The sequence below is a fragment of the Agarivorans albus genome, assembly GCF_019670105.1.
In the GTDB taxonomy this organism is placed as follows: domain Bacteria; phylum Pseudomonadota; class Gammaproteobacteria; order Enterobacterales; family Celerinatantimonadaceae; genus Agarivorans; species Agarivorans albus.
Genome location: NZ_AP023032.1, coordinates 3,493,481 through 3,605,000, shown reverse-complemented (window position 1 = coordinate 3,605,000; position 111,520 = coordinate 3,493,481). Strand labels below are relative to the sequence as shown.

104 protein-coding genes, 4 tRNA genes and 2 rRNA genes (2 of these 110 cut by a window edge) are annotated in these 111,520 nt (G+C 44.6%); 55 read left to right on the top strand and 55 right to left on the bottom strand.

What is annotated here, in order from left to right; all coding sequences use genetic code 11:
* Both K5620_RS16365 and rrf read left to right on the top strand, forming a co-directional pair.
* Positions 1-2,154 (top strand): 23S ribosomal RNA (locus K5620_RS16365); it begins 736 nt to the left of the window's first position.
* A gap of 110 nt (positions 2,155-2,264) precedes the next feature.
* Positions 2,265-2,380 (top strand): 5S ribosomal RNA (gene rrf / locus K5620_RS16360).
* A 104-nt stretch (positions 2,381-2,484) separates the two neighbouring features.
* Here rrf and K5620_RS16355 read toward each other — a convergent pair.
* The 3 genes from K5620_RS16355 to K5620_RS16345 all read right to left on the bottom strand — a co-directional run bounded on the left by K5620_RS16355 (position 2,485) and on the right by K5620_RS16345 (position 6,308).
* Positions 2,485-4,215 carry a GGDEF domain-containing protein gene (locus tag K5620_RS16355; RefSeq protein ID WP_016403884.1) on the bottom strand — a complete coding sequence of 577 codons (1,731 nt, stop codon included), beginning with the start codon at positions 4,213-4,215 and terminating at the stop codon, positions 2,485-2,487.
* A gap of 114 nt (positions 4,216-4,329) precedes the next feature.
* Complete coding sequence (locus K5620_RS16350; RefSeq protein ID WP_016403885.1) at positions 4,330-5,301, bottom strand: aldo/keto reductase; 972 nt, start codon at positions 5,299-5,301, stop codon at positions 4,330-4,332.
* 29 nt (positions 5,302-5,330) lie between these two features.
* The gene (locus tag K5620_RS16345) at positions 5,331-6,308 is read right to left on the bottom strand and encodes an aldo/keto reductase (protein ID WP_016403886.1); all 978 of its coding nucleotides are present in this window, start codon (positions 6,306-6,308) and stop codon (positions 5,331-5,333) included.
* A gap of 100 nt (positions 6,309-6,408) precedes the next feature.
* Here K5620_RS16345 and K5620_RS16340 point away from each other — a divergent pair, with 100 nt between their 5' ends.
* The 3 genes from K5620_RS16340 (at position 6,409) to K5620_RS16330 (ending at position 8,840) form a co-directional block, all read left to right on the top strand.
* Positions 6,409-7,287, top strand: coding sequence for a LysR family transcriptional regulator (locus K5620_RS16340; protein WP_016403887.1), 879 nt, complete (start codon positions 6,409-6,411; stop codon positions 7,285-7,287).
* Between the two features lie 59 nt (positions 7,288-7,346).
* Complete coding sequence (locus tag K5620_RS16335) at positions 7,347-7,913, top strand: DUF1415 domain-containing protein (protein ID WP_016403888.1); 567 nt, start codon at positions 7,347-7,349, stop codon at positions 7,911-7,913.
* Between the two features lie 84 nt (positions 7,914-7,997).
* Positions 7,998-8,840 (top strand): HDOD domain-containing protein, encoded by an 843-nt coding sequence (locus tag K5620_RS16330; RefSeq protein ID WP_016403889.1) that lies wholly within the window; start codon positions 7,998-8,000, stop codon positions 8,838-8,840.
* A 68-nt stretch (positions 8,841-8,908) separates the two neighbouring features.
* Here K5620_RS16330 and K5620_RS16325 read toward each other — a convergent pair whose 3' ends face one another.
* Positions 8,909-11,062 (bottom strand): TonB-dependent hemoglobin/transferrin/lactoferrin family receptor, encoded by a 2,154-nt coding sequence (locus K5620_RS16325; RefSeq protein ID WP_016403890.1) that lies wholly within the window; start codon positions 11,060-11,062, stop codon positions 8,909-8,911.
* 336 nt (positions 11,063-11,398) lie between these two features.
* Here K5620_RS16325 and K5620_RS16320 point away from each other — a divergent pair, with 336 nt between their 5' ends.
* A complete protein-coding gene (locus K5620_RS16320; protein ID WP_016403891.1) occupies positions 11,399-11,857 on the top strand; it encodes a hypothetical protein in 459 nt (152 codons plus the stop codon).
* Between the two features lie 54 nt (positions 11,858-11,911).
* Here K5620_RS16320 and K5620_RS16315 read toward each other — a convergent pair whose 3' ends face one another.
* The 5 genes from K5620_RS16315 to K5620_RS16295 all read right to left on the bottom strand — a co-directional run bounded on the left by K5620_RS16315 (position 11,912) and on the right by K5620_RS16295 (position 15,997).
* Positions 11,912-12,934 carry an SMP-30/gluconolactonase/LRE family protein gene (locus tag K5620_RS16315; protein WP_016403892.1) on the bottom strand — a complete coding sequence of 341 codons (1,023 nt, stop codon included), beginning with the start codon at positions 12,932-12,934 and terminating at the stop codon, positions 11,912-11,914.
* A 223-nt stretch (positions 12,935-13,157) separates the two neighbouring features.
* Positions 13,158-13,871 (bottom strand): Npun_F0296 family exosortase-dependent surface protein, encoded by a 714-nt coding sequence (locus K5620_RS16310; RefSeq protein ID WP_016403893.1) that lies wholly within the window; start codon positions 13,869-13,871, stop codon positions 13,158-13,160.
* 196 nt (positions 13,872-14,067) lie between these two features.
* On the bottom strand, positions 14,068-14,544 hold the full coding sequence (locus K5620_RS16305) for a DUF4442 domain-containing protein (RefSeq protein WP_040307680.1): 477 nt from the start codon (positions 14,542-14,544) through the stop codon (positions 14,068-14,070).
* A 75-nt stretch (positions 14,545-14,619) separates the two neighbouring features.
* On the bottom strand, positions 14,620-15,774 hold the full coding sequence (locus tag K5620_RS16300) for a BamA/TamA family outer membrane protein (protein ID WP_016403896.1): 1,155 nt from the start codon (positions 15,772-15,774) through the stop codon (positions 14,620-14,622).
* A gap of 147 nt (positions 15,775-15,921) precedes the next feature.
* A tRNA-Phe gene (locus tag K5620_RS16295) sits at positions 15,922-15,997 on the bottom strand.
* Between the two features lie 430 nt (positions 15,998-16,427).
* Between K5620_RS16295 and K5620_RS16290 the strand changes: the two genes are divergently transcribed.
* A complete protein-coding gene (locus tag K5620_RS16290) occupies positions 16,428-16,901 on the top strand; it encodes an Lrp/AsnC family transcriptional regulator (protein ID WP_016403897.1) in 474 nt (157 codons plus the stop codon).
* A gap of 25 nt (positions 16,902-16,926) precedes the next feature.
* Here K5620_RS16290 and K5620_RS16285 read toward each other — a convergent pair whose 3' ends face one another.
* Positions 16,927-17,643, bottom strand: a complete 717-nt coding sequence (locus K5620_RS16285) for a DUF3581 family protein (RefSeq protein WP_016403898.1) — start codon at positions 17,641-17,643, stop codon at positions 16,927-16,929.
* Positions 17,644-17,964: 321 nt separating this feature from the next.
* On the opposite strand from K5620_RS16285, the gene K5620_RS16280 reads away from it, so the two are divergent.
* Complete coding sequence (locus K5620_RS16280; protein WP_016403899.1) at positions 17,965-18,474, top strand: hypothetical protein; 510 nt, start codon at positions 17,965-17,967, stop codon at positions 18,472-18,474.
* Here K5620_RS16280 and K5620_RS16275 read toward each other — a convergent pair.
* Positions 18,455-19,492: a gluconeogenesis factor YvcK family protein gene (locus tag K5620_RS16275; RefSeq protein WP_016403900.1), complete on the bottom strand. Its 1,038-nt coding sequence runs from the start codon at positions 19,490-19,492 to the stop codon at positions 18,455-18,457. The two genes, K5620_RS16280 and K5620_RS16275, sit on opposite strands and share 20 nt — an antisense overlap.
* A 212-nt stretch (positions 19,493-19,704) precedes the next feature.
* On the opposite strand from K5620_RS16275, the gene K5620_RS16270 reads away from it, so the two are divergent.
* The 3 genes from K5620_RS16270 (at position 19,705) to K5620_RS16260 (ending at position 21,287) form a co-directional block, all read left to right on the top strand.
* Positions 19,705-20,520: a UDP-2,3-diacylglucosamine diphosphatase gene (locus K5620_RS16270; RefSeq protein WP_016403901.1), complete on the top strand. Its 816-nt coding sequence runs from the start codon at positions 19,705-19,707 to the stop codon at positions 20,518-20,520.
* A gap of 124 nt (positions 20,521-20,644) precedes the next feature.
* A tRNA-Thr gene (locus tag K5620_RS16265) sits at positions 20,645-20,720 on the top strand.
* Positions 20,721-20,843: 123 nt separating this feature from the next.
* A complete protein-coding gene (locus tag K5620_RS16260; RefSeq protein ID WP_016403902.1) occupies positions 20,844-21,287 on the top strand; it encodes a tellurite resistance TerB family protein in 444 nt (147 codons plus the stop codon).
* 74 nt (positions 21,288-21,361) lie between these two features.
* Here K5620_RS16260 and K5620_RS16255 read toward each other — a convergent pair whose 3' ends face one another.
* Positions 21,362-22,819: a methyl-accepting chemotaxis protein gene (locus K5620_RS16255; protein ID WP_016403903.1), complete on the bottom strand. Its 1,458-nt coding sequence runs from the start codon at positions 22,817-22,819 to the stop codon at positions 21,362-21,364.
* Positions 22,820-23,064: 245 nt separating this feature from the next.
* Between K5620_RS16255 and K5620_RS16250 the strand changes: the two genes are divergently transcribed.
* The 4 genes from K5620_RS16250 (at position 23,065) to K5620_RS16235 (ending at position 26,510) form a co-directional block, all read left to right on the top strand.
* A tRNA-Trp gene (locus K5620_RS16250) sits at positions 23,065-23,140 on the top strand.
* 502 nt (positions 23,141-23,642) lie between these two features.
* Positions 23,643-24,245: a hypothetical protein gene (locus K5620_RS16245; RefSeq protein ID WP_016403905.1), complete on the top strand. Its 603-nt coding sequence runs from the start codon at positions 23,643-23,645 to the stop codon at positions 24,243-24,245.
* Positions 24,246-24,651: 406 nt separating this feature from the next.
* The gene (locus K5620_RS16240; RefSeq protein ID WP_016403907.1) at positions 24,652-26,103 is read left to right on the top strand and encodes an FAD-dependent oxidoreductase; all 1,452 of its coding nucleotides are present in this window, start codon (positions 24,652-24,654) and stop codon (positions 26,101-26,103) included.
* Positions 26,104-26,162: 59 nt separating this feature from the next.
* Positions 26,163-26,510: a RidA family protein gene (locus K5620_RS16235; RefSeq protein ID WP_016403908.1), complete on the top strand. Its 348-nt coding sequence runs from the start codon at positions 26,163-26,165 to the stop codon at positions 26,508-26,510.
* A gap of 124 nt (positions 26,511-26,634) precedes the next feature.
* Here K5620_RS16235 and K5620_RS16230 read toward each other — a convergent pair whose 3' ends face one another.
* A complete protein-coding gene (locus tag K5620_RS16230; RefSeq protein ID WP_016403909.1) occupies positions 26,635-26,802 on the bottom strand; it encodes a hypothetical protein in 168 nt (55 codons plus the stop codon).
* Positions 26,803-27,096: 294 nt separating this feature from the next.
* Here K5620_RS16230 and K5620_RS16225 point away from each other — a divergent pair, with 294 nt between their 5' ends.
* The 4 genes from K5620_RS16225 (at position 27,097) to K5620_RS16210 (ending at position 31,901) form a co-directional block, all read left to right on the top strand.
* A complete protein-coding gene (locus tag K5620_RS16225) occupies positions 27,097-28,338 on the top strand; it encodes an imelysin family protein (RefSeq protein ID WP_016403910.1) in 1,242 nt (413 codons plus the stop codon).
* A gap of 70 nt (positions 28,339-28,408) precedes the next feature.
* The gene (locus K5620_RS16220; protein WP_215426496.1) at positions 28,409-29,818 is read left to right on the top strand and encodes a di-heme oxidoreductase family protein; all 1,410 of its coding nucleotides are present in this window, start codon (positions 28,409-28,411) and stop codon (positions 29,816-29,818) included.
* A gap of 9 nt (positions 29,819-29,827) precedes the next feature.
* Positions 29,828-30,805 (top strand): imelysin family protein, encoded by a 978-nt coding sequence (locus tag K5620_RS16215; protein WP_016403912.1) that lies wholly within the window; start codon positions 29,828-29,830, stop codon positions 30,803-30,805.
* Positions 30,795-31,901 (top strand): DUF1513 domain-containing protein, encoded by a 1,107-nt coding sequence (locus K5620_RS16210; RefSeq protein WP_221077402.1) that lies wholly within the window; start codon positions 30,795-30,797, stop codon positions 31,899-31,901. The genes K5620_RS16215 and K5620_RS16210 overlap by 11 nt, the downstream gene beginning before the upstream one ends.
* A gap of 73 nt (positions 31,902-31,974) precedes the next feature.
* On the opposite strand, the gene K5620_RS16205 is transcribed toward K5620_RS16210, so the two are convergent.
* The 7 genes from K5620_RS16205 to K5620_RS16175 all read right to left on the bottom strand — a co-directional run bounded on the left by K5620_RS16205 (position 31,975) and on the right by K5620_RS16175 (position 40,178).
* Positions 31,975-34,020, bottom strand: coding sequence for a methyl-accepting chemotaxis protein (locus K5620_RS16205; protein ID WP_016403005.1), 2,046 nt, complete (start codon positions 34,018-34,020; stop codon positions 31,975-31,977).
* 140 nt (positions 34,021-34,160) lie between these two features.
* Positions 34,161-35,069, bottom strand: coding sequence for a DMT family transporter (locus tag K5620_RS16200; RefSeq protein ID WP_016403004.1), 909 nt, complete (start codon positions 35,067-35,069; stop codon positions 34,161-34,163).
* Positions 35,070-35,176: 107 nt separating this feature from the next.
* Positions 35,177-35,812, bottom strand: coding sequence for a GTP cyclohydrolase II (locus tag K5620_RS16195; RefSeq protein ID WP_016403003.1), 636 nt, complete (start codon positions 35,810-35,812; stop codon positions 35,177-35,179).
* Between the two features lie 110 nt (positions 35,813-35,922).
* The gene (locus K5620_RS16190; RefSeq protein ID WP_016403002.1) at positions 35,923-37,074 is read right to left on the bottom strand and encodes a BamA/TamA family outer membrane protein; all 1,152 of its coding nucleotides are present in this window, start codon (positions 37,072-37,074) and stop codon (positions 35,923-35,925) included.
* Positions 37,067-38,368, bottom strand: a complete 1,302-nt coding sequence (locus K5620_RS16185; protein WP_016403001.1) for a DUF4056 domain-containing protein — start codon at positions 38,366-38,368, stop codon at positions 37,067-37,069. The genes K5620_RS16190 and K5620_RS16185 overlap by 8 nt, the downstream gene beginning before the upstream one ends.
* Before the next feature lie 5 nt (positions 38,369-38,373).
* Entirely contained in the window at positions 38,374-39,303 is a 930-nt protein-coding gene (locus tag K5620_RS16180; RefSeq protein ID WP_016403000.1) for an alpha/beta fold hydrolase, read from the bottom strand.
* Positions 39,303-40,178: a hypothetical protein gene (locus K5620_RS16175; protein WP_016402999.1), complete on the bottom strand. Its 876-nt coding sequence runs from the start codon at positions 40,176-40,178 to the stop codon at positions 39,303-39,305. The genes K5620_RS16180 and K5620_RS16175 overlap by 1 nt, the downstream gene beginning before the upstream one ends.
* Positions 40,179-40,473: 295 nt before the next feature.
* Here K5620_RS16175 and K5620_RS16170 point away from each other — a divergent pair, with 295 nt between their 5' ends.
* Complete coding sequence (locus K5620_RS16170; protein ID WP_016402998.1) at positions 40,474-41,373, top strand: AraC family transcriptional regulator; 900 nt, start codon at positions 40,474-40,476, stop codon at positions 41,371-41,373.
* A gap of 8 nt (positions 41,374-41,381) precedes the next feature.
* On the opposite strand, the gene K5620_RS16165 is transcribed toward K5620_RS16170, so the two are convergent.
* From K5620_RS16165 to K5620_RS16140, 6 genes are all read right to left on the bottom strand, one after another.
* Positions 41,382-42,164, bottom strand: coding sequence for a heme ABC transporter ATP-binding protein (locus tag K5620_RS16165; protein WP_016402997.1), 783 nt, complete (start codon positions 42,162-42,164; stop codon positions 41,382-41,384).
* A gap of 7 nt (positions 42,165-42,171) precedes the next feature.
* Positions 42,172-43,239, bottom strand: coding sequence for a FecCD family ABC transporter permease (locus tag K5620_RS16160; RefSeq protein WP_016402996.1), 1,068 nt, complete (start codon positions 43,237-43,239; stop codon positions 42,172-42,174).
* A 62-nt stretch (positions 43,240-43,301) separates the two neighbouring features.
* Positions 43,302-44,156 carry a heme/hemin ABC transporter substrate-binding protein gene (locus K5620_RS16155; RefSeq protein ID WP_016402995.1) on the bottom strand — a complete coding sequence of 285 codons (855 nt, stop codon included), beginning with the start codon at positions 44,154-44,156 and terminating at the stop codon, positions 43,302-43,304.
* Positions 44,149-44,571 carry an ExbD/TolR family protein gene (locus K5620_RS16150; protein WP_016402994.1) on the bottom strand — a complete coding sequence of 141 codons (423 nt, stop codon included), beginning with the start codon at positions 44,569-44,571 and terminating at the stop codon, positions 44,149-44,151. Before K5620_RS16150 ends, K5620_RS16155 begins: the two co-directional genes overlap by 8 nt.
* Positions 44,568-45,305, bottom strand: coding sequence for a MotA/TolQ/ExbB proton channel family protein (locus K5620_RS16145; RefSeq protein ID WP_016402993.1), 738 nt, complete (start codon positions 45,303-45,305; stop codon positions 44,568-44,570). Before K5620_RS16145 ends, K5620_RS16150 begins: the two co-directional genes overlap by 4 nt.
* A gap of 4 nt (positions 45,306-45,309) precedes the next feature.
* Positions 45,310-46,137, bottom strand: coding sequence for an energy transducer TonB (locus K5620_RS16140; protein ID WP_051147649.1), 828 nt, complete (start codon positions 46,135-46,137; stop codon positions 45,310-45,312).
* A gap of 180 nt (positions 46,138-46,317) precedes the next feature.
* Here K5620_RS16140 and hutX point away from each other — a divergent pair, with 180 nt between their 5' ends.
* Together hutX and K5620_RS16130 are read left to right on the top strand one after the other, a co-directional pair.
* Positions 46,318-46,833 carry a heme utilization cystosolic carrier protein HutX gene (gene hutX, locus K5620_RS16135; RefSeq protein ID WP_016402991.1) on the top strand — a complete coding sequence of 172 codons (516 nt, stop codon included), beginning with the start codon at positions 46,318-46,320 and terminating at the stop codon, positions 46,831-46,833.
* Positions 46,833-47,345: a pyridoxamine 5'-phosphate oxidase family protein gene (locus tag K5620_RS16130; RefSeq protein WP_016402990.1), complete on the top strand. Its 513-nt coding sequence runs from the start codon at positions 46,833-46,835 to the stop codon at positions 47,343-47,345. Before hutX ends, K5620_RS16130 begins: the two co-directional genes overlap by 1 nt.
* Positions 47,346-47,604: 259 nt before the next feature.
* Here K5620_RS16130 and K5620_RS16125 read toward each other — a convergent pair whose 3' ends face one another.
* The 4 genes from K5620_RS16125 to K5620_RS16110 form a co-directional block, all read right to left on the bottom strand.
* A complete protein-coding gene (locus K5620_RS16125; protein ID WP_016402989.1) occupies positions 47,605-47,793 on the bottom strand; it encodes a hypothetical protein in 189 nt (62 codons plus the stop codon).
* A 265-nt stretch (positions 47,794-48,058) separates the two neighbouring features.
* A complete protein-coding gene (locus K5620_RS16120) occupies positions 48,059-48,538 on the bottom strand; it encodes a hypothetical protein (protein WP_040307455.1) in 480 nt (159 codons plus the stop codon).
* Positions 48,539-48,565: 27 nt separating this feature from the next.
* The gene (locus tag K5620_RS16115; RefSeq protein WP_016402987.1) at positions 48,566-48,850 is read right to left on the bottom strand and encodes a hypothetical protein; all 285 of its coding nucleotides are present in this window, start codon (positions 48,848-48,850) and stop codon (positions 48,566-48,568) included.
* A 183-nt stretch (positions 48,851-49,033) separates the two neighbouring features.
* A complete protein-coding gene (locus tag K5620_RS16110; RefSeq protein ID WP_040307454.1) occupies positions 49,034-49,240 on the bottom strand; it encodes a hypothetical protein in 207 nt (68 codons plus the stop codon).
* 496 nt (positions 49,241-49,736) lie between these two features.
* On the opposite strand from K5620_RS16110, the gene K5620_RS16105 reads away from it, so the two are divergent.
* Positions 49,737-50,054, top strand: coding sequence for a heavy metal-binding domain-containing protein (locus K5620_RS16105; RefSeq protein ID WP_016402985.1), 318 nt, complete (start codon positions 49,737-49,739; stop codon positions 50,052-50,054).
* A 33-nt stretch (positions 50,055-50,087) separates the two neighbouring features.
* Here K5620_RS16105 and K5620_RS16100 read toward each other — a convergent pair whose 3' ends face one another.
* The gene (locus K5620_RS16100) at positions 50,088-53,189 is read right to left on the bottom strand and encodes an efflux RND transporter permease subunit (RefSeq protein WP_016402984.1); all 3,102 of its coding nucleotides are present in this window, start codon (positions 53,187-53,189) and stop codon (positions 50,088-50,090) included.
* The gene (locus K5620_RS16095) at positions 53,186-54,310 is read right to left on the bottom strand and encodes an efflux RND transporter periplasmic adaptor subunit (protein WP_016402983.1); all 1,125 of its coding nucleotides are present in this window, start codon (positions 54,308-54,310) and stop codon (positions 53,186-53,188) included. Before K5620_RS16095 ends, K5620_RS16100 begins: the two co-directional genes overlap by 4 nt.
* Before the next feature lie 354 nt (positions 54,311-54,664).
* Here K5620_RS16095 and K5620_RS16090 point away from each other — a divergent pair, with 354 nt between their 5' ends.
* The gene (locus K5620_RS16090; RefSeq protein ID WP_016402981.1) at positions 54,665-55,612 is read left to right on the top strand and encodes a LysR family transcriptional regulator; all 948 of its coding nucleotides are present in this window, start codon (positions 54,665-54,667) and stop codon (positions 55,610-55,612) included.
* Positions 55,613-55,765: 153 nt separating this feature from the next.
* On the opposite strand, the gene K5620_RS16085 is transcribed toward K5620_RS16090, so the two are convergent.
* Together K5620_RS16085 and K5620_RS16080 are read right to left on the bottom strand one after the other, a co-directional pair.
* A complete protein-coding gene (locus K5620_RS16085; protein ID WP_016402980.1) occupies positions 55,766-57,397 on the bottom strand; it encodes a methyl-accepting chemotaxis protein in 1,632 nt (543 codons plus the stop codon).
* A 233-nt stretch (positions 57,398-57,630) separates the two neighbouring features.
* A complete protein-coding gene (locus K5620_RS16080) occupies positions 57,631-58,665 on the bottom strand; it encodes a hypothetical protein (RefSeq protein ID WP_016402979.1) in 1,035 nt (344 codons plus the stop codon).
* A 205-nt stretch (positions 58,666-58,870) separates the two neighbouring features.
* Here K5620_RS16080 and K5620_RS16075 point away from each other — a divergent pair, with 205 nt between their 5' ends.
* Positions 58,871-59,587 (top strand): substrate-binding periplasmic protein, encoded by a 717-nt coding sequence (locus K5620_RS16075; protein ID WP_215426461.1) that lies wholly within the window; start codon positions 58,871-58,873, stop codon positions 59,585-59,587.
* Positions 59,588-59,705: 118 nt separating this feature from the next.
* Positions 59,706-60,461, top strand: coding sequence for a hypothetical protein (locus tag K5620_RS16070; protein WP_016402977.1), 756 nt, complete (start codon positions 59,706-59,708; stop codon positions 60,459-60,461).
* Here the strand turns inward: K5620_RS16070 and K5620_RS16065 are convergent.
* Positions 60,458-61,387, bottom strand: coding sequence for a pyridoxal-phosphate dependent enzyme (locus K5620_RS16065; protein WP_016402976.1), 930 nt, complete (start codon positions 61,385-61,387; stop codon positions 60,458-60,460). The genes K5620_RS16070 and K5620_RS16065 overlap by 4 nt on opposite strands.
* Before the next feature lie 1,055 nt (positions 61,388-62,442).
* Between K5620_RS16065 and K5620_RS16060 the strand changes: the two genes are divergently transcribed.
* The 3 genes from K5620_RS16060 (at position 62,443) to K5620_RS16050 (ending at position 66,329) form a co-directional block, all read left to right on the top strand.
* Positions 62,443-62,985 (top strand): hypothetical protein, encoded by a 543-nt coding sequence (locus K5620_RS16060; RefSeq protein ID WP_016402974.1) that lies wholly within the window; start codon positions 62,443-62,445, stop codon positions 62,983-62,985.
* Between the two features lie 13 nt (positions 62,986-62,998).
* Positions 62,999-63,469, top strand: coding sequence for a methyltransferase family protein (locus K5620_RS16055; protein ID WP_040307453.1), 471 nt, complete (start codon positions 62,999-63,001; stop codon positions 63,467-63,469).
* Positions 63,470-63,665: 196 nt separating this feature from the next.
* A complete protein-coding gene (locus tag K5620_RS16050) occupies positions 63,666-66,329 on the top strand; it encodes a family 14 glycosylhydrolase (RefSeq protein ID WP_016402971.1) in 2,664 nt (887 codons plus the stop codon).
* On the opposite strand, the gene K5620_RS16045 is transcribed toward K5620_RS16050, so the two are convergent.
* Positions 66,322-66,765, bottom strand: a complete 444-nt coding sequence (locus tag K5620_RS16045) for a GNAT family N-acetyltransferase (RefSeq protein WP_215426460.1) — start codon at positions 66,763-66,765, stop codon at positions 66,322-66,324. The two genes, K5620_RS16050 and K5620_RS16045, sit on opposite strands and share 8 nt — an antisense overlap.
* A gap of 313 nt (positions 66,766-67,078) precedes the next feature.
* Here K5620_RS16045 and K5620_RS16040 point away from each other — a divergent pair, with 313 nt between their 5' ends.
* The 3 genes from K5620_RS16040 (at position 67,079) to K5620_RS16030 (ending at position 71,312) form a co-directional block, all read left to right on the top strand.
* Entirely contained in the window at positions 67,079-68,380 is a 1,302-nt protein-coding gene (locus K5620_RS16040; protein WP_016402969.1) for an anaerobic C4-dicarboxylate transporter, read from the top strand.
* A gap of 329 nt (positions 68,381-68,709) precedes the next feature.
* On the top strand, positions 68,710-70,596 hold the full coding sequence (locus tag K5620_RS16035) for a DUF294 nucleotidyltransferase-like domain-containing protein (protein ID WP_016402968.1): 1,887 nt from the start codon (positions 68,710-68,712) through the stop codon (positions 70,594-70,596).
* Positions 70,596-71,312, top strand: coding sequence for a 3'-5' exonuclease (locus K5620_RS16030; RefSeq protein WP_016402967.1), 717 nt, complete (start codon positions 70,596-70,598; stop codon positions 71,310-71,312). The genes K5620_RS16035 and K5620_RS16030 overlap by 1 nt, the downstream gene beginning before the upstream one ends.
* A 56-nt stretch (positions 71,313-71,368) precedes the next feature.
* Here K5620_RS16030 and K5620_RS16025 read toward each other — a convergent pair whose 3' ends face one another.
* Positions 71,369-72,943, bottom strand: a complete 1,575-nt coding sequence (locus K5620_RS16025) for a BCCT family transporter (protein WP_016402966.1) — start codon at positions 72,941-72,943, stop codon at positions 71,369-71,371.
* A 323-nt stretch (positions 72,944-73,266) separates the two neighbouring features.
* Here K5620_RS16025 and K5620_RS16020 point away from each other — a divergent pair, with 323 nt between their 5' ends.
* Entirely contained in the window at positions 73,267-74,031 is a 765-nt protein-coding gene (locus tag K5620_RS16020) for an exodeoxyribonuclease III (protein ID WP_016402965.1), read from the top strand.
* 66 nt (positions 74,032-74,097) lie between these two features.
* Here K5620_RS16020 and K5620_RS16015 read toward each other — a convergent pair whose 3' ends face one another.
* On the bottom strand, positions 74,098-74,814 hold the full coding sequence (locus K5620_RS16015; protein ID WP_016402964.1) for a hypothetical protein: 717 nt from the start codon (positions 74,812-74,814) through the stop codon (positions 74,098-74,100).
* Positions 74,815-75,100: 286 nt separating this feature from the next.
* Here K5620_RS16015 and K5620_RS16010 point away from each other — a divergent pair, with 286 nt between their 5' ends.
* The 3 genes from K5620_RS16010 to K5620_RS16000 all read left to right on the top strand — a co-directional run bounded on the left by K5620_RS16010 (position 75,101) and on the right by K5620_RS16000 (position 77,191).
* On the top strand, positions 75,101-76,084 hold the full coding sequence (locus K5620_RS16010) for a lipase family protein (protein WP_016402963.1): 984 nt from the start codon (positions 75,101-75,103) through the stop codon (positions 76,082-76,084).
* A gap of 233 nt (positions 76,085-76,317) precedes the next feature.
* Positions 76,318-76,707: a CBS domain-containing protein gene (locus K5620_RS16005; RefSeq protein ID WP_016402962.1), complete on the top strand. Its 390-nt coding sequence runs from the start codon at positions 76,318-76,320 to the stop codon at positions 76,705-76,707.
* A gap of 235 nt (positions 76,708-76,942) precedes the next feature.
* Positions 76,943-77,191, top strand: a complete 249-nt coding sequence (locus K5620_RS16000; protein ID WP_016402961.1) for a hypothetical protein — start codon at positions 76,943-76,945, stop codon at positions 77,189-77,191.
* A gap of 57 nt (positions 77,192-77,248) precedes the next feature.
* On the opposite strand, the gene K5620_RS15995 is transcribed toward K5620_RS16000, so the two are convergent.
* From K5620_RS15995 to K5620_RS15985, 3 genes are all read right to left on the bottom strand, one after another.
* Positions 77,249-78,298, bottom strand: a complete 1,050-nt coding sequence (locus K5620_RS15995; protein ID WP_016402960.1) for an alpha/beta hydrolase family protein — start codon at positions 78,296-78,298, stop codon at positions 77,249-77,251.
* Between the two features lie 232 nt (positions 78,299-78,530).
* The gene (locus K5620_RS15990) at positions 78,531-79,721 is read right to left on the bottom strand and encodes a class I SAM-dependent methyltransferase (protein WP_016402959.1); all 1,191 of its coding nucleotides are present in this window, start codon (positions 79,719-79,721) and stop codon (positions 78,531-78,533) included.
* Between the two features lie 219 nt (positions 79,722-79,940).
* Positions 79,941-80,573, bottom strand: a complete 633-nt coding sequence (locus K5620_RS15985) for a glutathione S-transferase family protein (RefSeq protein WP_016402958.1) — start codon at positions 80,571-80,573, stop codon at positions 79,941-79,943.
* A gap of 242 nt (positions 80,574-80,815) precedes the next feature.
* On the opposite strand from K5620_RS15985, the gene K5620_RS15980 reads away from it, so the two are divergent.
* The 4 genes from K5620_RS15980 to edd are packed head-to-tail and all read left to right on the top strand — an operon-like array spanning position 80,816 to position 86,627.
* The gene (locus K5620_RS15980; protein ID WP_016402956.1) at positions 80,816-81,841 is read left to right on the top strand and encodes a LacI family DNA-binding transcriptional regulator; all 1,026 of its coding nucleotides are present in this window, start codon (positions 80,816-80,818) and stop codon (positions 81,839-81,841) included.
* Positions 81,842-81,845: 4 nt separating this feature from the next.
* The gene (locus K5620_RS15975; protein ID WP_016402955.1) at positions 81,846-84,287 is read left to right on the top strand and encodes a GH36-type glycosyl hydrolase domain-containing protein; all 2,442 of its coding nucleotides are present in this window, start codon (positions 81,846-81,848) and stop codon (positions 84,285-84,287) included.
* Positions 84,284-84,814 carry a gluconokinase gene (locus K5620_RS15970; protein ID WP_016402954.1) on the top strand — a complete coding sequence of 177 codons (531 nt, stop codon included), beginning with the start codon at positions 84,284-84,286 and terminating at the stop codon, positions 84,812-84,814. The genes K5620_RS15975 and K5620_RS15970 overlap by 4 nt, the downstream gene beginning before the upstream one ends.
* 7 nt (positions 84,815-84,821) lie before the next feature.
* On the top strand, positions 84,822-86,627 hold the full coding sequence (gene edd, locus K5620_RS15965; protein ID WP_016402953.1) for a phosphogluconate dehydratase: 1,806 nt from the start codon (positions 84,822-84,824) through the stop codon (positions 86,625-86,627).
* A 72-nt stretch (positions 86,628-86,699) separates the two neighbouring features.
* Here the strand turns inward: edd and K5620_RS21835 are convergent, their stop codons facing one another.
* Positions 86,700-86,822, bottom strand: a complete 123-nt coding sequence (locus tag K5620_RS21835) for a hypothetical protein (protein WP_016402952.1) — start codon at positions 86,820-86,822, stop codon at positions 86,700-86,702.
* Positions 86,823-87,058: 236 nt separating this feature from the next.
* Here K5620_RS21835 and K5620_RS15960 point away from each other — a divergent pair, with 236 nt between their 5' ends.
* Positions 87,059-87,406 carry a glycine zipper family protein gene (locus K5620_RS15960; protein WP_221077401.1) on the top strand — a complete coding sequence of 116 codons (348 nt, stop codon included), beginning with the start codon at positions 87,059-87,061 and terminating at the stop codon, positions 87,404-87,406.
* A gap of 56 nt (positions 87,407-87,462) precedes the next feature.
* Positions 87,463-87,654: a hypothetical protein gene (locus K5620_RS15955; RefSeq protein WP_016402949.1), complete on the top strand. Its 192-nt coding sequence runs from the start codon at positions 87,463-87,465 to the stop codon at positions 87,652-87,654.
* A 76-nt stretch (positions 87,655-87,730) separates the two neighbouring features.
* On the opposite strand, the gene K5620_RS15950 is transcribed toward K5620_RS15955, so the two are convergent.
* The gene (locus tag K5620_RS15950) at positions 87,731-89,170 is read right to left on the bottom strand and encodes a peptidoglycan DD-metalloendopeptidase family protein (RefSeq protein ID WP_016402948.1); all 1,440 of its coding nucleotides are present in this window, start codon (positions 89,168-89,170) and stop codon (positions 87,731-87,733) included.
* Between the two features lie 87 nt (positions 89,171-89,257).
* Entirely contained in the window at positions 89,258-89,707 is a 450-nt protein-coding gene (locus K5620_RS15945; RefSeq protein ID WP_016402947.1) for a Fur family transcriptional regulator, read from the bottom strand.
* A gap of 423 nt (positions 89,708-90,130) precedes the next feature.
* Here K5620_RS15945 and K5620_RS15940 point away from each other — a divergent pair.
* Positions 90,131-90,206: transfer RNA gene (locus tag K5620_RS15940), tRNA-Phe, on the top strand.
* 53 nt (positions 90,207-90,259) lie between these two features.
* Here the strand turns inward: K5620_RS15940 and K5620_RS15935 are convergent.
* Positions 90,260-90,838, bottom strand: coding sequence for a helix-turn-helix domain-containing protein (locus K5620_RS15935; protein WP_016402946.1), 579 nt, complete (start codon positions 90,836-90,838; stop codon positions 90,260-90,262).
* A 122-nt stretch (positions 90,839-90,960) separates the two neighbouring features.
* Here K5620_RS15935 and K5620_RS15930 point away from each other — a divergent pair, with 122 nt between their 5' ends.
* From K5620_RS15930 to bfr (K5620_RS15915), 4 genes are all read left to right on the top strand, one after another.
* Positions 90,961-92,163 (top strand): benzoate/H(+) symporter BenE family transporter, encoded by a 1,203-nt coding sequence (locus K5620_RS15930; protein ID WP_016402945.1) that lies wholly within the window; start codon positions 90,961-90,963, stop codon positions 92,161-92,163.
* Between the two features lie 44 nt (positions 92,164-92,207).
* Positions 92,208-92,894 (top strand): monofunctional biosynthetic peptidoglycan transglycosylase, encoded by a 687-nt coding sequence (gene mtgA, locus K5620_RS15925; RefSeq protein ID WP_215426459.1) that lies wholly within the window; start codon positions 92,208-92,210, stop codon positions 92,892-92,894.
* Positions 92,895-93,345: 451 nt separating this feature from the next.
* Positions 93,346-93,825: a bacterioferritin gene (gene bfr / locus K5620_RS15920; protein ID WP_016402943.1), complete on the top strand. Its 480-nt coding sequence runs from the start codon at positions 93,346-93,348 to the stop codon at positions 93,823-93,825.
* Positions 93,825-94,292, top strand: coding sequence for a bacterioferritin (gene bfr / locus K5620_RS15915; RefSeq protein WP_016402942.1), 468 nt, complete (start codon positions 93,825-93,827; stop codon positions 94,290-94,292). The genes bfr (K5620_RS15920) and bfr (K5620_RS15915) overlap by 1 nt, the downstream gene beginning before the upstream one ends.
* A 214-nt stretch (positions 94,293-94,506) precedes the next feature.
* On the opposite strand, the gene K5620_RS15910 is transcribed toward bfr (K5620_RS15915), so the two are convergent.
* On the bottom strand, positions 94,507-95,163 hold the full coding sequence (locus K5620_RS15910; RefSeq protein WP_016402941.1) for an HAD family hydrolase: 657 nt from the start codon (positions 95,161-95,163) through the stop codon (positions 94,507-94,509).
* Between the two features lie 117 nt (positions 95,164-95,280).
* The gene (locus tag K5620_RS15905; RefSeq protein ID WP_016402940.1) at positions 95,281-96,642 is read right to left on the bottom strand and encodes a pullulanase-associated domain-containing protein; all 1,362 of its coding nucleotides are present in this window, start codon (positions 96,640-96,642) and stop codon (positions 95,281-95,283) included.
* Between the two features lie 215 nt (positions 96,643-96,857).
* Here K5620_RS15905 and K5620_RS15900 point away from each other — a divergent pair, with 215 nt between their 5' ends.
* Together K5620_RS15900 and K5620_RS15895 are read left to right on the top strand one after the other, a co-directional pair.
* A complete protein-coding gene (locus K5620_RS15900; protein WP_016402939.1) occupies positions 96,858-97,898 on the top strand; it encodes an NADP(H)-dependent aldo-keto reductase in 1,041 nt (346 codons plus the stop codon).
* On the top strand, positions 97,898-98,506 hold the full coding sequence (locus K5620_RS15895; RefSeq protein WP_016402938.1) for a uracil-DNA glycosylase family protein: 609 nt from the start codon (positions 97,898-97,900) through the stop codon (positions 98,504-98,506). The genes K5620_RS15900 and K5620_RS15895 overlap by 1 nt, the downstream gene beginning before the upstream one ends.
* On the opposite strand, the gene K5620_RS15890 is transcribed toward K5620_RS15895, so the two are convergent.
* On the bottom strand, positions 98,503-99,333 hold the full coding sequence (locus K5620_RS15890; RefSeq protein WP_016402937.1) for an AraC family transcriptional regulator: 831 nt from the start codon (positions 99,331-99,333) through the stop codon (positions 98,503-98,505). The two genes, K5620_RS15895 and K5620_RS15890, sit on opposite strands and share 4 nt — an antisense overlap.
* Positions 99,334-99,446: 113 nt before the next feature.
* On the opposite strand from K5620_RS15890, the gene K5620_RS15885 reads away from it, so the two are divergent.
* Positions 99,447-99,920: a YHS domain-containing (seleno)protein gene (locus K5620_RS15885; RefSeq protein WP_016402936.1), complete on the top strand. Its 474-nt coding sequence runs from the start codon at positions 99,447-99,449 to the stop codon at positions 99,918-99,920.
* Between the two features lie 34 nt (positions 99,921-99,954).
* On the opposite strand, the gene K5620_RS15880 is transcribed toward K5620_RS15885, so the two are convergent.
* Positions 99,955-100,260, bottom strand: coding sequence for a 4a-hydroxytetrahydrobiopterin dehydratase (locus K5620_RS15880; RefSeq protein WP_016402935.1), 306 nt, complete (start codon positions 100,258-100,260; stop codon positions 99,955-99,957).
* Between the two features lie 38 nt (positions 100,261-100,298).
* A complete protein-coding gene (locus tag K5620_RS15875; protein ID WP_016402934.1) occupies positions 100,299-101,216 on the bottom strand; it encodes a hypothetical protein in 918 nt (305 codons plus the stop codon).
* 296 nt (positions 101,217-101,512) lie between these two features.
* Here K5620_RS15875 and K5620_RS15870 point away from each other — a divergent pair, with 296 nt between their 5' ends.
* Positions 101,513-103,711, top strand: a complete 2,199-nt coding sequence (locus K5620_RS15870) for a malate synthase G (RefSeq protein WP_016402932.1) — start codon at positions 101,513-101,515, stop codon at positions 103,709-103,711.
* Between the two features lie 192 nt (positions 103,712-103,903).
* A complete protein-coding gene (locus K5620_RS15865; protein ID WP_016402931.1) occupies positions 103,904-104,629 on the top strand; it encodes a hypothetical protein in 726 nt (241 codons plus the stop codon).
* A gap of 47 nt (positions 104,630-104,676) precedes the next feature.
* On the opposite strand, the gene K5620_RS15860 is transcribed toward K5620_RS15865, so the two are convergent.
* On the bottom strand, positions 104,677-105,801 hold the full coding sequence (locus K5620_RS15860) for a DUF481 domain-containing protein (protein WP_016402930.1): 1,125 nt from the start codon (positions 105,799-105,801) through the stop codon (positions 104,677-104,679).
* A 191-nt stretch (positions 105,802-105,992) separates the two neighbouring features.
* Positions 105,993-106,463, bottom strand: coding sequence for a WbuC family cupin fold metalloprotein (locus K5620_RS15855; protein WP_016402929.1), 471 nt, complete (start codon positions 106,461-106,463; stop codon positions 105,993-105,995).
* Between the two features lie 141 nt (positions 106,464-106,604).
* Here K5620_RS15855 and K5620_RS15850 point away from each other — a divergent pair, with 141 nt between their 5' ends.
* Entirely contained in the window at positions 106,605-107,012 is a 408-nt protein-coding gene (locus K5620_RS15850; protein WP_016402928.1) for a GFA family protein, read from the top strand.
* Between the two features lie 3 nt (positions 107,013-107,015).
* Here K5620_RS15850 and K5620_RS15845 read toward each other — a convergent pair whose 3' ends face one another.
* Positions 107,016-108,029 (bottom strand): AraC family transcriptional regulator, encoded by a 1,014-nt coding sequence (locus K5620_RS15845; RefSeq protein WP_016402927.1) that lies wholly within the window; start codon positions 108,027-108,029, stop codon positions 107,016-107,018.
* A gap of 276 nt (positions 108,030-108,305) precedes the next feature.
* Between K5620_RS15845 and K5620_RS15840 the strand changes: the two genes are divergently transcribed.
* Entirely contained in the window at positions 108,306-109,193 is an 888-nt protein-coding gene (locus tag K5620_RS15840) for an EamA family transporter (protein ID WP_016402926.1), read from the top strand.
* A 328-nt stretch (positions 109,194-109,521) separates the two neighbouring features.
* Entirely contained in the window at positions 109,522-109,734 is a 213-nt protein-coding gene (locus K5620_RS15835) for a hypothetical protein (protein ID WP_016402925.1), read from the top strand.
* A 163-nt stretch (positions 109,735-109,897) separates the two neighbouring features.
* Here the strand turns inward: K5620_RS15835 and K5620_RS15830 are convergent, their stop codons facing one another.
* Positions 109,898-110,176: a late competence development ComFB family protein gene (locus K5620_RS15830; RefSeq protein WP_016402924.1), complete on the bottom strand. Its 279-nt coding sequence runs from the start codon at positions 110,174-110,176 to the stop codon at positions 109,898-109,900.
* A gap of 77 nt (positions 110,177-110,253) precedes the next feature.
* A protein-coding gene (gene glgA, locus K5620_RS15825) for a glycogen synthase GlgA (protein ID WP_016402923.1) crosses the window boundary here: on the bottom strand, positions 110,254-111,520 show its 3' portion. It continues 212 nt past the right edge of the window; the window shows 1,267 of its 1,479 coding nt (coding positions 213-1,479); the start codon falls outside the window, past its right edge; its stop codon occupies positions 110,254-110,256.

The following is a 111,520-nucleotide window of genomic DNA, read 5'->3' as shown; positions in this document are numbered from 1 at the left end:
GAAAAATTAGCGGATGACTTGTGGCTGGGGGTGAAAGGCCAATCAAACCGGGAGATAGCTGGTTCTCCTCGAAAGCTATTTAGGTAGCGCCTCGAGCGAATACTGATGGGGGTAGAGCACTGTTAAGGCTAGGGGGTCATCCCGACTTACCAACCCTTTGCAAACTCCGAATACCATCAAGTACTACTCGGGAGACACACGGCGGGTGCTAACGTCCGTCGTGGAAAGGGAAACAACCCAGACCGTCAGCTAAGGTCCCAAAGTGTATGTTAAGTGGGAAACGATGTGGGAAGGCTTAGACAGCCAGGATGTTGGCTTAGAAGCAGCCATCATTTAAAGAAAGCGTAATAGCTCACTGGTCGAGTCGGCCTGCGCGGAAGATGTAACGGGGCTAAACATACCACCGAAGCTACGGGAGCATGCTTGCATGCTCGGTAGAGGAGCGTTCTGTAAGCCGTTGAAGGTGAATCGTAAGGTTTGCTGGAGGTATCAGAAGTGCGAATGTTGACATGAGTAACGATAAAGGGGGTGAAAAGCCCCCTCGCCGAAAGACCAAGGTTTCCTGTCCAATGTTAATCAGGGCAGGGTGAGTCGGCCCCTAAGGCGAGACTGAAAAGTGTAGTCGATGGGAAACAGGTTAATATTCCTGTACTTCGTATAATTGCGATGGGAGGACGGAGAAGGCTAGGCCAGCGTGGCGATGGTTGTCCACGTGAAAGGCAGTAGGCGGTAAACTTAGGCAAATCCGGGTTTACATTACGCTGAGAGTTGATGACGAGTGTCTACGGACACGAAGTGGTTGATGCCCTGCTTCCAGGAAAAGTCTCTAAGCTTCAGATTATACGAAACCGTACCCCAAACCGACACAGGTGGTTGGGTAGAGAATACCAAGGCGCTTGAGAGAACTCGGGTGAAGGAACTAGGCAAAATGGTACCGTAACTTCGGGAGAAGGTACGCTCTTGATGGTGATGGGACTTGCTCCCTAAGCTGCTGAGAGTCGCAGATACCAGTTGGCTGCAACTGTTTATTAAAAACACAGCACTGTGCTAAATCGAAAGATGACGTATACGGTGTGACGCCTGCCCGGTGCCGGAAGGTTAATTGATGTGGTTAGCGTTCGCGCGAAGCTATTGATCGAAGCCCCGGTAAACGGCGGCCGTAACTATAACGGTCCTAAGGTAGCGAAATTCCTTGTCGGGTAAGTTCCGACCTGCACGAATGGCGTAATGATGGCCAAGCTGTCTCCACCCGAGACTCAGTGAAATTGAAATTGCCGTGAAGATGCGGTGTACCCGCGGCTAGACGGAAAGACCCCGTGAACCTTTACTACAGCTTGACACTGAACATTGACCCTACATGTGTAGGATAGGTGGGAGGCTTTGAAGCGTTGTCGCTAGATGACGTGGAGCCGACCTTGAAATACCACCCTTGTAGTGTTGATGTTCTAACGTTGGTCCCTTATCGGGATTGCGGACAGTGTCTGGTGGGTAGTTTGACTGGGGCGGTCTCCTCCCAAAGAGTAACGGAGGAGCACGAAGGTTGGCTAAGTATGGTCGGACATCATACGGTTAGTGCAATGGCATAAGCCAGCTTAACTGCGAGACAGACACGTCGAGCAGGTACGAAAGTAGGTCATAGTGATCCGGTGGTTCTGTATGGAAGGGCCATCGCTCAACGGATAAAAGGTACTCCGGGGATAACAGGCTGATACCGCCCAAGAGTTCATATCGACGGCGGTGTTTGGCACCTCGATGTCGGCTCATCACATCCTGGGGCTGAAGTCGGTCCCAAGGGTATGGCTGTTCGCCATTTAAAGTGGTACGCGAGCTGGGTTTAGAACGTCGTGAGACAGTTCGGTCCCTATCTGCCGTGGGCGTTTGAGAATTGAGGGGAGCTGCTCCTAGTACGAGAGGACCGGAGTGGACGAACCGCTGGTGTTTGGGTTGTTATGCCAATAGCATTGCCCAGTAGCTACGTTCGGAACTGATAACCGCTGAAAGCATCTAAGCGGGAAGCAGGCCTCGAGATTAATTCTCACTAGGACTTTAAGTCCTCTGAAGGGCCGTTGGAGACTACAACGTTGATAGGCAAGGTGTGTAAGTGCTGTGAGGCATTGAGCTAACTTGTACTAATTACCCGTGAGGCTTAACCATACAACACCTAAAGGGTGTTGCTTATAGATACTTTATTTAGAAACCATGAATACTTGTTAGTGCTCATGAGGTATTTCAGCTTTTTCGAATGTTAAAGACAACAGTTTTTGCCTGGTGGCAATAGCGTTGTGGACCCACCTGACTCCATGCCGAACTCAGAAGTGAAACGCAACTGCGCCGATGATAGTGTGGGGCTTCCCCATGTGAAAGTAGGTCACCGCCAGGCTCTCATACTAAGCCCTCGTCTAATGACGAGGGCTTTTTTATTGCCTGCGGTATAGTCGCCCAGGCATACCAATCACTCGAACCTCTATAGATTCATCAACAGCACTAACCTAGCGCATCACAGACATCACCCTCTTGCACATACAAGGTCGACCAGTGATTACGCTTGGCGTGTTTCTTGGCAAGGCTCGCCCGCTCGCTTAACTCATCGATACTGAGCTGAGAGGCAGCAGTCCAACGGGTAACACCTACTGCTAAGCCACTTAGATGAAAGAACCGTTGTTGGCCGTCACGGTCTTTGGCCACAATGCCTTTGGCGTCTAGGTCTTTTTGCCGATACAAGGCTTCTCGGCGGCTATCAAATGTGCTGAGTAGGTGTAATACGGAAGGATGCCAGTTTTGGGTGGTGAAAATCACGATAAAGTCATCTCCGCCTAGGTGACCGATAAAGTGTGCATATTTACTTAAATGCATCCTTAATAGCTCAGCGACCAATTTGATCATTTTGTCACCGCGCTCATAGCCACAAATATCATTAAATGGCTTAAAGTTATTTAGGTCGAAGTAAGCAAGGTCAAATGGCTGTTTACGTGCGATCAGGTGATTTAAACTGCGTTGTAGAGGCACGTTACCCGGTAAAGCTGTTAAGGGGTTAGCGTAACGGGCTAATTGAAGTTTGTAGTCAGAGAGCTTTCGCATTACATCTACCGCTAAACCCACGCCGTAGTACTTACTATTTTGAGTAACAATAAATACAGCGTCTAAACCACTAGCTGTATGTTGGCTAAGTTTACGGCCGATTTCACTTAATGTGGTGTTGGCATCCACGGTTAAGGGGTTGGTATCCATCAACTCGGCTACGGTTTTGCGCTGATTGAGAGAATGACCGTAAGGACCCGAGTACTGGGCAAGTAACTCTTCGCGCTTTATTAAGCCTAGAACTCGCTGTTGTCCATCTACAACCGGAAGTGAATTAATGCTTTTATCTTCGAGAATAGTTGTTAAAAGCTTTTTGGAGGATAGGTTAGGAGACACGATATTGGCAGAGCTGGCTAGAGAAAGTGCTGTATAGGGCTCTGTTACTACAGGGGTACTTGGCGCAGTTTTTCGCAGCTTTGGTTGATTAGTAGGCCGAGCAATATGAAAACCTTGAAGGTAAGGAATATCTAGGTTTACCAGTTGCTGATATTGTTCGGCATTTTCAATGCATTCAACAATGATTTGGCTGCCAATTTGTTCGGCAAGGTTCACCAGCGATGCGATGGCAGTGCTAACTTTGCCATCTTCTAGCAATTGCTCGCAAAAAAAACAGTCTAGCTTTAAATACTCAGGGCTGAGTTGTAACCATGTTTTAATGCCCGCGTAACCTGCTCCAAAATCATCTAAAGCGAACGAAATAGCTAATTTACGGAGATCTTGGATGCACTTTAAAAGCGCCTCATCAACACAGATTGGCAGGTGCTCGGTGAGCTCGATAACTAGATTGCCTTTGCTAGGAATAAGTTGTTCAAAGCATTGAGTACCTTGCTGCTGATAAATATACAGCAAGGTATCGGGTGAGAAGTTAATGAATAGATGGCCGTTTACATTTTGCTTATCAAAGCGTTGTCGAGCTAGCTGTGCGCAAATTAATTCAAGCTCATGTTGTTGGCTAGATTGGCAGGCAAACTCAAATAGTGTTAGTGGCGAATGGAAATAACTATTTTGTGGGCCTCTAGATAAGGCCTCATAGCCTAAAGCCTGGTTGTTATTATGATCCCAAATAGTTTGAAAAGCGGTACTAATGCTTTGTTGCCTAATTAGGTCGTCAAACTCCAATTGTCGCTTGGCTCGCATCCTTGTCGCCTCATCTACTCTGTTACTAAACAGGTGTAGCAGCTATTCTTTACAGAATCGTGACAAGTGGGTGAATAATGATTTTTTCTTTAAATTTAGATGCTTAGCTCTATTTTAGTTGAGTAGTTGCTTAATTTCCTGCATTTGGGTGTTACTGAGCGGCCCATGTTCAATAGCTGCTGCATTACTTAGCACTTGAGCTGTATTACGAAATCCTGGAATAGGTAGTGTGTGCTCACCTAAGCCCCAAATCCAAGCTAGTGCTCCTTGATTAACCGTTCTTCCCTTACTGGTCAAAATTGATTGAATGCCGACTAATTTGTTGAGCAGTTCAGGCGATGCTTTACCGTTTATGAAGTATTTTAACCACTCTGGATTGATGCAACGAATATCGTCTTTATCTAAAATGCTTGAATGATGGTACTTGCCCGAGAGCAGCCCCATAGCGAGTGGTCCTCGATTTATCGCCGTTTTGTTGTGCTTGGCACAGAAGTTTACCAAATCATTGTTTTGGTCTAACACGTTGTTTTGAAACTGAAAGGCAATGCAGTGTTCGGCTGAAGAAAAGGCCTTTGCACGGTCTAGAAAGTCGGTACTCCAAGCGTAAGCGCGTATTTTCCCTGCTTTTACTAAGTGCTCTAGAGTTTCTACAATTTGTCCTATATTCTCGGCTGGGTAGTCATTTAGGTGTAACTGGTATAAATCGATATATTCTGTACCTAAGCGTTTTAAGCTATTTTCGCAGTGTCGAATAATGGCATCGTGTTGATCAAAGATACCGCTGATGGTTTTGCTATCTTCTTCAAACTCTAGGCCAAACTTAGTGCCAATAATGGCTTGCTGGCGCTTATTAGCTAAGGCTTTTCCCAATACCCGTTCGCTGTGACCTGCGCCATAAACTGCTGCAGTGTCAAAAAAGTTAATGCCAGCATCAAGTGCAGCGTGAATGGCCGAAATCGAGACCGCATCGTCTACTTTCCCCCAGCCGCAAGGCTTGTTGTCTTGGTCGAAGAAAGGCCCGCCAATGGCCCAGCAACCTAAACCAAGAGGGCTTACTTTCCATTCACCTAACTGTCTTAATTGCATAGCATTATCCTTTTTAGCTATTCGCTTCTTTAGCGGTTACCACGAACCCAAGGGCTAACCTCTTGCAGATAAAAATTGGCAAGCTTGGCATGAAGGTCTTTGCTTAAAGAGGTTTGGCCTGAGTAATGAGAGTTTTGCTGAATCTGCTCTGGTTTGCTTGCCCCTGTAATTACGCTGGTTATTTGCGGGTGGTCGAGTAGCCAACGAATTGCACACTCTGCAATAGCTAAGTTTTCAGGAAGCAGCGTTTTAAGCTGTTCAAGCAAGTTCAAGGCTTTATCTAGCGGCAAACCAGCGAAAGTTTCCCCTACATGAAAGGCTGCGCCATCTCGGTTGTAGTGGCGGTGATCAGTTTCGTCAAATTGTCGTTGCGCGGTAACAGCGCCACTTAATAAACCACTGGCATAGGGCAAACGGGCAATTATTCCCACTTGTTGAGCTTGAGCTAAATCGAGTACTTCAGCTACAGCGTCTTGTCTAAATAGGTTAATGATAATTTGTAAGCTGGTTAGAGCCGGGTCTTTTAAACACAACTTGGCTTCTTCCATCGACTCTACACTTGCGCCGTAGTGCTCAATCAAGCCTTGTTGTTTAAAGTCGGCTAACCAAGTGAATATTTCACCATCACGAAGTATCTGGGTGGGAACACAATGCAGTTGAATCAAGGGAATGCTGGTTAAACCTAGCCGCTGTAAACTGGCTTCGATGCTTTGTTTAACTGTTTGTTTAGTGTAGTTATTCGGGTACAAATTTGCATCTCGGCCAAGCTTGGTTGCAATGGTTATATCTGAATGCTGCTGGTAAAACTGCCCCAGTAATCGTTCGCTAAGGCCCGCGCCATATACATCGGCTGTATCATAAAAACGCACGCCACTTTGGTAGGCCTGCTCGAGGATGGTCAGTGACTGAGCTTCGCTTACAGGGCCAAAGTCACCGCCTAATTGCCAGCAGCCTAAGCCTATTTCACTTAATACTAAGCCGCTTTTACCTAACACTCTGTTCTGCATTGTTGATCCTGCTTGGTTATGTTTTAAAACAGTGTAAACGTTTTATGTTGTTTGATATTTAGCTAGTATTAAAAATAATTGTTCAGAAATTTGGATTAATATGTTCGCAGGGCTGGTTGATTTTGTCACCGTAGTTGAAACCGGCAGTTTTACTGCCGCTGCCGATAAGCTGCATAGTTCTAAGGCTAGCATTAGCCAAAGGGTGAGTGATTTAGAACATCGTTTAGGAGTGCAGCTGTTATATCGTTCGACCCGCAAGCTACGTTTGACTGATGCAGGGGAGAGTTATTATCAAAGCTGTCGTCAAGGCCTAGAGTTGCTGGAAGATGGAGCTCTAGCAGCCCAACAGCTGCAACATCATTTACAAGGCAAGATAAAAATAAACTCCTTAGGCGGCATTTTTGCAGAGCAATGGCTGGCGCCGGCTTTGCTTACGTTTCGCCAAGAACATCCAAACATTGATATCGAGCTAGATTTGTCGTCACAACGGGAAGACCTATTGAGCTCTCCTTTTGATATTGTATTTCGAATGGGAGCTTTGCCCGATTCGAGTTTGCAGGTAAGGGTGTTAAGCCAGCTAAATACGCATGTGGTCGCTAGCCCTGAGTACTTAGCGGCTAATGGCTTGCCCAAGCACCCCGAAGAGTTGCGTCATCATCAGTGTATTTGTGGCACGGTGTCGCAGTGGCCTTTTCAAAAGAATGGGCAAAAGTTATTGGTATCGGTAAATGGTTCGTTTGCCTGCCCTAATGGACACGTACTAAAACAAGCCGCCATTGAGGGTTTTGGTTTTATTCGTACTCACGATATGTACTTGCGTGACGCGCTAGAAGCAGGGCAGTTAAAAACAGTGTTAGAAGATTGGCAGGTAGTAAGCCAACCGTTATGGATGGTGTTTCCTCCGGCACGTTATCGCTCGAAACGAGTAACTAAGCTAGCTGATTGGCTGGTAGACTATGCCAAAAGGCAAGCCATTTAGCTTTTGTTAGCGATTGGCATCATTAACGCTATGGGCTTTAAAGCATTCAAGGATTAAACATGAGTAATTCCTCCCCCAGTGGTGATATAAGCGAAGCTGAATATCAGCAGCACACGATGCGCTGGGTGAAAGATTTTGTGGTTGAATACAATATTTGTCCTTTTGCAAAGCGCGAATTAGAGCGTGGTAGTATTCGCTACCAAGTAGCGATGAGCGACGATATTGAAGAGTTATTGCAGCAATTAGTTGTAGAATGCCAGCTCTTAGATAATCAGCCCGACGTTGAAACAACCTTGTTTATCACCCCCTGCTTAAGCTGTTTTGATGACTATTTAGATTGTTTGTATTGGGCGGAGAAGATCATAAGCAAGCAAGGCTATGATGGCGTTTACCAGCTAGCTAGCTTTCATCCCGACTACTGTTTTGCTGGAGAAGCAGATACAGCGCCAAGTAACTATACTAATCGTTCGCCTTATCCGGTATTTCACTTAATTCGTGAAGCAACGGTGAGTCGCTTAACTCGACTTCATCCTGATCCTGAAGGGATCCCTGAGCACAACATTGCGCTTACCGAAGAACTGGGGATTTCATCACTAAAACAGATTTTGGCGAGCTGTAAATTGTAGATTAGAGTATATATTTTATCTTATCGCTTTGAAATTAATAAGTTATTTGCTTATGCTTTGCCAGCAAATTTTACAGGAGGTGATATGTCTTTAACGATAACTGCGGCCGAAAAAGCGATTTTGGCGGATTTGTCTATTCCCCCTCGGCCTCAAGTTTTGTTAACGATTACTCAAGAAACAAAAAAAGCCGAGCCCGATGTAGCAGTTATTGCAGAGGCAATAGCTAGCGATGTAGGGATCTCTGGTGCGGTGTTGCAAATTGTTAACTCCGCTGCGTTTCGTCGCTTAAACGAGATTAAATCGATTCACCAAGCGGTGATGACTTTAGGCATTAATCGGGTATTTCCTATTGTTAAAGCGGTTGCCTTAAAAGGGGCAATGCCAGCCTCTAAAGTATTGGATAAATTTTGGTTAGAGGCTAACTTACTGGCTAGTTGCGCAGCGGCTACCGCTGAAGAGCTAGGCTTTGAATCGGCCAAAGATAATGCTTATATGCTGGGTTTGTTTCATCAGGCTGGCGTACCAGCTTTGCTACAGTCTTTCCCTGAATATGAAAGCTTACTCGCCGAGGCCAATGACATGGGATGGACTCATCTCGCGGAACGTGAACGCAGTGAATATGGGACAACTCATGCCACTGTGGCTGCACTTATTGCGCAGCAATGGAGCCTGCCTAAGGTGATGATAGAAGCCATTTATTATCAACACGATGCAGATGGCTTATTTAGTTCGCAAGAGCTGGGTAAATCATCGCTGCTAATGTTAGCAATACTAAAAATAGCGCGTATTGTTGCTTACCGTAAACTGGGAGTAAGCAGTGAAGAAGAAGCTTGGCAGGAGAGCTACGACGGCTTGTTAGCTTTCTTGAACTTGGAAGATCAGCAGTTAGAAGACACATTAAGTGCGGTGCTAGAGGCGCAGGCATAAAGAATTGTGTTTCAATGAATATAAAAAAGGCTAGCTGAGTAAGCTAGCCTTTTTACTTTTGGAAAGGTTTAGAACGTATACGCTAAGTCGACGCCCCAGTTACGGCCTGGCTGGGTGTAACGATCTAAGCCTTGATGGTCAGATGGTTTGCCGTCTAGGTCGGTGTAGCTCCAGTATTTTTGGTCAAGCGCATTAAACAAGCCAGCTCGTAATACTAGGTCGTTCACCGGTTGGTAGTAGGCAGTTAGATCTAGCAAAGCGTGGCCAGGTGCGTGGGCGTTGTTTTCGGTAGACCAGTCGCCTTCTTTCTTGGCTGACACCATGGTTAGGTTAAGTTGGCTACCCCAAAGTTTATCTTGGTGGTCGTAGCCTAAGCCCCAAACTGCAGTAAGCGGTGCAACAGAATCTAGCGCGCTGCCATCTTCTTTATTTTTGCCTTGTGCGTACGCAACGCTTAAGCGGCTGTAGCTACCTTTAGGTGCCCCAAAGGCTTCATCTAACCAGTAGTTACCTTTAAACTCCACACCATAGATTTCAGCTTCACCAATGTTTTCATTGATGGTGATACCCGCTGGATAGCTTGGATCACTGTAATCAGTTACTGATTGAATGAAGTTGATGTAGTCATTGAAGAAACCCACTAACTCCATGCTAGATGCAGCAGTATTGGTACGTAAACCTAACTCGTAGCTTTGGCTCTCTTCTGGTTTAAGGTTAGGGTTAGACAAGGTGGCATAACCGTGGCCGCTATTATCAAAGGCGTAGTAAAGTTCTTCAAGGGTAGGGGCTCTAAAACCTTCGCTATATTGAACAAATGTACTAACTTGTTGATTCCAATGATATACCGCGCCTAAGCGTTTGGTTAAAGCATCGCTGTTATGCTCTTCAAAGCCGCTGCTGGCATCTGGTGTTGCTTTGTAGTCGTCGTAACGTAAACCAGCGGTAACCACTAAGCGTTCATCCATTAAATACATGTGATCTTGAATAAAGATCCCGCGCTTTTCGGCTTCTGCTTTAGGCACTTCTGGTGCGCCTGGATCTACCGTTCCTGTGTCGTAATAATGAGTGCGGTAATCCAGCTCAAAATCACTATTGATAGCCGTTAAACCGTAGCTAATTTCGTGGCTGCCGTGGTCAAACTCCAGTAGTTTGTTGAACTGAGCATCAAACTGTAACGAGCTATCTTCACCGTTACGTTCACGATTACGACTACCGTATAAATCGGTAGTATCGTAGTTATTGTGCTCTGATTTACTTTGCTGATGGCTTAGTTGCCAGAACAAATCATCAAATGCGGTATTGTTGGATAGCCATGTGTGGTTTACGCCTACACGGCTGCGAGTGTCTTTGTCCTCGCCAGTTACATTTGTGTAGGTAAAGCCAGGGAATATGCTATAGCCTTCGTTGCTAAGGATGGTTGACTTAGATTCGCGCTGGAATAGTTCAGCCACTAAGCCAAAAGTATGTGCATCATTTAAGGCGTAGTTAGTTTTTAGGAGCAGGTTGTGAGAGTCAAAGTCGAGAGGATCGGCTTGCCCGCGGTCTCGGCCATTTATATCTTCACCTGAAGAGTGGGTTTTGGTTTCGCTGCCATCACGGTAGGTGTAAATGGCTAAACCTTCCCATTTTTGATAGCGCTTAGCGACCTCGACGGTGGCTTTATATGCTTCATTTGAACTACCGTAGCCAGCTTTAAGCGCGACATGGTTGCTGTCGCCTTCAGCTAGTACGTCTTCAGGGTTTTTGGTTCTTAGTAATATTGCGCCGCCTAAGGCGTCACTACCGTAAAGGCTAGAGGCTGGGCCCTTGTTAATTTCAACGGCACTTAGCGTGTCAATTTCATAAGCGTTTGGCCCCTTGTTCATTACATCGCCACCAGGGTTATAGGCAGTGGGTTGCTCGATGCCATCTACCATTAGCTTAATTCGGTTGCCATCTAGGCCACGAATATTAAAGCCACTAGTGCCAAAACGGCCTTGTCCAGTAGTGGTTACGCCGGGTTCGTAACGAACAGCATCATTTAAATCATTAGCCATTTGCTGCTCTAGCTGCTCAGAGCTTACCGAGCTAATGCTAGAAGAGATGTCTTTGACCGATTGCTCTGTACGGGTTGCTGATACCACCACTTCGTCAAACATGGTGCTATTTGTTTCGGCATAAGCGAGAGAGCTAAGGCTAAAAATTACTGCATTAGCAATTAGAGTGCGATTGAATGCTTTCATGGTTTTCAGGCTTGTTCCTTATCCTGTTAAGTTTTAATTAGGCGGTACTATACATAATACGAATGAGAATTAAAATCATTTGCATTTAATTATGGTTTTGTAAGTAGTTAAAATTAGAAGGGTTGAATATGGGAAATATCTTGAGTTGGCATTAAAGCTCTAACCACTAATTGATTTTATCTAGAAGAATTTGTGTAGCTAGCCAAGCAGTTTAAAGGTGTTTATATAGCTGTTTGATTTGGCAGAATATACTAAGCTTTAAGCACACTACGCCAAGCTTTGATGATTGGTGAAAATAACGCTGTATAGCGACTTAAACCTAAGGATGGAATTGAAGTGTTACAAATAAAGCGTGTTGTATGTTTAACCTTATGCGTGTTGTTAGTTAGTGCATGTAAATCTGTGGGGGTGGGGTCTGGTTTCGAGGAGCGCCCAGTTACCCAGGTTAGTGAGCCCGCTAGCAAGGTTCAGTTTAATGATGCCTTAGTATGGTTAGACAGCGCCCAACAAGGAAAGCGAGGTGTACGTTTTTTAAAAGGAGAGTATCCACTTAGTGCTGAAGATGATGAGTATTGGTACTTTCAAGCTCCGTCGGTAATTGAAATGGCAGTGCTCGAGGGGGGAAATGTTGTTGGCGGTAAAAAAATGCCAGGCGGGTTAATGCTTGCTAAAGACGAGCTAGCTACGGTACCAGCCGGTGCTTATATTGATAATGAGACTGACAGCAAGATATTGGTGCTAAAAATGGGGCGTGACTTCATGGCCTTAAAAGGTGAAAAGTGGCAAAAGCAATAAAGTTAAGCGCTTGCTTAAAGGGGCCTTAAGACCTCATTAAGCAAGCGGGTTTCATCACAACAGTGGCACCGACATTAGGGTGTCGTGAGCTGTTATAAACAGGTATTTTTCATCGGCCGACAGAGTACAATTAGCGGTTAAACGTCCGGTACGTATTTTGGCAAGTACTTCCCCTTGTGGGGAGAACAACCACACTCCACCTGGCCCTGTGGCAAAGATATTACCGCTAGAATGAACCGCCATTCCATCTGGTAAACCTTGTTCTCCAGCTACACCAAGTAACGCTTTAGCGTTGTGAAATATCCGCTTGTTGCTAATGCTGCCGTCTGGGTTTACATCATAAGCTAACCAGCGTGGATGTTTGTCATCAGACACCGCCACAATTAAGGTTTTTTGGTCAAGCGTTAAGGCAATGCCATTTGGGAAGTTGACGCTGTTGTCTAGTAACTCAAGCTCGCCATCTTGGCTTAGACGATAGATCCCTTGAAAGTCTAATTCTTTACGCGAGTCATTCATGCCTGAATTTAGTCCATAAGGAGGATCGGTAAAGTATAAGCTGCCATCGTTGTGGTAAACCGCATCATTTGGACTGTTTAAGCGCTTGCCTTGGTACTCGCCAGCCAGCGTAACAAATTTACTTTGAGGTTCGTTTAATGGGGCATCCATGAGTGCTACACGGCGGTCACCTTGTTGAAGTAGCACCAGCTGTCCCTGTGGGTTTAATAACAAACCATTAGAGCCTTGTCCGTAGTCTCCTTCTTCTAGGCCTGTAGCACCAGAGTTTTCTAGATAAAGCTCGGTACCTTTATTAGGTTGATACTTTACGATGGTGTTGTTGGGGATGTCGGAAAATAGCAAGAAGCCATGTTGCTCAATCCATACTGGTCCTTCTGTCCAGCGATAGCCCTTTCCACGAATACTAATCTTGGCGTCTGCCGCAATAAATTGTTTTGCTTGTGGGTTAATCAACTCGATTGAGCCGGTTGTTTCCGCTGCATCGGCGATGGAGAGTTGATCAGAGGTAGTTGAACAAGCGCTAGCAAGCAAGCTAGCGGCTAAAACAAAGGCAGTTCTCATTTAGTATTCCTTTATATGATGAGCAATAAATACTTCTGGTTAACTAATTTGTTAAATTGGTTTTCCATTTTGTTGCTGTGATTCAAAGAATACAAGTTATTAACCTAAGTGTTTCTGCTTAAGTCTCGTTTTTGCCGCGCTTTTTTACTAAATCTCGCAAGATTACCTTAATAATTGGTTATCCAGTTGGGGAGGGGAATAGGCGTTCAATGATCTTCTAAGCTTAAGCGGTTCGCTTTGAGCGTCGCTGGCTCAATAAAAGCAATACAAGCCCTAAGCTAATTAACCACCAAGTCTTCGGCTCCGGCACTGTTACAGGTGCTAATGAGCGGCCGGTTAGTGCTTCGCGTTGAATACTTACCGTGTGGTTATCTGTCTCGAAGTTGCGACCAAAAAAGCGGATAGCGGTAATTTTGTCAGCATTGCTTTCGGCGAATAGATTAACGTAACCATAGGGTTCACGTTTGTTGCCTTTAACGCTAGTAGGGCTACCGTAATGGCCAGGTTCTAGCACAGCAGCATCAAGAATTTGGTTGGTTTTAAAGGACAACTGCTCAGACTGGGTGGTAATACTAAGTTGGTTTCCATTGTCTCCGGCACTCCACCAAAAACCAAAGTAGCCTACAGGCTGGTCAAAAATGAGCTGAACGGCACTTTTATTTGGAATAAATAAGTATTTACCCTCGCCATGTGCTCCACCATAAACGCCAAAATCAGCCACTTTGGCTTGGCCTTTATCTACCGAGTACTCTCCAAAGGCATTTTGGTAGCCATTACTGAGTTGGGATGACGTTAAGTTGTCGAAGTTTTCTGTATAGCTAGGCCCACTAATTTGTGAAGTTTGGATGCCTGGAGCCTCAATAGTGTAAATAATGCCAGCATGGCTTGAGAAGCTAATACAAGCAGTGATGAATAAAGCATGCGATATAGATTTCATATAAACCTCGACAACTAAATTTAAGCACTGTTTAGTGCGTAGTTAAGGTGTTATATCCAGTTTCGTGCCAATGTTTATAGTGCCTTTTATTACAAAGGTTTAGAGCCAAAAATTGCTTGCTTCTAGCTTTATGGAGCGAGCTGCACTTAGCTGTTTGCAAATTGCAAAAGCCGGCTGAATACAGCCGACTATTGGTTTATTGGATGGCTTTTAAAGAGAGGGTTAGAGAAAACTTGGCCACTACTTCGTCGCCGCTAATAGAGGGGCAGGTAGCATTTATCGTTACGGCTTGGTTTACTCGCTCGCCGCTTTGCATGGTTTGCTCGAGCATTTGGTCAATGAGTTTGCCGTCGGTACAACTAAAGATAACGTCTGCTTCCGGGCGCTTTAAAAACTGCCCTTCAACCGCCTTAAACGCTAGCGATACTTTTTTGCCATATTGTTCGGCTTTAGCTATCGCTAAGAAGCCTCCGGCTACGTCTGCGCCAACCGCTAAGGTTCCAAAGTACATACTGTTAAGGTGGTTTTTGGTTCGGCGTTTAAGGGGAATTTTAACAATAACCTTCTGTTCATCCATCTCAAGGATCTTAGGACGGCAGTACCAAATTAAGGGTACTTTGAACATACCAAACAAACTCAACATCAAGTTGGCTTTACGAACACTGGGAAGCATAACTTTTCCTTGTTTAAGAGGTCTTACCAGTAGAGCTTGTTGTTAACAAAAAGTCAACATTTGTTGTTTGGCGGATTAAAAATCTGACCAACCAGCGCCCACAATAAAGTGCAGGGTGGTATCTTCTGGGCCTCTGGCAACATCTATCCCGGTACGTAAATTAAAGCGCCTAGCCATTAGGTAACGAAAACCTAGGCCTTTAGCATAGCGGTTAGGTGTGTCACCTAGGTTTTGCTCTGAGCTAAATGCTTGCCCAACACCGCCAAATACAACCGCAGACCAGCGAGCATCAAAGTCGTAGCGCAGCTCACCTTGCAAGGTTGCCATGCGCTCGCCTTGGTAACGCATGGCTGGTATGCCGCGCATATCAATAAAGGGCAGGGCATAATAAGGCGTATCGCCATGGGCACTGGAGGCCGATAAACGCATAGAGCCTTGGAAGCTATTGCCTAGATAACTAAAGCCAGAAAACTCACCAGAGGCGATTGAATAATCATTGTCGCCGCCAAAGTAATCAGCGTGTTTAGCATAACTAATGTTGCCATACAGACCTTGGTTAGGACTAAACGAGTTATCTCGAGTATCGTAGTTAAGCAGCAGGCTTACTCCGCCATCCTTCATGCTCAACTGAGGCTTTAAGTAATCAGGCAGGTTGCCAATAGAAAACTCACTGTCACTATTTAAAAAGGTGTATTTGGCTCCAGCAAACCACGGGCTATCGCCTAAGCGAAAGCGGATTTGTTGCAGTAAGTAAGTACCTTTTAGATTAACTCTAATGGGAATGTCGCCAACTGCCCCTTCGCTGGGCAAGCGAAAGCTATCAATATTGGCATCTACACCCGCAATTGCACCGATGTAGCGAATACTGTCTTGCTTCCATATGCCCATATGAAACGCCCCCGCACCTCGCGTGCCGTTTTCTGTCGCTAGCCCTAATAAACCCGACACACTAGGTGTAAGTTTTAGCGGGGCATTGGGATCATCCGGCTGTTCATTTTGCAGTTCTTCGTTTTCGTGAAAAAAAGCTAATACTAAACCGCCGCCGTAACCCACCGCGGGGTCGGTAATAATAATTGGTACCGGCAGAAAACCTACTGCGTTATCCATAAGCCATTGGCTAGCATCCATACGGCCGTCGGTAGGGTCAACAAACTGTTCAAAAAAATCAGCTTGGCTATGTCCAGAAGAAAGAACTAGCGGTAAAACTAGGGCTAAAGAAGAAAGGCGCATATTTCATTCCTTGAAATAGTGGGCAATGTGATATCAAACACTTAGTTAGAGTTTAGCTATTCGCCAACTAAAGCGATAGCCTTTTGCGGTATTTAGTATGGGAAGCTAAAACGAAAAAAGCCTGCATAAATGCAGGCTTTTTAAAGGTGGTGCCCGGAGGCGGAATCGAACCACCGACACGAGGATTTTCAATCCTCTGCTCTACCGACTGAGCTATCCGGGCGACGGGCGCTATTAAACGAATTTTGCCGGTTTAAGTCAACCGAAATCAGTAAAAAAAATGAAATAATTGAGCTTCGATTAAATGGCGCACAATAACTGGCAAAAGAATAAACAAAAAGGTGGCCTAAGCCACCTTTAGATAGTTTGGATACTTAAGTGATGGGTTTCACTGTTCTCTGTACTGGCAAAGGGTAAATGCCGATTAGAGTGGGGCTAGTTAACGTGGTGAGCAAACTATTGGCTAGCAAATGGGTATATTTGTTGCCGTTCCCGAGTATTTTTCACTGTAATAAGTATATTTAATATAAAAGGGTGAGTGTTTGTCTATATTGCTTATTTTTAGAGTTTATTGGCAATGATTGTTGTAGTTTGGATTTATTTGGGGTGAAATAAACCAAGGTTGAAATGATGCTTAAACTTGGAGGTAAGTAATGCGCCTTGATCGCACCGATAGAAAGATTTTAGATTTGATGCAGAACAATGGGCGAATTAGCAATTTAGAGTTAGCTGAGCAAGTTGGTTTATCTCCGTCACCATGTTCACGGCGGGTAAAAGCCTTGGAAGATGCCGGGCTCATTGCTAAACACGTTACCTTACTTAACGAAAAAAAGCTCAACCTAAACCTTACCGCTTATATTCATATCTCTATGGATAGGCATACCCCAGAGCGCTTCGAAAATTTTCAAAAAATTATTAGTGCCTATGAAGAAGTGATGGAGTGCGCATTAGTTACTGGCACCGATGCAGATTACCAGCTTAAAGTTGTAGTAAGAGATATGGAGCATTATCAGGCGTTTTTGTTGGGCAAACTAACTCGGATAGAAGGGGTTACTGGCGTGCGCTCTAGCTTTGTGCTGCAGCAGGTGTTTAGCCACACAGCCTTGCCTTTATCGCAGATAAAATAAAAGCGCCGATTGGCGCTTTAGTTGTTTACGCTTGTTGGCGTTTTAAGAAGGCCTGGCGGCATCCTTCGTAGTTATCAATTAGCATGTCACTTTCGGCTTTTTCGTACGGGAGCAAGCTGCCTAGTACCATGCGTTTTTGACCTTTGCCGATAACTTGGCCATCTTCGCTGATAGTAAATTTAAGCAAGGCTACGCCGCGTTTTCCATTGGGAATAAACTCACCGCCAACAAACTCTAAATGTGGAGAGCGAGTTGGTAATTGCTCGAAATGCAGGCTCATGTTTTCGTAAATCACTAGTGGGCGCTTACGATTTAGCATTAAGCCTTGTTCTTCGAGTAGGGGGACTAATATGTGCGGAAAGTTACGCCCAGAGAAACGCACATAGTCAGCAATAATATCGCCAATAATCTCAGCATCTTTTAGGTTTTCACCGCTGCGTTCTAATTGCAGATATTCTTTGCCGTTGTTATCTACGAGTAAGCAGTGTTGTTCTTGTTGTTCAATACTTAGTGGTACGCCATCGGTGACCATGCCGGCAAAGGTAAATTGCATGTCTTGGCTTAAACCAAGCTCGTTTAGCATAACTGAGAATAACAAATCACCAGGAACACAGAAACGCGAAGAGTCTGCATCGTGAATGGCATTAAAGTCGTTGGCGACGCCTTTGGCAAAATCACAAGCTTGTTGTCTGCTAAATACAAACTGTTGATCTTCGCGACTAAAATATTGGTTTAAATTCATAACTCACTTTCTTTGCATGATGCGGCGAGCGGCGATTTTAGCAAATATTAATAGAAGGGTGGTCATATCAGTATAAAAAGTTTTTTTTATGTTTTTTCGAATGCAAATATTCTAGCCCCAAACTGGTGCTTTTTACTAAGCAACTCTTTTCACTGAACTAATCAATTTTATCCACAAGGGCACTCTTCTTTAAATTGATTTAATTATCAAAAAAGAGCTTTGCAAGCGATTAAATCTGCCCTACCTTTAAAGTGAGAAAAGAAAGATTGGTGGCTAAATAAAGCGTTTTTGCGTTTTGTTGATAAACCATAGGCACATGGAATGAGCGAGCAAGCTATGGCGAAAAAGTCACGCTATTGGGGAAGTATTGTACTAGGCGCAGTTATTGTTCTAGTAAGCGGCGCAACCACTTGGGTAGCGTTGTTTGACAAAGCTGCTCCTTCTTACCAGCTAAGCTTCATGTTCCATCGCCCTGATGGAATGACTACCGTGAATGTAGATTGTGAAAATCTGCATTATTCTATTCGTCAAACCTATCATAAGCAGGACAATGCTAGTGAAGCGGTGCAACAGCTGTCGATGTTGGTTTGCTCAGATATTTATGCGCTACTGCAGCAAGTACCCAAGCAACTGGCTTCGCCATACTCGGGAGAGCACCGTTCAGAAAAGCTGATACGTTGGACACAAGGTGACAATGAATGGCAGTGGCGTTGGCAGGATAAATACGACCCGTCATTACGTCCGGTATTTACTCAGCTGGATGATTTGATGCGCAGAATGCCTGACTCAGCCTTAGCGGGCGGAGCCAATATTAACCCTCAGTTCCGCTAGCCTTTACCAGCGATAAGGTTTGGCTGTCTAAACTACTAAGGTAGGGCAGCAAGGCGTTGGCAAGTTTCTCTGAATCGTGGCGCACTATGTCGCTGTCTTCATCAATTAAGTCGGCATAAATAAGCTGATACTTGTTACCAATAGCTTCTAGATCATCAACCGCTACTACTTGCGCGCGCTCCAAGTTGTAGTTAGCTATCATTTCGTCACTGGGTATATGGTTATTCACCACAACAGCATCTAGAGGGCGACCTAAGTAGTGCTCTAAATCCGAAATAAAGTGCTCTAGATTATAACCGTCGGTCTCACCAAACTTAGTCATAATATTGCTTACATACACAAGCTTAGCTTTGCTGCTTTTTATCGCTTCCTTAACGCCCGGTACTAATAAATTAGGAATAATGCTGGTAAATAGATCGCCAGGGCCTAATACAATCGCCTCAACGGTGTTGATGCGCTCAATCACTGGTGGATAAACTCGCACTTGTTCAGCGTGATGAGGAACTAAAAATACATTGGCTATTTTTTCTCGTTGATCGCCGCGAGGCAAATCGATGGCACTCTCACCAAAAATACGTTCACCGCTGGTAAGTTCCGCCACTAAGGTGGACTTATCAATAGTGACCGGCAAAATCTCACCTTCAACATCAAGCATTTGCGCTAAGCCTTGAATACCCTCCGAAAAAGAACCGCTGTATTGCGAGAGCATGGTAAGCAGCATGTTACCGGCACTATGACCAGACAAACGCTTGCCTTTGGTAAATCGTTTTAACAAAAGCTTACGGGCTAATTCTCGATAGGGAGAGAGGGCTAATACACATTTAAGAATATCCCCAGGTGGCAAAATGCCTAGTTCATCACGCAGGCGGCCGGTGCTTCCGCCACTGTCGGTCATCGATACAATGGCGCTAATCGCTAGGTGATCTGCATCTCTAAGAGCCGATAACAATACAAAGTGACCGCTTCCGCCGCCAATGGTGGCAATTGATAATGGGCGTTGTGGGGAATTCGATCTCACTATCTACTCCGTGATGGTTATGCATTCCAATTAACTAGATTAAGCGCTACTAAATCCTAAGTACTCTCACTAGCCTAATTGAGTTTAGTACACTAAACAAAGCCTCTTAGCTTAGCAATGATAATTCTGTCATGGTCTTGACATCAAAGCGTCACTTTTTGGTCAAATATGCCTTTTAGATTAGCCATAACAGGGATGATGTGGCGTAAGTAATGACAACAAAACAGATCTATCAAAGCCTATGGCTTTCAGATATTCACCTGGGTTGTAAAGATTGCAAGGCAGAAATGCTACTGCAGCTATTACAACAAACTAAAGCCAAGCGAATTTTTTTGGTGGGAGACATTGTTGATGTATGGGCGTTAAAGCGCCGGGTATATTGGCCAGAGTCTCATAACCAAGTGCTGCAATACTTGATGAGTTTGGCTAAATCTGGTTGTGAACTGGTGTACATTCCCGGCAATCACGACCAACTGTTTAAGGCTTATCACGGCATGGATCTCGCCGATGTGAAAGTGAGCAAACAGTACCGCTATACCAGCATTACCGGTAAACAAATTTTGATGGTGCATGGTGATCAGTTCGACGAAGAAGTCTGTTTTGGCCGTTTTTACGCCAAGTTGGGCGATCACCTTTATGACTTCTTACTATTTCTAAACCGCTCTTCGAGCAAAATTCGCCATGCGCTGGGTTATCCCTATTGGTCGTTGGCGGGGTATATCAAGTCTAAAATTGCCAAAGCCACCGAGGCTATCGCTCGCTATCGCCAAGCAGTGGTGAATGAGGCTGTGCGCCAAGGAGTAGATGTGGTGATATGTGGGCACATTCATCACCCTGAGCTAAGTGAGCAACAGGGCGTTGTATATGCTAACGATGGTGATTGGATTGAAAACTGCACCTTATTGTGTGAAACCATGGATGGTCAGCTGCAATTACGCCGCTGGGATGATCGTTTGAAAACGACAGTAGAACTTGAATCGATTAACCTTGCTGAGCCTCAAGTACTAAGTGCTGAAAAAGTAGCTTAATTGGTTATTAAATTGGCAGTTGTGCGCGGATTAAAAATTTTTTCACTCTGGCCGTTGACAAGCACTGTGAAAATCCGTTTAATAGCGCTCGCTTGATACAGCGTATCAGCAGTACCAACAGTGTGCCGATTTAGCTCAGTTGGTAGAGCAACTGACTTGTAATCAGTAGGTCGCCAGTTCGACTCCGGCAATCGGCACCATCCTTTTAAAGCCTCGTCTAATGACGGGGCTTTTTCATTTCTAACGCTTGCTTGTTGGTTATTTGGCATTTTGCTTGGGCTAGTTTATTCTGCTTTTCTTCAAGAGTGTAAAGAGGAAGGCGCATGCTTAAAGCCCTTAAAGAGTTCTTACAGGCCACGCTAGAGACTAGCAGTGAGGGTGAGTTACCCAATGTAGAACTCGCAGCAACTACCCTACTAGTGCAATTAAGCCAGAGCGATAACCAACAAAGTAATGCCGAAAATGCGGTGATACTACGTAAAATAAAGCGGCTTTTTGAGCTAGATGACAAAGAAGCTGAGAATTTATTTTTGCAGGCGCAAACTCAAGCTAATCAAGCCATCTCGGTATTTGACTTCACCCGTCATGTTAAAGAGTTGGACTACCAATTGCGTTACCAGTTTACCGAGGCACTTTGGAAGGTGGCCTACGCAGACGGCGTTATCGATCCGCAAGAAGAGGCGCTTATTCGCCAGGTGTCCGATCTAATCTATCTTAGCCATAGTGACTTTTTAAAAGCCAAAATGTCGGCTCAGCCTTCTGCTTAACGGCCCAAAGCGGCATTCAATTAAGCCAAAAAACTCATACTTAGTTATTGTTGGTATGAGTTTTTTATAGAGCATTAAAGCTCGCTGCGAGCAACGGTTTGATGAAGCTGCTCAGCCATGCCCTCTAATTGAGTGGCAATGCCGGTAAGTTGTTCGGTATTGTCTAATAATGCCGAGCTGCTCTGTGAATTATGCTGACTAAAGCTCGACACCTCTGAGCTGGCATTAATTACCTCTGCTACGGTTTCTGCTTGTTGTTGCATTACCGCAGCCATCTGAGCCACTCCATCAGAAATATCCTGCACCAAGCCAATGATGCTATGCAGAATTTCACCGCTTTGCTCAACCACCTTATAACCTTGCTGAACGTCGGCAGAGCAGGTTTCCAACAAACCACGAATTTGTTGGGTCGACTGGCTACTACGCTGGCTAAGCTCGCGAACTTGGTCAGCCACCACAGAAAACCCTCTGCCATGCTCACCGGCTCTAGCAGCCTCAATAGCAGCGTTTAAAGCTAACAGGTTAGTTTTATTTGCAATGTCGCTAATCAAGTCGGTGACGCTGTTTATTTGCTGGTTACTACTAAGAATTTTTTGCATCGACTGTTCAGTTTGATTAATCGCCAGAGCGCTTTGTTCTGCATTGCCAGAAGCTTGTTGTGAGAGCGACAATAGCTGCGACGTTGAGTGATTAGCTTGCGCTAACACCTGTTCCATGTGCGCCAAATTTTGATTAATTTGAGAAATTGATTGATGCTGGTGGGCAGAGCTTTGGGCAATTTGAGCTGCTTTATTGTTCATCTGTTGTACGGTGTTCGACATATCGCTGGCAGAGCTAACCAATTGTGTAGAGCTATCACTAGCATGTTCAACCACTTGTTGAAGTTGTAGTTTGGATTGCTCTGAAGCCTGCATCATATCTTGATTACTTAATTGCGCTTGCTTTGCTTGCTCAAAGGCATGGTCACGTAAACCTAGCGCATAGTTTTGTCCTAGCCATAACAATATCAAGGGAAGCAAGAAACCAGAGAATAGCTCAATGGTCATAGCACGCGCTGGTAATTGCATTTGCGGGAACTGAATCCCCGTATAGTCGGCCCATAACATCACCAAGCCAATGCTAAATAAAACGCCAGTCCAAAGATTTCCCCAAAAACGATTACTTGCCAAATAGCTTAATAAGGACAGGGTAGGTAGCCAAAAGATATGCGGCGAGTGCAATAAGCCCCCAGATTGATAAACAATGTTCATGGCATGCAGCGCCATGCCGGCTAGCGCAATATTGGCTACTACAAGGTAGTGCCAACCAGCGCGTAACATAGTGCTGGCGAGTAGGGTGCTAGCGATTAAAGCTAAGGAACTGATTATAAGATCGCTATGGGCATATTTTTGCCACTTAAATGCGCTATATATTCCTACTAACAAGCCAAAAAATAAGTAAAACAGCAAGGTTTTTACCGTTTGTAGGTGTTCGTCTTTAACCTTTGTTCTAGGTTTAAAGATACTGGCAAATATCTCAACTGGGTTTAGCATAATTAGGCTCTTGTTATCCTTAACAGGTCTGTCCACTTTGATGCTGCCCTTGGTTTAACAACTTTGCAACATGCTAAAAAAAGAACTGTGCGTGAGTTAAAAAATAAACAAGCTCATTTTTGTTTGAATTTTCGACACTTTAGCGGGTTTTATCTGCAAATTGTTGGTTCTTTGTGCGCTTGAACAAAAGCACACGATAAACCCTTTACCTTTAAACTGGCTTATGTATAATTCGCTTCCGTTGCAGGGGCGTAGTTCCAATGGCAGAACGTCGGATTCCAAATCCGAATGTTGGGAGTTCGAATCTCTCCGCCCCTGCCAAATTTTAAAGGCCAGCTAATTAGCTGGCCTTTTTCGTTTCTGCGTTGTTCATACGCTTCTCTCAAGCTGCCGCTATCAATTTTTAAACCTCTCTTTTATTAAGGCTTCCTTTTCAGTTTATTGTGTAACTAGACAAAAGGTAGTTGCAAGGCTTGTGGTGCGGCGGACAACAGAAGGCATTCGAGGCAGGCGTAAAGAGTGGCGAAAGCTTGTTAGCTAGATTAAAGTGACTCTGACCCCTTTTATTAAAAGACCAGATGGCACCGTGGTTGTGTTTGAAGTCGATGCAAAACTTCACAATGATATTATGGATAAGGCTACTCCTCAGCATCTTCCTCGAGGTACTCCTCGAGACCCAAGCGCGCCTAAGATAGTTGATGATACAGTTTAAGGTACCTGGAACAGCTTTAGAGCTTCCGAAAGTTTGGGAGTCATTACTTGAGCAGAATGCCTCTGGAGCACGAGTTTTAAGCCAAGAAGATTTTTTAAAGGAGTTTGGCCAATGATATTTGACAAGAGTATAGATTCAGATTTATGGAATGGAGAGCGAAGCATCTGCCTCTTTATTCATGATGGAGGAGTTTATTGGGTTATCGATTATAAAGAGCACTTTTGTATTGATGCTGAGCCGGAACTAAAGGCAAATTTGGAGAACGGGAGAATTAATGAAGAACAGTTCTCTTGTTATTGCCGTGACTTTCGATATGGATTCTTACAACTGACAGCAGATAATTTTTTGGATTATATAAAAGTTAAATCAGTAGCGATAACTTCAAAACAAGAGTTAGCGGCATATTTCAACACTGGATTAACCTTGGCTGAGAAAAAAGCTCTATATAATAAAGTTGAGAATCATTTGATTTTTGGAACAACGTTATCTAGCGATGATTTTAGATTGGTTAATCAAATTGTGTCAAAGCTACCGATTTTTTATATGAACTTTGACAGAAAAATATATATGCATATGGACTGGGACAGGAGTCACGAAGTATTAGCTCCAAATAACTGGAAAGCTAAGTCAGCTGATTTTAGTTGGTTTATCCCAGCAGATGAAGTGTATTGGGATAGTGATGGTTTAAACTTGTGGAAGTTTAATTATATTTGAGTAGCAAAAGCTTAAAAACATAGGACACCCAGATCTGAAATAAAAGGGGTCAGAGTCACTTTATATTTTCTATACTTAAGTATACATATTGCTTTAGGTGGTGAAATGGCTCGAAAACTTCGTTTTTCCTAGCCCGGTGTGGCGGAGCACCTCATTCAGCGTGGTAATAATCGGCAAGTTATTTTTGCCAATGACGAAGATATGCGAGCCTATGTTACTTGGTTAAAGCAAAATGGTCTTAGTTCTTTAAACCTCAATACCTCCTGTTTGGCGATGCGAACCTCTTTTCTCGATTTATCTGTAGTTTAGCTCTGCTCTATTAGGGCAAATTCTGTTTCATTGTTACTGATCGGCAGTTAGAATATTCACGTTATAGTTTTTTTCTTTAGCGGATGAAATTTTAGTGATGCAAATGCACCCAGTGACGGCGACCTCTTCTGTTTCGCCTCAAGTCGCCGTAGTAGGTGGTGGAATTGCCGGCAGCGCAGCAGCCCTTAAGCTGGCTGAGCTTGGCGCCAAGGTTAGCCTGTTTGAAGCAGGGCCCAGTTTAGTGAACGGGCCGCCAGCTTGTCATTTACATGCCGGTGGTAATCTGTATCGAGAAATCTCCGATGAGCAATGTTTAAAGCTGCTTGAGCAATCCATTCATACTTTGCGGGTATTTCCGCATGCTGTTAACCAGCGCCCTACGGTTATTAGTGTGCCACTAAATGACCCCGGCGAGCCCGAAGCATTACTTCCCCGTTTACGCAAGGTGCAAGCCCATTACGCTGCACTTATTGAACAAGACCCTGCCAATCAAAAACTAGGCCCAGCCGAAGATTATTATCGCCTTTACAGCCGTGAACAATTAGAGGCACTGGCCGAGCAAGAGTTAGTGGCTCAGCCACAAAGCCCAGACGAGTGGATGATTCCGGTTGCCAAAAACTTAGATTTATCGGCCTTTAAGTTTCCCTTTGTACAGGTGCAGGAATACGGCTTAAGCCTGTTGCGTATTGCCGCCACGGTTAAGTTAGCCAGTGAGCGCTTGCCCAATTGCCAAGTGTTTACCCAATCTAAAGTCACGCACATAGAGCTACTGCCAGGTGCTACACCGCGTTGGCGGGTGGATTACAGTAGCCCGCAGGGTAGCCATAGCACAGAGGTGGATTACCTCATTAACGCTTGTGGATATCGCAGTGGCAGTATTGACGATATGGCCAAGCTGAGCCGTAGCCGAATGGTTGAGTTTAAAGCTGCGTATTTGGCCACTTGGCCAAATCCACAAGGGCGCTGGCCAGAGCTTATTGTTCATGGAGAGCGCGGCACACCCAATGGTATGGCGCAGTTAACGCCCTATCCCGATGGCTTGTTTCAGCTGCATGGTATGACCGACACCGTAACCTTGTTTAAAGGCGGCTTGGTTAGCTCCAGCGAAAGCAGTGCCCAACCAGAGCTAGATGCAAGCTTAAGTCGCAAGTTAACCCAAGGTTGGCAAGCTGAAGAAGTAGAACAGCGCACTGCCGAGGCGGTAAAACATATGTCGCGCTACTTACCAAGCTTTAGCAATGCCAAGGTGGCTGGTCGGCCTTTATTTGGTGCCCAGCAAATACCAGGCAGTGACCCAAGTTTACGCGCAGCTAGCGTTTCCTTCGATAAGGCCCACTATGCCCGTACCGAGATTGTAAAGTTCTCTTCGGCCTTAAGTGCTGCCGAGCAAATTATTGAAAACATACGAGAGCTAGGCCTACTTAGCCCAGCCGCTTGCGGCGATCTTAATACCTTACAGAGTACTCAAGGTTTAGCCTATCAACAGGTGTTAACATTAGCGGAACAGTTAGCGGAACAACGTAACTATCCACTGTCTTTGGCGCGTTAAGCGCTATGATTTAATAATGTGAAGGCTAGCGGTGCTAGCCTTTTTTATAAGGAGCAAACATGTCTATTCAACATTTCGAGAGCAAAGCGCGAATGAGTCGCGCAGTGGTGCATAACAATACCGTTTATCTATGTGGCCAAGTGGCTAAAGACACCAGCCAAGGGATAGCCGAACAAACCCGTACCACTATAGAAAAAGTAGAAGAGCTGTTGGCAACGGTTGGCTCCGATAAGTCGAAGTTACTAAGCGTGACTATTTACGTGCGCACCATGGATGATTTTGCCGAAATGAATAAAGTGTGGGACGCTTGGATAGCCGATGTTACTCCGCCAGCACGAGCATGTGTGCAAGCCCATATGGCGCGAGAAGAGATACTGGTTGAGATGTCGGTAACTGCAGCCGTTTAATCAGCGGTAAGTTAGCTTTGAGAACAAGGCTGAGCTTAAAGAAGTGAGCCTGATAAGGGCATAGCTGGTGACACAACTTTAGTAAGCGAGTTAATCTGGGTACTGATTAACTCGCCAGAATGTCTTAATTTATTCTATCTAGTACCAGCGCAAATTTTTCTGGGATTTGGTTGCGCTCTTTCAAGTTATAGACACTGTTTAACGAACAATTGGCTTTCATCGCAAATACCGAAGGTGGGATTCCTTTTTTGCGTAATGCTTTCCAAAACTGCTTTCCATTAAGCGTGCTCATACTCTTTTTTACCCTCATTTAAGTGTGTGAACTAAGTCATTAGAACGGGAAATGTTGCCAAATAGTTCATAAAGGCTTGGCAACCTTTCCTACTCACCAGATGCTGAATTTCTCATGCGCGGGTATTTAACGAGAATTATATGACAACTTAATTACATCAATATGGTGATTTTGTGCTTTGTTAAATGGCGCTACTTTTTATTAATTTTTACAAAATGACATATTTTTGTTTACTTATTATCAATGATAAAGATAATGAGAATAATTATCATGTGTATTTTGAAAGGGATGGCAATGCGCTTATTTAAAGTAGTAGTAGGTTCAACAGTATTGTTGGCAAACGCATCGTTTGCAGATGTAAAACAAGATCAAGTAGTAGAGCATTATGCAGAGTTAGCTCATGCAGTGTTTAGTGATTCGCACGCCAGTGCTTTACAGCTACAGCAAGCAACGCAGCAGCTTATTGAAGCGCCTTCAGAAAAAAGCTTATTAGCAGCGAAAGACGCTTGGAAAGTGGCTCGCGTGTATTACCAGCAAAGTGAAGTATTTCGTTTTGGTAACCCAATTGTTGACGACTGGGAAGGGCAGCTTAATGCTTGGCCTTTAGATGAAGGCTTAATCGATTACGTTGCCGCCGATTACCAATACGAGCTTGGTAACCCTGGCGCTACGGCAAATATTGTTGCTAACACCAGCCTGCAAGTAGGTGAAGATAAGGTTGATTTAAGCAACATCACTCCAGAGCTATTGGCTTCTTTAAATGAGTTAGCGGGCTCAGAAGCTAACGTTGCTACTGGCTACCACGCGGTAGAATTTTTATTGTGGGGTCAAGATCTTCACGGCACTAAAGCAGGTGCAGGCGAACGTGCTTACACCGATTTTGCTAAAGGCGATGCTTGTACTAATGGGAACTGTGAGCGCCGCGCTGCATATCTAAGCGCTGTAACTCAGCTATTAGTTGATGACTTGGCTTGGATGAGCAAGCAGTGGGCTAAAGGTGGCGAATACCAGCAGCAGCTAGTGGCAGAACCAAGTGAACAAGCGCTACGCCGTATGATGTTTGGCATGGGCAGCTTGTCTTTAGGCGAGCTAGCTGGCGAGCGTATGAAGGTAGCCTTAGAAGCTAATTCAACCGAAGACGAGCACGATTGCTTCAGCGACAATACGCACAACTCTCACTTCTACAATAACCAAGGTATTAGCAATGTTTACTTTGGTAGCTTTGAGCGTTTAGATGGCTCAACCTTAACTGGCCCAAGCTTAGCTGAGTTAGTTGCCCAAAAAGCCCCAAGTGTTGCAAAAAGCAATAAGAAGATGTTTGAGCAATCTATGGCAGAAACAGCCAAATTGGTAGCGAGCGCCGAGCAACAAGGCGTATACTTCGACCAACTTATTGCTGTTAGCAATAGTGATGGCCATGCACTAATAAATGGAACCATTTTAGCCTTGGTTGAACAAACCCGCGCTATTGAAGCTAGCGCCAAAGTATTAGGTATAGACAACCTAAACCCAGATACTGCAGATCACGAGTTCTAATTTGGGCTTGTTTATTTAAGGGAGCTTAGGCTCCCTTTTGTGCTTTCTGAAGTACCATTTTATGGAGAGAGTGAGTGTGAAATTAAACCCAACAAAAACAATAATAATTACTGTAGCGGCTCTGTTTTGTTCGGCGGTGTTAGCCAACCCCAAAAAACCGGGCGGTGATACAACAACGACCCAAACTGATGCCAACGCGTTTTCTATGCCGGCAGCGAATTTAGGTTTTGAAGGTCGGCTTAACTTTAGTACCGGTAACAGCTTTTTCCGTAACCCTTGGGTTGTAGCTCCAGCTACCACTATCGCCCGAGATGGCTTAGGTCCTTTGTTTAATACCAATGGTTGTCAAAACTGCCACATTAAAGATGGTCGAGGCCACCCTGCACCGGTTGGGGCAAACAATGCTGTATCGATGTTGGTGCGGATTAGCATTCCTGCAGAAACAGAGCAACAAAAAGCCCTAGAAGCTCAAAACGGCTTAGTGCCAGAGCCTACTTATGGCGGGCAAATTCAAGACCAAGCCATACCCGGTGTTGCCGCAGAAGCGCGGGTTCGTTTTGCCTATACCGATAAGCCTTTTAAGTTTGCCGACGGCAGCAGTATTGTATTACGCAAGCCTCAGTTGATTGTTGACCAGCTAGGCTATGGCGAGATGCACCCCAATACGATGTTTTCTCCGCGTATTGCTTCACCCATGATAGGTTTAGGTTTACTTGAAAGTATTAGTGCCGAAGACATTCTAGCCAATGCCGATCCTGAGGATAGCAATAACGACGGTATTCGTGGTGTTGCTAACCAAGTGTGGGACACTCAACTACAAGCCTTTAATTTAGGCCGCTTTGGTTGGAAAGCAGGACAGCCTAGCTTGATGCAGCAAAACGCTGCAGCATTTAACGGCGACATTGGCATTACCAGTTTAATGTTCACTAAAGATCACTGTACTGCTGCGCAACAGGATTGTTTAAACGCGACCTCTGGAGTCGACCCCGATGGTTCGGAAGTGAGTGATAAACTGCTTGGTTTTGTTGAGTTTTATACCCAGCATTTGGCGGTGCCCAAGCGCCGCATTAAGGATGCTGAACAAGTTGAATTAGGTGATAAACTGTTTAGCCAAGTTAACTGCGACAGTTGCCACAAACGCAGTTTTACCACGGCAAAACGTGAACAATTGCCGGCATTAAGTGAGCAGCTTATTTACCCGTATACTGATATGCTGTTGCACGATATGGGGCCAGACTTGGCCGATGGTCGTGGCGAGTATTTGGCTAATGGCCAGCAATGGCGAACCCCTCCGCTATGGGGCGTAGGGCTTACCGAAACGGTAAATGGCCACAGCCAATTATTACATGATGGGCGTGCGCGTAATGTTACCGAAGCGATTGTATGGCATGGCGGCGAAGCCGAAGCAGCAAAACAAGCTTTTGCTAACTTGAATCAGTCGCAGCGCGAAGCGCTAGTGGCTTTTGTGAATTCATTGTAAGGACGAAGTATGAAGAAGCAGTTTTTGCGTGGCCTAACCATGGGTTTGCTGGGAGTACTGGGTTTAAGTTCTGCTAATGCCAGCGCCGACACCTCTCAACAGCAATGGCTTGAGCAAGAAAAGCAGTCAATTGCTAAGGTTAGCGCGCAGCTGCTTGAACAGGCGCGTAGTTATCAGCAACATATCGAGAGCTACTGTAATGATCCTAGCCCAGAGGCTCTAATAACTAGCCAATTGCTATGGAAGCAAAACTATTTGGCCTATTTGCCGCTGCAGTCTAGCGCCCTTGGTCCTTTGGTTGATCTTAAGCTCAACTGGGCGATTAGCTATTGGCCCGACAAGAAAGATACCACTGGGCGCAAGGTAAAAGCGGCTTTATCTAATGCGCCTATGCCACTAAGCGATACCCACAGTAACCTAAGGGTTCAAGAGTATTTACTGTTTGAAACCTTAAGTGACCAACAACGCTGTTCACTATTGCCGGGTGCGGTGAACCGTTATGTGAGTGCAACTGAGCTAGTGAGTAGCGGCCTACAAAGCGCTGAATTGGAAAAACTGAAAGTAGAGCAGCTGCGCAGTGATGTGCTAAATAGCTACCGCTTACAAACTAGTACTATGCTGCGAAAGTTTCGCGCGATGTATTCAGCCAAGCACCAACGCTTGCGCCCATACCAAGGCGAGGCATGGCGAGCTAACATTAGCGCTGAGTTATTAGCCGAGCAGTTAAGCCTGTTGCAAACGCGTTACCAGCAGGATTTAGCGCCATTTTTAGCCAGCAGTGACAGTAAGTTAGCAAAACAGGTGGGTGAGCAATTTACTGCCTTAATACCACTTATGCCAGGCCAAGAGCCCAGTGATGAAAAAGTTGAACTTGCCGTTTGGCAGCAAGCCGAACCTCACTTAGCCAAGCTGGATAGCTTGTTTGCTAACCAAATTCCTCAAGCTTTATCGATTGAACTGGGCTTTAACAATAACGATGGCGACTAAGTTTAATCGCCGACAGGTGTTATTTCAGCTGCTGGGTTTTGGGGCTTCGGCTAGTTGCTTAAGCTTACCCACCTTAGCAAAAGGCTTAAGCAATGAGCCAGACCTAAGCCCACAAAGTTTGCTGATTGCTTGTGCCAAACAAGCAAATAAGCACTATGTCGCAGCCATGAATATACAAGGCGAACTGCGTTACCAGTTAGCTTTGCCTGCTCGGGGCCACTATGTTGCCTTGGCCAAACCTAAGCAGGCTCTAGCCGCTTGTGTTGCTCGCCGGCCGGGCAAATACATCATGTTGTTTTCGCCAGAGTCTGGTGAGGTGATTCAACAGCTTTCACCGCCACAAGGGATGCACTTTTTTGGGCATGCGGTTTTTTCGGAAGACGCCACACAGCTTTACGTGACCGCGGGGCTAAGTGCTAGCAGTGAAGGGCAGATTTTGGTATATCACCAGCAAGATTCCGGGTGGAGTTTAAGCGAACAGTGGTCATTGGGCGGATTAGGCCCACACCAGTTAATGTTATTGCCACAGCAGCGTTTGGTGGTTGCGGTGGGGGGCATTCATACCCAAGGACGAGAAAAGCTTAATCTCGACAGCATGCAGCCAGCCCTATTGTATTTGGATAGCCGAAGCGGAAAAGTGCTGCAACGCCGAGAACTCAACAACCCGCAGTTAAGTATTCGCCATCTAAGTTATTCTAAAGCCAGCGATACCGTGTGGTTAGCTTGCCAAGGACAAAACCCTGAGCAAGAAGTTACCTCGCTCATATATTCCCACAAAGGCAATCAGCTATGCCAAGCGCTGGGTGCTGATGCCGATTATTGGGCTTTGTTTAATCAATATATTGGCAGCATAGTAAGCAGCAATGGCAAGCTTATCGCCAGTTCTCCACGCGGTGCTAAATTGGCTGTATGGTCAGAACAAAGCCGAGAGCTTGAGCAGCTTATGCAAATTGATGATGTGTGTGGCTTAGCTGCTAGCCAACATTCGTGGTTCGCCTCAACCGGACAAGGCCAGCTTATTCAGCCAAGCAATAAACTGCAGCGCCAACAAACCGCTTGGCAGTGGGATAACCACTTAAGCGTTTTAGCGCTGTAGACTCCCTAAGATGTGAAAAAGCCAAGCCCATTACTATTTGCAGTAAGGCTTGGCTTTTTTAGTTTAGCAGTAGCTAAGAGCTGTATTGCACTGTATCGGTGTGTGGGTCTAGGTAGCGCTGTTTTGTTCCATTGTTATTGAAGTTTGATTGCAGGCCATGCTCTTCAAAAATTTCGTCTAACGCTTTGTTTTGCTCTGTATTTGCTTGTTCAAAACGGATGTGCAACTGAAGTTTTCCAGATTCGTCTTTGGTTTCATCCATCACTTTACCGGCTATATCAAATTGCTTGTTGGTTCCTTTATATAAGTAAGCCAAATTGAGCACAATTGATTGCTTGTTGTTTAAATGCATGCTGCCAGGAATAACCAGTTTTACACCACCTTTACTAATGTCTTTGGTTAAGCCTTGGGTTTTTAAGTGCCCTTGGCTTAGTGAAAAATGTAAGCCAGTAGGTACGCGTGGATGACTGCGTTTCTCGTCTTCGTGTTTAGTTTCTGCTTTAAGCGACGCTTCGATAGAAAAGCGCTGTAGTAAGTCGGTGACATTGCTAGATACTCTCGCCAATTGCCCGGCAACCAGTGATGAGGTTTCCGACTTATTGTGGCTATCTTCGATAATTTCCTGCAGCTCTCGTTGGGTTTCTTTTAAAATGTCTAATTGCTGATTTTGGCGGTCTACTTGTTCGTCGATGCTTTGCTGCGCTTGCGCCACAGATTGAATTTTATCTGTTACCTGGAGAATGCCTTGTTCGGTTTGCTTCGAGGTTTCGCGGCTTAGCTCAACCTTTTCTGTTACCTCTCCCATGCTATTAACGACTTGCTGTACCCCTTCGGTAAGCTGGGTAATTAACTTGGCAATTTCATCGGTGGAACTTCCTGTTCTGGCTGCAAGGCTGCGTACTTCGTCGGCAACTACGGCAAATCCACGGCCTTGTTCGCCGGCTCTGGCGGCCTCGATGGCGGCATTTAGTGCAAGTAGGTTGGTTTGTTCTGAAATGGCGCGAATAGCATCCACAATGCCATAAACTTGCTCAGCAGTGTTGCTTAGATCTTTAATAAAGCTGCTGGCTTTAACTGTTTCTTCCGAGGTGGTGGTCATCATGGTGATGTTTTCGCCCACTAAGGCAGAGGCGTTAGTGGATAACTCGTTACACTGGGTCACCATGGTTAAGGTTTCTGCGGCAATCTCGCTTAAGCGAGCGGTGGATTCTTCAAGAGTTTGTGAGTTTTCATACATATTGCTAAAGCGTTGTTGCTCGTTGCGGTTAGCTTGGCTAATTTGACTGGATAACTCCGACACCTGGTTTGACGACAAGTTAATGCTGCTAGAAGCCTGTTGAATTTCGTTTAATGCTTCTTGCAGCGACTCACGCATTAATTCGATGTGGTGCGCCAACATGCCTAATTCATTTTTGCTGATAATTTGGGTAAGTTCAGCAGATGACTTTAAATCACCGCGGCTAATTTTTCGGCTAATTCCTACCAATAGATTAATTGGCTGAGTAGTGTCTCTAATGACAATCCAAGCTACTAGCGAGGCCAAAATCACCATGATAACAGCGAGTCCGATACTGTTATTAACGAGATTGTTTAGTTTAAGTTCGGCGTAATCTGCGTAAATGAGTACTGCTTTGTTCATGGCCGCCATGCTCTTGTGGTTTATTTCCAAAAAAGCGTTGGCATTAGCGCCTGTAGGGTCGTTTTCCAGTTTATGTGCTGCAGTTAATTGTTGTTTCCATAAACGTTCAACGAGTTGAAGTTGGTCGATGAAGGGTTGGTAACTAGGAGCGGGTAAGTTAATAGGCTGTTTGAGGCCTAAATCTGCGTAGGTTTGACCGCCCCTCATTAACGCACTGAGTGAAGCTTCATATAGCTTTACCGTGTTATCGGCACTAAGAATGCCTGGAAATTCTTGTTCTTTTAAGTAGCTTCTATGCAACTCTTCAGCAGAATATTTCTTAGTAAGCATGCGTTGGCGACCGGCAATATTTACTATTTGTGCGTCGTCATGGTTTTGTTGCAGAGAGCTGGTTACAAGGATTACTTCACCCATCATTGCAGCTGCCAGCAGCAAAGGAAGAACAAAGAGTTTTTTACGAATCGATATAGATTTGAGCATGAAAGCTATCCTTGCAAATTAATAACTTAATCAGTATAGAACAACTTGTAAGTGATATTTAATAATACTATTGGTGTATTCTGCTAATGCTCACATTTGTATGTTACTAAAGTGCAGGGATGCTCAAAAATGTTGTCCATTCATTCAACTTTAGCGAGTTTTAAGCGCCACTTTTGCCATGGGCTGGCTTTGGTAAATACCAGTAAGTTGCCAAGTAACACTATTGCAACGCCGCTTAAGCTTACTAATGTCCATTGGTAGCCTTCGAAAACGGTTGATAAACCTAGCGCCACTACTGGGAAAAGCACTGTGGCATAGGCGGCCTTTTGCGGGCCTAATTTCCCCACTAGTACCAAATAAAAGCTAAAGCCTAACACCGAGCCAATTATTGCCAGATATATCAAACTACCTAAGTACAGCGGCTCGGTGCTAAAACCAAACTCTTGGCCGCTTAACAAGCCCCAAACTAATAGCAGCGCTGCGCCATAAGCCATGCCATAAGCGTTGACCGAGAGTACCGATAAACCTTGTTTTTGTTGTTTGGCCGAGAGCATGTTACCCAGCGAGAAACAGTAGGTTCCTGCTAGCGCCATTACTAAACCAAGCAATTGTTGGCTGGCGGTTTCGCTATGGCTGATATCAGGGTAAAACAACAGGATAATGCCGCTTATACCCAATATGCCTCCGCAGATTAAACGCAAGCTAGGTTTTTGCCCATGAAACAGCCAGCTGTTGCCCATGTTCATAATGGTCGCGATGGAAAATACTATTGAGATTAAGCCACTTGGGATGTACTGGGCAGCATGGTAAAACAGCATAAAATTACAGCTAAACAAACATAAACCCAGCAATAAGCAGCTGCCATGTTGTTTTAAGCTAAGCCTTTGTAGGCGTTTGGTAATAAGCAGAAACAGCACCAATACCAAGGAGGCAAGGGCAAAGCGGTACATGATAGAGTTGGCAATCGGCACGTCGCCAATTTGATAGGCAATGGCTAACCAAGTGGTGCCCCATATAAATACGGTTGCGAAATAAATAAAGCCTATCATTACAGCCTCCTGCTGGTGTCACTAAAAGCGTAGTGTCTCAGGTGGTCGTTAGGAAGTATTTCAGATTATTGCGCAGCGCTAGTCGTTTTTATAGATTATTGCGCTTTTTAAGACGGTTGCATGTCTTTGGTAAGTTTTAAGCGGTGTTTGCCACGGCTGGCTTTGGTTTCTAAGTAGTAGTGGTTATCTACTTTTCGATATACACCGGTGCTTTGCAGCTCTTTTACTGCAATACCATTTTGCTCTAAAGCGGCTTGTTTTTTGGGGTTATTGCTAAGTAGCTTTAATTCCGACACACCCATAGCTTTAAGCATTTGTGCCGCTTCACTAAAGTCGCGTAAATCGTCATCAAAGCCCAATTGATTGTTCGCCGAGTAAGTATCTACGCCTTTAATCTGTAATTCGTAAGCATCTAGCTTGTTGTACAAACCAATGCCGCGGCCTTCTTGGCGCATATATAAAATAATGCCACCTTGCTCAGCCATTTTTTCGATAGCTTCGTTTAGCTGTTCGCCACAATCACAGCGAGATGAGCCAAATACGTCGCCGGTTAGGCATTCTGAATGGATCCGCACCAATGGGGTAGTTTGTTGGCTATCGGCATTTTTAAATACCAAAGCAACGTGTTCTTTGTCGCTGTTTAGGTCGGTAAATGAGAGCATTTCAGCAGGAATATCGCTACGTCGGCCCACCTGAAAGGGGACGCGAGTGCGAATACTACTTAGTTTTTCTGCTGATTTCATTTAAGCGCTCCATTACTACAGCTTATGGCGAGGGCGAAGTGTATAAATTCATTATACCAAATGCAAAGCAATTCCTAATCGTAAATCGTTTGTGGTTATGCCTTTATGGTTTAAAAAGCCTCATCTACATTAAAGTAGAAGCCGCTTTCACCGTCGCCAAAGCCCATGTCTAAGCGCAAGTTCACTCGGCTCTTTACTTCAAAGCGGTAGCCAAAGCCGGCGTTAGGCAGTATTTCTTGGCTGCTAAATTCATCCAATGTGGGGGCTACGGCGCCGGCACCTAGCCAAAACACTAAGCCGTGCCGTCTGGGTAAATCCCAGCGATACTCTATTTGGCTCATCATCATTTGTTTGTCACGATATCGGCCTGTGGTATAGCCACGTAAGGCCGAGCCTCCACCTACGGTAGAAAGCATGTGCCAAGGTACATCACCATAGCTAAAGCGGCTTTTATATTGCCAAGCAAGCACGCTATCTCGCGGGCCTAAGCGGTAATACTCGCTGTAATTAAAGCTAAGAGTTTGAAAGCTATCGTTGCTACCAATATGCGGGTGATACCAGCCAGCATCTAGTTGCAATAATCTTCCTTCATAGGGGTTACGTACCACGTCTCGGGTGTCGTAGTTCGCTTGGAGGGTAAGGCCCACGGCACTAGAGCTGGATTCAAGAATGCTGCTATCTACTTCGCTTTGAGATGGGTCGATCTCGCTGGCTTTCGCGTAGCTAAAGTCAAAGCCTGCGCCAATAAAGGCTGAGTCAGCCACGCGACCAAGTAACATAGGGCGTAACGAAAATTCCCGATGATTAAAATCAACCCGGTTATTGTCTTGATGGTTTTGCTGATATCCCACGCCGTAGAAAACATCGGGAGCATCGGCGATATCTGCATCAATATAAAGGCGCCACTGGTCTTCTTTGAAAAAGCTGCGGTTGTCGATGGTCATACCGATTGAGCCATTAATTGAAGCAAAGCCGTTAATCACCAAAGAAGAGGTTTGGCTTACTTGGTCGCTTTCATCAATTTGGTATAAACCAATGGCGGATATGCCCACCCCTAAAGACAGCTCTGGATTATAAAATGGCCCGGGCAGTACGCTAAAGTCGATGGCTTTACTGCTATCGTAACCGCCGTCGGCACCAAGCTTTTCTAGAATGTTATCGATAAAGCTGCCATCAGCTTGGCTTTGCTGCTGTTCGGCTAAATCTGCTGAAGCCAAGGCACCGCCACTTACAGCGGCAATAAAATAAACCAGTTTAATCATTTAATTGGCCGCCAATATGGGCTTGCAGCTCTAACTCATCTTGCAGCTGGTTATAGGCAGATATCGCTAAAAACTTGCGGTTGCTAAAACCGTTTTGCCAAAGGTGCTTGGGTATATGGCTAAAGCTTGCTTGGTACTTGGGGGCTACTTCTAGCCACTGTTGGGCAACGCCGCCCATATCGATGCCATGAACAATCGCGGGCAGCGAAAGTGGCATAGGGCTAGCTGTTTTGGTAAACAGCGGTTCAAGCAATGGCCAGTTAGCATCTTGCTGAGCAAGCTGCTCGGGCACTAAGTACGGATGCTGTTCTTTGCCTAAGCGATAATGGCGTTTTAGTAGCATAAACTTACTGGGCAGCGCTTGATTTGAATCCCACCAGTGGCCGTCTATAGCATCAAACATGGCATTAGTCTGCTGCTTTGATACTGGTTCCAATTGCGCAATAGACGCGCTTAACCATTGGCTCATGTGTTGGTTATAGAGCTCTCTGGTCATGCTTAGGTTGTTTACCACCAACGCTAAACCAATTTTTGCACCTAGCATGTTTGAGTAGAGATCTTCTGGCGAATAGGCCGATACTTCTTCAGACCATGGGCGCCAGCTACGGTAACCATGCCATTGGGCAATTTCGTGTGCTTCGGCCATTGAATACGCCATTCTCGCTGCTAATTGCGCGGCTAACTCCCAGCGTTGCTGGTGGCTTAAATGCTCAACCTTAAAGGCTTTAATGCGAATTTCTCTGGGGCCGATTTCCGCAAGTAGTTCAATGGTAAATGCTTGGCCTAACTGTGGGTAAATGCGCTGAAACAAGGCCACGGTGTTGTCGGCTGTATCGCGAACATGGGCTAAGTCGATAAAGCCACCACGTAAGGTATAAAGTTGGCCGTTGTTTTCGCCGCTGCGGCGACCCTTAGGCTCGCCACGTTGAAAGCTCCAGGTGCCCGCTTCATAGGCGTGTGGGCCAATTTCATCCAGCGATAAGGTATTGGCATAACGGAAAAAAGGTACCTGTACGCTGCCTACTTTAACCTTGTGGGCGTTGCCAAAAGCACAGCAAGGTCTTACGTCTTCTGGCATTCTGGCTAAGCTAAATTGTTGCGGAGTTTGTTGGCTAAGTAGCTGCAAATCAGGTTGCTCGCTTAGCGCACTTTGCACTGCTTCCGTTGTTGGTTGGTTGCGAGTTTGCCAATTATTGCTTGAACAGCCTGTTAATAGGGCGATTAAAGCTAACAAAGCCAGCGGGTTAATTAAGCGACCGTTGTGAGTTGTATTGGCAGTGCAAAGTTTGTTCATGGTTCTCATTCAATAAAAAGCGTTATTGCTTGGCTAACAGTGCTGGGATGTTCATTGCTAATGTTATGCGGGGCGTTTGGTATCACCATCATGGGGGCATCTAAATAGCGCGCCAATTGTTTGCCTTGCTGTAAGGGAAATACTCGATCGTTCTCTCCCCAAATAACCAGGGTAGGTGGCATCTTTTGTGGTTCTACTTGCGGGGAGAGTTGGTCTCGGTATTCGGGCAAGGTTTCTATTAATTGGCGTTTCTGAGCCTGCCATAGAGCAAAGTAGCGTTGATAAATTTGCTCATCGATAGCATGGGGCAGCGGTGGAAAATGACTAAATACGCCTTTTAGTAAATGGCGCATTTGCTGGCGATTTTCTGGTACAAAAATATCGGCTGGCTGCTCTCGCTCAAAACGCTGGCTAAGTTCAAGCAGCTCTTGGTCACTGATAAAGGTGCCTGGGCTAGAGAGTATTACCGCTTTTTTAATACCTGTTTGCTGGGCCATCATGTCGTAAGCGACTAGCCCCCCATAGGAGATGCCTACCAAGCTAAATTGCTCTACGCGTAATTGCGCCAAGAGTTGATTGACCGCTTCACGTTGGGTGCTAATGTTCGCGTCGCCTTGACTATAAGAGTCACCAAACCACGCTAAATCTGGGGCTATTACTCGATAGTGTTGGCTAAGTTCTAGCATCATTGGCAACCAGGTTGTGGTGGCTGTACCGCCAAAGCCATGCAGCAATACCAATGGCTCACCGTGGCCGCCCACCCAGTAACGCAGCTGACCGCCTTCAGCCAAACTGAGTTCACTTTCGGTAAACTGCGCATTTTGCAGTTGCTTGGCATCTAATTGCTCTTTAACCGCTAGGGCAGAACAGCCGCTTAGGCTTAACAGTAAAGCCAAGCCGAGCAACCAGCGGGGAAACACATTCTTTATGCTCATTAGAAGCGGTAGCCTAGACCAAGCATAAAGCTACTGCGTTTGCCAAAGCCTACTTCCAGCAAAGCATCTACATGCTCGGTAAGCGACATTTGTCCGCCCACTAAGGCATTCCACTTTTCTTCTAGGTGTTGTGTAACCACAAACTTACCGCCACTAGGCAGCGGTGGTGGAAGATTAATACCTATGTCGTTTAGGTTGCCGCTAAAGGTTTGCTCAACGTTTTGATACATCGCACCGCCCCAAACCTGAATATCACGCCCGCCCACTTCCCAGCGGTAACCTGCGCGTGGGGTGACCACAATGGTGCTGATTTCCCCGTCTAAAATATCGAGATCGGTATTGGTGTAGTTAACATCAAGCAAAGCAAACCAGTTCCCCACGCCGCCCACTATTGTTGTGCCTGCACCGTAGGTTATACCGCTAAAGTTTAAGCTAAAATCGAAGGGGTCTCCGATAGGCATGCCGGCGAGATCTACTTGAACATTGGCAACACTGCTGCCTTTGGTTTGCCCAAGTACCCCATATACATTCATGAAGGGTAAAACCCAAACATCTCCGCGCAGAGTAAGGGTTTCTGAGTCTTGAATAGCGTGGCTACCACTAACACCAACCAGATTGTCGATGGCGTTACCAAGGCCAGAAAAGGCCACGCTATCCACAATGAGTGGCTGCGACATGCTCATGTAGTTAATGCTAAAGCCATAAGGCTTTGGCAGTTTGTGGCCCAAATCGATGGCCTCTTGCGCCCAAATGGGGAAAAAAGCCTGGTATTGCTCACTGTCATCAGTGGGCTGCGGTGAGTTTTCTGCAAAGCTAAATAAGGGAGCCAATAGCATTAAAGCGCTAAATCCCGGCAGAAAATTAGGTAGTTTCATGTACGAACTTGTCTCAATTTTGCGTGTAAATAATTAAGCAACGATCGCCAATACCACCCCGCTTGCAAAGGCAGAGTGTCTACGTCCGTGTGGTTTGGAGGGCAGCGCTTAGAAGAGTTATTAAGAATGCGCTACATAGCCTGAGATGCGTTCAGGTTCAGTGCTTATAGTAATCGGGGTAATTTTATTTGAGTATCTGCTCTAAGGCAAGCAATTACTGTTATTAGTAGGCTTGCTTAAGTGGGAATGTTGGTGATACTTTCTAAGCTAATGCGCTACACCAAAAGGAGGTGGTATGAGCAGCAACTTAACCGATCATCGCCTTATTCAAGGTAGCCATGTATTTGAACGGCTTAATCAAGCGCGGGCAGTGTTACATAATAGCGTTAGCCTTGGCGAGCAGTTAGGTTTTGCCCGTTGGTCTAATCAAAATGACCGCACTTCTTATCATCGCCCAGAGCATCACACCTTAAGTGTTTACCTTGCTGGTGGTTATCAAACTAAGCGGCTAATTGGCTCAGAATTGGTGAGTGGCGGCGCTCCGGGGAAACTTTGTTTAATGCCTGCAGGCCATGAATCTCGTTGGCAAGTGGATGGCGATTTGGCCTTTGTGCACTTATATTTTAGCGATAAAGATCTAAGCCAAAGCATTGAGCAAATTTGGGATAAAAGTAGCACTGGTTTTGACGTGCAAGATCTTACATTTGCAGACGATCTCGCCGTAAGCAGCCTTATTCAGCAGTGGTTACTTAAGCTTAATTGGCAAGACGATGCCGACCGTTTAGCTTTGGACCAACTTAGCCAACTGCTGCTTGGTCATATAAGCAAACACTACCTAACTAAACAGTTAACTGAACCAACCTTAAGTGGTGGACTTGCGCCATTTCAGCTTGCCCGTTGCCAAGAGTTTATAGAGGCGCATTTAGCCGACAAACTTAGCTTGAATCAATTAGCCCAGTTGGTGGATTTAAGTGACTATCACTTTGCCCGTATGTTTAAACAAAGCAGCGGGTTAAGCCCTCATCAATACCTAAGTAAGCGCCGTATCGAGCGGGCTAAAAGCTTATTGCTTACAGGCGAATTAAGTTTGGCAGAAGTGGCTTATCAAACCGGGTTTTCCTCCCAAGCCCATTTTAGTGCTCGCTTTAAGCAACTAACTGGCAACAGCCCAGCCAGCTTTCGAAATAAAAGCTAGCAGGGCTGCTAAATAATCACCGGAAAGTCTTGTTCTGGGTGGCGCATTATCTCGGCTTGGTAATCAAATACATGCTTAATGTTGGCTTGATTAAGTACTTTTTCTGGCGTTCCGTCACTGCAAATTTCACCGTCTTTTAACAACAAAATGCGCTGGCAGTAACGAGAGGCAAGGTTTAAGTCGTGCACCACGCTAATGACTGTAGCGCCTTGCTGGCTGAGCTTTTCTGCGTGTTCCATTAGCACTTGCTGGTGACTTAAGTCTAAGGCGCTGGTCGGCTCATCTAACAATAAAATCTGCTGCTCGATGGGCGTGGTGGCTAGCTGCGCAGTCACTCGTGCATAATGCACGCGTTGTTTTTCACCGCCAGAAAGCTGCGGGTAGGGGGTATCTTTGTAGTGCCAAATATCCATCAACTTAAGCTGTTGCTTAATAATTACCTGTTGATCTTGATAACTTAAGCGGCTGTTAATTAAGCCCAAACCAACCACTTCGCTTACGCTAAAGGCAAAGCTTAATTCCGAGCTTTGCGGCAATACGGCTAAATGACGACTTAATTGGGGCTTATCCCATTCGCTGCGCGGCTTAGCTAAAATTTGGATGTCGCCGGCTTGTTGTTGGCGATCTCCACAAATAAGTTTTAGTAGCGAGCTCTTACCAGCACCGTTCGCACCCAATAATGCAGTGTGTTGGCCAGCGGCAAAGCTTAATGAAAGTTGCTTAAAAAGCTGCTTATTGCCTAGCGAAAAATCTAAGCCTTGCAGTTGAATACTGTTTGATAAAGACGACATAGAAACCCTAAGCAATTCGCTGGCGCTGTTGTAACAGCAAGAAGATGAAAAACGGTGCGCCAACCAAGGCTGTAACAATGCCAACAGGCAGCTCGGCAGGGCTTATCACTAAGCGAGAAAGCAAATCAGCCAGTAACAATAAGGCTGCGCCCAATAATGCGCTATAAGGAATTAAGCGTTGATGATTAGGCCCTAGCAGCATGCGAATTAAGTGCGGAACTACCAAGCCTACAAAACCAATTAGACCAGATACCGATACCGCTATGCCTACGCCAAGCGCAGTAAAGAAAATTAATTGGCTTTTAAGCTTTTGAACTTGAATACCCAAGTGGCCAGCTTCGGCTTCGCCTAACAGCAAAGCATTTAAGGCTTGGGCTTTGCGCATAAATACCACTAGCAAAATAGCTAAAGTGACAAAGGCTAATACTATGTTGCTCCAGGTGGCGCCAGCTAACGACCCCATTTGCCACAAGCTTAAATCACGTAGCATTTGGTCATTGGCTAAATAGCTTAGTAAGCCAATGCCCGCGCCAGATAATGCGCCAACAGCAATACCGGCTAATAGCATCATTACTACCGAAGTACCGTTAGGTGTGGTGCCTAAACGATATACCAATACCGTTGTTACAAAGCCGCCAATAAAGGCGAACAGTGGCACCGCTAAAGCGCTAATAAATTCAGGCAGTTGCCAGTTCACCAAGCCCAGCAATACAATCGCAATGGCTGCACCAGCTGCACTACCGCTAGACACACCAATAATGCCGGGGTCGGCCAGCGGGTTGCGAAATAGCCCTTGCATTACCGCGCCACACATTGCCAATATTGCGCCAACCGCAATACATAATAAGGTGCGGGGTAAACGAATACCGGTAACCACCAATTGATAATGCGCCGGTGCGTCGCTTTCAAAGTTAAAGGGCAGCAAGGCACTTAAGGCATCACTCACCGGAATACTCATTGGCCCTTGGGTGACAGACAACAGCGCGGTGGCTAACAATACCAGCAGAGCCACGGGCAGCAGCCATCCTGAAAACAATGCATTGGGGTTAGCCGAATGCTGAGAAAATAGAGACATTAATACAACCTAGTAATTACAATGGCGAAGGCTTGAGCCTTCGCCAGTAAGGGGTTAACGATTTACTGCAAGCGTTGGCTTAGGCGCACCGCTTCATCTATGCTTGCCAAGCCTAAGCCACCAATAAGTGCATGTCCATCAATCGCATAAATTGCCTTGGTTTTTCCAGCAGGGGTCGCAGCTAATACCGGAAAACTGCTTAACACACCTTGTACACCACCTAATTTATCTAAGCTGCGTTGGCTAAACAGCAAGAGCTCTGGTTGCATAGAAAGTATCGCTTCATCTGATAGCGGCTTATAGCTGTTTAAATGTGGTTTGGCCAGGTTTACCGCACCTGCTAGCTCCATAATGCTATTGGCAGTTGTATCGCTGCCCGCTGTGAGTAGTTTTTTCGCATCGTGGCTCATAAAAAACAGAGTATTCATTGGCTTGGCCGATTGTGAATATTCGTCTAGCTGAGTTAGCTGTTGTTTTAGCTTTTGATGCAACTCCGTGGCTTTGGCTGGGTGACCCAGTAGTTTGGCTAGGGCATCAATACGCTGTTCAAGGCTGGCAACTGTAGATTGGCTATTTAATCGGTGGATCTGCACGCCAGCTTGCTGCAGCTGATTAAGGCTGCTGTCGGGGCCCATTTCATCACTGCCAATTACTGCGTCGGGCGCAAGAGCTAACAAACCTTCGGCGCTAAGTTGGCGATGGTAGCCCACTACAGGCAGCGAAAGGTTACTGGGTAACTGGCTGGTAGAATCTACCGCAACAATCTGTTGCTCGGCATCTAAGGCAATTATGATTTCAGTGATGTTAGCGCCAGCGCTTACTACGCGTTTTAGTGGTTCAGCTTGCAGCGCTGTGCTGGCAATAAGGCTTAGCCCTAAACAGGCAGAAAACAGCGGGGAGAGATGGCGCTTAATCATTGTTCTTATCCATGAGTATTTGGGTGGTTTTAATATCTAGCTGTTGCAACAGCTCTAACATTTTTAATAGGTGTTCAACGGGCACTTGGCGCTCGCTAGCTAAGCTCACGCTGGGATCGCTTTGCTGACTAGTTTGTTGTTTTATGGCTTGTTCAAAGTCGGCAAACGTTTGATAACGCTGCTCATCCAAGCCCCAAATAGGGTTATCTTGAAACAAACTAAGCTGCAGCTCGGCAGGTTCACTGGCTACGCTGCTTTGCTCTTGGCTGGTGCTGGGTAAATCCATATCCATTTGGTAAACCCGGCTATTAGCGGTGAGTAGCAAAAACACCAATACAATAAAAATAATATCGAGTAGGGCGGTTAAGTCGGGCACCATGCTAAAACTATTATGCTGTTGTTCGATGCGGATCATGCTGGCGCGTGCTCTAACTCTTTAGTCTTCGCTTCAGGCTGAAATGCCGCCAAGGTGCGAGCATCATCGGCGAGAGTGTTCACCCCTTCAATCATTAGATTTGCTTGATTAATAGTGGTTTCTAACTCATGAATAATCCGGTCTTTCCAAAGGCTTAAGCCATGAGCAAAAGCCAGTGCTGGCACTGTAACTAATAGGCCTGCGGCAGTGGTATACATGGCCGTGCCTAAACCTTGCGATAACATGGCGGGGTTAACGGCTTGCTCGCTTACTGCCAGCGCATCAAACATTTCTATTAAGCCGAGTACCGTGCCTAGCAAGCCCAACAAAGGGCTAATTAAGGCCAGTATGTGTAAGGCTTTTAAACCTCTAGCCAGTTTTTGCTGCTGTTGGCGTAGCCATACTGCGGCGATTTCTTCACGTAGGTTCTTAGCTTGATCTTTATGTACTAATAACAAGCAAATGGCTTTGCGCGCCAAACTGCGAGATTGCGAAAAGCACTGCTTTTGATTTTTGCAGGGGGCTTTTTTACTGGTAAGTAAATGGGTGGCAAGTTTAAGCCAGTTGCGTTGGTGAATAGCAATGTGAGTAAAGGCTAAACTGGCGATGCGCTCAATGATGATGGCGCAGGCCAATACCGAGCAAAGTACAATTGGCCAGCGTAAGTCGCCCAATTGCTCCGACGTTAAAATGTTGCTTAGCGCACCAAGCTGTTCAGAAGATATTATTTGCATAAACTTAACTCAAATTGAAACGAATAGGGATAAGCGCGCGCGAAGCTTGAGCTTGGCCATCTACAATCAGGCCCTTAAACTGCCAGCGCTTCACCGCCTTTAATGCCGCTTTGTCCAAGCTTTTTACGCCCGAACTACTGTTTATTTCACGTTTAGTTTGTCGACCTGTTGGGTCTAACCAAACTTCTACCATTACTGTGCCTTCTAAACCGCGTTTTTTAGCCACCCGTGGATACACTGGCGCAGTAGGTGGTTGAGCAAAGCGAGGCTGGGTATTAATGCGCGGCAATTTAGACAAACCTTGCTCGGTTTGCGCCTGACTATTAACTTGGCTAGCACTTGCTTGAGCGGTGTCTAACTCTTCAACAGGCTCGCGCTTAGGATCAGGCTTTGCTGCGGGTTTAAGGGGTTCTGTAGGCGTCTTTTTAACTTGCTCCGGCTGCGGCGGTTTATGCTGGGCAAGTTGATTTTGCTCTCTAGGTTTAGGGGGCTGTTTTTCACTCGGTGTGTCCTTTACTACAGGTTTTACTTCCGCTGTTTTTTGCTCAACTGGGCGAGGTGTAGGCGTGTTTGTTAGCGCCTTTGGGCTTGCCGGCTCTGGTTTTGATAAGGGCTTAACTGGTGGCGGAGTCTCAGCGGGCAGGGCCTTTTCTAAAGGTGCTTCAGCTTGTTCTGCTGCCACCACCGAGGTATTTATAGCCACAACACTTAAACTTGGCGCTGCCGTTTGGCCGCCACTGCTTTGTGTCATCTCTTTGATGTTGGGCTGCATATACATAAAGTAGCCATGTATAGCCGCTGAAATTAGCACGGCCAAACTAAGCTTCCCCATCTTTTACCCTTACACCATTAACTCGACATTGGGCCTAGGATACTGGCAAATAAAAAATAAGTAAATACAAATGATAATGATTTGCATTTGGTTTGTTGCTAGGTTAAGGTGGCAAACAGTTAAGCAGTTTGGCCTATTGTCCAAACAAGCCGCTAATAGCAAGCAAGATAGGAGAGTTAAATGGCCTTAACGCCAGCCGAAGTAGTAGAGCAGCACAGCGAATTAAGTGTGGCTCAATTGGCAGAAAAAGCGCAATGCAGCGAAGCAGAAATTGTACAACTTCTGCCGGAAGAATGGGCCTGTTGGTTACCTAACGAGCAGCTGCAATGGCTAATGTACGACCTCCCAAGTTGGGGACCAATGACCACCATCATTCAAGTGGCTGGTTCAGTATTTGAAATAAAAGATAACTTTCCTTGTGGTAAACCAGGCCACGGTTATTACAATTTAATGGATAAGCAAAGCCATTTACATGGCCATTTAAAGTTAGACAACATTGCTAGCATTGCCTTAATTAGTAAGCCCTTGCGCGGCACCCAAAGTTACTGTTTTCAGTTCTTTGATGATAATGGCAGCACTATATTTAAGATTTATTTAGGGCGAGATCGCAAACGCGTATTGTTGCCAGAACAAGTAGAACGCTTTGAATTGCTAAAGCAAAACATGGCACTAACGGAACTAGAGAACCAACAGTAATGATTGATAAAAAAGCACGCTTGGCATCGCGCCTAGGGCCCGAAATAGCAGAGTTTGTAGCTAGCAAGCAGAGTATTTTGATTGCCTCGCTGGGGGAAGATGAATTCCCACATAGCTCGTACTCGCCATTTATTTGTTACCAAGGGGCGTTTTACATTTTAATTAGCGATATTTCCAAGCATGCCGATTACTTGCGCGCTCACAACAAAGCCGCTGTAATGTTAATTGACGACGAAGCCGATACTAAGCAAATTTATGCCCGTAAACGCCTAAGTTACGACGTTGTTGCCAAGCAAGTAGACGACGAACCGCGCGAAAAAGTGATTGATTTACTCGAACAACGCCACGGCGAAATTGTTGGCAACTTACGCCAACTAGCCGACTTTAGCCTGTTTGCTTTAGAACCGATTAAAGGACGTTATGTAAAAGGATTTGGTCAAGCCTTTGATATTAAAGGCCTAGACGATGTCGATTTTGTGCACTTGAAGGAAGGGCATAAAAAGCGGGCTTAATTGCCCGTGGGTTTTACACCCGTTGGGGCTTAGCTGCCCTTGTACGTAAGTACTCTCTCCACACTCAGCGAAAGCTGAAACCTTGGGTCTTATTAGACTGTAGCTGCACTAGTATTGGTGCAGCTTTTTTTATGCCTTGATGTTTGAGTCACCCAAGCTAGACATACTTAGTATTAACGCCCGGCGCAGCGGCGAACAAAGCGTAGCTTTGTGAGTCCAGGCCCGTAGGGCCGAGGCTGCCGCCGCTTGTTAGGTGATTTCAATAGTGTTTTGCACATAGATAACAGTTTAATAATGCCTTATTTGAGCAGCCTTTTTGTAAGCACTCTTTATCTGATAAACCACCTTTCTCACGAATTTTTAACGCCTCTATTGCCTCTTGGTAATCATGAGTTAAGAATTCTTCTGTATCTTTTAGCTTGAATGCTCGACGAGGAAGCTTGTTCATTATTTCCTCATGCTCAACAGACCATATCTGCTTGCAGAATTTACAGATATAGAGTTGCCGCCATTCCTTAGCATCTACCTCTATAAGCTCGAAATTCCTGACGAACTCCAGCTCACTTGGTTCAGCGTAACAAGTGCTTGAAAGATTGCTGCAGCTACAGGACATATAAACACTTAACGCCGCAATAAGCGGACTAAAATTGTGGGTTCTAGTGTGTAGCAAAGCGAAATCTAACCCACTATTTTAGTTCCGTTTTAATTGCCTGTTAGGTGCTTTGCACATATTTAGATTTTCTCCAGAAAGTGGCAAACTCGATTAATTGCTCTCGACTCACTGATAAATACTCTGACCAGTATTTCTCGCACCTGTGCGGGTAGTTAATTAAATTACAAAAACAAAAACTAATAAGCTCAGAAACATGCACATCTGAGATATTTACGTTTGGCCACTGTTTAGATATTTTCTGAACCTCCTCTGGTGGAAAACCCAACAAAGTCTCATATTCCCAATATGGGTTATCTTTAGCTCCTTCATCTACAAAGAAAGGTCCATAGCCTGATGCGCTTAGGCACTCACCAATAATATTTTCGAGATCTTTAGAAATATCAAACTCTTCAATTTTTTCAGGAGGACTAATCCAAGGGCGGTAAGAACAAAAATCACAGTCAGAATTCCAACAGCAATATTTACCTCCCGACATACCAAGATCATCAGAACACTTAGGACATTTATAAATTTCATTCATATCTTTGATTAGCTTTGTTATACGTCTTTACATTGTTGCATCATATACTTCTTGACCTAAAGCCAAGGAAAGTTTCGCACAAATTTGTGTCATCCAACCTACCCAAAAATCATGACTTACATTACCAGTAAAAAGAAAACCACTTGGTTCAAATGAAACCGAAATAAATTTTTCTTCACCTTCTGAACCATACCAATATGGAAAGTTCAGGCCTTCTAGCCACCCATCCATACTTCGATAAACTTCAGAAATTTTTTCCCATTGTTCGTCGGTTAAATTTTGAGGGATATTTAGTGTAATTGATTGTTCCATTTCGATCCTGACGTATAACGCCCAAATAACGGGCAAGTGCAGCGGCTCCGCCGTGTCGTGGCACTTGTCCCCGCGAGGAGCGCAGCGACGAGTGCTCGGTTGATTTGCTTGTTAGATGGCAGCACAACCAGGTGTTTGCGCATCACCAGAAGAACCAAATAATGCCCTGCGAAAACGTGTGCTTTAGCGAGTAGGTTCATTGGGCCATTCGCTTTCTTCAACACCCCACTTCTCATGGGCTTCTTCTTTCGCAAGTTCTTCGGTGTCTTGCAATGAGTCGTGGATACAACAGCCACCTTCATAAACATACAAGTAGCACCCGACCTCGGGTAAATCGTGTTCGATAACTAGTTTTTTGCTACCTGATACCAGCTCAAGTCTCTTTGTCACTTACGCCTCAGTCTTTTCTGCCTTCTAAAAGCTTATTAATAGGAAAAATTCCTTGTTTAAACAAGGAATTTTTCCTTATATCATACATTTGATAAAACTCAGACGATCACATTTTCTAAGCTAAATCAGCGACCTAGCTCGAAAAATAACAAAAATATCAGCACAAAAGCATGCAAGCCTTTGTGGAAAGAAGGAATCACAATTTACATGTGTATAACCACAGTGCTTTGTTCACACGACTAGAAAAACGAAAGGTACATGGGTTTATTAAGGGTAGTTATGAGGAAGCAGTATCACTATTGGGGTTAAAGCGAGTTAGGTATCAGAGATCCACTTCTACGTTACTACTGATGGATGCCAACACATATAGCAAGCCTTTCCGGCAGTATAGCTTTGTCAGCCAATCAAAGAGTAACTCGCATGAAAGTATGGCCAATTTTGCTTTTAAGCTATCATGCCAAAGTACAAACCAAGTCACTCCACCTAAGGAATCAAGATGATCTTTACTACTACAGAATCAATAGCCGGAAAACCTACTCGCGAAGTATTAGGTGTGGTGACTGGCAGTGTGGTGCAGTCTAAACACATTGGGCGCGATATTATGGCGGGCTTTAAAAGCATTGTGGGCGGCGAGATCCGTGGTTACACCGAGATGCTAAGCGAAGCACGTGACGTGGCGATTCAACGCATGGTTGAGAGTGCCAAAAACAAAGGTGCTGACGCTGTGGTGGGGATCCGTTTTACTACCAGTGCAATTATGGACGGTTCTTCAGAAATTATGGTGTTTGGCACTGCCGTTAAGTTAAGCCAATAAAGGCCGAGGGCTTGGCCTTTACTGGTTTTTTATTTACGAGTTAAACACTGCCACTTTTGTCGGGAGTCTGGCTACATCGCGGCGAGTAAATACCCCCAGCAAAGTAGGAATAATCACCAAGGTAACGCCTGTGGCAAACAGCTCGCCAAACACTAAAGATACTGCGGCTGGTTTTAGGTATTGCGCTTGTTCGGCGCTTTCTAACAATAAAGGGAGCAGGCCACACACGGTGGTGATGGTGGTTAAAAATATTGCGCGTAAGCGGCTAGTGCCGGCTTTAATTAATGCTTGTTTTAAGGGCATGCCAGCGCGGTAATATTGGTTGAAGCGGGTAATTAGCACCAGTGAATCGTTAATCACGATACCGGTCATGGCCATCATGCCAAACATCGACAAAATGCTTAAGGGTAAGTCCATGATGCCGTGGCCAAATATGGCGCCAGCAAAACCAAAAGGGATAACCGCCATAATGATGAGCGGCTGCCAATAAGACTTTAAAGGCACCGCCAACAAAATGTAGATTAACAGCAGGGTCATGATCATGGCCGATTTAAAACCTGCTTGTACCTCGCCTAGTTCTTCAAACTCGCCATCGGGGTTTATGCTTACCCCTGGGTAGCGTTGTTCAATGTCTTTGATAATAGGTTGTAGCTTGGCTAGCACCTCTTCGGGTGATTGAACGCCGCGGTCTTGGCGCCAGTACAGGTTAACCACTTGCTCTTGATTGCGTCGATAGAGCACTTCTGCGTGTTGCTCAAAACGCAGCTTAGCCACGTCGCCCAGCATTAATGATTCGCCGTTTTCTAAAAAAATCGGCGTGGCGAGAAGCTGTTGAGTAGTGGTTTTTTGGCTGTGGTTATAACGCACGATAACTTTGGTTTCTTGGCCTTGTTGCAACAAACGGTGGATTTCGCGCTCGCCAAAGGCGCCGCCAGCAAACAGTGCTAGTTGTCGTTGAGTTAAGCCTAGCTGGCGGCCAAAGTCGTTTAGCTCTATACGCAATTGCTGGCTACCGCCACGTGCATCGTGGCGCACATCTTGCGCGCCAGCTAGGCGACTAACGTGTTCGCTTAGTGTGGTAGCGGCTAATACTGCAAGTTGGCGATCTTCTGCGCTAATGGCTAGGCTGGTGCCGCCCGCTGGTTCATCGTCGGCGGTAAACTCACTGGAGTAAGCGCCTTCTATGCTGCCGTTCAGTTCGCGCCACTGATTAAGTAATAAGTTGTTTGGCAAGTTGCTAAGCGCTTCATTACTAATTTCTAAGGTGGCTTCTATCGAGCCGTAACCGTCTGACCAAATGAGTAGGTTGCTAATGGGCTGTTGCTGTAACTGATATTGCTCTTGAACTTGCTGGTTTAGTTGCAGCGCGCTTTGTTCTAACTTAAACAAGGTTTTTTGTTGTAGAGGCAGTGGAGCGCCGTCTTCCAAACTTACGTTGGCACTTATATAACGGCCGGGAATTTCTGGGAAAATAGCACTACGAATAAGCCCTGTAGACCAAAAGCCGTAAGCTAAAAGCACTAAGGCAAAAAAGCTAATAAGGGTAGCGGTTTTGTTATCAATGGCTTTGCTCAATATGGGGCTATAGATTTTTTGGCTAAAGCGATTGAGCCCAGCTTGAGCCAGCTGTTGTACTCGGCGAAACCACGATGCCGATTGCTTATTGGCTGTTGAGGGGTAGCGAATTGCCGCTAAATGGGCCGGCAAAATCAATTTACTTTCGATTAGGGAAAAGATCAGGGCAAAAACAACTACCGCTGAAAAACTAGCGAGTAATTTGGCTAGCTCGTTATCTATCCATAACATCGGCGAAAATGCAGCAATGGTGGTAAGTGCGCCAAATACCGTAGCAACAGAGACCGACTCTAAGCCGCGCCAGGTAGCCTTTAGTGCTTGCTTACTTTTACTGCGTTGTTCGTGAATGCTTTCGCCCACCACTACGGCGTCGTCGACTAAAATTCCTAATACCAAAATAATGCCGAATAGGGTGATGTCGTTAATGCTGTAATTCATAAAACCCATGGCGGCAAAGGTACCTGCGATAGCAACTGGAATGCCCATGGCTACCCAAACTGCCACTTTTAGCTCTAAGAATATGCCCAGCAGAATTAACACAATCAGCAAACCTTGCCAGGCGTTGTCGGCTAATCGGCTGAGTTGGTCCTCAATATAGGGCGCCATGTCGGCCATGGTGGATAGGCTTACATCATTAGGTAAACGCTCTGCTTGTTGGCCAAGTACTTGTTTAACCGCTTGGCTTACTTCGAGTAAGTTGTCTTGTTGGCTGGTGCTAATGAGTAGGGCAATGGCAGACTCGCCGTTATTACGCACAATTGAACCGCTGGCTTCGTAATCGCGATAAACATGGGCTAAATCACCCAGTGTTACGCTGCCGGTTGGGCTAGATAAAATGCCTAGCTGCTTGAGCTCTTGCAGGTTGTCGGCGTAGCCATCGCCGCGCAACACCATGCGGCCGCGGGCGCTTTTTAGTTCACCGCTGCGGGTTTCTATCGACATTTGTTCAATGCGTGCCGACAGTTCTTCTAAGCTCAGCCGGTAGTTTTTAAGCTGCTCTAATTTTGGCTCAATAACAATTAGGGGCATACGCGCCCCCCAATTGCTAACTTTGGCTATTTTGGGGTGCTTCTTCAGGGCTAGCTCTACTTGGCGAGCAATCGGCTGAAATTGTTGGTCGGGCCGAGGGGCGGAGATAATCACAAATGCCGCAAGGTTGGTGTATTCATCACGGCTTATTTGCGGGCTTTCTGCCTGTACTGGAAAGTTAGCAATGGCATTTACCCGATTGCGAACATCTTCTATTAAACGGTTTAAATCGGTACCAGAGGTTTTGCGTACTCTTACTTGAGAAAAACCGGCTGAAGATTCGCTCACTATTTGTTTAATACCAGTTAAATCACCAATGGCTTGTTCGATACGCTGGGTAACGCTTTGGTCAATTTGTTCGGCGGTTCCACCGGGATAGGCAACACTAATAACCAAACTCGACGGCGCAATTTGCGGAAAGGACTCAACCCTTAAATGGTTTAGCGAGAGCATACCCGCCACAATAATTGCCAGCATAAGGAGGTTTGCCGCGACGCTATTATGCAAAAACCAATGGCTTAGCTGTCTCATAATTGGCTCTCCTGCACAAGGTTTGGCTTAACGCGTAACCCCGGTAGTAATGAGGGCAAGGGATAAACGACTACGCTGCGAGTTTGCTCCGGCTGATTGACAAACTTTAGCCATACTGTGCTTTCGTTCTCATCCAAAATAGTTACTTGCTCAAGCTGTAATTGTTGTTTGCTGTCGATGGTCCATACTTCGCCATCTTTGGTTAATGCGCTCATTGGTAGTTTGGCCACCTCAGATTGCACACTTAAACTGACTTGAATGTTTACTTGCTGCTCGGGCAATAGCCGAGGTTTGCTTTGATAGGGCTTAGCCACACTTAACACCACTTGCCGTTGGCGAGTGGTGGTGTCTACTTGTGGCGCAATATAACGCACGCTGGCGGGCCAAGTTTTATTTTGGCGGTCGATAACGGTAATTTGTGGCTCGGCTAAACTGGCTTGAATCCGTGACCAGTGCAGCTCTGACACTGGCAAGGTAATGTCGATGCTTTCGCTTGAGGCTATATCAAACAGCGGATCGCCCACATCTAATTGCTGCTTAGGGCTAACGTAGCTATTAATGATGATGGCGTTAAACGGCGCGTCTACTTGGCTATCGTGCAGGCGTTGCTGAATACTTTGGTAGCTGCCTTTGGCTTGGGCCAGCTCTGCTTTGGCTGCCGCCAATTGAGGTTCACGTCGAGCAAAGGCCGAACTGGCTGTACTAGACAACATACTAAGCGCTACGGTTTGTTCGTGCTTTTCTCGCTGGTAGTTAAGTTCGGCTAGCTTTATTTGGCTTAAGGCAGCGCTAAGTTCGGCTTGCAAATGAATGGGATCGACTTTAAGCAAAAGTTGTTGTTTAGAGACTAAACTGCCGGGGGTTAACTGCTCATCAAAGTTAATAATTTGGCCACTGCTTTGGGCTTTAAGTTGGTTAAACCAACGGGCTTTGCTAATGCCGCTTAATAACAGTTTGGGCTGATAATTAGTGGGGCTTACCACTAACGCGCTAAGAGGCAGATAATCGACCTTCGCGGGCGCATCTTCTATTGCTTGCGGCTCTAAAATTACAATGGTGGCTAACGAAAGTACTAATAAGCCTATCGCCATTAAGATGGGTTTAATCGCCAGTTTTTTCACAAAAGCTCCTTGGCATCTATTGTTGAAACGGGGCTTAATCGCTTAATGATTTACAATGCACAAAGTATAAAATTGCTCGCGGTAAGTACTGTCGCGACTTACTGGCGATTTTGTATTTTTGGAATTGACATACACTGACAAAGGCATCTGGATGGAATTGTTCAAAGGTTGTTTCTGTGCAAGTACAGCGGTGTGTGTTTGCGCCATTGTGCGGCCTAGCTGAGTTGTTGCTCTAGGGTAAATAGGCCAAATAGGGTATGTTGGAAAGCGCCTGTTTGTTTGAGTAAGTACTTGTAAGTGAGTACTTGCAAGTGGATGAGCGGTTTAGTCAAAGTTTTGTGTTAAGGAGAGGGAATGTCGAATACCAAGCAATTGTCTTTGTTTGTTGATGTTGTGCAACAAGGCTCATTTGTTAAAGCTGCTGCCTTGCACAATATGGATAATTCTTTGCTCTCTAAGCAGATTAAAAAGCTAGAAACTGAACTTGGCGTGCAGCTACTTAATCGCTCTACCCGTTCCTTTGCCTTAACTCCAGCTGGTGAAGAGATTTTCGATAAAGCCTTGCAGTTGTTAGATACCTTGGGCGACATTCAGATTATTGCTGACTCTTACCAACTGGAGCCTAAGGGCACCTTAAGAATTGTCGCGCCAATATTTTTTGGCCAGCAATACTTACAACCCGTGGTCTCGCAGTTTATGAAGCAATACCCACAGGTAAAAATTAGCATGGTATTGGAAGATCGCCGCTCAGACATAATTGCCGACCATTATGATTTAGCATTTCGCATTGGTAAGTTAAATGCGTCTAACTTGATTGCAAAAAAGTTAGCGAATACTCACTTTGCTTTGGTTGCTTCTAAAAGCTTTGTTAAGCAGCAAGGTATGCCCGAAACACCAGAACAATTATTGGCGTTACCCGCGGTTGTGTATAGCAATGGCGAGCGGGTGCTCGATCATATCAAGCTGGGTGAAACCCCACATGGTGAACCCAACCAAAGCTATCGCATGCGTGGCAATTATAAAGTGAGTGATGTACGAGCCTTAATGGGCGCGGTGTGTGATGGTTTAGGCTACAGCATGATTGACTTGTTTAATCTTGAGTGTTCAGCAGAGCAGCTTGGCTTAGTGCCACTGCTTACCAACTACCAAATTTCTACCATGGATACTGGCATTTATGCGGTGTATCCACATCGCAAGCAAACGGTGTTAGTGAAAGAGTTTATAGGTGCTGTACAGCAATATATTGGTACTCCACCATTTTGGCTTGAGCACTTACCCAACTACCAACAGCTATATAAATAAGCCAAACTATCTCACCAGAAACATGAAGCTAGATTAAGTACTGGCCTGCAGAGTTATGGTCACTTACTTATCCCAAGATTAGGTTAGATAGCAATAAAAAAGAGCAAGCATTGTTGCTTACTCTTTGATAGATAACGCCGGTTACTTATTTAACTAAACCGATACTTTAAAGCGACTAAGTTGTTGGTTTAATTGTTCCGCTTTCTCTATTGCTAATTGTGCTGCAGCTAAAGAGTCACTAGAGTTTTCCAAGTTAATGCGGGTTTTATCGGCTAGCTCTGTAAGGTTGCGGTCAATGTCTTCGGTTACATGGCTTTGCTCTTCGGTTGAGGTGGCGGTTGAGACCGAAACCTCGCTCACCTTAGAGGTAGACTCTAAGATCTGATTAAGCGCTTCTAAGGTTTGTCCGGCTAAATCAACGGTGCCTTCGGCAACTGTGGAGCCTTTATTAATAGCATCTACTGCTTGGGTTACGCCGCTTTGTAGCGCTTCAATCATTTTTTGAATATCTTCGGTAGATTGTTGCGTTTTACTAGCAAGGCTTCTTACTTCATCGGCTACCACGGCAAATCCGCGGCCTTGTTCGCCAGCGCGGGCTGCTTCAATGGCGGCGTTTAAGGCGAGTAAGTTAGTTTGCTCGGCAATCCCGCGAATAACATCTAATACTGAGGCGATGCGGTCGGAGTCTTGCGATAAGTTCTCTACTACATTGGCGGCTTCTTGAACAGTGTTTGAGAGTAAACTAATGTGTTCCACCGATTCTTTGGTAACGTTTTGTCCTTGCTCGGTTTGGCTATTCACTGTGTTGATTTCTTCGGCAGCGTGGTTGGCATTATTGGCCACTTCTCTAATGGCTGCTGCCATTTGTGTCACCGCTGTGGCAATCATTTCTACCGATTGGTTTTGCTCTTTACTTACTTCGGTTGTTTGCTCTGATTTCTGTGCAATGCCAGCGATAGACTGGTTAAGCTCCGCCGAGAATTTGTTTACATTGCCAATTAAGCCTTCTAGCAAATCTACAAATTGGTTAAAGCTGGTGGCTAGCTCGCCTATTTCATCATTACGTTGTACTTCTAGGCGTTGAGTTAAGTCGCCATCGCCTTGAGAAATGTCATTAATTCGGGCGGTAATGCGAGTAATTGAATCAACTAGAATTTTAGGTCCAAAGTAAGCCAACAAAATAGACAGCACTACAGCAATGCTCGCCACAACTGCGAGCATACTGAGTTGACTGGTCACGTCGGCAGAAGACTCCTGCTCAATATCATCGGCCAGTTTTTCGGCGGCTTCAGTCGCGATATCGTAGAGCTCTCGCAGGCTTTCAAAACTTTGCACACTTTGGTTTGCACTTAACTCAATGGCTTGTTTTCTTTTGCCGCTTTTAACCAAGGCAAATACTTCGGTACTCGGTTTTTTCCATTGATTAAATCTTTGTTCAAAGCTTTGTAAGCTTTGGGTGGCTTCGGGGTAGTCGCTTAACAGTTCTTTAAATTTTTGCATGCGTTGATGCGCTTGCTCAGCATTTTCCTGGTAATCATCCATTAAGCCGGCTAGCGCTGAGCTTGGAGCTTCTAGTGCTTCTAGTTCGGCCACTCTGGCTTGGTAAAGGTCTCGATCGGCATTTAGTACCGCAGCCAGAGCGGGTAAGATGTTTTCTTCTACGGTGAGTAAACTGCTATAGGTACTTTTACCAACATTGAAACCAATCAGCGATACCAAAATCAATAACATTGCATTGACTGCAAAAATTACCGAATACTTAAATCTCAAGCTCTTAACATTCATCGTTACCGTCCGTATTAAACAACTTACTGATAATTAACTTATATAAAACAAAGCGATATAAGCTTAGTTATAATCCTTAATTGTAGGCAAGCAATGCTAATTTTGTATAAATGTTAATTATTTTTAGTTTTTGAGTGAGAGCTTAAAAATCTCTATCTTTTTCTCGCTAGTAGGTCATACATAATGACTAGGGGTTAGTAGGATGTTTAGCTAAGCAATCCTCCGTAAAGCGCTTAATGCTTTTTATTGGTCAGCAGTTCTTGCATAGTCAAGGGTAAATACCCGCGTAATCGCTGGCTAATTGTGTCTTGATGCTTCTGCCAGAGAATACCTAGGTAGACCATCGCTAATCCAATCAGCGTTAGCGAAATTGGAAATAGCCAACTGTCTTTAAATACTTGATCGGCAAGGTGGTAAAAATAGTAAAAGCAGCCCATGGCAGCAAAAACTACAAATACGCGGCGGGCCAGAATAACCCCAGCCAGCATCATGGCTAGGTTAGTGAGAAAGTACAAAAACTTTGCCCACTCACTATTGGATTGTTGAAAGCTTAGGCCACACCAAAATGTGAGTACGCCAAAGATATATAACCAAAACGCGAAATCGGCGCTGTGACGACTGCGTAGATCAACCCAAAAGGCCAGCAAAATCATGGCTAAACCAAAATATAGTGAAACTAAACTTCGCAAGTGAAAATCGGGTCGTTCACCAGCTAACATGGCGGCGATGTCCATGCTCATATACCAAAGGGTAACGGCCAACGGCATTAACATAAATGGATAACGGTAGCGCCAGCATAGAATTAAACCAACAATTAGGGTGGCGATTTCCATATATAGCCAATGCCATTGAACATAGCGGTGATAGTCGTGATATTGGCTAGAGCTAGGCCACCAACCCATCGCTTGTTGCAAGCCATATACCGCCAAAGGTGTAAGGCAAATAACAAAAGTGGCAGATAAGCCGGCAGGAATAATATGGCCTTGCCGTTTAAAACGTTGACAAAGAAGTAATGCCAACACCGCATATACTAGGCTAATGCTAACGATGCCCCAGCCTCCAAAACCTTCCCACGCTAAGTTCATAAACAGGGTCATAGCGCCAATGGCGATTAATCCACCAAAGTAATAAAGTAAATGACTAAAGTTGAATTGAGCCGTAGTGCTTGATGGCAACTCTAAGAAGCTGAGCAAGTTTTCTGCTTGTTGCTGGCTGATGATATTAGCGTCAACGGCTTGTTGTAATTTACACGGGGTAATTTGAGTCATTAGTGAGTCCTATTACGAGATTTCATCAGCTTGCCATTGTTTTCTGAGGAAAACTAAGTCATTTGTCAAAAATATCTACCCTAGGCTAACTTGACAGATAAGCCTTGCTGTCGCTTTACTTACTTATCCCAAATGTGACGGACATAATTAGCCTATGGCACTTAAGTTTATGATAGCCATAATTATTTTTAGCTGTAGCAGCTGTTTGAGCGCAAAGCATTCAGGCGAGTTCTATCGTTTTTATGCCTTGAATTCTAAACCTGCTGGTTTTAAAGAAAGCGGTGAGCCGAAAGGCTATTATGTCGATATACTTAAACTGGTTGCTCAGCGCTTAAAGTTAGATGATGTCGAAGTGAATGTGGTTCCTTATCCACGAATTGTAAATGAGCTGCTGCATAACGAACAAGGAGTGGTTATTTCTTGCTTGTTTCCTAACAAAAAGTTTGACCAATCGATTCACCAGCCAATTGCTGTAGCCAGTTTTCAAACGGCAGTGGTTAGCCTTGCGGATAAGCCATTTACCTGGGATAACTTTGAGGGTAAAAGGGTGGCCTCGTTAAGAGGGGCTAGCAAGGTTTATGGGTTAAGGTTGTATGATGCAGCAGAGCAGGGACAAGTGACTATATTGTCGGCGCAAACATACTCACAGGCGCTTAAGCTGTTAGAAGCAGGGAGAATAGATGGCTTTGCGGGTAATCTTGGGATCATTTCGAATCTAGCACAAGAGATGCAAATAGAGCTTGCTCAGCCTGCTTATTTAACGTCTACGAAATCATACATCACTATTTCTATCGCCCCGAATACCGACAATGCTGAGCAAATTTTGCAAGACATTGAACTGAGCGTACAACAGCTTCTCGAGAGTGGCGAAATTCAAGATATTGTAGAGAGTTACCTACCTAAAGCGATTCAAGAACGCTAGCACTAAGCCCTATATTCTAGTGCTTGCATCGATTTAAAACCCGCCCCTTACTTTTAGCTTGTGGCATAGCGACTACACTTAAATGACATTTGCATGATAGTGATAGCGGGGATGGCTTATGACGCGAGCTTGCTTATGGATAACACTGAGCTATTGCAGCTTAAGTTCAGCTTTAGTCGCTGAAGAGTTATGGGTGGGTAAAGTGTGTCCAGTTACCTACCAACAGCAAACACTAGGCGTATTGGTCTTTTCTGAAGCTTGGTATCACAGCAGTCGCCAGCAAGCGTCCTATATTCCGCGAGATAACGCCACTGGTGTCGGGCTAGAAATCCACCTATTTGCCAATCGCTTAGGCGAGTTAGAGTTAGCCAACCAAGCCCAGTGTAACCAATATCGCATGTTGCAAATTCGCACCACCAATCGACGTTTATTAGGCGATGAACGCAGGGCTCAAATTGATGCGCCAGCAAGCTTTGTTGAGCCTTTTTATGACGCTCCTCCTCTGGAACATGGCAGTGGGGTGCATCAAACGCCTGCCGATACCAGTGATAAACCTTGGAGTGAGCCTCCTTCCAGGGCTTCGACCTTGGCGATATACGATACGCCGTTTGTCTCTGATGCTTTGGGTAAAGAGGGGCAAGATATAATGGTGGAGTTTGAAACCTGCGTAGTGTGCCAACGAGACCAAAGCTACGACACCATTTTGTCTTGTGGCCGCTGGGGTTATAGCCGCGAATATTTAGACGAAAATACCGGCTGGGCCGAGCCTGAATTTCATGGCACCGAATGCTTAAATAGCCCTAGTCCTCACTATCAAGAAACAGTGAGTTTGTCTGAAGAGTTTCCTTATAGTTATTGGCTAGATTGGCGTTAAGTTAAATCGGGGTATTTACGTTTGTAGCGTGGCAGCATGCTTTGATTACCCAATAAACCACCTTGGTGAATATATAAGGTTGGGGTTTCATCCGTTTGTTCTTCAAGAAAGCGCATTAAACATTGCCAGCCAATAGGGTCGTAGAGAAGCTCAAACTCAAGCTTGGTTTGCTGCTTAAGCGCTAGCCAAGTTTGGTAGTGTTCGCGATATAACTTACCAAAGTGATACTTCTTGGTACGCGGTAGAATAATTGGGTGAGTGGCGGTATTACTATTAAGTTGGGTAAATTGCAGGCTTAGGTAGTCTTCATCTCCTACACAGGCGCAGCTATACACTTTTATGCAGGGATTCATTTGGCTAAAGTATTCACTCAAAAATAAGGCCGTGGTGCCGGTGCCGGCTGGCAGCATTATGTTTAAACGGCCAATTTGGTTTTGATGCTGCCACTGTTCAATTTCTTCCGCTAGTGTAACCACCCCTTCGCGTGCATATTCACAGCGACCACCTTCAGGGACAAATAGTTGTTGCGGCGATAAGCTTGGCTTAACAATGGTTTGCATAAAGCTGTCTAAGTTAGCCTGCTGCTGACGATGTAAACTACTTACCTCAATGATCCGTGCGCCTAGCTCTAGCGCTGCTTGATAGTTGCCACAAGGATTTTGTTTTAGCCAGCTGGGGATATGGTCAACGTAGAACTCGCATTTCCATTGCTTAAGTTGTGCTAATGCAGCTAAAGAATACAGCGAGTTAGCTTGCGCAGATCCACTTCCTACTAGTGTGCTTACGCCCGGTTGCGGGTGATTTAATAAGTGGTAGAACTTACGTGCTTTGTTGCCAGAAAACTGCGGGTGCAGCAAATCATCTCGCTTTACGTAGATTTTCTTACGCTGAAAATGTACCAACTGTACCGGAGATGGTTTAAACAACAGGCAACCAAATGTGATGAGTCTGTGGTGATTAGTTTACGTTGACTTGATTCAGTGGCAAAGCAATTTAATGATTGTGCGCCAACAACTTGGGCGACTGCTTATTATTTCATTCAATTGTGAAAATTTGGTGACAAAGAATAATGAGCAAAAAGATCTATCATAATTTTTTGCGATCCTCTTGAGATCTTACGCGCAGCCCAGCGTTGGCGCGGGAGATTAGATTTATGTGGATGACAAGACTTAGTTAACAAATAAAAATAGAAGCCTTAGTTGATTTTTTACTTGTCAATGAGAGTAACAACTGCCTATATCCGTTAGCGCAATATATTTCACTGAAATAAGCAGAATAATCCAAACAGCTTTTCCCACAGAAACAGTGCACAAAGCTGTGGATAAAATTCTCTATCCAGTGAAGTTAGTGGCTTGCAGCGGATCGGCTTTTAGCGTCAATAATGTCACCTAAAATTAGTAAAAAATTCTTTTTTACTGCTTCTTTGTTTCGTGGCGTTGACATTTTTCTGTTAGTTAAAATAAATACAAAAATAGAACGTTTCATGAGCCTTGTTTTAAGAATGTAATGGCTAAAAAACTAAGCCTATATTGACCTATATCGCAAATATGTAAGCTAAGCTACTGATAGTGCTGTACTAGTCTAAGTGCGTTTTTTCGCAGGAATGTTCAATAATTGTCACTTTTATGCTGTTAGCGTAAGCAAGCTGATCGATATCACAGCAGCTTGTTTAAGAGACAAGCACTGTAAAACGGTCGTAACTCAATAGCATATTGTGTTTTTTCTCAATCTAAGGCTTTTCGATTTTCTAGATGATTTGGTTGCGTAGAACGATTAAATGTTAATAACTTGCGCTTATGTGAATAAGTTTGGCGATAATCAAGAGTAAAGCGCTAAATTTTGCTTAGCTGTAGGTAATTCATACTAAGGATCTTTGGCTGATTATCTGATCTGTTTTGTTGCTTATGCTAATTGCTATTTGTGCGCCTGAAGATGTCGCTAATTTGCTTACTAAGGTAAAGTGAGCCTTTACGGAGGTGCAATGAAACAAGTTGATCAATTACTAGCTCAAGGGCTAAACAAACAACAAGTCTACGAACATGCAGAGCAGCAGCAGTGGAATTTGCGAAAGGTGACTAAAGCCTTGGCGTCTATACCCGAGCCCGGCACTTTGCAGCAATATTCTAAGCAGAAAGCGTTTTTGTTGGCGGTATTGCAGTTTATGGTGCTGAGTAAATTGGTGTTTGGCCTTATGGCTGCAGAACAAGTGAGTGCCCAGTTGTTAATGGCCTTACTGATGCCGGCCTTAGTTCCCTTGTTAATTATCTTTATGATTTACAAAAATGCTGCCAATGGCTATTTGTTGCTGATGGTGTTTTCAGGTTATTCGATCTATCAAAGCTTGCCTTATATTTTTCAGCTAGAAGGGCTGATTAATGTAGCCTTAAGTGCAATGTTTGCCGGTTTTACTTATTACCTTAAAAAGCGCTTGTTTCCTTTCCAGAATCTATTTCATACTGCAATTACTGGCCGAGGGCACTATATTTATCAGCAAGTGGAAAAATCCGATAACGCCGATAACTAATTAGAGAGGCTTAGTGCTTAAACGCTTAGAACTGTTGGTTCCTCCTCCCCTTTGGCTATTGTTATGTGTAGCTATAGCTTACGGCTTGGCGCACTTAAGTACACAGTGGAGTTGGCTAATACTGCCATTGGGCTTGGTAAAGCTGCAGTGGCCTTTGGTGTTTTTGGCGGCATTTATCGCAGTAACTAGCCTGATTGGTTTTGCTAGAAAACACACAACTATCAATCCTCATCACCCGGAACGCAGTAAGCATTTAGTTGTGGAAGGGCTTTATCGTTATAGCCGTAATCCAATGTATTTAAGTTTGCTGCTACTGTTAACGGCCTGGTGTTTGCATTTGCAGGCGGGTTTAAGCTTATTAAGCTGCGTAGTATTTGTGCTGCTTATCAATCGTTTACAAATAAAGCCTGAAGAAAAGCTACTTACGCAGCAATTTAATGAACAATACCTGCAATATTGCCGCAATGTTCGACGTTGGCTTTAGCAAAAGTGCAGGTTTTTTAACTTTACGGAGTGACTTTTAAGCCAGATCAATTTGGTAAATTAAGCACTTAGGCTACACTACAGCCAATATGTAATGTGATCTCGATCTCCTTTTGTTCAGCTGAAAAGCTTTGCAGCCTTGCTGTTAAGACGCGGACTAGGGATAACTAGCACAGTTTTTTTAGAGTAAGCTAAACATGGCTAATCCAATTTCAGCACGCAAAGCTTGGGTAAAGGGTTCTTTACCATTGGCTGAGTATGCCGCTTCATGTAATCAAGCTCAGCTTCAGAGCTTATCTCCACAACTTCGTAATTTACGCCAAAATGGTGTAGATGCTTTGGTAGTGCCAGTGCATTGGCGCTACATAGCACCGTTTAGTGCCGAGCAATTAGATCAGGCAGAGTGCTGGGCGTCCCTTAAGCGCTTGTCTGCGCATTTGGTGTCGCATGGCTTTAAGCTGCAATACCAGTTGTTCTTTTCTTCCGATACTCAGCAAGGCACTGAACAACGTCTTCCTGATTGGTTTTGGGGCTCTATGCTGGCGGCATTACCCAAAACTCAAACCGCCGATGCGATTAAGTACGTGAACCAATATGGTCGCGACAATACCCAAAGCCCAAGTTTATGGGCTGAGGCTGGTTTGGTGGAAATGTTTAGCCACTGGATGGGCTGCTTTGCTCAGCACATGGCTGAGTTTGCGCCACGTTGTGATGCCTTGCTGCTGGGCTTAGGGCCTAATGGTGAGGCATGTATTCCTTGGGGGGAGCGTGATGGTCAACCTATCTATCAAAGCTTTAGCCCAACTGCCTTGGCTGCTTTAGCCGAAGACATGCAACAGCAATATGGCTCGCAACAAGCTTGGTTGAGTTTGTGGGAGTTAAATGGCGATACACCTTGGCAAGAACAATTGGCCGAAACGCTAAGCCGTTGTTACAAGAACAAAACAAGTAATACCTGTTTTAAAGAGTTTAATGCATGGTATGCCAGTAATTGGCAAGCTTATGTGGGTAATGTGTTGGCAGTCGCTGAGCAGCAGTTTACGGATGCATGGTCACACAGCCAGTTGTGTTTAAACATTCCTATGCCAGAGCTTACCGCAAGCGATCATCCTTGGTTAGGGTGTTTAACCGGGATTAATCCGCAGCCGTGGCTAGACCGCCCCCAATTGCTTGATTATCAAATCGCTCAGCTAGAGTATTGGCATGTGCAAGCTGCCGGTCGTTTGTTGATTGTGGCCAGCGGCGCTGAATCAAGCCATGCAACTCGCGTTAACCAAGCCTTACTTACAGCAATGCGTAAGCTAAAAATACCGGCCTTGGTACAAAACTCTCAGCCACAGGCGTTGGCTAGCCATCCAGGCTGGGATCAGCTTTACCATTCGGTATTACACGGTAGCGGGTTTGAAGGCTGGATCTTTAACGATATGTCTCAGTTAAATGAGCAGGCCATCGTTAAAGGGCGTTTGTCGCAACTTAATAAGTTTAAGTATCAAATTGCCGAAACTAAGCAATTGGGTAAAAAGCAGTTCCGAGTAATGGGGCCTTTGCATCTTAAAGTGGCCAACCAGAAACAACTGCTGGATGAAGAAAACTGGAAACAGTTTGAGGCGCAATTACGCCAGCTTCGTAGTATTGGTGTTACCGCCATTTCTACCGATATTTGGTGGGGCTTGGTGGAAGGAGACAAACCAGGCAAGTTTGATTGGAGTTACTACGACCGCGTAGTAAGCCTGCTTAAACGTTTAGGTTTGCAATGGGTACCTATTTTGTCGTTCCACCAGGCGGGCGGCAATGTGAACGATGACTTTATGCAAGCCATTCCCCTATGGTTGTGGGGCCGTTTACTGGAAAGCAACGATCAACTTAACTCGGTGCAAGATCTGCAATATGTATCGGAAACCGGCGATGCTTCTATGGAGTATGTATCGTTATGGGCCGATGAGTTTGTGATGCCTTATTACCAGCGCTTTATGGAAGCCTTTAAACAGCATTACATTAACCAAGCTGGCTTGATGGATGAAATCAACGTAAGCCTTGGCCCTGCAGGAGAGCTACGTTATCCAAGCTACAACGCCCACGACTGGGGTAATTACCCTAACCGCGGTACCTTGCAGTGTTACAGCCGCTTAGCAAAACAAGACTGGTTACGTTATTTAAAAGAGAAGTACCACAGTATTGCAGCGCTTAATGGCAGTTTTGGTTTTACTTGGGAAAGCTTTGAGCAAGCCGAAATTCCAGATGCAGATTGGTTATTTAGCCACAAGCGCTACATCCATAATGCGTGGGCGCGGGAGTTTTTAACCTGGTATCACAAAGCCTTGGTTGCTCATGGTCGACGCATTTTTGAAAATGCACTGAGTGTGTTTGACGATGATTCATTTGGCCAAGTGCCTATTGGCATTAAAATTCCGGGGATTCACTGGGTTGTAAGCGATCCCGAGTTGCCACGTGCAGCCGAGATTACCGCTGGCTTAATTGCAGTGCATCCAACCTTAAGCAGCAATAACCAGCAAGAGTACTTAGGTTTGCTTAAAGCCTTATTGCCAGAAGGCAAGCAAGCGCGTGCCGCGATTCATTTCACTTGTTTAGAAATGATAAACAAAGACTATGAAGGTTATTCTCGCGCAGCTGATTTAGTGGACTGGATGGCCGATGCTGCAGACGAGTGCCAAGTATCACTGATGGGTGAAAATGCCCTTGCCGGTGAGTTATATGGCGAGCAGGGTTGGAAGCAAATGGCGCGGGCGCTAACGCGCGCACCTGGCTACGATGGTTTAACCTTGTTAAGAATGCAAAACTTCTTTGATGATGAGCCAACGCCAATGCGTGAGCTAAGAAAGCTGATCAACCGCATTAGCTGATAGGTGAGTAATATTGATTAAGCGCAGTGACTAAGCTGCGCTTTTTTATGCCTAGTGTCTGCTCAGCATTGGCGAGTGATTTAGCCAAACTTAAGTAATGAGGATGGTGACTATAAACACCAAAAGGCGAGATAGCTCGGTAGCCGTGTTTGGCGTAAAACTGGATGGCTTGAGTGTTTGAGTTACGGGTGGCTAAATATATTTGTTGATAACCCAGAGTTACTGCGTACTGTTCTAGAGCTTGCAAAATAACTTTACCCAATCCAGCCTGATGCGAGTAGATTCGCTTCATTTCACAAATACCTGGTTGTAGATACCTAAAACCACCGCAGGCGAGGGCTACACCCTTACGTTTAACTAATAGAAATACTGCATCTTCAGCTAAGAACTCGCTTTCATTAAAACATTCAACCGCGCTGTTTCCAGTTAATTTCATTAAGGAATCGGCTTGGGCTTTTAACAGTTGTTTGCTTTGTTCGTTGTTAGGATTTTCATGGCAAATTTCTATCATTGTTTTGTCAAAAATTTAATCAATACATAGACATAATTAGTGCTAGTCTTACTAACAAATGCTGCATATAGGTTAAAAACAAATGATATTTCCCTTACATTTTAAATGGATTTAAGTTCTGTTGATTTTGCATTTTTGGGTTTATTTGTCTGATTTTTGCCGTTAGTTTGATTTAATCATCTATTGTTGGTGTTGGCTTTCACGTAAAGTGCGTCGCAATTAGAGCTTGGGAGGAATTATGATCACGATAGAGTTGCTGGTGGTATTAGCAGCCATATTTTTAGGTGCGCGCTTAGGTGGCATTGGAATTGGTTTTGCGGGTGGTTTAGGGGTATTGGTGCTTACTCTTGGCTTGGGTATGAGCCCCGGCACTATTCCTATTGAAGTGATCCTAATTATTATGTCGGTGATTGCTGCTATTGCTGCAATGCAGGTAGCTGGTGGTTTGCAATATTTGGTGAATATTGCGGAGCGGGTACTAAGAAGTAACCCTAAGCAAGTTACCTTTCTTGCGCCGATTGTTACCTATATTATGACCTTGTTTGCCGGCACCGGGCATACGGCATTTTCTACCCTTCCAGTGATTGCAGAAGTGGCTAAAGAGCAGGGCATTCGCCCATCACGTCCTTTAAGCATTGCGGTTGTTGCCTCGCAAATCGCCATTACCGCTTCGCCTATATCGGCAGCAGTAGTACTGATGAGCGGCATGTTAGAAGACAAAGGCGTTGGCTATATTAGCCTGCTACTTATTTGTATTCCTGCCACGTTTTTAGCTTGTATGGTGGGTGCCTTTGTTGCCCAGTTTATGGGGAAAGAGCTTAAAGATGACCCTATCTATCAAGAACGTTTAGACCACGGTTTAGTGAGTCAGCGAGATAAACAAGGTGAAGCTTTACCGGCCAGTGCTAAGCGCTCAGTGCTTATATTTTTAGTGGCTATTGTAGCGGTAGTGTTTTACGCAACGGCGATTAGTGATGCGGTTGGTTTAATTGAGAGCCCAAGCTTGCCACGTAATGAAGCAATCATGGTGTTTATGCTAACTGCGGCCACTGCCATTGCACTGTTTTGTAAAATTGATACTGGCGAAGTGCTTAATGCCGCAACCTTTAAATCGGGCATGAGTGCCTGTATCTGTGTATTAGGTGTAGCGTGGCTGGGCGATACCTTTGTATCAGGCCATTTAGATGAAATTAAAGCCTTGTCGGGTGGTTTGTTAGAAGATCATCCGTGGATGTTGGCGCTTATTCTATTTTTCGCCAGTATGTTGCTGTACTCACAGGCGGCAACCACGGCAGCCTTAATGCCTTCGGCCTTTATGTTAGGTGTTAGTCCAGAAGCGGCCATTGCTTCGTTTGCAGCAGTAAGTGCGCTGTTTGTATTGCCTACTTACCCAACCTTATTAGCGGCCGTAGAAATGGATGACACGGGCTCTACCCGTATTGGGAAATGGGTATTTAACCATCCTTTCTTTGTGCCAGGTGTCGCTACTATTACCAGTTCGGTGATACTCGGCTTTGTGTTTGCCGGCATTATTTTATAAGCGCTTAAGTTACGGCGTTTTGCTTATTCCAGCAAAACGCCATGGCAAGTTGTTTCGGTAATAGCTTATTGAAAATATAAAGGTTTATGCTCTCTAAACGGTCTGCATGGCGCTTAACACAGGCCTTGCTGAGGGGGTGTAAACCGGCTAACCGAAACGCTTCTTAAATCCGTTTGTTACCAAGGCTTTGTCATCTTACTTGGCGGCGGTGCAATAGCGAATATTTAGTAATAATGCTACTCAGGCTTACTTTGCTGCACTGCAACTATCGGGTAGATACCATATACTAGACACCAACCACTCAAACTATCTTCTACACCGAGAGATTAATGGACGTAGAGCTACTCGAAGTTCGCAATTTTATTAGCCAATACCCTCCCTTTGACCAATTGCCCGAAGAAGCAATTATCGAAGTCGCAAAAAGTGTTGAGATATCTTATTACCGCGCAGGCAATATGATTATCGAGTTTGGCGATAACATTCATGATCTCTTTATGATACGCAGCGGCGTGGTAGAAATTTATCGCCGCACCGGCGAGTTATATAACCGCTTAGATCAGGGCGGGGTGTTTGGACAAATGGGCTTGTTAACCAACAACAAAGTCCGTTTTCCTGCCAAGGCGATTAAAGACACACTGCTATATTGTATTCCCGAAAACATCTTTGAAGAGTTCTGCGAGCGTTACGATGTATTTGCCGACTTTGTGGAAGTTGAAGGTACTATTCGTTTACAACAAGCGGTTGAAGATAACAGTGATGACGCCAACTCCTTAACCACATCAAAGGTTAAAACTATTCTTAGTAGCGAACCGGTGATGTTAGCGTCGACTACCTCAATTCAAGATGTAGCCAAAATTATGTCTGAAGAGAATGTTTCAGCCGCCTTGATTAATGACCCCAATTTGTCTGACGAAGGTGGTGAAAGCTTTGTTGGCATTATTACTCAGCGTGATCTTTGCGCCAAAGTAATCGCCCAAGGTTTAGATGTAGAGACTCAGGTCGTTGAGGTAATGTCTACCGAACTTATTTCTTTAGATCACAACGCTTATATATTCGAAGCTATGTTGCTGATGCTGCGTTATAACGTGCATCACCTGCCTATTCTTAAGAGCAAGCAACCGATTGGTTTAATTGAAGTTAGCGATATTATTCGTTACGAGTCCCAAAATAGCTTGTTGATTGTGAGCAGCATTTTTCAGCAAAACAGTATCGATGATTTGGTGCTGCTATCGCATCAACTTAAAGATTGTTTTGTAAGGATGATTAACGAAGATGCCAATTCACACATGGTGGGGCGAGCCATGTCGGAAATTGGCCGCAGCTTTAAGCAGCGCTTATTGGAATTAGCGGAAGAAAAGCTAGGACCTCCGCCCGTACCTTATTGCTTTTTGGCTTTAGGTTCGATGGCGAGAGATGAACAGCTGATTGTGACCGACCAAGACAACGCGATTATTCTTGATAACCAATATGTAGAAGCGGAGCACGGAAAGTATTTTGAAGAGCTTGCGCGTTACGTATGTGATGGCTTGGCTGCTTGTGGTTATACCTATTGCAGCGGCGACATAATGGCAACAAACCCGGAGTACCGCAAAACGCAAAGCCAATGGGAAGAGTGTTTCGCCGATTGGATTGATAATCCTAACCCGCAAGCATTGCTTAATTGTTCTATCTTCTTTGACCTTAACGGCGTGTATGGCAGACCCAAATGGGCTGAGCAGCTTAATGCCTTTATTCTTCGCAAGGCCAAAAAGAACAACCGTTTTCTGGCCTGCTTAGCCAGAAACGCCTTAAATCGCACGCCACCCTTGGGCTTTTTTAAAGATTTTGTGATGGAAAAAGATGGCCGCCATAAAAACTCAATTAACCTAAAACGGCGCGGTACAGCGCCGCTGGCCGATCTTATTCGGGTACATGGTTTGGCTATTGGCTCGCAGTCTCAGAACTCTTTTGACCGCTTAGAGGACATTATTGAGGCGGGAATTTTGCCGCCTTCAAAAGGTAAAGACTTACAACATGCGATGGAGTTTATTTCTTTGGTGCGAATTCGCCACCAAGCCTTGGATATAGAAGCCAACCAAGAGCCTGATAATAATATTGAGCCGGAAAACATGTCTGACTTTGAGAGGCGAAATCTTAAAGATGCCTTTTTGGTACTAAGCAGCGCGCAAAACTTTCTGAAGTTTCGTTACACCGCTAACAGTATGCAGAACAGTTAATGCCGAATCTTAATCAGCAAGAAATTCTCAACTGGAAAGCCTTCTTTAAGATTAAAGCCTTAGAGAGCAAAGATAAGCGTTTGAGCAGCTTTTACAACGCCAGCACTTATCATGCTGATACCAAACTCAAAGACATTGAGTTTGTTGCTTTAGATTTTGAAACCACCGGTTTAGATGCAAAGAAGAACAGCATTATTAGTATTGGTTTGGTGTCATTTACGCTGCAACGGATTGCCTGTAGAGAAGCAAAACATTGGTTTGTTACCCCAGAGGATAAACTTAAAGAAGACTCTATTGTGATTCACGGCATTACCCATTCTGATTTAAAGGGCGCGCCCAGTTTACTGCGGATTTTAGAGCAGCTACTAGATGAGCTAGCGGGTAAAGTAGTGGTTGTACACTATCGCAGAATTGAACGAGATTTTTTGCATCACACGTTACGCAGCTTGATTAATGAAGGCATTATTTTCCCACTGGTGGATACCATGCAAATTGAAGCCGACATGTTAGCCGCTCAACCTAAAAAGCTAATAGATTTGCTAAGAAAACCGAAGCCTACATCTATTCGGCTGGCTAATACCCGTAGCCGTTATAACTTGCCGGTTTACCCGCCACATGACGCACTTACCGACGCCATTGCCACCGCCGAATTGCTGCAAGCGCAGATCCATTATCACTTTAGTCCCGATACACCCATTAACAAACTGTGGTTATAAAAAAAGCCGAGTAGCATAGGCTTACTCGGCTTTTAGTTGTTAAGGCTTAGAAAGTCTTAACTGCGTTTTTCGGTACGTAGACCCATTAACAAGCTTACACACATCACCAGCAATATGATGGTGAATGGCAAGGCCGTAGAAATGGCGCCCGCCTGTAATGCTTGTATAGCTTCGGTGCCGCCAACCCAAACCAGCGCGGCAGCAATTGCGCCTTCAATGGTCGCCCAGAATACACGCTGAGGAACCGGAGCATCCACTTTACCGCCCGAGGTAATGCTATCGATAACCAATGAACCAGAGTCTGAAGAGGTTACAAAGAATACCAATACTAAAACGATCGCCAGTAAAGATAAGATGCTGCCCATTGGCAAGGCATCAAACATTTGGAACATAGCTAAAGGCACTTCGGTTAAGCCGTCGGCGCCTAAGGTACCAACTTTGTTGACGATTTGATCAATCGCAACGCCACCAAATACCGACATCCAAAGAGTGGTTACTACCGTAGGTACAATTAGTACGGCAATGATAAACTCACGGATAGTACGACCACGTGAAATACGCGCAATGAACATACCTACAAATGGTGACCAAGAAATCCACCAAGCCCAGTAGAACACTGTCCAGCCGTGCATCCATGCTGAGTCTTCACGACCAACCGGGTTACTTAGTGGAATAATGTTTTCGATGTAGCCCATAACGGTGGTTGGCACTGTGCCCATAGAAACCGCAAAGGTGACTAAGGCAACAAATACTACCAAGGCTGCCGCTAGCAACATGTTTACGTTACTAATAACTTTCACGCCGCCGTCAATACCACGAACTACCGATACCACGGCTAATAGTGTCACCAAGAAAATGATGCCTATTTGCAGCAGCAAGCCGTTATCTGCACCAAATACATGGTGGAAACCACTGGCGGCTTGTTGCGCGCCTAAACCTAAAGAGGTTGCTAGGCCAAACAGCGTGGCAAGTACTGCAAGAATATCTACAACGTGTCCAGGCCAACCCCAAGTGCGATCACCCAAGATTGGGTAAAACACCGAGCGCATAGACAACGGTAGGCCTTTGTTAAAGGCAAAAAAGGCTAGTGATAGAGACACCACACCGTAAATGGCCCAAGGGTGTAATCCCCAGTGGAACATGGTGGCGCCAAGCGCTAATTTAGCTGCTTCTGGCGTATTGGCGGTAACATTTAGTGGTGTTTCGTACCAGCCTGTAAAGTAAGCAACAGGCTCAGCTACGCCCCAAAACATAAGTCCAATGCCCATGCCTGCGGCAAATAGCATGGCTATCCACGACATCATTGAGTAATCGGTTTTGGCGTTTTCACCACCTAGGCGTATTTTGCCGAAGGGGGATACCACCATTGCTAAGCAGAACAGCACAAATATGTTGGCTGACCACATGAATAAGCCATCAAATGCGCCGATAATTTGCCACTTTATTCCATCTAATGCGGCTTTTGATACGTCTGGATCAACCAGCAGTATGGCTATTAGGAACACACCGATTAAAGACGCGCTTATGCCAAAAACTGGGTTATGTACATCAAAGCCCCATTTTTGAACATTATCTTGTCCGACAGTGTAATCGGTATTATCAATACTGTATTTATCTTTGTTGGTAGTCATTCATCCTCATTTAGCACAACGTCCATGCGATTTTGTATGCCTACTGTACCTTAATAAGCATTAATTTTCAGAAACTAACTCAAAGTAAGCCCTTCTATTAGCTTAGTGTAGGTGTAAGTTAACAAGTAATTGATGAAAGTTTCATTTAGATGAGAGAAATCAAGCAGGATTCTATCAATTTGGTATTTGAGTATTAATCTTAGCCCCTAGTGTTTAAGGGTGTTTTTCCTTGGTTTTAGCCTCTACAATGAAGCACTAATTTGCTTCAGCCTGAGCAAGGCTTGGGCTTGAATATTACACTTTACTCTCTTAAGGAAGGGCGAATGCGTTTAGTATCGTGGAACGTAAATGGCATTAGAGCAGTGATGAAGAAAGACTTCATGGCTTCGCTAGAATCAATGCAAACCGATGTGCTGTGTTTACAAGAAACCAAAGCACAAGATGATCAAGTGCTTGAAGCCCTAAGTGAGCTAGAGGGATACCACATTTACAGCAACTCGGCGGTTAAAAAAGGTTACTCAGGTACTGCCATTTTAACTAAAGAAAAGCCGCTAAATGTTGAATATGACATGGGTATCGAGGAGCACGACCAAGAGGGGCGAGTAATTGCGGCCGAATACGCCGAGTTTATTTTGGTCACTGTATATACCCCTAACTCTGGTAGTGAGTTAAAACGTCTTGATTACCGCCAGCAATGGGACGCCGATTTCCTCGCTTATCTAAAAGCTTTAGAGGCTCGCAAACCGGTGTTGGTATGTGGCGACTTAAACGTAGCCCATAAAGATATTGACTTGGCTCGTCCAAAACCTAACTACAACAAAAGCGCGGGCTATATGCAGGCAGAAATTGACGGTATTGATAATTTAACCGCCGCTGGGTTTGTTGATACCTTCCGCTTAAAGAAACAGGATGAGGTTAAATACAGCTGGTGGAGTTACCGAGCTGGCGCACGTGGCCGAAACATTGGCTGGAGAATTGATTACTTCTTGGTGAGTGAAGCCTTTGCTGCTCAAGTTAGTGATGCTGACATTTTGAATGATGTTATGGGCTCTGATCATTGCCCCGTGCAAGTGGATGTTGCGGTTTAATTTTCCCCCGAACTAAATAAAAACGCTGCTTACTATAAGCAGCGTTTTTTGTTTTTACTTGGCGCTTTAGTTGAGCAAGCTTGTTTCTAATTTAGCAAAGTACTTACGGGCGTCTTTCATATCACGGTAGCGAGGGTAGCCGTCTTCATCCTCCCAATTGCATGAGCGCTTTACATATTCTAACCACATTAAGGTTTGTTGCTGTTGGTCTTTGATATAGCCAAGCACTGGCTGTTCAAGTTGCTCTGGCGCTGGATAGTATTGCTTGAGCAGTTGATGAACAGCTTGCTCTCTGCGCAGCTGTTTAACAGAATTCAGATTACAGTACTTAAGTGCGTTTGGGCCAGAATCAGCTAACAGCTGTTTACCGTCGAGTTCATCGCTAACAACTACACTGCTTAGCTTAACCGTTTCTAGATCTAGCATCTTAGTTGAGGCTTGCGCTAACACTGTATAACTAAATGTTTCGGTTTCCACTGTTACTGGGTAGTAATTTAATGAGTGTCCTGGCATCAATAAACTGGCTTCCACTGTACTGCTGGCCTCCAGTAGAAATTCACCTTGCTGATTGGATAGTGTCGCCGCTTCCGGTGAAGAAGGGTAGTAAGCAGCAATACCACTTAAAGGGCTAAAGTTAGCGCTCTCACCTGGGGTAAATAACACTACCTTCCCTTGCACTTGTGGTGTGAGGTAAACGGTTTGAATGGTAGGTACACATGCTAACAATAATGAGCTCAAAGCCATTGTTGCTATAAGGCGAGTTTTGCCAGCAATCATTGCCATTACTTGTTCTCCAATTTTATTGTTAGCTAGGTTTTATATACTGATAGCCACCGCTTAACTTACGTTTGTAACTCAAAACTAGGCGAGTGTTACTGTTTTAGCCTAAGCCTAAGTCTTCGGGCAGCGCTTGTGGCTTATTTCTAATGCGTTTTCAGCTTGTCATGTAGGCTCGCTACACATTAAAGCTTTTGCCTTGTATATAAGCCGCAAAAATCAGCTCGAAAGGTCAACAGCCCCTAGTAAATGCGTTAAGCTAATCGTTCGCTTAACAGTAGCAGTTTTAGCCATGAAGAAGCCAATCCCCGAAGCCAAATACTACGACATTGTTCCGCCTGATATGAATTACCTTTATTTTGAAGGTACTAATCAATATCCGTTTCAGCCCAACAATACCGAGTTCTCAGAGGTAAATGCTTGGTGGTTGGCCGAATGTTCACTGCTTGCTTATTGTCACCCTGGTTTTGCTCGTATGGCTTTTAAGCTAGCTGGCTTTGAGCAGTTTACTTTTTTTGAGGGCACCGGCACAGAATGCATGGCTGCTGGTAATCGAGAAGCCTTAATTATTGCCTTTCGCGGCACAGAGCTTAAATCTTTGTCTGCCTTATACGAGTTAAAAACAGACTTAGACAGCATGCCTGTAGCTTTTGCAGAGGGTGGAAAAGTACATCAAGGTTTTGCCAAAGCGCTCGACGAAGTTTGGAGTGGCGAGCAAGGCTTACAGCAGTTTATTGAGCAGCAGATAGTAGACTTCCCAGACCGCCCTATTTGGCTTACCGGACATAGCTTGGGTGGTGCTTTAGCAAGCTTATGTTTTGCTAAAGTGCCGCAAGCAACGGGTTTATATATTTATGGTTCTCCCAGAGTCGGTAATCAACAATTTATCGAGCAGATTAATCACCGGCCTATTTGGCGAGTAGAACACGCTAAAGATCCTATCCCGATGTTACCGCCCAATTTGCCAGCAATAAGCTTTGGTTTTGAGGATGTTGGCGAGTTGGTTTACATTCACAGTAACCAGCAAATAGATTACCAACGACCGGAAAAGAGCCCTACCGAGTACAAAGCGCTTATTGTTAATACCTTTAAAGCTCAAGAACAACGCCGTAAGAGTTTGAGTGTTGATCTTACCGAGATAAACCAGCACTTACTTGAGTCATTTAAAGAATGGCGAGATAACCTTAAACAGTGGCAAGCCGACAGTAAAATTAGTTTTACCGATCACATGCCCATCTATTACTGCGTAAAGCTTTGGAATAACTTACCAGAGTAAAGTCGCTTTGGGGCTAGGGGTTGGGGTAAATAAGGGAGCTTAGTTATCACTGGCTGCTCATCAGCACACCTAAGCCTAATCGCCAGTCTATGTGTGCTCGTTTAAGCAATATTGATCTTCAACAAGCTAGAGCCTCATTTGCGCTCGAATAGCCACCTAAAGCATTAATTCCAACTATGATTAAAGTATCAATAAGCTTTTGGTTTGAGAACTAAATGCTAAGGAGGCATCTAATGAGCACTCAAATTAGCAGTTTCATGGAAACCAATGTAATCGGAGTTGCGCTAGACGATTCGGTTGAAAAAGTATGCCAAGTATTAGATGACAACAAGCTTTGTTGTGTTCCAGTCTTTAGCCCTGACGGCGCCATTTTTGGCGTAATTAGTGCGAGTGATTTAGTGCACTTTAGTACACAGCGAGCTAATCCAAAGTTGGAACATGCTTGGGAACTGTGTACACATCGGGTGATAGAGGTTGCGCCTGATATTAGTATTCAGCAAGCCGCAGAAATTATGAGTTATGAAAAGATCCATCACCTTATTGTTACCGAAGGTTCGGCCTGTGTTGGCATTGTCTCCGCCTCTGATGTATTAAGTGCTTTCTTAAAAACAGAGTTTATCTAGTACTCTAGTACTCTAGTTGCGGTTGAGAGAGTTCCTATCCTTGTTGTTGCCTGTATAACTATGGGTAAACACTGCAATTAGTTTCATACATTTCAAGCTGCTCATAAAAATTTTGACTATTATAGAGTTGTTAGTGATTTTTTTATCACTAAGGCTTGTGGATGGTTTAATTTCAAATCTCTTATGGATATTGCTTTAGTTAGCAATGGTAGTTAGTCACTAAGGAAGCGACTGTATGAAAAAATTAAGAATAGAAACTTATCAGCTAGATACCGGAAGCCTTTCTGACTCGGTCAATTTGCCCATATACATCGCAAAAACTTTGTTTAAATGCTTACCGCCTAAATTAGCTGCTTATTTCTCCGATGACGCCGATAGCTTGGCAACCCTAAAAGCGTCGCTGCTGAGTCGCGATAGTTCTGGGGTGATCCTCGAAATAGAAGATATTGAAGACAATGAGCGTGTTGTATTTAAAGTGATTTAATTTAATGCTGATCATGAGACTTCGCATGCAGCGATTAAGGCCTAGTGACTTAAGTCGCTAGTGTTGGACTTGGCGCTCCAGCCAGGTCGCAATTTGGTCAAGCGAGTTGTCGGCAAACATGCTGTTGCCAAAAAACTCAATCATTAAGATATGCGCGATTCCAGGGCTTTGAGTATTCCAAAACCAGGATTGCAATAGCCCATGACTGGCTCCAGAAAACTGCTTAATACTTAGCAGCTCCGGATCGTTGTGGGCGAAGGCCTGGCGATACTGGTAAATGCTATCGTTGATATCTACATTAAGATCGTCTTCTCCAAAAGCTGCGAGAATAGGAATGTCTATTTGGCTTAACTCTGAGCTTGCATCATTCATCCAGTTTTTTGCGATAAAACCGTAACGAGCTTCATCGCTAAACAAGCCCTCATTAAAGTTGGGATCGCTTGTGAGCATATCTTGGTGCGCGCTTTGGTAAGCCGCGAAAGACAAGTTTTGTTTTACTGCTTGAGTGAGCAAGGAATCAGGTAGCGTTTTATAGAATTCTGGATTACTGCCAGTACCATTACTGATGCTGCGATGGTATTGGCCTTGGCGCAACCAGTTAATCGCAGTACCTACAAACACAGCGAAATCAACTTGATGCTGTTGATTGCTTATTTTTGGCAATACCCAGCCAGCTTGACTAAAGCCCATTAAACCGATGTGTTGCTGGTCGATAACGGCATTTTGCGTGCGTAGGTAGCTTATTGCATTTCTTACAATCTCTGCTCGCTCTTCCATAGAATGCTCTAACCAATTTCCACTTGAGCCACCAACACCGGGTTTATCCCAACTTAAAGTAGCAATGCCTCGTTTGGCAAACTCGGTCCATATGGGTTTGTAAAAGCCGTAGGCATCATAAGGCATCGCACCGTCGCCGTGTACTAGCACAACAACTGGGTAAGGGCCTGGAAGATTGGTGGGAGTAATTAGTGCGCCAGTTATCTTAAGCTCACCAGAGGGGAAACTAATTTTCTTTTCATGAACTTGAGGTGAATCATCTAAGCAGGAAAATACCACCCCAATGATGAGGAGTAACAAACCATAGCGATAAACCGTTGATCTGCTCATGCTTTAATGTCCCTTGTTAAGCGTTTAGCTGCCTTACATTAAGTTAGTGATTATTATTATGAAACTAATACGCTAGATCTTTTGTATAGAACTGTCGTCTTCTTGTTTAATCCGTGGCGGATATGTCAGCGTTTGTAGTGAGATTTGTCTAGTGAGACTTGCTTAGCGAGATATGCTGATAGAATAAAAAGCGCTGCAAAAGCAGCGTCTTTGAAGCATTAAAAGGCTAGAGTTATTTAACTCTACACAAAAAGCCTTTTAGGTAGTGACCTTCTGGGTAGGGGCCGCCAACTGGGTGATCTTCTGCTTGCTCTAGGGTTTTAAGAAACTGCATTTCTCGTTTGGCATCAATGGCTGCATCGGCCACGATTTTTTGGAACAAGCTAGTTGGCATAAGGCCAGAACAGGAGTAAGTCAGCAATATTCCACCAGGACGTAACATCTGCATAGCAAGCATGTTGATGTCTTTGTAACCTCGGCTAGCGCGGTTTAGGCTGGCTTTACTATCAACAAATTTTGGTGGGTCTAGCACTATCATGTCGAATTGCTCATCACAATCGCGGTAGGCGCGCAGTTGCTTAAATACATCGGCATTTAGCTGGGTTATTTTGCTAGCGTCTAAGTCGTTTAACTCAACGTTTTTGGCGGCTATCTCTAAAGCGGCGTCAGAGACATCTACGTTTACCACCTTTTTAGCGCCGCCAGCCAAGGCATAGGTGCCAAAGCCGCCAGTGTAACAAAAACAGTTCAGTATTTTTTTGCCTTTGGCGAGCTGGCCAACCAATTTACGGTTATTGCGTTGATCAAGGTAATAACCGGTTTTATGGCCGGTTTCCACGTTAATGAGTAGGCGCAAACCGTTTTCATTTATTTCCATTGGTTGAGCGGGTAGCTCACCATGAATCAGCCCTTGTTGAGGAGCTAAACCTTCTTTTTTGCGAACATCTACGTCTGAGCGTTCGTAGATAACATCATCTGGGAAACAGTGTTTTAGCGCTTCAATAAGGTTGACACGCTGAAACTCTGCACCAGCACTTAGCAGCTGTAATACCAATACATTTGCATAGCGATCAATGGTGATACCTGGTAGACCATCGTTTTCACCAGCAACTAAACGATAAGCATTGGTATCGGCAAACTCACCGAGAATTTGTCGAGCTGCTTGAGCATCTTCTAAGCGGTCAATAAAAAACTGCTTATCAATCTCTTGCTGCTGATCAAAGCTCCAAACTCGCGCTCTAATTTGTGATTCTGGCGAGTAGGCAGCAGTAGCCAGATATTTCCCTTCGGCGCTGTAAACTTCTACGGTTTCGCCAGAGAGTGGCTTGCCCGATACTTTATGAATGCCGTTTGAAAAAATCCAAGGGTGACGACGTAACAACGCTTTGTCGCGCTTGGCTTTAAGGGTAATGATGCCGCTCATGTTCTGCTTCCTAATGATTAATGCCGCGCATTATAAGCGCCATGCTTAGCAAAACCCAAGTATAGCTTGGCTTTATTACTCGTTGGCAGGTTTTCTCGGTTTATTAGGCGATGAAAAAGCCAAGCAGAAGCTTGGCTTTTTAGTGAGTGATTTTTGTCTGGTGGTCTAGGGGCTGTTTATTTTTCACGAACAAAATTAACCGCGAAAGATAAACAGTCCCTAGAGTTTACTCATAGCTTTGCCATTCATTTCTTTCTCTAGACCGGTGTTGAGTGCCGAGCGCTGGCTGGTGCGTTTGCGGTAGGCCATGAGTTTTGTGGGAAGTTGCTGCTGAAACGCCATTGCCCAGTTTAAGGTGTGGCACAGCAGTATATCGGCAACCGTAAACTGTTCGCCCAATAAATAACCTTCTTCTGGAACCCAAAGCTCGGCAATGGCAGCCGCTTTATTAAATTCCCAAGTAGCGGTTTCTTGCATCTCTGGCACGCGCAGTTCTTCAGGTAAAGCAAAGCGATGTTTGCCCATGTTCCACAAGGCTTGTTCTAATTCACAAATGGTAAAGCTTACCCAGCGGTGGTGCAGGGCAGCTTGGTCGCTGCCTGGGGAGGGCAAAAAGTGCGGGCCGTATTTCTCGGCTAAATAAAGGCAAATAGCGGCAGATTCATTAAAGACTAGCTCGCCATCTTTTAATGCAGGCACTTTACCGCAGGGATTAATGCTTAAGTATTCATCGCTGTGGTGTTCACCGGCTTGAAGGTTAAGGTAGTGATAATTCCATTCAAGTTGTAACTCTTCCAGCATCCACGAAACGCGCAAAGAGCGAGTGCGTGGCGAGCCATACAAAGTAATCATTCAAACTGTTCCTATTCAGCATTAGCAAGCATTGTATAAAGTAGTTGTTTGAACGCGACTACGCGAGCTTTTGTTGTTGGCAATTTGTCAGCGTTTTGATGAGCGGCTGTGAAACTAAAGAGCTAATTCAAGCTTGGTTTCATAGTAATTTGGAATCGGTTCCGTTTTGCTTGTTTAAAGCTTGAGCATCTAAGCTTTGGCGACCATGCTGGTGTTACGGCGGGTTAGCAATATTGGAAACGATGGCAACGATTAAAGATGTGGCTAAGTTGGCGCAAGTAGGTGTGGGAACCGTATCTCGCTGCTTAGCTGGCAAGGGCGGAGTGTCAGCCAAGGCTGAGCAAAAGGTCAGCGAAGCCATGCAGCAGCTTAACTACCGGCCGAACAGCCTTGCTCGGGCTTTATCTACCCAGCGCTCCAACATTATTGGTGTTTGGTTACCTTCATTGTCCGGCCCTTTTTATCAGCACATACTACAAGCCATAGAGTTTGAACTGCGCTTGCACGACAAACACCTAATTATTGCCAATGCTGAAGAAGCAAACAGTAATGAAGAATATCTGCAGCACTTAGACTATTTAATTAATCGTGATTGCGATGGGGTGCTGATGGTGTGCCCAGAAATCGCCATTTCAGATCTGCTGATTGCTCAAACTAATTACCCGCCGCTGGTATTTATTAATCACTCCACCGATTTATTGTCTAAGCAGTCTTTTAGTGTTGATCATTATGCAGGTGGCTGTTTGGCGGCAAACAGCTTGTTGGCGCTAGGCCATAAGAACATAGCTTGTATAAGTGGCCGTTTAAGTGCCCAAGATGCGCAGCAGCGTCAGCAAGGTTTTGTTGATGAATTGGCTCGCCAAGGCCGACCGATTAACCCGGAGTTGTGTATTGAAGGAAGCTTTGATTTTGCCACTAGCCAGTTTGCAGTGCAGCAGTTACTGGATAAACAATTGCCATTTGATGCACTGTTTTGTGGTAGCGACAAAGTTGCCTTAGTGGCTTTATCAATCTTGCAGGGGGCTGGCATAAAGGTGCCGCAGCAAGTTTCCGTATTGGGCTACGATGATGTTGATTTTGCCGCAGTTGCCTCACCACCTCTTAGCACGATTGCCATTCCTATCAAACAAATGGCGACAGCCGCTAGCAGGCAGGTACTCAATTTAGCTTACGACTTAACACTCACTATTCCCAGCGTGGCTGAGCCGCGTTTTATTGCGCGAGCGAGCACCCAAGCATCCCCGTATCTTAAGATTAAAGAAGGCTAAACTTATGGCGAAGTTTATAGAAGATGGAACACGTTATCACTTAGAAGACCCTTGTATTGCGCCAAACAGCGCGGCTTATTTGTGGAACAAAAAAATGATGTTGCACATGAACTGTCGTGGCTTTGCGGTTAGCCAATATATGGATCCCGAACCTCGCAAATATGCTCATGTACCCAATTTAGCTGCGCAAAGCTTTATGCAGCCCGAGCAGCCTTATTTTAGTCATCATCCTGGGCGCTTTTTCTACTTGCGAGATAATCAAACTGGCGAGATGTTTTCTGCTCCCTACGAGCCAATGAAAGTGGACTTAGACCGCTTTGCTTTTGAGCCGGGCTTGTCCGATATTCGCTGGGTGGTAGAAAAGCTTGATATTGAGTTAAGCATAAGGCTTAGCCTTGCTGTCGATGCAGTGCTAGAGAGCTGGCAAGTAACTCTGCGAAACCTAAGCTCGCAGCGTCGAGATGTTTCTTTAATACCCTATTTCCCAGTGGGTTACGCCTCGTGGATGAACATGGGCGGGCAATATGATGCTGAGCTTAATGCGATTGTTTGCAGCAGTGTTACTCCTTACCAAAAAGTAACTGATTATTTCAAGAATCAGCACTTCAAAGATCTTACCTTTTTGTCTGCCAGCCGACTGCCAGATTTTTATGAAGTTTCGCAACAGGCTTTTGAAGGAGAGGGTGGTTTACATAACCCCAGTGCTTTGCAGGATGGTGGAAACTTAAATAATGGCGAAGCGCATTATGAGCTGCCAGCGGCGATTATGCAGTTTCAATATAATTTACCGGCCGATGGTAGCGATATGCTTAATCTTAGTTTTGGGCCGGCGAAAGATAAGGCCGAAATTAAGCAACTCAACCAGCAGTATTTGTACGCCGAGCTAGATCCACAACGCCAAGCTAGCGAAGCCTATTTTGCTCAAGCCAAAGGCTGTATTTCCATAGAGACGCCCGATCAGCAGTTTAATCACTTTGTTAACCATTGGCTGCCTAGGCAGGTGTTTTATCATGGTGATAGTCAGCGTTTAACGACCGATCCTCAAACCCGTAACTACCTGCAAGATGCCATGGGCATGGTTTACCTCAAACCAGAAGCTTGTAAACAGGCATTGCTAACCGCACTTAAACAGCAAAAGTTCTCCGGTGAGATGCCCGACGGCATTTTGTTAAGCGAACAGGCGGAGCTTAAGTACATTAACCAAGTGCCCCATACCGACCATCCGGTTTGGCTCGCCATTGTGTTAAACGCCTATCTTCAAGAAACCAACGACTATAGCTTGCTACAACTTAGGCTTTGTTGGGCGGATAACCCACTCGAGCAAAGTGTATTTGAGCATGTGAGCAAGGCGATGCAATTTTTATGTGAAGCCAAAGATGAACGCGGTTTGCCTTATATCGCCCAGGGGGATTGGTGCGACCCAATGAACATGGTGGGCTATCAAGGCAAGGGCGTGTCGGGGTGGTTAGCCGAAGCCATTTCTTATGCCTTGCAACTGTGGGTGCCTGTGTGTGATCACCTAGGCGAAGCCGCCTTAGCTCAAGCCTTTAGCCAATATGCAGAACAATTGAATCAGCGCATTAATCACTATTTTTGGGATGGTGCATGGTATGGGCGCGGCATTACCGATGCAGGGAAGTTATTTGGCATAAGCAGCGATAAGGAAGGGCGAATATTTCTCAATGCACAGAGCTGGGCAATGTTATGTGGAGCTGCAAGCGGTGAGCAAAAAACACAGATGCTGCAGGCCATTGATGAACAGTTAGACACGCCGTTCGGAGTAATGATGAGTGCGCCTGCCTTTACCGAAATGCGCGATGATGTTGGTCGAGTTACTCAAAAGTGGCCGGGCAGTGCAGAGAATGGCTCGGTGTATAACCATGCAGCAGCGTTTTACGCGGCTTCTTTGTATGCCACTGAAGAAGGGGAGCGGGCATTTAATGTATTGCGCAAAATGCTGCCAAGCAATGCCGCTGACGAATTGAAAGTGCGTGGGCAATTGCCGATTTATTTGCCTAACTATTATCGAGGCGCTTATTACCAATACCCACGCACCGCTGGGCGCTCTAGTAACTTGTTTAATACTGGTACTTGCGCTTGGTATTACCAATTAGTGGTTGAGCAGTTGTTTGGCCTACGTGGTACGCCGCAGGGCTTGCTGCTTCGGCCACAACTGCCAAGTGATTGGCAAAAAGCCTCGGTGGTTCGAGAATTTAGAGGGGCAACCTTCCATATCCAATACCAACAAGTTAGTGGAGGCAGTGCCAAGCCTATAAGCGCAAAACAGCTATTGAGTGCTGATGAAGCTAAGCTCACCATTACTCAGCAGGCCGATGGTAAATTGCTGCTTAGTGGTTTCGTGGCTGGCGAGCGGTATCAGATAAGGGTAATACAAGCGCTAGAAGACAAAGCCAGCCAAGCCGTTGCTGAGAGTGCCTTAGTATGAATGCTGATCAGGGCACAGTTTATTACGTTATGGGGGTTTCCGGCTGTGGAAAATCTAGCATTGGGGAGGGGCTGGCAAACTACCTGCAAGCTGAGTTTATTGACGGAGATACGCTACACCCTCAAAGCAACATAGAAAAGATGCGCAGTGGCCTTGCGCTAAATGATGAGGACCGTAAGCCTTGGCTAGCGAGCATAGTGGCTAAAGCTGATGCTATTAGCCAGCAACGAAAAACGGTAGTCATTGTTTGTTCTGCCTTAAAGAAATCTTACCGAGATCTATTGCGCCAAGTAAGCAGCAAAGTGGTGTTTATCTACTTAAAAGGTGAACAAACTCTAATTCAGCAAAGGCTAGAGCGGCGCAGTAATCATTTTATGCCACAGCACTTATTAGCTAGCCAATTTGCCACCTTAGAAGCCCCTTCTTCTGCCGAAGCTGATGTTATTCCGATTGAAATTGACGCTAACCTAGAGCAGGTACTAGCACGTTGTATTAATAGTATTAGTCGCAAGCCTGCGCTTAATTGAGGTTGAAATGAATCCCACTATCAAACACGTTACCCAAAACATTATTGCGCGCAGCCAAGGCTTGCGCAGCGCTTATGTTCAAAGAATGGAGAAACAAGCAGAGCAGGGGAATGCAAGGGCGCATTTAAGCTGTGGTAACTTAGCTCATGCCATTGCTGCCTGTGGTCAGCAACAAAAAGACCGTTTGCTAGATTTTACCAAAGTAAATCTGGCTATTATTACTGCCTACAACGATATGTTAAGTGCTCACCAGCCCTACGCTCAATACCCTCAGTTGATTCAGCAAAAAATGGCTGAACTTGGCCATAGCGCGCAAGTTGCTGGTGGTGTACCAGCGATGTGTGATGGCGTTACTCAAGGCCAAGAGGGCATGGATTTGTCGCTGTATTCACGTGACCTTATTGCCCAAAGCACTGTCATTGGTTTGAGCCATCAAGGGTTTGATGCCTGCGTCTTATTAGGGGTTTGCGACAAAATTGCACCAGGGCAGTTAATGGGAGCTTTGTCTTTTGGCCATTTGCCAACTGCCTTTATGCCCAGCGGGCCAATGCCAAGTGGTATTAGCAATGATGAAAAGGTGGCGGTTCGCCAACAGCATGCTGCCGGAGAAGTGGACAAAGCGGCGCTACAGCAGATGGAAAACAAAGCCTACCATGCACCCGGCACCTGCACTTTTTATGGAACCGCCAATACCAATCAGTTGGTATTTGAAACCATGGGCTTAATGCTACCGGGTAGCGCCTTTGTTAATGTGAATACCGAACTTAGAGACAGGCTTAATCAACATTTGCTTAGTCACATGGTGGGAATTACTCGCGGAGGCTCGGCTTATCGCCCGCTCTATCAAGTTATCGATGAAAGAGCTATTGTGAATGGTTTGGTGGCTTTGTTGGCTTCTGGAGGCAGCACTAATCACACCTTACATATGATAGCGATTGCCCGTTGCGCTGGCATTATCATTAATTGGGATGATTTTGCGCAACTTGCCGAGGTAGTGCCACAGCTTTCTAGTATGTACCCTAATGGCCCAGCAGATATTAATGCTTTTGAGCAAGCTGGTGGAGTGCCTTGTTTGCTGCGTTTGTTAGCGCAACGAGACTTGCTGCATATGGATGCCACTACTCTCTATGGAAAGCTAAGTGATTACTTACAGTCACCTGTTCTAAAAGGCGAAGAGTTAAAGTGGGGGCCAGCACTGGCCAGCAACAATAATCATGTGATTGCAGCAGACGGCAAACAGTTTAATCGCAGTGGCGGCTTGCAGGTATTAAGCGGCAACTTGGGGCGGGCTGTAATAAAAACCAGTGCAGTTAAAGCTGAGCATCAGGTTATTTGTGCGCCAGCTAAAGTATTTGATTGTCAGCACAAAGTGGTAGAAGCGTATCAACAAGGTCAGCTTGACCAAGACATTGTAGTAGTGGTGCGTTACAACGGTCCTGCAGCCAATGGAATGCCAGAGCTACATAAATTGATGCCAGTTTTGGGCAACTTGCAAAAACAAGGTTTTAAGGTGGCACTGCTTACCGATGGTCGCTTGTCGGGCGCATCAGGCAAAATTCCTGCCGCGTTGCATCTAAGTCCAGAAACGGCCAAAGGCGGTTTGCTGGCCAAAGTACAAGACGGTGACATGATCTACTTAGATGCGATTAAAGGACGCATCGACTGCCAAGTTAGCGAACAAGAACTACTGCAACGAGAGCCTGTCGCCGACAGCAAAACCAAACAAGATGAGGGTTGTGGCAGAGAGCTATTTAATCCCTTTAGGCGTTTGGTAGGCAGCGCCGAAGATGGTGCCAGCATATTGTTTGGTTAGTTAATAGTGGTTTTAGTTCGAACGAGGGAGGCAGAGCAATAGCTAGATGTTGACGGTGTCGTGAAGCTAAGTTTAAGTTTGGTTTGGTACAATTAATGAAGAGTTTAACGACACTCCTTGGCTCACTTCATGGCCAATCGCGATGCTTAAAACAATTGGGATTAACAACAATATAGTAAGAGTTATTTTGTTCATATGAGGTTACCTCTTGCTACCTACATAACATTAGACCGCTTAACGCGTAAATATATTCACTTTAAAACGTAAACAATTGGTTATTCGCTCACTTAACTGGGCTTTATCTACGATAGCTGAAAAACCTTAAGTACTAACACTGCTCCTATTAGCCCAACTTAAACCTGCTCATTTTCTTTTGCCGCGAACTCTAGTCACACTTGAGTACTTTAAAATCAACTGCTTAAGGTATTTTCATGAAAAGAGTTTATAAAGGCCGTAAATCTTCACAGCGCGCATTTGTAGCAGCTGCTTTGGTGCTAAGTGTCGCTAATACTGCTGTGGTAAACGCTCACCCCTGCGACGGCAATGCCATAACTGATGCAGTAGATGGAGCAATCATTGGCGGTGTAGCTGGCGCTATTGTTGGCGATGCAGGCAGTGGAGCGGCTATTGGTGCTGGCGCCGGGGTGATTGCTGGTGCTTATGATGAAGAAGAATGTGCACGATACGAACGTGAATTTGTTGAAGATGTTGTAGTAGATGATATTTACCAACAACAGCTAGAAGACGAGTTTGATGCTGAGCTGATCTACGGTGAATAGTTATCTCGCTGCAACGGCTAAAGGAGCGGCCTGTTTAGTCATTGGCGCGTATTCTGATGCTAAAACACGGTTTGTGCTTGCTGGTTGATGCTAAATCGACTTGGGAGCAGTTTCGGGGTCAGCATATCATTTATGGTGGTGGCATCAGGCAGCTAACTTCCCGCCAACTAGGCTTGAAATGGGGCATTGATTTAGCCCCTTGTGAAACTTCAACAGCGGCATATCTGCAGTTTGGCTCGGCCTTGTAGTGGCTTGTTTAGCGATGCTTAAGTAACAAAAAACGGACCAATTAAGGTCCGTTTTTTAAGGGGAAAGCGAAGTGGTTTAGCCTGCCGCAATCAAATCATTCATATTGCTCACCAGCTGGTCGAACTCGGCACGCTCTTGTTTATCAATTGCAGAGGCGAGGGGGATTTTTGCGGTCATTGGGTTAACTGCTCGGCCGTTAATATGGAACTCGTAATGCAGGTGGGGACCCGTTGAGCGGCCGGTATTGCCAGAGTCTGCAATCACTTGGCCACGAGTGACTCGTTGCCCTTTGCGAACTTTAAATTTGTTTAAGTGTAGGTAACGTGAGCGATATTTACCGCCGTGTTGAATCACGATGTATTTACCCGCATAAGGGTGATTCTCAACTCTAGTCACTACGCCATCACCTGCGGCCAATACCGGGGTGCCAATAGCTACGCCGAAATCGGCACCGTTATGTGGCGAGATACGTCTGGTAATTGGGTGCTTACGACGTGGATTAAAACCAGATGTAACGCGGTGAGCGCCTTTAAGCGGTACTCGCATAAAGGCGCGCGCTAGGCTTTCGCCATCTTTGTCATAGTAGTTACCATTGCTAAACAAATAAGCACTGTATTCGTTGCCTCGGTTAAAAATACGCACTGCACTAATTTCACTTTGACCGGTGAGTTCGTCATCGATGTATTGGCGATTACGTACAACTTGGAATACATCGCCCGCTCTAAAGTCACGAGAAAAACGCAGTTTGTCTTTAAACATTTGCGCTACTTGCTCTACTTCACTTGGGCTTAAACCAGCTTTTCGGGCTGATACGTAAAAGCTACCTTCAATGGTGCCTGCTATGGCTTGTTTCTGCCATTGCCCTTCAATATTAATGGTTTCGTATTCGAAGCTGCTTGCATCTACACGCTTAAAGATGATTTTTTGTGCCGGATTAAAGGCAAGTTGTAAGGCCAATAACTGTTGTTGGTCGTGGTCGATGGTAAAGGTAAGATCATGACCAGGACTTAAGGTATCTAAAGCTAGTACCGAAATATCAGCTTCTAGTACTTGATACATAGTGGTTTGGTCGATGTTAAAGCGAGTGAAAATTTTACCTAGAGTATCGCCCTTCTCAATAGTGTACTGATAGCTGCGTTCGCCTCCAACCTCAGCTTGTTCAGGCTCTGCTTTTGCAGCAGCGAGTGTTGGCTCGTTGGTGTTTTGTTTCGCCACAACTGGCGATTCAGCAGCTTGTCTAAACTGCTCGGCACTGGGCTCATCTTGGGTATTCTGCTTTACTATATCGATGGCTTCATTGGAGCGACTAGCCAGACTAAAAGTGATGCCATCGGACTCTGACTTAAAGTCGTTTTGCGGCAGTTCGATGAGCTGGCGGCTGTTGGTACTGACTTGTTTGGAGCTAGGCCAAATACTGGCAATGCCTACGAGTACACCGCAGGCAATAATGAGCTGCCAATGTTTGTTGGGAAGCCTGCTAGGGCGACCAAACAAACGAGTTTTACTGTTAAACATACAATCTTTTACCTAATGAACGCTGTCTTAACGCAGCTGTTATTGTATTAATACTAGTGAGCGACTTTTGCTGGTTCGTGGTGCTATTCACGACACTTGCCCTTGTTGGCAACCAGAGCAAAGCCCTTGGAATTCGTAACTTTGCGAATGCAATTTAAAGCCTTGCTGTCCGGCAAACTGGTCCAATTCAATTTTTAATGATTCAGACAAGCCTATTTGAGTGACTGATTTACAGTCGGTGCAAATAAGCAAGGGTTGTGGAGTAAATGGGGCATGCTGGTGGCCAATGATGTAACGGCTACTTGATTCAATATGCTGAATGAAGTGATATTGCAGTAGGAAATCTAAAGCGCGATATACCGTTGGAGGCTTGGTATTTTGTTGCTGTTGTTGCAGCTTAGCCAAAATATCGTAAGCGCTAAGTGCTTGTTGATGTTGATGAAGAATAGCCAACACTGCTGCACGATTTGGCGTGAACTTAAGCTTATTTTGGCTACAGTAGTCACTGACACGTTGTATATAATTGGCTGTAGACATGCTTTACCGAAATAGAACTTAGCTGATGAGCGAAATACACCCACAAAATTTGAGCGTTACATTATAACAATCACCGCTTATAGGCAAGCCTTGCAAGGTCAAGTATCGACATTGCTATGGTTTTTTATGTCTTATTTAAGTGATTGTAAATAAAGCGCTAAATTCTGTCGTTGATTGGCGACAGGTTAAAATGTGCTGCTTTAAGTGATTATGCCGTCTGCTATTGCTGTTTACTTCAAAGAGTGAAGACATGTAATTACCGAGTAATTTAATGCGATTGATTAGCGCTGAAGCTGCTGTAGATAAAGGCTCCACTAAAAGTGCTGATTTTTTATTTAGTTTGCTCGCTTTGTAAGCACTCGAACCTTAATTGCGAAAAAGCGGTTGACTTGTTTCGGCTAAAAACGTTTAATAGCCGCCGTTGCCCGGATAGCTCAGTCGGTAGAGCAGAGGATTGAAAATCCTCGTGTCGGTGGTTCGATTCCGCCTCCGGGCACCATCTTTAAAAAGCCTGCTAAATTTAGCAGGCTTTTTTCGTTTCAAGCCTTGCGTTTAGTTCTGCTGAGATTTATTGCGAGAATAGTGAATTAAGCAATGAAACACCGCCGCTTGCTTATTTAAGTTTCTGTAGCCATGTGGTTTATCGCCGGTAAAGCGCAACGCTTGACCTTGGCTGAGTTTATTCCATTGGCCGTTTGCCAAAACTTCCATCTCCCCACTGGTCACAATGACATGTTCACTCACTCCAACTTCGTGGGGCTCGGACACTCGCTGATAGTTCTCTAACAAGGTGAGTTCGTACATCTCAAAGCCATACTTTTCATCGTAGGGGAATAAAATTGCTACAAGCATGTCATCGCTGGCGGGTTGTTGGCGAAGTTGATCTGCGCTGCGAATTTCTGGCTGAGCTTGCTCTGCAAGTTCTGGCTCTAAAAAGGTTGATAAGGAAGTATTAAAACCTCCTGCTATTTTCCACAGTGTGGCAATAGTTGGGCTAGATTCCCCTCGTTCTATTTGTCCTAACATGGCTTTACTCACACCGGTTTGTTTGGCTGCGGTGTCTAAACTCCACTGTTTGTCTTTACGCTGTTGTTTGAGCGCTGCAGCGAGATATTGATTTAAGGCCAGCAAAATAACCTACTTGTTGAAAAAATCGTCTTGTACGTTATAGCGCACAAGTGTTAGGCTTGTCCAGTGCGTGCGTTATAGCGCACGGTGTGAGTAGGAATTTACAGTTAAGCCAAGGAGTAGCTATGCGTGACTGGTTTGTTTTATCTCGAGTGTCGGCTGGTTTTATCGCAGTATTAGTGGGCTATACCAGCTCAGCAGTTATTGTGTTTCAAGCTGCTGCTTCGGCAGGAGCAAGCGAACAGCAAATTGGTTCGTGGTTGTGGGCTTTGGGTATTGGGATGGGGGCGACGAGCATCGGCTTTTCTTGGTATCACAAAAAGCCGATTCTTACTGCTTGGTCTACGCCTGGCGCAGCACTGCTAGTGACTAGCTTATCTGGGCTCTCGGTTCATCAAGCGATTGGCGCGTTTTTGTTTAGCTCACTATTAATAACTTTAGTGGGTTTAAGTGGTTTGATGGATAAGCTGATCCGTTGGATCCCACAATCAGTGGCCTCCGCGATGTTAGCTGGGGTGCTATTGCAATTTAGTTTGCAGTTGTTTCAATCACTAGAGAGCCAATTAGTATTGGTATCCAGTATGGTAGCCTGCTACCTAATCGGCAAATTGTATGCCCCACGCTACGTTATGCTGGTTACCTTACTGGTAGGCATTACAACAGCTTTCTACTTGGGTTTGCTGGAGTTATCGTCGGTGACTTTAGAGCTAGCTATGCCGGTGTGGATTAGTCCAACATTCTCATGGCAAGCAATCTTAGGTGTAGGTTTGCCTTTGTTTGTGGTCACCATGGCCTCACAAAATATGCCTGGTATTGCTGCCTTGCATGGCAATGGATATCGGCCTGCAATTTCTCCACTAATATCTTGGACAGGCGTCGCCGGGATGCTGCTAGCGCCATTTGGAGGTTTTGCTTTTAACTTAGCGGCCATTACGGCTGCAATTTGCATGGGCAAGGAGGCCGATGAAGATCCTACAAAACGCTATTATGCCTCGATATGGGCCGGAGTGTTTTATCTACTGGTGGGCTTGCTGGGGGCAACGGTGGTGAGTTTGTTTGCCGCTTTTCCTCAAGAGTTGGTGGTGGCTATTGCTGGTTTAGCGCTGATTAGTACCATCGCAAACAGTTTATCAACTGCCTTGGCCTGCACAAAGGGGAGAGAGGCGGCCGCCATTACTTTTTTGGTAACGGCTTCATCGGTCAACTTGTTTGGCATTGCCAGCGCGTTTTGGGGCCTAAGTTTAGGTTTGATCGTGCACTACCTTTTTTCTCGCAATGAAGCCACCAGAATAGTTAAAGAGACTAGAGAAGCTAGCAATAAAGCCTAGCTTATCTTAAGGTTGAAGCATCACAAATATGATTGTTTACGTCGTTGATTAAACGTTTTTTGCTCTACTTACTAAAAGGCTTTCTGCTACTTGCTCTGTTTGCTGAGTTAATGGTGTTAGCCTTACGTTGGATCGACCCGCCAATTTGGTCTTGGCGCTTACACCGTGCTTGGTTTCCCCCTGTTTCTTACCCTGAGCAAATACAGCACCAATGGATACCATTAGCTAAGATCAACAAATCAATGCCTTTGGCGGTGGTTGCCGCTGAAGATCAGCGGTTTTTGTCGCACTATGGCGTAGACTTTTTAGCTATCTGGAAAGCGTATAAGAGCAATCAACAAGGCGGGCGATTAAGAGGCGGTAGTACTATTACTCAACAAACTGCCAAAAATCTGTGGTTGTGGCCTAGTCAGAGTTATTGGCGAAAGGCAGTAGAGGCTGGCTTTGCAGGTTTGCTGGAGTTGAACCTACCTAAATCCAGAATCATCGAGATTTACTTAAATATTGCTGAGTTTGGTCCTGGTATTTACGGCGTAGAGGCGGCTAGTCAGCATTACTTCGCTTTGTCTTCATCACAACTTAGTGCTCGTCAGGCGGCAAGCTTGGCAGCCTTGCTGCCAAGTCCATATCGTTACTCACTAAACCCCAACAGTGCATTTATGAGCCAGCGAATCTCGTGGATTCGCCAGCAAATGCGCCAATTAGGATCTTTAGAGTTGAGCCGCCATTAGTTTACGCATGACTAAAGTGCTGCTTGGAAAAGGTCTATAGCGAATTGAGATGACAGCTTTAGACAAAGCAAAATGACAAATACAGAGATTGCGATAAGGCTAGCTTTTGAGAGTGTTTTTAAGAATCCAAAGAACATAGTGACCTCACTTGTGTTTAGCCATCCCTGGAGTTTGATTCAATGTAATTATACTAAATGTTGAGTAAACACTGAATTTTAGAAGTTGTTTTAGATCAATATTGACTGCTGTTTTTTTAAACAATCACTAAAGAGTGTGATCGGTAAATTGATTTTAATTTTGGTCACTTAATCGCACACTAAATTTAAATATTAATGATAATGGTTGTCATTATTTTTATCGTAAGTTAATGAAATGTAAATATATTATGCAGCGAGCTTAGTTAGGGTGTATACTTTTTCGATACCTCAAATTGGCAGCTTGGAGCGCAGTAATGAAAGCCGAACCAAATATAATTGCTTTGTTAAATAAGGTGTTAGTTTCAGAACTTACTTCGATTAACCAGTATTTTTTACATGCCAGAATGTATAAAAACTGGGGTTTTGATGCGCTGAATGAGCGTAACTATAAAAAATCGATTAAGGATATGAAGCAAGCCGACAAATTAATGGAGCGAGTTTTGTTCCTAGAAGGTTTACCTCATGCCCACATGTTGGGTGTATTGCGCATTGGGGAGTCGACCGAGGAAATGCTGCAATGTGATATGGACTTCCAGCTAGAGCAGTTGCCAATCATTAAACAAGCTATTGCCGAGTGTGAACTAGCAAAAGACTTCGTTAGTCGAGATTTGTTAGAAGAAATCTTAGATTACGAAGAAGATCACATTGATTGGATTGAAACTCAACAATATCAAATTGAAAAAATGGGCCTAGAAAACTATTTAGCTGCTCAAATTACCGAAGGAGATGACTAATGAAAGGTAATAATGAAGTCATTGATGTGCTAAACCGCCTGTTGATGAATGAACTAACGGCAATGGATCAGTACTTTATTCATTCACGCATGTATGAAGACTGGGGCCTTAATAAGTTATATGAGCGCATCGACCACGAGTTTGATGATGAGAAAGGTCACGCCTCTTTGCTTATTCAACGTATTTTGTTCTTAGAAGGAACACCAGACTTAAGTAAGCGTGAGCCTTTGCGTATTGGTAGCGATGTACCAAGCATGCTTGAGAATGACTTAAAAGTTGAGTACGAAGTTGATGCTTTACTAAAAGAAGCGATGGCCCTTTGCGAGCTTAAGCAAGATTACGTAACACGTAACATGTTGCAAACGCTGATTGATGATACCGAGATGGACCACGCTTATTGGCTAGAGCAGCAGTTAGGCTTAATTAAGAAAATTGGCTTAGAGAATTACCTACAAAGCCAAATGTAGAAGTTGTGCCCAGCAGATATAAAAACGAGAGCTCTTGCTCTCGTTTTTTGTTTTATACCAATCACACTAAGTAGGTGTTCAAAAAAACGCAGGAAAAATACTCAAGAATGAGACAGGATTTTTCGATAAGTAAATATTCTACAATCAAAAATTCTAACGCAGTTATCGAGTATTTTAACCAGATAGAGTTAACTGTTACTTAGTACGATTGGTATTAGCTGAGCTGCCAGCTAAACTGCGTCCAATTCCGCTCTAAAGCGAGCTGTTTAAGTTTAGGGCAGGGGTTAACCGTATATGCGTTGTCTGCATACTCTAGTAAGGGTTGATCGTTAATTGAGTCAGAGTAAAAGCTGATTGATGAGTACTGCCTTGACTGATCAGTAAGCCATTGCTTAAGCCGTGTGACTTTACCTTCTCGAAAGCTAGCAACACCTTGTATTTGTTCTGTGTACTTTCCCTGCTCGGCATGTAAATCAACGCCTAAATGATGTTCAACACCTAATAATTGCGCAATCTGGTTAACTATAAAGCTAACTGTAGCGGAGATTATAAGTACTTCATGGCTTTGCTTTAACTGAGAGATTAATGCTTGGCCTTGGGGGTAGACAATACGATTAACTTGCTGGCGAACAAAGTGACTTACTAAGCGGTCAACTTGCTCACTACTAAGGTGTTTTATCGGAGTTAAACTGAAAGATATGTATTGCTCTAGGGCTAGCTCGCCTAAAGCATATTGCTGCATCATTGCAGCGTCTTGTTCAAGAAAACCTGCTTGGGTAACTACTCCTTCCCGTACTAGAAATTGATGCCATAGTACGCCGCTGTCGCCAGCGATCAGTGTTTCATCTAAATCGAATATATGTAGTTCCACAAAGGCCTCTTTCACGAGTGAGTGACTAAAGACGATGCTAAGGAAAACTGAAGGATAGCTCAATGGCTAAATTTTATTGAGGGTAAAGAAAAGGCCAGCTGAGCTGGCCTTGTTATTTTATGCAGTATCTTTTTTGAGATTCTCTGGTAAGCCATCTGGTACTGGCGCCCAACTGCGTTGTTGCGCTTCACCGTGAAGTACCTTGCGTAGCTTCTCGTTAGCAGCTGCAGCGTAAATTTTCTCGGTTTTGATTTCTTCTTCTTTACGTTTAAGCGCATCTTCCATATCTAACTGAAGATCTTTGTAACGCTTGCTGGTTGCCAAGAAGACTAGACCAATTAATACCACTAGCACCGCAACTACCGCGCCGAATAACCACCAAGCAATGCCTGACTCTTGGGCTTGGCCGGCATTTTCCGAGCGTTGTACAAGTTCTACAATATGAGCACTTAACTTGTTGTTATCTGCTCGTAGCTCATCTCGTTGCGTTTGCATTTGGTTAAACTGTTCTTGCAACTGTTTTTGTTGCTCAGAATTACCGGTGTTTTCAGCAATGGTTTTCTGTAACCCAAGCACTTGCTCGTTAACGCCAGCAAGTTGTTTTTCAAGTTGCTGATTTCGCTCTAACAACTGAGCTTCGGCATTGCTGCTACCAGCCTGTTCAACTTGCGCATATAAGCTTTGGTTAGACGCAGTTAATGTGCGGTTTTCGTTGCTTATTTTGTCGTTAAGTTGCAGTAACGCTTGGTAGTCAATCAACTTGCTGTTTAAGTCGTTTTGTAAACGCTGGTTGATTTTTTGAGTATCGTTTAGCGCAGACTGAAGCTTGTTAATAGTCTTATTCTTTTTGCTTAAATCGTTCTTAAGCAAATTCAAAGTACGCGTCATTTCTGGGCTTGGGCCTGTACTCTTCGCAACCGGTTTTGGCGTAGGTTTAGGCTTGGCCGCTACCTTGGCTGTAGTGGTTGTTGCTTTAGCTTTAGGCACTGGCGGTGGCAGTACTGCTTTAGGCTTAGCTGAAGTAGTTGTGGTTTTTGCCGTTTGCGTTGTAGCACTTTTAGCAAACTGTCTTGGCACGCCGGTGTATATCTTCGGATCTTTTTCTACAATCCAAATCTCTAAACCATGCTTGCTTTTGATCCACTTCCATTCTTCAACGTTCATATGGTGAAGTTCACCATTAGTCAACGTGTATGAGAATTGTTTAGCATCTTTACGTACAGGGATCGTAAAGGCTACACCGAAGTCGTCAAACTTGCTCGGCATTAACGGGTCGCCAGGGGTGGTGCCTTTACGCAAACGGAAGTCGGTTCTAGCACCAACTTGTTTGCCATTCACCATTTCTTCACCGGCCCAGATATGTAAACCCCAACCATCATAGTTGTTATTAATGCTCTTGTAGTGAACAGTTACGCTATCTGCACTGGCAACTGTACTAATACACCAGAAAAGTAATATAAATATGGATGCTCTTTGCACAATTACTCCATTAACTTGTTTAAGTCGCATGAACCCATAATAACTAAAAAAACATTAAAGAAGTAGCAACTAGATCACCAATATGGTGTTAAATTTTAAAGAAAAATAGACTTAGCTCCAATTGCTGCAGGTTTTTGCAGTAAAAATGTCCAGTTTTTGCTGCTAATTGTTTTTTACGTCAAAAAGAAATTGTCTGACCTTATGAGGATTGCATGATGAAATATCGTCAATTAGGAGAGTCAAATTTACGAGTAAGCGAAATTTGCTTAGGAACAATGACTTGGGGAGAGCAAAACTCTCGTGATCAGGCTTTTGATCAACTTGATTACGCTTTGGCGCATGGGGTTAATTTTATTGATACAGCTGAAATGTACCCGGTGCCACCTCAACAAAGTACCCAAGGTGACACCGAGACTATCATTGGTGACTACTTAACACGGCGAAAATGCAGAGACGAGCTGATATTAGCCTCAAAGGTTGCTGCGCCTTCTAAATCAGATCGCGGTGGTTACATCCGCCAAGATATGCGGCTTACATGGAATGGCATCCATCAAGCACTAGAAGACTCTTTAAATCGATTACAAACCGATTACCTTGATCTTTATCAGGTGCATTGGCCAGATCGTGCAACCAATTTTTTTGGTCAGTTAAACTATCAGCACCAAGAAGGTGCTGATCAAACACCTATTATAGAAACACTTGAAGCCTTAGCTGATCTTGTGAATTCTGGAAAGGTTCGCTACCTGGGGATCTCTAATGAAACACCATGGGGAGCAATGCGTTATGTTCATTTAGCAGAGAAGCATAACTTGCCGAAGATCGTCTCGATCCAGAACCCTTACAATTTGCTTAATCGAAGTTTTGAAGTTGCCTTAGCGGAAGTGTCGCACCGCGAGAATATTCCTTTATTAGCCTATTCCCCATTAGCATTTGGTGCACTCACTGGGAAGTATTTGAATGATCAATGGCCCGAAGGTGCACGACTCACCTTATATAAGCGTTTTGCTCGCTATGGCGCAGAAGCTCAACAAGCGATTCAGCATTATGTAGATTTAGCGCGTGAATTTGAATTAAGTCCTGCCCAGTTAGCCTTGGCATTTGTCAATCAGCGTAGCTTTGTGGGAGCCAATATCATTGGTGCCACCAACCTTGAACAGCTCAAAGAAAATCTGAGTAGTACTAAAGTGTTGATGTCTGATCAGTTGGAGCAGCGGATTCAAGAGTTGGGTGATAAATTTAGGATCCCTTGTCCCTAATGCGCGAACCTATGATCAAAGAAGATCGTTCTGAAAACCTTAGGCAATTACTAAAGCAGGTAAGTGCTTGTCGTTTGTGTGAGAAACAGCTTGAGCCACGCCCGGTGGTGCAGGCTAGTGTTCAATCAAAGATATTGATTATTGGTCAAGCTCCTGGAATAAAAGTGCATAAAAGTGGCGTGCCTTGGGATGATGCCAGTGGCAAGCGTTTACGACAATGGTTGGGGTTGGAGCCTGAGACATTTTATGATGCAGAAACGGTGGCCATTGTACCTTCGGCTTTTTGTTACCCTGGTAAAGGCAAGCAGGGAGACTTGCCGCCACCAAAACTGTGTTTTGATACTTGGCATCAACAAATCATCGAACAGCTCAACAAGGTTGAGCTTACTTTGTTGATTGGCCAATACGCCCAAGCTCTTTATTTGCCCACAGATACAAAAACTACGCTAAGCGAAAATGTTGGTAATTATCAGCATTACGCGGCCCAAGGTATATGGCCTTTACCTCATCCTTCACCGCGCAATCGCCATTGGTTTGCTAAGCACCTTTGGTTTGAGCAAGACTTAGTACCTAAACTGCAAAACCAGATTAAGCAGTTATTAAGCTAGTTGCTAGAGCTACGCTCATCTAACCATTGTTTAGGAGACATATTCGTGTTGGCTCTAAATGCTCGGGTGAAGCCAGATACACTTTGATAACCCACTTCCGAAGCAACCCAAGTAATTGGTTTTCCAAGCTTTAGCAGCTGTTTGGCTTGGTTGATTTTCCATTCCACTAAATAGTCGCCAGGCGAACAGCCGATAGTCTGCTTAAAGCTTTCAATAAAACTAGTGCGCGACATAGCCGCTTGTTCTGCTAGCCATTCAACTGAGTGCTCGAAAGCAGTTTGCTTATGTAAAGCCGCTAAGGCGAGCGATAGTTTGGGGTGCAATAAGCCGGCAATTAAGCCGGAGTGTTTGTTTTGTTGGTTAATACTGTGGCGTAGTAACAAGGTGACGAGGACTTCCACTAACTTGTCCATTATCACTAACGAGCCCTGGTCAGTCTCAAATGCTTCGCTAAAGAGCAATTCTATAGTGCGGGCAAATTGAGCATGTTGACTAAGCGATAGCACAATTTGCTCTGGCAAGGCATTCGCCAGCGCACTGTGATTGGCATTGTCATATCGAATAGTGGCACACACAAGTTCTGCTGGCTGTTGCTCATCCACAATAAGTCGATGGGCTTGCGGTTGGGGGAAAAAAATTAAACTTGGTGCAACTACATTTAACAGTTGCTGCTTGCTTTGAATACTTAAACTGCCAGATCGCAATACATGAATGTGTCCAACAAGCTCATCACCTGTAGCTACATCAGATAAGCCACATAATTGCCCTGAATAAAAAACACCAGCGCTGATTGAAAACTGTCTGAGTAGGCTAGAAAGTTGGTCCATTTTAGTTATTCCGTACTTTTTGCACTAATTGCTGAACGATTGTATCCCAACAGACCGGAGCTAGCCGTTAATGTTTCATTGTCGCTTAGCACACTATTATTTGGAGAATGAAAATGAATACACTAAAAGCAATTATTCGTACCAGCGCACTTGCCACTTCCCTAGCTGTTAGTAGCTTTAGCTTTGCTGCCGATGTGGGTATGAGCGTAGACGCCAATGATTTAGCTATTAAGGGCTATGATCCAGTTGCCTACTTTGTCAGTGGTCAGCCAACCCAAGGTAACAATAGTTATACCGCCACTCATAATAATGCTATCTACCATTTTGCATCAGCAGACAATCGTGATGCATTTAAAGCTGACCCTGCTAAGTACGCGCCTCAATACGGTGGTTATTGTGCTTTTGGCGTAGCCATGGAGAAGAAGTTTGATACCGACCCAACAGCATGGAAAATTGTCGATGGGAAGCTTTACCTTAACCTTGATAAAAAGGTCCAACAGCGTTGGTTAGAAAACACCGGTGAATTGATTGTGGACGCCAACCAGAATTGGCCAGAAATAAAAGCCGTAGATGCCGCTAAACTTTAATTGCATCTATCACTATCTCATCAAATAGGGCTGCCTACTTGGTGAGATAGTATTGTTGGTACAAGTCTTCGATAAGTGTGGCCAACTTAAAGTCACGTTCACTTACTCCGCCTAATTCGTGGGTAGTTAATGAAATATCTACCTTGTTATAGCAATTGCTCCAATCTGGATGATGATTTTGCTGCTCGGCGTAATCAGCTACTCTTCCCATAAATTCAAAGGCTTGTACAAAGTTTTTAAACCGATAAGAGTTTACGATAAAGTTATTTTGATACTGCCAACTCGGTAGGTGTTTTAAGGCTAAGTGAATAGCTGGTTGGCTTAGTGCATGCTCACTCATAATTACCTCTAACTTGTTTGATTACCTATAAGATTAGTTTAGCGAGAGCGTGAAGTCAGTTTTACTAGCATTGGCAAGAAATACACGGGTAGCTGAATCGCCCCCATATAAATCATGTATTCAATCCCTAAAAAGCTACCAGTGATACTATAGGTGAGCAAAACATTACGATTAGTGGCAGTTACCCCGCTAATTATAGCGAGCTCTTTACCTTTTTTGAGGTACAACAAAAAGCTGGCGACAAAGGCAATGAAACATGCAGTACTGGCAATTGCCAAATACTCTAACGCAACAGCTGGGCTGGTGTCATACACTTCGCGAAATGCTCCCATTAGGCCCAAGGGGAAAAAAAACACCAATACTATGGTTACAGGCCGGATCTGAATAAGTGCTTTGTCGATCAGTTGTTGCTTGAGCAGTTTGTGCAGTAACAAACTGATAATAATAGGTAATATGATGAAAATTGCTAAACGTTGGCCATAAACCTGCATGTCTAGTTGTAATTGCTGGTTATGACTAAAGTGGCTAAACAGATGACTATTAAGCAGTAATACGCCAGGCATTAATAAAGTAGAGGCAATTGTCATGGCCATACAGCGTTGAGCATCTAAGCCTATCGAGCGAACAATCGCGGGGCTGGCGAATAGAGAGCCAGTAGCGCAAGTGGCTGCAATGGCTAAATAGAGTTGGCTACTAACATTGAAAAACCAAGCAATTAGCATGATCAAAGCGGTTAAACCAAGCGTATGCCAAATTGCATAAAGCCAAATTGATGTTTGCGCTAAGTCTTTAACTAAGGTTTTGATGTTCAAACTTACGATGGTAAATAACATTAAAGCAAACAGTACCGCCGGTAAAAAAGGCAGTAAGGCATTAGAGAAGTTAGGCAGCGCAAAGCCGATGAAAACACAGCTGGCTAATAGCTGAGTAGAGTAGCGAGTGATAAACCTTAGCAAGTCCTTGCCCCATTTTGGTTATACGCTGTGCTAGCGCGGTGTTATTTACAGATTGAAAAGCAAGTTAGAAACAGATTCAAACGAGTGTTTGAAAAATACTAGCAAAGAGATGTATGATTGCAAATGCTACATTTGGCCAATTGTTATTCATGGGCCGAGTATGGGATGCTAATCTGAAATCTATTGCGCGTCGAGTTACTCGTCGGGCTTGCAACACTGTTAAGGGTAACATGAACCAATTAGCGAAGTTTCAACTTCGTTAACTACATAATAACTATAAAATAAAGGAACGTTTGATGAGTAAACCGACTAATAACGCATCTAGCTATCATCAGCTGGAACACTACCAAGTATCGAATTTGCTTTATCAGTTTATTAATCAGGATGTTTTGCCAAACTCAGGTGTTGAGCAAGACGGCTTTTGGTCTGGGCTAGAAGCCTATTTAGATCACTTCATTACTAAAAACCAAGATTTGTTGGCTAAGCGTGATAGCTTACAAAGCCAAATTGACCAATGGCATCAGCAGCATCCTGCCCCCATCGATGCCCAAGTTTACCAGCAGTTTCTACAAGATATTAATTATCTGGTTAAAGCGCCTGAGCAAGTGAGCCTTGCTACATCAAAAGTAGACCGTGAGCTAGCTCTATTAGCAGGCCCGCAGTTAGTGGTACCGGTAATGAATGCTCGTTATGCATTAAATGCCGCTAATGCTCGCTGGGGTAGTTTGTATGATGCACTCTATGGTACCGATGTGATTGAGCAAAGTGGTGAGCTTGCCCCCGGCTCTGCCTATAACCCTGCGCGTGGAGAAGCGGTTATTGCTTATGGCCGCGCATTACTTGATAAACATTGTCCCTTGGCTCATGGCAGCCATGCTGATGCTACCAAATACAGTGTTCTTTCTGGTGGTTTATTGGTTGGCCTTAAAGACGGTTCAAACACCACCTTGGAAGAAGCCTCTCACCTTGCGGGCTACCAAGGAGATGCTGAGCAGCCTTCGGCGATTTTATTGCAACACCATGGGCTACATATAGAAATCCAGTTTGATGAAGAACACCAAATTGGCGCGCAAGACAGTGCCAATGTAAAAGACATTGTATTGGAGTCTGCACTTACCACCATTATGGATTGTGAAGACTCTATTGCCGCGGTAGACGCCGAAGATAAAGTAGAAGTTTACAAAAACTGGTTAGGTTTAATGTGCGGAACATTGAATGAAAGCTTAACCAAAAACGGCAAACAGATTACTCGCGAGCTAGCGCCTAACCGCCAATACATTAACACTCAAGGCCACGGCTTTAGCTTAAGTGGACGCTCGTTAATGTTTGTGCGTAACGTGGGTCACCTGATGACCAACAACCTAATGTTAGACGCCAAGGGCAATGAGGTTCCAGAAGGTTTACTTGACGCTGTGTTTACCAGCCTCATCGCTAAACATGATTTGCTTGGAAATAGCCCTTATCGCAACTCCCGCGAAGGGTCGATTTACATTGTTAAACCTAAGATGCATGGCCCAGAAGAGGTTGCGTTTAGTAATCAAATTTTTGCAGCCGTTGAAGAGCTAATTGGTCTTACAGCTAACACCATTAAATTGGGCATTATGGATGAAGAACGTCGCACCAGTGTTAATTTAAAAGCGTGTATAGCAGAAGCTCATCAGCGAGTGGTGTTTATTAACACTGGTTTCTTAGATAGAACGGGGGATGAAATTCACACTAGCATGGCAGCCGGCGCTATGGTGCCAAAAGGTGAAATAAAAGAAAGCGTGTGGATTAAAGCGTATGAACTTAACAACGTTCAAGCTGGCCTTGCTTGTGGTTTGCACGGCAAAGCGCAAATAGGTAAAGGCATGTGGGCCATGCCCGAGATGATGGCAGCTATGATGCAGGCTAAACAAGCCCACCCAGAAAGTGGCGCTAGCACGGCCTGGGTTCCTTCACCAACTGCGGCAACGCTGCATGCGATGCATTATCACCAGGTAAATGTATCGAGTATTCAAAATCAACTATTAGAGGCGCTAAGTAGTGATGATCAGCGTTACTTAGATGACTTATTAACGCCGCCATTAGCGGCTGATACAGCTTGGACTGAGCAGCAACTTATTGCAGAACTAGATAACAACATCCAAGGCATTCTTGGTTACGTTGTTCGCTGGGTAGAGCAGGGGGTTGGCTGTTCTAAGGTGCCAGATATTAATGGCGTAGGTTTAATGGAAGATCGCGCTACCTTGCGTATATCTAGTCAGCACGTGGCAAACTGGTTAAAACACAATATTGTGAGTGAAGAGCTAGTGAAACAGCGTTTTGAAGTGATTGCCGCATTGGTCGATGAACAAAACAGTGGCGACCCAGCCTATCTGAATATGGCAGGAAATGTCGCTACCAGTTGTGCCTATCAAGCCGCCCTAGATTTGGTGTTTAAAGGTTGTGAGCAACCTAGTGGTTATACCGAACCACTATTACACGCATGGCGTCGAGAGTTTAAGTCCCGATAGGGTAAACATTTTCATTATAAACAAGCACCTTAATAGGTGCTTTTTTTGTATGATTTTGATATTAAACAATAAAATCAGGTGCTTAAGTAATGTAATTCTTGATTAAATTAGGTAGTCTTTTGTCCGCACCAAAGCTGCATGATTGGGCTTGGTATGCGAAGTGGATACTTAAATTTTTAAAGGATTAAAATCTTGTTACTACGACTGATATTTGCAGTAGTTGTGTTGTCTCTTACGGCATGTTCTACGATAAAAACCAAACCATTAGATGCTAATGAGTCTCTATCTTTAGCGGATAAGAGCCTCGTTTATACCCGTTATAGTGCGCTTCCTGATTTTGCTGCACAAACTGCCGCAAATGTGCAGTTTGGCTTATTGGGGTTGGCTTCTGCTATTTCTTCAGGCAATGCCATGATTGTAAACAATCAAATTGAAGACCCTGCTCTGGATATTGCACGTGAATTAGCCAGCGGCCTAAGTGATAGCTATAAAGTAAAGGTGGTGGATGATGAATCTAAATCAGTAACCATTCCTGAATTGCCAAACATCATCGAACTATACTCTGATTATGACTACATTCTTGATGTTCGCACCCTATCTTGGAGCTCGATATATTACACCAGTGACTGGGACAATTATCGTGTGAGTTATCAGGTGCATGCTCGACTTATCGACCGTGAAAAGGGAATCGTTATTGCTGAAGAAGCTTGTAACAATATGCCTGAGTATGCAGATACTGAGCAAGGGCCTTCTTATGTCGAGCTGGAAAGTGGTGAAGGGCTTAAGCGTGAGTTAGCGCGTTCAGTAGAATTTTGTGTAGAACACATTCGCAATATGGCGCGTTTGCGCGATGAGACAAATGCAAACAGTGTTAAAGCTACCGCTGCTGAAGGTCAGACAAACACCAAAACCCTTTAAAGTTAGATACTTGCTGCTAAAGCCTCTTTGTTAAGAGGCTTTTTTTGTTAAAAATCTAAGCCAATACCTATCACTAGGCGATAGTCATTTTTTTCCGGTGTTATGTCGTCTGAGTCTGCAGTGGGTGATTCGGTGTAATCCCAAATAAAGTCGATGTCTAAATCTAGATCGTCGGTAATATCAATGGCTAGATTAAGTAGGTTGTGGTGTTGGTAACCACCGGTCTTTTTCTGCGATAAGGTCATTTGGTAGTCATGAGTCAATTCAATGTCTTTGGTGATGTCTATTTCGAAGTTAGAACCAAAAGACAAACCCATACTGCTTTCTTTGTTAGAGCTGCCTTCAGTGACTTCTTCAAAACGGGTTTGCTGCCATGAAGGACCAACAGACAACTCCCATTTTTTGTCATCATCGTCCACTGCGATATAACCCACTTGCGAGGCCAATTGGCTTTGCAGCTTTATATTCTTTAATGGTGCGTGATAGAAATCGGCCAATATAGGGCGAAAGAACCAATCGTGGTGTTTATATAAATCGTGAGAAAGGGTAACGCGGTGATTGCGCGCGGTGGTTTCATCATTCGACTCTGAGATCACCCCAAGATAAGTAATAATTGTGCGATTAAGTGCCGTTTTTCGTTCACTATTTAGTTTGCCGTTTATCTCTAAGGTATTGGTATTCCCGCTGGCAACATTGGCGCTCAAGGTCGCTTTGTTCTCCCAGCGATCGGCTTCTCGTTCAGCTACTCGATAGACCGATATAACATCTTGGCGCGAGGCATAATGGGTGTCTTTGCCAATGATGGTCACGCCATCTTTATCTACCATTAAGCGGCCACGTACTACCCCTAAGCCGCGTAAATTTACTTGAAACCATTTGGCTGTACGCAGCCGTTGAATATCGTCAATATCAATGTTTAGATCGTCTAACTCATCGCTGTCAAATAGCACTTCTTTTTGATAAAGCTCTTCTAAATCGCCTTGAATAACTTCACCAGAATCTAATTGAATCCAGTCTTTGTCTTCATCTAAATCTAGTGCACTAAAGTAGTCTTGTTGAAATTGTTCGGTTATTGAGTTGGGCGTCTGCTCGGCCTCGGGAAGAGAGGTTTCAGCAGCTAAGGCTAGGCTAAGGCTAGAGCTTATTAACAATACAACAACTAAAAGGCGCATTAAGTGGTGGCTGCTCCATCAGACATTTAATGACAGTATTTTGATATTAGCGGCTTTTTAAGCAATACGGAATAAACGCTTGAGAATACAAGGTGTTTTGTTTAGCTAAGTACACTTTATACTCATCGAAATAGATATCTGCTCAGTTATCTATCTCGATGATTTTTACTCAGCTAAACATAGCAAATCGCTTATTTTACTTGAGCACTGCGCATCCACTCGCGATACTCATCTGCACCGTCTTCACCTTCAGCCGGAGACCAAGGCGCAAAATCTTCTGCGGGAGTGGGCACATAGGCACCTTCTTTTATCTCTAGGCCGACTGTTCCAGCTTGCATACAAGCATATCCATGCCAAACATTGGGTGGAACTTCGATAGCTCGGTTTGTTTCTGGTGACAAACTATGGCGCTCGGTAACTTCGCCTTGCTCATTAAATATTAGTAAGTCGAGTTGTCCTTTGAGCACTAAAAATAGTTCCCATTTGTGGGCTTCACTATGGCGGTGCGGACGCATGTAGGTATCTGGCTCTGTAGCAATAAACAAGCGTTGCACACCTGCGTCTAAGGTTTCGTGTAAATTGTGATGGCTGCGCTGGCGTGGTGCTGCTTTAGCCTTGTCGCTAAAGTCTGAAAAGTCCTTGTTGTTGATGATCTTCAACATTAACTAGAGTCCTATAAATGAGCGTATTCGATTAAGTCATGGTTATAGGGCCAGATGGTGGCATATTTTTGCTGACTCAACAAACGGGGATTATCAGTGTAAGGTGATAATTCATTCCCATTATTGGTTAAGGAATTCGCTATGAACAAAATGACAGGGCGTTGTTTGTGTGGAAAAGTGAGCTATCAAGTTGAGCAACTAGAGCCTCGAATGGGACATTGTCATTGCAGTATGTGCAGAAAGTTTCATGGGGCTGCCTTTGCAACCTATGGTGAAGCTAAAACCGAGAACTTTCGCTGGACAAGCGGTTTGGAATACTTAAAGAAATTCACCGCTGAGAATGGCACTGTAAGGCAATTTTGCAGCGAGTGTGGCTCAAGCTTAAGCTTTGCTCCCGCCAATGATGAAGGCCGTTTTATAGAGTTTAGCTTGGCTACTCTTGATAATGAGATAAAGCTAAAACCAGACGCACATATCTTTGTCGCTTATAAAGCTAACTGGTTCGATATTTGCGATAACTTACCGCAACACCAAGAAGGACGTGAATAAGCGTTAGGTTTTAGCCTTAAGCTTTTGCAAGTATTGATAAGGTGTTACACCACGTAAGCGTTTAAAGGCACGGCAAAAACTTTGCTCATTGCTATAAGATAAACGCTGAGCAATGTTATTAATGTCGTAGCCCTTAAATAGATACTGTACCGCTTCGTTACATAATACGTTGGCTGTCATGGCTGAAAAATTCCAGCCATGGGCCAGTAAGCGGCGTTGTAATTGTTGACGCGATATACTCAAGCAGTCGGCCAAAAAGTCTACGTTCGGGCGTCCGTAATAGCGGGAAAAGTTTATTAGTGAATATAATGATTTAACCGTGTCATGAGGCTGAGGAATATTAATGTATTCATCGAGCTGAGCGTCATTTAAGCGCAGTGGATCATTCCTCTCCCACTGGCTATTTTCGTCTAAATGGGTGACAGAAGCATTAAGCCATACTTCGGTTTGAGCACTACTTTGTTTAACCTTGCAGCCAAAAAATGCTTCCAGTTGTTTAAGTTCTGCGGCTGGGCCAGTTAGGTTAACTTGCAAAGGCGTGAACTCCTCACCTAAGTAATAACGCAACATTTTGAACATCATAATTGCCATACGCAGGCTATCATGCAGGCGCGCTTGGTGGCTTGCATAGGGGTTATTGTATGCCCATTTTACAATATTTCCTGACTGCAACCCGCTCAACGAGCAACCTGACTGTAGCATCGAACAACCATAGTTAATACGGCGAAATGTCACTACAAAATCAGGTGTGTGGTAAACCCATTTGTTAAACAGTTCTACATTTTCAAAACCAATATACGGGGTAAGCTTAAGCATAAAAAGTGGGTCTTGGCTTAAGTGTTCGGCTTGTTCAAACCAGCGATTGGCGACGTTTACGGGGATAAGTGTGAGAGGTTCTTCAAGCAAAGCCGAAGGAATGCCAAGTTCATCAGGCTTAATCGCATACTCTGCGTATAAGCCATTGAGCAAGGGCTTAATGAAGTTAAGCCGAACAAACCCAATATCAAATTCTTTCATCGTATTTACTACTCACACTATTTACATTTTACGTCAATAAATCTCATAAAATGGTCACTTCTATCTATTGAGGGCATCTTCTCATATTCGTTTACTCAATACCTTGGTTTTTGTTTCGCTCTTTAAAGGTTTTTCTGTGGCTATAACTTGCAGCTGGGGAGGTGTAGCTTCGTTGTTAGGGTAAGGGGTTTGTTGTTGGGTTCTTGAATCAGCTTTGACGCCTTTAACACTTGCGGTTAGGCTGGATAAGCACTCCTGTCTTCACCCATGGATACTATGAAGCCTATTGATATTCTGTTTGCCTTAATCGTAGCCACTATTTGGGGAGTGAACTTCTCAGTAATTAAGTTGGGTTTAGCGGAGCTTCCACCAGTATTGTTCTCTGCTTTGCGTTTTGCCATTGTGGCAATACCTGCGGTGTTCTTTGTACCTTTTCCTAAAACAGCGGTGCGCAACGTAGTCGCCGTGGGCGTGTTTTTGGGAGTGATCAAGTTTAGCTTACTGTTTGTGGCCATGCAGGTTGGGGCATCGGCTGGTTTGTCGTCTTTGTTATTGCAAGCACAAGTGATGTTCACTATTTTGCTCAGCTTTACTTGGTTTAAAGAAAAAATTACCACTTATCAGCTAGCAGGAATAAGCTTGTCCAGCCTTGGTTTTGCGCTGTTTTTTGGCTTGAGCTCCGAGAACCTCAGCTTGATAAGCTTGCTGTTGTTGCTTTTGGCGGCCTTGTCTTGGGCCGTTTCTAACTTGTTTATGAAGCAGGCGAAAGGCGTTAATGTACTGCATTTTATGGTGTGGGTGAGTCTGATTCCTCCATTACCTTTGTTGGCTTTTTCATATTTATTTGAAACCAATACGCCTTATCAGTTGCTAGTAAGTGCTCAAACTTCAACTTGGTTAGCTTTAGCTTATGTCGGGTTTATTTCTACCTTACTTGCTTTTGCAATTTGGGGGCATCTACTGGCTAAGTATAGCGCCGCTGCTGTAACACCTTTTGCCCTGTTGGTACCTGTAGTGGGAATGTTGACTGCCAACCTAGTCTTTGATGAGAGCTTAACTCACTTGGAGTGGCTTGCTGCAGGCTTAGTCTTATTGGGTTTGATATGTTGTGTCTTTGGCCAAAACTTGCATAAGTTCTTAGGGTCTGTTGACCTTTCGAGCTGATTTTTGCAGCAGTTTGTGGGGTATTTTTACAAGGCAGAGGCTTTAATGTGTAGCTAGCCTACATGCGAAGCCGATAACGCAGTAGAAATGAGCCACAAATTCCTGCCCGAAGGGTTCGGCTAAAATCGTTTTACGCTTTGTTAAGTAGTATTTGCTTAGAATAACTAGGCTGCACACTCCTTGCCGCGCCTAAAACGATTTTATTTCGAACAAAATTTAACCGCGAAAGGTCAACTGACCCTAGCAAATAGCCCAAGCAAGTCGATTTGATATTGTAAGCCTAGGGCTCACGCTCTACAGTAGCGGGAGTAATGAAAGAGTATTAATTATGTCGGAATTTAAAGAACTCAATAAGCGCAGTGCTAATGCTTATGCTCAGCAGCGAAACTTAATTAAGCAAGTATTGGCAGGCAAAGCTAAGCAGTGTGAGCATTGTAAGCAGCCTTTGACGGTGGTGTTACCTGGGCAAGAAAAAGCCCCTGGCGTTTATTGCGCCAAGGGCTGTACGTCGATCGAACTAGAGCTAAGCTTACCCAAATAATACCAATTGTGCCAAGTAACCGTTCATTCTATCTGGTTAAAATACTCGATAACTGCGTTAGAATTTTTGATTGTAGAATAACTACTTATCTAAAGATTCAGTCTTATTCTCGAGTATTTTTCCTGCGCTATTTCTGATCACTGACTTAGTGTGATTGGTATAACTAATCGCGTGGTGCTTGGCGACGATCTTGCTCTAGAAATTTTAGGCTTTCTTCAATTGCCACTTTGGTTTTTTCAACCAATTGTTCCCGTTCTGCATCACTAATTGCACTTAGTACATCCACGTCATGACGAATATAACGTGGTGGTAAACGATTGAGCACTAAGCAACATAAATCTTGCAGAGTATCTAGGTCACAGCGCTTATGGATCTCTAAGGCATGAATTTGTTCACCTAGTAGGAACTCAGTAAAATTATGAATTTCCTCTGATAAGCGCATTATCTTTCCCTCAAGTAAATGTATACATTCAGGTTATATAAGAAAAGCCAGAGTCGCCACTCTCTAGCTGTTTAATCTTATTGATGTTGAACCGGATTCACATTTAAGGCGTCATTATACAAGGCTTCGTATTGCCAAACTGACTCCTTCCAATGGAATCGAGACAGCATTGCGCGATGGCGCATCGCCTGAAACTCTTCCGGATGTTCTAAATAAAGTAACAAGGCCCGGCGCAAAATGTTTAGTAAATCGGCTGGCTCGGGATCATAGAAGATATGCCCGGTGGCGTTTTCTGCATCTTCATCGTAATCACTTACCGTGTCTCTTAGGCCGCCAACGCCACGCACAATTGGCAAGGTGCCATAGGCTAGGCTGTACATTTGGTTTAGGCCACATGGTTCAAACAACGAAGGCATTAAGAAGAAGTCTGCGCCCGCTTCCACTAAATGGGCCATCTCATTGCTATAAGCATGAATAAACCGCAGTTTATCTGGCCATTGCTTTTGCATTGACTCAAGCTCAGCTACGATGCCGCTATCACCAGTGCCTACTATCACCACTTGTACATTGTGACGTAAAAACTGCTGTAGGGCAGGTAGCAACAGGTAAAAGCCTTTTTGCTCGGTTAAGCGACATACCATGCCAAAAATTGGCACGTTTAGCTGGGCTAAATCTGTTTCAACTTGAAGTTCTTGGCGACAAACAGCTTTACCACTCATATCAGCGGCAGAGTAGTTTGTTGGAATATACTTGTCGGTTGCTGGATCCCAGTCGGAGTATTCACAACCGTTTAATATGCCTACCAAATCGCCGCGGCGCTGCTCAAAATAATCACAAAGGCCGTGTGAGCCTAAACGTGTGAGTAATTCCTGAGCGTAATTTGGGCTTACCGCATTGATTTTATCGGCAAAGCGAATGCCAGCTTTAAGCAAGTTAATGCAGTTGTAACCATCAAGTATTTGATCAACTAAGCCATCGGCTAAACCTTCTAAAAGCTGGAACTGGTGCTTCTCAAAAATGCCTTGGAAAGCAGCATTATGGATAGTAAGTACCGATTTGCTGTTACAGAAAAATGGGTGATGAGCAAATTTTTGCTTGAGCAAGTAAGGTATAAGCGCAGTGTGCCAGTCATTACAATGGAAAATGTCTGGTTTAAACTCAAGGGCTTCGGCCACTTGGAATACTGCACGAGAGAAGAAGGTAAAGCGTTCGCCGTTGTCATCGTAGGCAAACTCACCTTCGCTGTACAATTGGTCCCGCTCAAAATAATCATTTTGCTGAATTAAGTAAACGGGCACATCTTCGAGCATCAGCTTGAAGACTGCGTAATCAATATCTTGGCAA

Bases quoted from the DNA above. Each gene is read 5' to 3' on its own strand.
- K5620_RS16355 (WP_016403884.1), bottom strand. From the start codon at position 4,215: ATGCGAGCCAAGCGACAATTGGAGTTTGACGACCTAATTAGGCAACAA.
- K5620_RS16350 (WP_016403885.1), bottom strand. From the start codon at position 5,301: ATGCAATTAAGACAGTTAGGTGAATGGAAAGTAAGCCCTCTTGGTTTA.
- K5620_RS16345 (WP_016403886.1), bottom strand. From the start codon at position 6,308: ATGCAGAACAGAGTGTTAGGTAAAAGCGGCTTAGTATTAAGTGAAATA.
- K5620_RS16340 (WP_016403887.1), top strand. From the start codon at position 6,409: ATGTTCGCAGGGCTGGTTGATTTTGTCACCGTAGTTGAAACCGGCAGT.
- K5620_RS16335 (WP_016403888.1), top strand. From the start codon at position 7,347: ATGAGTAATTCCTCCCCCAGTGGTGATATAAGCGAAGCTGAATATCAG.
- K5620_RS16330 (WP_016403889.1), top strand. From the start codon at position 7,998: ATGTCTTTAACGATAACTGCGGCCGAAAAAGCGATTTTGGCGGATTTG.
- K5620_RS16325 (WP_016403890.1), bottom strand. From the start codon at position 11,062: ATGAAAGCATTCAATCGCACTCTAATTGCTAATGCAGTAATTTTTAGC.
- K5620_RS16315 (WP_016403892.1), bottom strand. From the start codon at position 12,934: ATGAGAACTGCCTTTGTTTTAGCCGCTAGCTTGCTTGCTAGCGCTTGT.
- K5620_RS16310 (WP_016403893.1), bottom strand. From the start codon at position 13,871: ATGAAATCTATATCGCATGCTTTATTCATCACTGCTTGTATTAGCTTC.
- K5620_RS16305 (WP_040307680.1), bottom strand. From the start codon at position 14,544: ATGCTTCCCAGTGTTCGTAAAGCCAACTTGATGTTGAGTTTGTTTGGT.
- K5620_RS16300 (WP_016403896.1), bottom strand. From the start codon at position 15,774: ATGCGCCTTTCTTCTTTAGCCCTAGTTTTACCGCTAGTTCTTTCTTCT.
- K5620_RS16290 (WP_016403897.1), top strand. From the start codon at position 16,428: ATGCGCCTTGATCGCACCGATAGAAAGATTTTAGATTTGATGCAGAAC.
- K5620_RS16285 (WP_016403898.1), bottom strand. From the start codon at position 17,643: ATGAATTTAAACCAATATTTTAGTCGCGAAGATCAACAGTTTGTATTT.
- K5620_RS16280 (WP_016403899.1), top strand. From the start codon at position 17,965: ATGAGCGAGCAAGCTATGGCGAAAAAGTCACGCTATTGGGGAAGTATT.
- K5620_RS16270 (WP_016403901.1), top strand. From the start codon at position 19,705: ATGACAACAAAACAGATCTATCAAAGCCTATGGCTTTCAGATATTCAC.
- K5620_RS16260 (WP_016403902.1), top strand. From the start codon at position 20,844: ATGCTTAAAGCCCTTAAAGAGTTCTTACAGGCCACGCTAGAGACTAGC.
- K5620_RS16255 (WP_016403903.1), bottom strand. From the start codon at position 22,819: ATGCTAAACCCAGTTGAGATATTTGCCAGTATCTTTAAACCTAGAACA.
- K5620_RS16245 (WP_016403905.1), top strand. From the start codon at position 23,643: ATGATATTTGACAAGAGTATAGATTCAGATTTATGGAATGGAGAGCGA.
- K5620_RS16240 (WP_016403907.1), top strand. From the start codon at position 24,652: ATGCAAATGCACCCAGTGACGGCGACCTCTTCTGTTTCGCCTCAAGTC.
- K5620_RS16235 (WP_016403908.1), top strand. From the start codon at position 26,163: ATGTCTATTCAACATTTCGAGAGCAAAGCGCGAATGAGTCGCGCAGTG.
- K5620_RS16230 (WP_016403909.1), bottom strand. From the start codon at position 26,802: ATGAGCACGCTTAATGGAAAGCAGTTTTGGAAAGCATTACGCAAAAAA.
- K5620_RS16225 (WP_016403910.1), top strand. From the start codon at position 27,097: ATGCGCTTATTTAAAGTAGTAGTAGGTTCAACAGTATTGTTGGCAAAC.
- K5620_RS16215 (WP_016403912.1), top strand. From the start codon at position 29,828: ATGAAGAAGCAGTTTTTGCGTGGCCTAACCATGGGTTTGCTGGGAGTA.
- K5620_RS16210 (WP_221077402.1), top strand. From the start codon at position 30,795: ATGGCGACTAAGTTTAATCGCCGACAGGTGTTATTTCAGCTGCTGGGT.
- K5620_RS16205 (WP_016403005.1), bottom strand. From the start codon at position 34,020: ATGCTCAAATCTATATCGATTCGTAAAAAACTCTTTGTTCTTCCTTTG.
- K5620_RS16200 (WP_016403004.1), bottom strand. From the start codon at position 35,069: ATGATAGGCTTTATTTATTTCGCAACCGTATTTATATGGGGCACCACT.
- K5620_RS16195 (WP_016403003.1), bottom strand. From the start codon at position 35,812: ATGAAATCAGCAGAAAAACTAAGTAGTATTCGCACTCGCGTCCCCTTT.
- K5620_RS16190 (WP_016403002.1), bottom strand. From the start codon at position 37,074: ATGATTAAACTGGTTTATTTTATTGCCGCTGTAAGTGGCGGTGCCTTG.
- K5620_RS16185 (WP_016403001.1), bottom strand. From the start codon at position 38,368: ATGAACAAACTTTGCACTGCCAATACAACTCACAACGGTCGCTTAATT.
- K5620_RS16180 (WP_016403000.1), bottom strand. From the start codon at position 39,303: ATGAGCATAAAGAATGTGTTTCCCCGCTGGTTGCTCGGCTTGGCTTTA.
- K5620_RS16175 (WP_016402999.1), bottom strand. From the start codon at position 40,178: ATGAAACTACCTAATTTTCTGCCGGGATTTAGCGCTTTAATGCTATTG.
- K5620_RS16170 (WP_016402998.1), top strand. From the start codon at position 40,474: ATGAGCAGCAACTTAACCGATCATCGCCTTATTCAAGGTAGCCATGTA.
- K5620_RS16165 (WP_016402997.1), bottom strand. From the start codon at position 42,164: ATGTCGTCTTTATCAAACAGTATTCAACTGCAAGGCTTAGATTTTTCG.
- K5620_RS16160 (WP_016402996.1), bottom strand. From the start codon at position 43,239: ATGTCTCTATTTTCTCAGCATTCGGCTAACCCCAATGCATTGTTTTCA.
- K5620_RS16155 (WP_016402995.1), bottom strand. From the start codon at position 44,156: ATGATTAAGCGCCATCTCTCCCCGCTGTTTTCTGCCTGTTTAGGGCTA.
- K5620_RS16150 (WP_016402994.1), bottom strand. From the start codon at position 44,571: ATGATCCGCATCGAACAACAGCATAATAGTTTTAGCATGGTGCCCGAC.
- K5620_RS16145 (WP_016402993.1), bottom strand. From the start codon at position 45,305: ATGCAAATAATATCTTCTGAACAGCTTGGTGCGCTAAGCAACATTTTA.
- K5620_RS16140 (WP_051147649.1), bottom strand. From the start codon at position 46,137: ATGGGGAAGCTTAGTTTGGCCGTGCTAATTTCAGCGGCTATACATGGC.
- hutX (WP_016402991.1), top strand. From the start codon at position 46,318: ATGGCCTTAACGCCAGCCGAAGTAGTAGAGCAGCACAGCGAATTAAGT.
- K5620_RS16130 (WP_016402990.1), top strand. From the start codon at position 46,833: ATGATTGATAAAAAAGCACGCTTGGCATCGCGCCTAGGGCCCGAAATA.
- K5620_RS16125 (WP_016402989.1), bottom strand. From the start codon at position 47,793: ATGAACAAGCTTCCTCGTCGAGCATTCAAGCTAAAAGATACAGAAGAA.
- K5620_RS16120 (WP_040307455.1), bottom strand. From the start codon at position 48,538: ATGAATGAAATTTATAAATGTCCTAAGTGTTCTGATGATCTTGGTATG.
- K5620_RS16115 (WP_016402987.1), bottom strand. From the start codon at position 48,850: ATGGAACAATCAATTACACTAAATATCCCTCAAAATTTAACCGACGAA.
- K5620_RS16105 (WP_016402985.1), top strand. From the start codon at position 49,737: ATGATCTTTACTACTACAGAATCAATAGCCGGAAAACCTACTCGCGAA.
- K5620_RS16100 (WP_016402984.1), bottom strand. From the start codon at position 53,189: ATGAGACAGCTAAGCCATTGGTTTTTGCATAATAGCGTCGCGGCAAAC.
- K5620_RS16090 (WP_016402981.1), top strand. From the start codon at position 54,665: ATGTCGAATACCAAGCAATTGTCTTTGTTTGTTGATGTTGTGCAACAA.
- K5620_RS16085 (WP_016402980.1), bottom strand. From the start codon at position 57,397: ATGAATGTTAAGAGCTTGAGATTTAAGTATTCGGTAATTTTTGCAGTC.
- K5620_RS16080 (WP_016402979.1), bottom strand. From the start codon at position 58,665: ATGACTCAAATTACCCCGTGTAAATTACAACAAGCCGTTGACGCTAAT.
- K5620_RS16070 (WP_016402977.1), top strand. From the start codon at position 59,706: ATGACGCGAGCTTGCTTATGGATAACACTGAGCTATTGCAGCTTAAGT.
- K5620_RS16060 (WP_016402974.1), top strand. From the start codon at position 62,443: ATGAAACAAGTTGATCAATTACTAGCTCAAGGGCTAAACAAACAACAA.
- K5620_RS16050 (WP_016402971.1), top strand. From the start codon at position 63,666: ATGGCTAATCCAATTTCAGCACGCAAAGCTTGGGTAAAGGGTTCTTTA.
- K5620_RS16045 (WP_215426460.1), bottom strand. From the start codon at position 66,765: ATGAAATTAACTGGAAACAGCGCGGTTGAATGTTTTAATGAAAGCGAG.
- K5620_RS16040 (WP_016402969.1), top strand. From the start codon at position 67,079: ATGATCACGATAGAGTTGCTGGTGGTATTAGCAGCCATATTTTTAGGT.
- K5620_RS16035 (WP_016402968.1), top strand. From the start codon at position 68,710: ATGGACGTAGAGCTACTCGAAGTTCGCAATTTTATTAGCCAATACCCT.
- K5620_RS16030 (WP_016402967.1), top strand. From the start codon at position 70,596: ATGCCGAATCTTAATCAGCAAGAAATTCTCAACTGGAAAGCCTTCTTT.
- K5620_RS16025 (WP_016402966.1), bottom strand. From the start codon at position 72,943: ATGACTACCAACAAAGATAAATACAGTATTGATAATACCGATTACACT.
- K5620_RS16020 (WP_016402965.1), top strand. From the start codon at position 73,267: ATGCGTTTAGTATCGTGGAACGTAAATGGCATTAGAGCAGTGATGAAG.
- K5620_RS16015 (WP_016402964.1), bottom strand. From the start codon at position 74,814: ATGGCAATGATTGCTGGCAAAACTCGCCTTATAGCAACAATGGCTTTG.
- K5620_RS16010 (WP_016402963.1), top strand. From the start codon at position 75,101: ATGAAGAAGCCAATCCCCGAAGCCAAATACTACGACATTGTTCCGCCT.
- K5620_RS16005 (WP_016402962.1), top strand. From the start codon at position 76,318: ATGAGCACTCAAATTAGCAGTTTCATGGAAACCAATGTAATCGGAGTT.
- K5620_RS16000 (WP_016402961.1), top strand. From the start codon at position 76,943: ATGAAAAAATTAAGAATAGAAACTTATCAGCTAGATACCGGAAGCCTT.
- K5620_RS15995 (WP_016402960.1), bottom strand. From the start codon at position 78,298: ATGAGCAGATCAACGGTTTATCGCTATGGTTTGTTACTCCTCATCATT.
- K5620_RS15990 (WP_016402959.1), bottom strand. From the start codon at position 79,721: ATGAGCGGCATCATTACCCTTAAAGCCAAGCGCGACAAAGCGTTGTTA.
- K5620_RS15985 (WP_016402958.1), bottom strand. From the start codon at position 80,573: ATGATTACTTTGTATGGCTCGCCACGCACTCGCTCTTTGCGCGTTTCG.
- K5620_RS15980 (WP_016402956.1), top strand. From the start codon at position 80,816: ATGGCAACGATTAAAGATGTGGCTAAGTTGGCGCAAGTAGGTGTGGGA.
- K5620_RS15975 (WP_016402955.1), top strand. From the start codon at position 81,846: ATGGCGAAGTTTATAGAAGATGGAACACGTTATCACTTAGAAGACCCT.
- K5620_RS15970 (WP_016402954.1), top strand. From the start codon at position 84,284: ATGAATGCTGATCAGGGCACAGTTTATTACGTTATGGGGGTTTCCGGC.
- edd (WP_016402953.1), top strand. From the start codon at position 84,822: ATGAATCCCACTATCAAACACGTTACCCAAAACATTATTGCGCGCAGC.
- K5620_RS21835 (WP_016402952.1), bottom strand. From the start codon at position 86,822: ATGAACAAAATAACTCTTACTATATTGTTGTTAATCCCAATTGTTTTA.
- K5620_RS15960 (WP_221077401.1), top strand. From the start codon at position 87,059: ATGAAAAGAGTTTATAAAGGCCGTAAATCTTCACAGCGCGCATTTGTA.
- K5620_RS15955 (WP_016402949.1), top strand. From the start codon at position 87,463: ATGCTAAAACACGGTTTGTGCTTGCTGGTTGATGCTAAATCGACTTGG.
- K5620_RS15950 (WP_016402948.1), bottom strand. From the start codon at position 89,170: ATGTTTAACAGTAAAACTCGTTTGTTTGGTCGCCCTAGCAGGCTTCCC.
- K5620_RS15945 (WP_016402947.1), bottom strand. From the start codon at position 89,707: ATGTCTACAGCCAATTATATACAACGTGTCAGTGACTACTGTAGCCAA.
- K5620_RS15930 (WP_016402945.1), top strand. From the start codon at position 90,961: ATGCGTGACTGGTTTGTTTTATCTCGAGTGTCGGCTGGTTTTATCGCA.
- bfr (WP_016402943.1), top strand. From the start codon at position 93,346: ATGAAAGCCGAACCAAATATAATTGCTTTGTTAAATAAGGTGTTAGTT.
- bfr (WP_016402942.1), top strand. From the start codon at position 93,825: ATGAAAGGTAATAATGAAGTCATTGATGTGCTAAACCGCCTGTTGATG.
- K5620_RS15900 (WP_016402939.1), top strand. From the start codon at position 96,858: ATGAAATATCGTCAATTAGGAGAGTCAAATTTACGAGTAAGCGAAATT.
- K5620_RS15895 (WP_016402938.1), top strand. From the start codon at position 97,898: ATGCGCGAACCTATGATCAAAGAAGATCGTTCTGAAAACCTTAGGCAA.
- K5620_RS15890 (WP_016402937.1), bottom strand. From the start codon at position 99,333: ATGGACCAACTTTCTAGCCTACTCAGACAGTTTTCAATCAGCGCTGGT.
- K5620_RS15885 (WP_016402936.1), top strand. From the start codon at position 99,447: ATGAATACACTAAAAGCAATTATTCGTACCAGCGCACTTGCCACTTCC.
- K5620_RS15880 (WP_016402935.1), bottom strand. From the start codon at position 100,260: ATGAGTGAGCATGCACTAAGCCAACCAGCTATTCACTTAGCCTTAAAA.
- K5620_RS15870 (WP_016402932.1), top strand. From the start codon at position 101,513: ATGAGTAAACCGACTAATAACGCATCTAGCTATCATCAGCTGGAACAC.
- K5620_RS15860 (WP_016402930.1), bottom strand. From the start codon at position 105,801: ATGCGCCTTTTAGTTGTTGTATTGTTAATAAGCTCTAGCCTTAGCCTA.
- K5620_RS15855 (WP_016402929.1), bottom strand. From the start codon at position 106,463: ATGTTGAAGATCATCAACAACAAGGACTTTTCAGACTTTAGCGACAAG.
- K5620_RS15850 (WP_016402928.1), top strand. From the start codon at position 106,605: ATGAACAAAATGACAGGGCGTTGTTTGTGTGGAAAAGTGAGCTATCAA.
- K5620_RS15845 (WP_016402927.1), bottom strand. From the start codon at position 108,029: ATGAAAGAATTTGATATTGGGTTTGTTCGGCTTAACTTCATTAAGCCC.
- K5620_RS15840 (WP_016402926.1), top strand. From the start codon at position 108,306: ATGAAGCCTATTGATATTCTGTTTGCCTTAATCGTAGCCACTATTTGG.
- K5620_RS15835 (WP_016402925.1), top strand. From the start codon at position 109,522: ATGTCGGAATTTAAAGAACTCAATAAGCGCAGTGCTAATGCTTATGCT.
- K5620_RS15830 (WP_016402924.1), bottom strand. From the start codon at position 110,176: ATGCGCTTATCAGAGGAAATTCATAATTTTACTGAGTTCCTACTAGGT.